The following is a 115,343-nucleotide window of genomic DNA, read 5'->3' on the forward strand; positions in this document are numbered from 1 at the left end:
TGGGGACACATGTATGTCAATCCTGGTCTAACAGAGCCTTATTTAATCCCCGTCCCAGAAAAATCATTTCCAAATTAGCTACCCCTTGCGCCATCATTCTCCAGGATTGATATTCGCGTAGAACTCAGCCCCATCATCGAGCCGCAGGATACCTACGCGGCCAAACTCCGACCCAGTGGCGGCGGCGCAGTCGATGTCGATGCGATCGGGCACGCCGGCGGTATCCTCGCCGCCCAGGCGCACGATCTGCCCGCGGCCCGACTCCTCATCGAGCCCCGCCAGGCCGCCGACCTCGCAATAACGCCCGAGCGACACCGTGGGCGTGTGGCCGCTCACCACGACCGGGCCCTTGCCCTCGACAGAAAGCAGCCCCGTCGGCGCATCCCAATAGCCATGGCGAATCCACAGCAGGTCATCGGACGACTGCACCGCAAGCATCTGCTGCAGCAACTCGGCATCGGCATCGACCGCTCCCCTGCCGTTGCCACAATCGACACCGTGCTCAAGCAAAAACGCGCGAGCAGCCTCGGTCTGGATGCCGGCATGCACCAGCAAATACGGGCGCTCGGCAGTCTGGGCCACTGCATAGAGCGGCAGGGCGGCAGCCCAGCGGATCAGCTCCTCGTACGCCTCAAATTCCATGTCGTTGAGCTGCTGACGGGTAGTCCAACCGCCGTTGATATCCCAGGTCTCGGCATCGAGCGGATCCTGGCCAATGATGGCGTCGAGCATGATCTGCTCGTGATTGCCCTTGAGCACGCGAGCGTTGGGCAGCGAGCGCACAAGCTTAATAACGCCGACCGGATCGGGCCCGCGATCGATCATGTCGCCCAGCACATACAGCGTATCGTCGGACGCCAGCGAAATCTTGGACAGGGCCTCGTCAAGCGCACGCACGTGCCCGTGAGCATCGGATGTCACATAGATCGCCATGGAACGCCTTTCCCTGCATTGCGGCCGAAGCCCGGAGCCGCAACTAAAACTTCAAGTTGAACTTAAACGTTACCCATTGTACTCCGTTGCAATAAAGCTGGAAAGGGTTTCCGAGCAGAGGCAAAGACGGCAGCCGTCTATGACGATATCGCGCACGCCCGCAATCCAACCCCATAAACCCACCATCTTTGGGTACAAATACCGCAGACAATTGACCGTGCCACGCCAACCACCCAGGAGCGGACACCGTCCATGAACCAGATCCTTCTCTTTATCGGCCTCGTCATCATTTTGTGCCTGACCATCAAACCTGTCGGCAAAAAGCTCCCCTTCCCCACCCTGCTCATCTTTATCGCACTCGGCATGCTGCTGGGCGTCAACGGCCCGGCGCATATCGACTTTAGCGACTACGCGCTTACCGAAACCGCCTGCAGCACGGCGTTGCTGTTCATCATGTTCTACGGCGGCTTTAACACCAACATCGACCGCGCCAAGCCCGTCGCCGCGCCCGCGGTGCTGCTGAGCACACTCGGCGTGGTCATCACCGCCGGCATCACCGGCGTGTTTGCGCACCTGGTTCTGGGCTTCGACTGGATCGGCGGCCTGTTGCTGGGCTCGGTTGTGGCGTCCACCGATGCAGCGAGCGTCTTTAGCGTGCTGCGCGAGCACAACCTGTCGTTGCGTGACGGCACCGACTCGCTGCTCGAGGTCGAATCGGGCTCAAACGACCCCGTCGCCTACATGCTCACCGCGGTGCTCGCGACCCTCGCGGCCGGCGGCAATATCGACATCCCCATGCTGCTGGCCAAGCAGATTATCCTGGGCGTGGGGCTGGGCCTTGCCATCGGCTGGGCATCCAGCCGCCTGATTGAGCGCGCGCATGCAACAGCCGAGGGCGCGCAGACCATCTTTTTGTTTGCCGTGGCCATCGTGGCCTACGCACTGCCGAGTTACCTGGGTGGCAACGGCTTTTTGGCCGTGTACCTTGCCGGCATTGTGCTGGGGGCCAGCGACATCACCGGCAAGGTCGAGATGGCGCACTTCTTTGATACCCTCACCGAGATGGCCGAGATGACCATCTTCTTTTTGCTGGGCCTGCTCGTCACGCCCGCGCGCCTGCCGCAGATGCTGCTGCCGGGCTTGGCGCTCATGGCGTTCATGCTCTTCGTGAGCCGGCCCATCGCCGTGGGCATGTTGTTGGCACCCTTTAAGACCAACCCCCGCCAGGTTGCGCTCGTAAGCTGGGCGGGCCTGCGCGGCGCGGCTTCGGTCGTGTTTAGTCTCTTTGCCGTGGTGGCCGGCGTTCCCGGCGGTCACGACCTGTTTGACCTGGTGTTTGTGATTGCCGTGTCGAGCATTGTGGTGCAGGGCTCGCTGCTGCCAGCGGTGGCGAAGAAGCTCGATATGATCGATGCGACCGGCGACGTGCGCCGCACCTTTAACGACTATCGCGACGAAGACGGCATGTCATTTGTAAAGCTCAAGGTGGGTGCTGGCCATCCGTTTGCCGGGCGCTCGCTCGCCGATATTGGCAGCGCCACAGATATGCTCGTGGTCCTGGTGCTGCGCGATGGCGCGCATCCCGTGCTGCCCAACGGCGATACCGTGATCGAGGAAGGCGATCTGCTGGTGATGGCCGCGCCGACGTTTGAAGAGCGTGCCGAGGTTACACTGCGCGAGGTCACCGTAACGCCCCACGGTCGGCTGGCCGGCCAGCGTCTGCGCGACGTGCCGCAGGGCAAGCACCCGTTTATCGTGGTGATGCTCAAGCGCGACGGCCAAACGATCATCCCCGACGGCAACACCCTTATATACGCTGGCGACGAAGCCGTCATCGCCACGCTGGCGTCGTAGTGACCAGGAGGTAGCTAATTCGCGACGAAAAGATCAAGCGCCTAGAGAACCCCATGCCTTCGCTCGCAGATTTGGATTTGCCTGAGAAGTAAAGCACCCCTCCCCCATGTAACCATCCTGTAAATCATAGCGGCGCAGTCGAGTTTTACCATGATGCGGTCGCGCCTGGCGCTCCACTGTGCTAAAGTATCCCGAACGTTCAAACGACTACGAGGGGGAACTAGAAGATGGCACGTGTGCACAACTTCTCAGCTGGCCCGGCCGCACTGCCTACAAGCGTGCTCGCCGAGATCGCCGACGAGATGATGGACTACCGCGGTTGCGGCATGTCCGTGCTCGAGATGAGTCATCGATCTAGCATGTACCAGCAGATCATCGACGACGCCGAGGCAACCCTGCGCCGCCTGCTGAGCATCCCCGACAACTACCGTGTCCTGTTTTTGCAAGGCGGCGCCACGCTGCAGTTTGCGGGCATCCCCATGAACCTCATGCGCCGCGGCCGCGCCGGCTACATCGTGACCGGCAACTTTGCCAACAAGGCGTACAAAGAGGCCGCCAAGTACGGTGAGGCCGTGCTGCTCGCGAGCTCCGAGGACACCAACTTCGACCGCATTCCCTACATGGCCGACGTCAACGCACGCATTGCCGCCGAGGCCGCGGGCGAAGGCCTCGACTACGTCTACATCTGCCAGAACAACACCATCTTTGGCACCATGTACCACGAGCTGCCCGCTTGCGGCGATGTGCCGCTGGTCGCCGATGTCTCGAGCTGTTTTCTGTCGCAGCCGCTCGACGTTGAACGCTACGGGCTCATCTACGCCGGCGCGCAGAAAAACGCCGGTGCCGCGGGCGTGACCGTGGTCATCGTGCGCGACGACCTCATCGCAGATCGCCCCGCCTTTACGCAGACGCCGCAGTACCTGGACCTCAAGACCCAGGCCGCCAAGGGCTCCATGCTCAACACGCCCAACACCTTTGGCATCTACGTATGCGGCAAGGTGTTCCATTGGGTAGAGCAAACCGGCGGACTTGCCGCCATGGCCGAGCGCAACTGGGGCAAGGCCAATCTGCTCTACGACCTGCTCGAGCACAGCGAGCTATTCCACGGCACCGCGCAGGCCGACAGCCGCTCCATCGCCAACGTCACCTTCCGCACCGGCGACGCCGACCTCGACGCTGCCTTTGTCGCGGGCGCGGCCGAGCACCAGATTCAAAACGTCAAGGGCCATCGCATGGTAGGCGGCATGCGCGCCAGCGTATACAACGCCGTCACCATGGAGGACGTGCAGGCGCTGGCCACGTACATGAAGGACTTCGAAGCGCAGCATAGTTTGAGTCCGCGATCTAACTAGCCCGCAACACGCGGGCCGACCAGCCACCTCAGACCACCCTGTTTAGATCAAAACCTGCTAAGGAGTTTTCCATGCGCAAGATTAAGACCATCGACGACATCACCAAAGACGGCAAAGTCGAGTTTGGCGAGGGCTACGAGTTTGTAAGCAGCGCCGAGGAGGCCGACGCCATCCTGATGCGCTCGACCGACCTGCACGGCTACGAGCTGCCCGAGGGCATCCGCGCCATCGCCCGCTGCGGCGCCGGCGTCAACAACATCCCCGTCGAGGAGTACGCCAAGAAGGGCGTCGTCGTCTTTAACTCCCCCGGCGCCAACAGCAACGCCGTCAAGGAGCTCGTCCTGGGCATGCTGGTGCTTTCAAGCCGCGGCGTGGTGCAATCGATGAACTGGGTACGTGACAACGCCGACGACCCCGAGATTCAGGTCGATGCCGAAAAGGCCAAGAAGGCCTTTGTGGGCCGCGAGCTTAAAGGCAAGCGCATCGGCGTCATCGGTCTGGGCAACGTAGGCTCCAAGGTCGCCAACGCCTGCGTCGACCTGGGCATGGACGTCTACGGCTACGATCCGTTCATTTCCGTCGAGCACGCGTGGGTGCTGAGCCGCGAGGTGCAGCGCGTGGGCACGCTCGAAGATCTCTGCCGCGGCTGCGACTACCTCACCGTACACGTGCCCAGCAAGGCCGACACCATCGGCATGATCAGCACCGAGCAGATCGACCTGCTGGCACCGGGCGCCGTCCTCATTAACTACGCGCGCGAGACCATCATTGACGAGGACGCCGTCGACGCCGCCCTGCGCGCGGGCAAGCTGAGCTGGTTTAGCTGCGACTTTGCCACGCCCAAGACCGTCAAGATGCCCAACACGTTTATCACCACGCACTCGGGCGCCGGCACCGGCGAGGCCGAGGCCAACTGCGCAGACATGGCCATCAGCGAGCTCAAGGATTACCTGGAAAACGGCAACGTCGCGCACAGCGTCAACTACCCCGCCTGCAGCATGGGCAAGGCGCGCGCCGCGAGCCGCATCGCCTGCCTGCACGCCAACGTGCCCAACATGATCGGCCAGATCACGGCAATCCTCGCCAAGGACAACGCCAACGTGCAGCGCATGACCAACGAGTCCGCCGGCGAGAACGCCTACACCATGTTCGACACCGACGAGCACCTGGACAGCAGCACCATCGAGGCGCTCAAGCAGATTCCGTCGATGTATCGCGTGCGCGTGATCAAATAGCGCCGGCGGCAAGCCTGCCAGGCAGGCCATGAAGCCCCATTCGGCCCCCGTTTTCGCGAAACGGGGGCCGATTTCGTTGCTCCGAACGACTTTAAAATGATACCCAGAACAAGTTTTTTCGGATAATCGACAGTAAGACCCAAATCACCAAGCACACCCGCTTTGATAAACAGCTTTATCAGGGACTTTAGTAGGTAAAAATCAATCTCTATATACCACATTCAAGTTGACTGTCGATTTTCCGAAACAACTGTTTATGGATAGCATTTTTAAAGCCCTTCCAAGGCAAAATTGAAGCCTTTTTGCGACCAAAACTCTAGCTCGCGCGAGCGTTTTCTGCCTGCGCGACTATATTCCCGCCCAATCGATAAAAATTTCCTCACGAAGCCGCCGTTCGAGCTCCTGCTGCCGCGACGTCTTGTCTTTCAGCGGCACATCGAGATAGGACATGATGAGTTCCATCACTACGCGGAAGGCATCGGAGTCAACCAGCTGGCCATAGGTCATCAGAACGACGGGATATCCCATCGCTTGCAAGGCCGTCGTTCGATCGGAGTCCGAGATCTTGGATTCTATGGATCCATGAATGGCTTTACCTTGACATTCAACCAGGCACTCTCGGCTGCCGTCCTTATTTGCCAGCAGGATATCGGCATAGCGCCTATCAAGCCCCGAAATCAGACGGGCACTGCGCGTCATACGAATCTCAACGTTATTGGTAAGGCGCAGCCCTTCACCGCCGCGCAACCTCGAAAGACCAAACAGCATCGAAGCCTGGACCTCGAGCGGCGATGCCACCACCCCCGTAACGCATTTTGCGGCACGTGTGAACGATTTAGCACCGCGAAGCCCCCGGATCTTATCGACGTACTCTGCAAGTTCAGAGAGCTCAATCAAGGGAGGTCGTTTCCACAAGTCCGTTGGATTCCCCGAGGCATCCTTTACGTTTTCCCAGCCCAGCCGGGCATCGCCCCACCGGTCCCCGTATGCCTGTTCAAGCGCCGACTTTACCTGAGACGCAATCTTGCACACGGCAAAGGTGCCGCACATCTCATACATGCACATGATCAGTCGCTCGTTTGAGACCGAGGAGGCCAGTGTCAGCAAGGTAAAGAGCGGGGACGCGATATCGAGACCAAACTCTGTCGGCCGCACGGAGCCAAACGGCCTCTCCCCGTTCCAAACATGCCTGACGATGCGATCGCCCTTACGTCCGCAGCTGCCCTGTGCCAACACATGTAACGGGGTGCCCAGGAAATGCGTGACGAGCGGATGCTCACATAGGTGCTCCCTGCGCGGATCGTCCGCAGAATCGGGCAGGTCTGGCATTATTGCCAAGACCTGTGGAGGTATCCGGTGATACCGAAAGGCAGATATGTCGCACAGCATGTCGTCCATGAAGGGTACGTACCCACTACGTCGTTTGTGAGCCCGCTCGGACGGCAAACGCGATGGCACCGCCTGCGAACGGTAAATACCGCCACGCGCGCGCCGCGGATCTCTCAGGAGGCTCACAATCAGTTTGGAAAGCAGACTAATTGTGAGGTTGCATATGGTTGATGAGGACTTTGCCCGGCGGCTTGCGCAGGACCTTGTGAAGGTTGACAGCTCAGACCCGGGCGCATATGAGGACGAGATTGAGCGCTTCATTAAGAGGCTCATTGAGCAGCAGCTGGCACAACTTGATAGTTCTACGCTCGAGGCCGTGCAGATTGAGGAGCTCGAAGTGCTCCCCGGACGCCGCAACCTCATGGTCACCGCGCCCGGTTTGAGCGACGAGCCGCGGCTGGTCTATATCTGCTATATGGATACCTTTACGCTTGGCTATGGCTGGGACGCGGACATTCCGCCGCTCGGAGCGATCGTGCGGGACGATAAGCTCTATGGCCGCGGTGCCTGCGACATGAAGGGTGGCCTGGCCTGCGCCATTGCCGTGATTGTCCACGTACTCGAGCGCATAGCGACAAGCGGCGAGCTGCCCCGCCGTGGCTTCTCACTCATCTGCTCGGTAGACGAGGAGGACTTTATGCGCAGCTCCGAGGCCGCCATCGGTTCCGGCTGGATCGGCTCGCACGAATGGGTGCTGGACACCGAGCCCACCGACGGGCAGATTCAGGTGGCGCACAAGGGGCGCACGTGGTTCGAAATTGAGATGGCCGGCGGCACGGCGCATGCGAGTCAGCCTTGGAAGGGTGCAGACGCCGTCGCCGCCATGGCCGAGGTCGTGTGTTCGCTTCGCCATGCGTTCGCGGCGCTGCCCGTGCATGATGAGCTGGGGCCTTCGACCATTACGTTTGGACAAATCGAGGGCGGCTATCGCCCCTACGTCGTGCCCGACCACGCCAAGGTCTGGGTCGACATGCGCCTGACGCCGCCGACCGATACGGCCGCCGCGACACGCATGGTGGAGCAGGCCATCACCGCTGCCGAGGCCGCGGTTCCCGGCCGCCATGGCAGCTACGCTGTGACGGGCGATCGCCCCGCCATTGAGCGCGACACGAGCTCTCCCCTTCTAGCCGCACTCAAGCGTGCCGCCGATGACGTGACGGACGTGGACACGACCGTCGGCTTCTTTGCCGGCTACACCGACACCGCCGTCATTGCCGGCAAGACAGGCAACCGCAATTGCATGAGCTACGGCCCCGGGTCGCTCGCGCACAAGCCCAACGAGTATGTGCCCCACGCCGATATCGTTCGTTGTCAGCAGGTGCTCATCGCGCTCGCCGATAACGTGCTCTGGGACGCGAGCGGCCAAGTTGGGGCATAATAAGCCGCGAACAAACCGACTCGCGCGTTAGGACCGCCCATGAAAGCACTTCCGTTTCCCTGCATCCGCCCGGCTCAGGACCGCGTGCTCGAGGCGCTGCCGCAGATGGACGCCATCTTGGGCGGCAACGATGCCCTGCGCGGTGCCATTGCCGACGGGCTCATGCTCAAAGATCCGGGCTCGGCATATTACGTGTACGAATGCTCCGGAGAGCCAGGGCGCGTGACGGGCGTTGTGGCGATTTGCCCAGTCAGCGTGCTGGCGGGCGGCGACGCGGCCTCCGCAGATGCGGCCACAGCCGCCCGTGCAATCACCGAGTTTAAGGTGCAGCCCCGCCCTGTAACGCTTGCTTACGAAGCCTCGCCCGTCATGGATATCATCCTCGGCGCCGCCAAAGAGGGCGCGTCGCTCTATGCCGTCACCGACCCCGCCGGCATTACGCATCGCGTGTGGGAGGTCAAACGCAATGACGCCGTTGCCGCCATCCACGCTATGCTCGACCAGGCACCGGAGCCTGCCCCCGCAGACGATCCGGCCTATGTCGCCGCGCTGGCAGGGGCGGCACAGCTCTTGGCAGACGAGGCCCGCGCGGCCGGCACCTACACGGGCAAGGAGCCGTTCAACTTTGTCATTTCCGCGCTGTTCCCTACCGCGCAGGTCGCAGGTGGCGCGCCGCAGATTCCAACGGGTCTGCTCACTCACCAGATTGCACGATACTAGCAGGACTTAAACGCTTAGCGCAAAGACTCGGCAGTCCAACAAACGAAGGGCGGAGATGCAATGCCAGCGCATGCATCTCCGCCCCTTTTGCATCGAGCAAGTATGTCGGCGACCCGTATCGTCACGCCTGCGTTACCCGCGCTGTGGACCCGCTGCCGCCGTCAACGGCTCAAGACCCAGCTCACGCGCATAATCTTCCTGCGTAAAGACTTCAACCAGCTCAAACGTTTCGGTCGCATCGTCAAACGCAAAGTGCAGCACCGAACAGTTGCCCGGCACGCGCTCGCGCTCGTCGGCCGCCGCTCCCCTCACATGATCCAAAAACTCCTTGATGGCCGAGGCGTGGCTCACCGCGAGCACGCACGAATGGTCCGGGCGTCGCATCAGATCGGTCAACGTCGCCACCATGCGCTCACGCACCCGCATCTGCCCCTCGCCGCCAAACTGGCGATAGAAGTCACGCCACGGACGCTCGGGCATGAGCATCACGCGTTCGGCCTCAAAGTCGCCAAAGAACCACTCGCACAGGCCATCCAGGCGCTCGTAGGCAAGGCCCGGCCACAGGCTGGCGATGGTCTGCTCCGTGCGATGCAGCGTCGAGGTGTAGGCATGATCGGGCTCAATGCCGCGCGCTCGCAAGAACATGCCGGCGCGCGCCGCCTGGTCGCAGCCCAACTGCGTAAGCGGCGAATCGCTCCACCCCTGAATGATGCGCTTAAGGTTAAATATTGTCTGTCCATGACGGACCAGATACAAGTCTTTATTCATAGGGGGTCCTTCCGTTCGTTACCAATCAAGGAGCGAAAACGCCCCGTCGCAATAGCCAAAATGGAGCACGGCACCGTTGTCGGGCTGCTCTCCCCCGCCAGTCACATACTCAAGAAACTCCTGGCAGGCTGAGCCGTGGGAGACTGCCAACACGCAGTTGTGCTGCGGTCGGGCCATAATGCGGGACAGCGCCGCGACCATACGCGCCCGGAATTGCGCTTCCGACTCACCGCCAAACGCGACCGGATAATCGCCCCATGGCTGAGGCGGCATCTCGCGGTTTGATGTGCCCTCCAGCGATCCCAAATGCCACTCGCGCAGGTCATCGACCAGCTCTATGGAGCGGCCCTCGCCAACGATAAGCTCAGCCGTACGCCGCGCCCGACCCAACGGGGAGGAATACACATGGTCAAAGGTCACGCCGCGGTCCTCGAACGCCGCGCGCGTCGCCAGCGCCTGCTCACGCCCGCGCGCCGTAAGCGGCGAATCGTGCCAGCCCTGCAAAATGTTCTTCACATTGAACTCAGTCTGCCCATGACGCACCAAAAACAGATCGGCCACATGCCCTCCCCTCGCACCACCACAAAGGTGCCTGTCCCCTTTGTGGTGGTTTTGCCGCCGGATTGCACCGCAACGACGCGCAGCTACACCAGTGCGTCGGCAAGCGCACGCTTGGGCACGTGATGCACCTGCGCCTCATCGCGCCAATAATTGATGGAGCCGTCGGGGTTGGAATCGATCGCATCGATCACCTGTGTCTCGGCCGGAACGCCAAACGCCATGATCAGCTTGAGCTCATACTTGTCGTTATCGAGCCCCATGGCGTCGATCGCGCGGGGCGTAAAGGCCTTGAACATGCAGGCCGCCACCTCGGGCGTGGCGCTGCGAGCGGCGAGCATCATCGTCTGAGCCGCTATGCCCGTGTCGACCTCGGTGATAGGCGCGGCGGGCTTGCCGGGAACGGGGCGCTCGGCAAGAATCGCGATGTAGCCGGTCGGGCGCTCGCCCTCATCGGGACCCGGCCAATCCTTGAGCGTGCCGGCCCACGCGAGCTCATCAAATACGCGCGCGCAGTCCTCTGCACCGCTCACCACACGAAAACGCAGAGGCTGAGCGTTGGCGCCGCAAGGGGCCAGGTGCGCCAGCTCCGCCAGCTCGAGCAAAAACTCGCGCGGCACGCGCATGGACTCGTCAAAGCGGCGGCACGTACGGGCGCGGCGGACCAGCGCGTCAAACGTGTCCAGGCCAAGCTTTTCGCAACCTTGCTTTGCCATCGACTCCACGCTCGACGGCACCACGGGAACTGCTTCGTTCATAGGGACCCCCCAATAAAAGCCAATTGTTCTTAAGAAAATCTAACCTAAAACGTAGGCAATTACACTCAACGGCATAATGTTCTACACCTGTTGAATATCCCACATCCAAACGGGAACAAAGGTAACAATTCGGGAAGATGAGGCTCCCATTCGCCCTTCCCGCCCCACGCGACGGTGCCCTTGGGCGATACTGGTTGCAGGAGCTGCGGCTTACGCCGCACGGAAAGGAGACATCATGGGCATCTTTAAGACCGATGACAAGCAATCGAGCGCGTTTGGATTTGACGAGAAAAGCATGGCAGGCAAGGCCGTCAAGGCCGTACGCTGGATTTACTCCATCACGGGCGTCTTGGCGCTCATCGCCGGCATCGCACTGCTGCTTGCGCCCGCCAAGTCCCTCGTCTTCCTAACGACCGTCTTGGGCTTCTACTTTGTGATCACGGCCGCGATCAGGCTGTTTACCGCTGTTTTTGAGCCGCTGCTGCCCACCGGATGGCGCGTTACGAGCATCATCTCCAACCTGCTCATCATTCTGGGTGGCGTCATAATCCTGCGCAATCAGGCCTTCTCGACCGCGACGCTCACCACGCTTGTAGTGGTCGTCGCCGGCTTTGGCTGGATCGTCGAGGGCGTCATGTCGATTCTGGAATCCGAACTTTCCGCCAACCGCGCCCTCGCCATCCTGAGCGGCGCACTCTCCATCATTACGGGCATGTTCGTGTTTATCTATCCGCTGTGGTCGGCCAAGATGCTCGTCATCTTTAGCGGCGCCGCGCTGCTGGTGTTTGGCGTGACACTGATTGTTCGCGCTATTCAATTTGGCAAACTGGTGCGCTAGATGCCAAAGACGCTTTTTATTGATGCCGACGCCTGCCCGGTCACGCGCGAGTCGATCGACTGCGCGCGGAGGGCGGGCGTTGCCGTCGTTATCGCCGGCAACAGCACGCAAAACCTGGAACGCCACATTCGCCGCGACGATCCGCGCGACGCCGAGCATGCGCGTCGGGGCTTTTGGGTCACGACGCTCGATGTGAGTGTGGGAGCAGATAGCGCCGACTTTGCCATTATTGAGCGCCTGCAGACTGGCGACGTGGTCGTGACGCAGGACATAGGTCTGGCGAGCATGGTGCTCGGACGCGATGCCGCCGCCATCGGCGTGCGCGGGCGCGTCTACGACAAAGCGACCATCGATATGCAGCTGTTTATTCGTCACGAAGAAAAGAAGGTGCGCCGCGCTGGCGGTCGCACCCGCGGGCCGGCAGCCTTCACCAGCGAAGATCGCGCCCGCTTTAAGCGCAACCTCACCGAGCTGCTACGCTGACCAAGGTAGAATTTTGGGCTTAGAGACCAAAGGCGGAGAGAACGAGTCCCCAGCCGGCACCGATAACGTACATCATGATCAGGAACAGGACGTTTTCGCGGGCGCTGCGATTGGTGCGGAACAGCACCAGGTAGCCCACGCCGGCAGAGATGAGCGTGCCGGCGAGCATCGGGGCCAGCTGCAGCGCGCCTTCCAGGTACAGTTGCGTGATGACCACACTCGCAGAACAGTTGGGGATCAGGCCGACAAGCGCCGAACCCAGGACGGCGAGCGTCTCGTTGCCGCGCAGGAACTGCTCGATTGCGGACTCGCCGAAGGTCTCGAGCACGGCGACCAGAATCAGCGTCACCAGGAAAATGAATACCGATACCTGCACGGTATGCGAGATGGCGCTGCGGATAATCGACACGGCGGGCGCACCTTCGTGTGAGTGGGAGCGACCGTGGCCATCATGGTGTTCATGCTCGCCCTCATGACCGTGATCGTGGCCATGTCCGTGTTCGTGCTCGTCCTCGTCTTCATCACAGCCGCAATGGTCGCGCTCGCACAACTCGTGGATGTGGTCGGCGCTCACGCCCGCCTCGGCCACCTCGTCGATGATGTCACCGCCAGCGTGGTCATCGTGCGCGCAGTTCACGTGTGCCGGATTGACCGCGGTTCCCAGCACGGTACGGCGAATCGCCGCATGCGCGCGAGCGTTACGACGCAGGCTGCGAATGGCGGCATCCACGATAAAGCCCGTGACCAGCGCGATCAGCGCCTTCGAAGCCAAAAGCATCGCCATGGTCTGCACGGGAACTTGCTCGGCTAGCAACAGCGGCAGCATCTCGTCTGAGGTCGAGAGGAACACCGCAACCAGCGTGCCCAGCGTCACGACGCGACCGGCGTACAGCGTGGCCGCCATGGCCGAAAAGCCGCACTGCGGCACCATGCCCAACAACGAGCCAACCACGGGGCCCGCAGCGCCAGCGCGCTTGATGGCGCCGTTAACGCGGTCGCCCGCAACATGCTCGAGCGTCTCGAGCGCAAGGTACGTCACCAACAAAAACGGCACCAGCGAGAGCGTGTCTTTGCCGGCATCGAGCAGAATATCTATCAGTAAATCCATGACGGATGGAACCTTTCGTGTCTTTCGGCAGCATTGTAAAAGTCCTAGCGGTCAACTAGGGTATTGTAGTAGTCCCGGGCGCGGTGCCAATAGTTGCCCATGGTAAACTATCATCTCGCCACAACTCAGTAACCCCGAGCCGCGCGACGCGGCCCGTCCAAGGAGCAGCCTATGAACGTTTCGCAAGCACTCGAATACGAGCGCCAGCCGTTTATTCCCATGTTTATCTATGGCGATCACGGCGCCATGGAGTCCGAGCGCCAGAAGGGCGAGGAGGCCCTTAAGGTGCTCGAAACCGAGTACTTTACCGCCGAGGGCGACCCCGGTTTCGACTTTGCCACCGTGCGCGACCTAGCCGACCGCAACCGCGACCTGTGCGACCAGATCGGCGAGGCGCGCCTGCGCAACGTGACGCCCGCGACGCTTTCGCGCGGCCTGTCCGATGCCGACACCTGCGCCGCCATCGGCAAGATGCAAAAGCGCACCGCCGCGTCCGTTATGCGCGAGATCCGCGGCGACCGCGACGCGCTCGGCGTGGCCTACGCCCGTAAGCCCATCCAGGGCACCGTGCTCGGTATCGACATCGAGACCACCGGCCGTGCACCCGAACGCGGTTATATCATCAACGTCGGCTGGGAGATCATGGAACTCACTAGCGACGCCGTCCCGCATGACGCCGAGGCGCACTACTGTGGCCTGCCCGACATCTACCGCGGCGAAGATGTGCCGCTGTCGAATATCCACCACATCACCTGGGACGACATCGACGGCAAAAAGCCATTCCGCGAGAACAAGGAGCTGCAGAAGCAGCTGCTCAAGCTTATGAAGAAGTACCCGTACATGGCGCATAACGCCGCGTTCGAGGACAGCTGGTTCAAAATTCACCTGGACGGTTACGCCGAGGCGCGCCGTGCCGGCAAGATTATCGTCATCGATTCGCGCCAGATCTGCCGCAGCCTGGATGCCGACGTCCGCTCGCTCCCCCGCGAGTCCGCCCCCGCCGCGCTCGAGAACTGGGCGCGCCGCCGCGGAACCCTCGCCGCCGATGCCAACGAGCAGCATCTGGGTCTGGACGACACCGACCTCATGCTCCGCACCGTCCAAGCCGAGTTCAACCTCAAGAACCTATTCGCGAAATAACCGATCCATCTGCGGGAGCGCCTGCCAGGCACAGCGCAATCCGTCTGGGCGCACCGGCACGCAGTAAACTAGGGCGCAGCCTTATGGCTGCACCCTAGTTTTCATCAAAACAAGCAAATACGCGTGCTTCACACAGTCGACAGGTTGGCCCACCTACATTTTTCGAGTTGTTCGGCCAGCTGAACCACTAGTCAAGGCCCCTTGAACCGCAATCGAGTGCTGTAGTCGCCTTAATTTCGCAACCAAGCCCCATTAATCTACCTGAATCAATTCAAATAGGACATTGTAATCGCACCATTCGTATAGGAAAAGGCCGAATAACTCAAATTATGTTGGTGAGGCATCTGGGCGGTCGGTAAAAACGCCCAGAAGCTACGAACCCGCAACTAAAGTTCACCAAAAAAGGCGCAGCTGGCAGAAACCTCCCCGGCCGAAGCTGCCCCCCTCAATACGACAGCTCAAAAACCCACCGTTCGCAGAAGATAAGCCGCACCCCAATACCGTTGCCCGAAGTTTCGGGCGTATGTGGCGTCCGCTATGCCATCATGCGCGTATGGGAATCGTTCTGTCACATACCACGGCACGCGCTGTATACCAAACAGCCAACTCGCTCGCAAGCTACGCGACCGATCCCATACCTATGGAAAAGATCACGGCGTCTGCGCCGACCACGTCCGACCTGGAAGCGGCACGAGCATGGCTCAACAGAAAGAATGTCGATTCTGAAAGCATCCATGTGCTGACGTTTTCCAATAATTCCAAAAGGCACCGCAAGGGCTGCATCTGCCACTGCACGCGCTATACGTTTGATGCAGAAAGCTACCTAGAACTCGAGCCGAACGTCTTCATCGTCGATATCAAGCTGTGCGCGTTAGAAGCAACAGCCGACCTCAACCTTTCGGAGCTCGTTGAGTATTACTTTGAAATCTGCGGCTCCTACGCGCTTGAAACGTCCAACGAAACTCAATATCGCGAGCGCCCGGCCCTAACCAGCGTTGAAGAGCTCAGAGCCTTCTTTTCAAAGGCGTCGGGGTATCGTGGATCTAATAAAGCCCTTAAGGCACTTTCTTATGTACGCGAAGGCTGTCGCTCCCCACTCGAAACGGCGTTTGTCATGATGCTGACGATGCCCAAGTCAATGGGTGGCTTAGCCATACGCGCTATCAAAACGGATTATCCGATTCCAGTCCCCAAAAGATACGCCGCCCTAACGCGACGGACGGTTTTCTACCTCGACGCGCTACTCGAGAATTCGATGACCGATATCGAATACAACGGCTTTTACCACGACGAGCCCGAGCAGCAATCAATTGACGAGGAACGCCGCAACACGCTGCGAAACATGGGATATGCCGTTATCACAGTTAGTCGTCATTCGTTTTTCAAGCAGTCCGCTTTTAGACGGGTCATGGAAGCGATTCGCATTCGCGAGAAGATCTGGCCTGGTCGACTCCCGGATAACTTCGCCATCCTACAAGAAACTCTTCGTCAATTTGTCTTGCGGCGCTACTTCGAATACGGTCGCCGCGTCCTGGTGGCTCTCAAAGAAGAAGAGTCCGCCAAGCGCGAAATTGCAAGCCAATATCCGCAAGCTGATGACCCGAGCATCAACGATGTGCCCGAACCCGACGACATGCAACACGTCGGGGCCCTTGCTGAAGAAATCAATGGGCCTTGGGAATGCGACATGTCCGCAAAAATCGATGAAAACCGCACGGAAGACGACACGATTATTAATCTGATTGAGAATTCACTCTTCTAAAGTCGATCCCTGCGGATGTCCACCTACATTTTTCGACTTATTCGGCCGCCGATGTGCCGGATTTGCCGCAGCAATGCTCAATATAACTTTAGATAAAACTGATTCTGCAGGAACTCCCGTAGAGAAAGAACTGATTCTCACGATATTTAACAAGATTAAGTACAAATATGAACAGTTCTAATGCTTCTCGAGGCGGCTATCTTAGCATGCTGGCCGAACATCTCAAAATATGTTGGCGAGCATTGCGTCGATGCATCCCAACCCACAGAAAATCGCAGAGGCGGCAAGCAGCCATCGAAATTATCGCAAATTGTATTGACATATGAACATGCGCTCATATAATCGGAAGTAAGTTATATGAGCGCATGTTCATATGAAAGGATGCTGCAATGAGCGACCACGCTGATGAAACAAAGACTGACATCGAGGCCACCGAACCCGTGATCCCCACCACCTGCTCGCCCGAGGACCTTCCCGACGAGGAGTTGCTGTACGACTTGGCCGACCTGTTCAAGGTCTTCAGCGACACCACGCGCATCAAGATTCTCTATGCCCTCATGGGCCGCGAGCTCTGCGTAGCCGACATCGCCGAGGCGACCGCAACCTCGCAGTCGGCAGTATCGCACCAGCTGCGCACGCTTAAGCAGTCGCACCTGGTCAAGTTCCGCCGCGACGGCCGCAACATCCTCTACTCGCTTGCCGACGATCACGTCTACACCATGCTCAACCAGGGCATGAGCCATATCTGCGAATAGCAACCAACCACGGTACCAGCGCGGCCTGCACCCAAGCCGCAAAACAGGGAAAGGAACCCACCATGAAAAAGCAGTTTAAACTCGACGAGATCGACTGCGCCAACTGCGCACGCGAGCTTCAAGACGAGCTGGCCAAGCTCGAGGGCGTCAAATCCGTGTCCGTCAACTTTATGACCCAGAAGCTGACGCTCGAGGCCGATGACACCGAGTTCGACGAGGTGCTCAACCGCGTCGTGGAGTTTACGGCCGACGCCGAGCCGGACTGCGAGATCATTCTCTAGCCCAGGTTTACGCCAGCCTGCAAGGCCGCGCTTGCCGCGGCCTTTGCTCGCGAAATTATATGAGCGAGTGTTCATACATTCAATTGGGAGGATACGAGTCATGGCCACTGCCGACCCCAAAAAGACAAAGAAGAAGCGCAAGAAAAAAGAGTCACTCGAGCATAAGCGCAACCGCATCCTGGTAGCGCTGGGCATTTTTGCCGTGGTGTACGCCCTCGATGAGCTTGGCACCCTCGCCGCCGCGTTCGGCACCCCGGGCGACATCTACGCCAGCTTTGTGCTGTTCCTCGTGCCGTTTTTGATTGCCGGCTACGACGTACTGCAAAAGGCATTCAATAACATCCGCCGCGGCAAGGCCTTCGACGAGAGCTTCCTCATGGCCGTCGCGACCATCGGCGCGTTTGCCATGGTGCTCTTCCCCGATACCGACCCGCACATGGCCGAAGGCGCCGCTGTCATGCTGTTCTACCAGGTCGGCGAGCTGTTCCAGGCATACGCCGTGGGCAAGAGCCGCAAGTCGATCAGCGCCATGATGGACATCGCGCCCGACTACGCTAACGTCGAGCAAGCCGACGGCACACTCGAACAGGTCTTTCCCGATGACATCGCCGTCGGCACCGTGATCGTGGTCAAGCCAGGCGAGCGCGTGCCTATCGACGGCATCATCGTCGAGGGCGAAACCCAGCTCGACACCGCCGCGCTCACGGGTGAGTCGGTCCCCCGCCCCGCCAAGTCCGGCGACGACATCATCAGTGGCTTCATCAACATGACGGGCCTCATCCACGTGCGCACCACCAAGCCTTTTGGCGAGTCCACCGTCGCACGCGTCCTGGAGCTCGTGGAAAATGCCAGCGAAAAGAAGGCACGCACCGAGAACTTCATCACGCGCTTTGCCCGCGTCTACACCCCCGCCGTCACCGGCGCGGCCGTGGTGCTCGCCCTTGGCGGCGGCCTGGTCACCGGTGCCTGGTCCGACTGGATTCTGCGCGGCCTGACCTTCCTGGTCGTCAGCTGCCCGTGCGCGTTGGTGATCTGCGTGCCGCTCAGTTTCTTTGGCGGCATCGGCGGCGCCTCCAAGCTGGGCGTTCTCATCAAGGGTTCTAACTACCTCGAGACACTCGCCGACGTGGACACCGTCGTCTTTGACAAGACGGGCACCCTCACCAACGGCACGTTCTCGGTGGTCGCGGTGCACCCCGAGGCTGGCTATACCGAGCAGTCGTTGCTCGAGGTCGCAGCCCTTGCGGAGTCTTTCTCCGATCACCCCATCGCGCAGTCCGTGCGCGTCGCCTACCAGGGCGAGGTCGACCCCAAGCGCGTGAGCGACTCCGCCAACGACGCGGGCCACGGTGTGATGGCAACCATCGACGGCAAGCACGTCGTCGTTGGCAACGCAAAGATGCTCGCCGCGGCCGGAGTCGAAGCGCCCGATTGCGAGGTCATCGGAACGATCCTGCATGTGCTCGTTGACGGCGTGTACGCCGGCCACATCGTGATTGCAGACACCGTTAAGGTCGATGCCGAGCAGACGATCCGCGACCTGCACGCCGCCGGCGTCAAGCGCACCGTTATGCTCACGGGCGACCGCGAGGAAGTGGCTGCTGCGGTGGCCAAGCAGCTCGGCCTCGACGAGTTCCATGCGCAACTGCTGCCGGGCGATAAGGTCGAGCGTGTTGAAGCGCTGCTCGCGGCCGAAAGCGGCAAGGGCAAACTCGCCTTTGTCGGCGACGGCATCAACGATGCGCCTGTGCTTACGCGCGCCGATGTGGGCATTGCCATGGGCGCCATGGGCTCCGACGCTGCGATTGAGGCCGCCGACGTGGTGCTCATGGACGACAAACCGTCCAACATTTCCCGCGCGATCCGTGTGGCGCGCAAGACCATGACGATTGTTTGGCAGAACATCATCTTTGCGCTGGGCGTTAAGCTGCTGATTCTGGTGCTGGCAGCGCTGGGCATCGCCAATATGTGGCTTGCCGTGTTCGGCGACGTAGGCGTGGCGATCATCGCCATCCTGAACGCCATGCGCGCGATGGGGGTCAAGAACCTGTAGCACTCGTGATCCCTCCGGCCGGGGCCGGGCTTGGTTTTGAAAACGTCCTCGCGCATGAGGCCCGTCTTTCCTGCTCCTGCGGAGCAACGGAAAGGCGGGCCTCGCGCTGCGGAATGTTTTCAAAACCAAGCCCGGCCCCGGCCTGCGGTGACGTTGTTGGCGGTTCTTGGGCATCGCTTGCTGGCGGGGTTCCTTGTCTGAGTTGGACTTAGTTGGTGGGGTTACTGGTCCCGGTCGCCGTCCCGTCCCAACATCGCCCTCAGCTTCTCGAAGCTCTCCTCACTCAGGCAGTGCTCCATGTGGCAACCCTCTTGCGACGCGACATCCGCCGAAACACCGGCTTCCTCGAGCAACCGCACGAAAAAGCAGTGGCGCTCCCACATTTGGCGAGCGACCTCCAGACCACGTTCCGTCAGATGAACGTCGCGCTTGCCCATTTCGACATAGCCGCTGTTTTCCAGCGTCGCCATGGCTTTAGAGACGCTCGCCTTGGTCACGCCCAGGTATTCGGCGACGTCGATTGAGCGCACCGTGCCTTGGCGCTCCGAGAGCACATAAATAGATTCGAGATAGTCTTCTCCAGATTCACGTAGGGCCATGGGCCGCCTTTCGCGATGATCGTTAGTTAGCCTTTGGATACTTTCCTTGGCTTACTTTACCGTAAAAGTTGCCCATGTCTTACTACGTTGTTTAAAAAGTTAGCCGTGTTTCACAAAACGCGCCAGGCGAACACAACATGGGGACACGCCCCGCAAGGAGTGTCCCCAGCTGCCGGCAGAAAAGGAACGTCCCCAAGTGCTGAATCCTCAGCTATAGCAGGCCAAAGTGCTTTGCGGCGTTGTAGATCCCATCGTCGTCCACGGCGGTCGTCACGTAGGTCGCCGCGGCCTTCACGGTGTCCTGCGCGTTGCCCATGGCCACACTCGTGCCCACGGCGGCAAACATCGACAGGTCGTTCTCGCCGTCGCCAAAGGCGATTGCCTCGCTCGCGTCGATGCCCAGGCGCTCCAGCGTTGCCGCCACGCCCAGGTCCTTGCCGCCGTTAGCGGGAATAATGTCGCAGAACAGATCGCACCAGCGCGTGGTGAGCGAATGCGACACGGCGTCGGTCACGATATGCTCGTCGGTAGGGTCCACAAAGGCGCAGAACTGGTAAACCGGCGCATCGAAGGCGTGCTCAAACGGCTCCTCGTGGTAGACGATTCCCGCGTTGCTGCCTGCCGTCACCACGCGCTCGGACAGGCGGTTCACAAACGAATTCTCGCCCTGCATGCACAGCGAGTCATAGCGCCCCTGCGCCACCTGGTCCACAATCACCGCAACGTCGTCCGGGTCAATCGGGCAGCTGCGGTATACGCCCTTGGCATCAAAGCAGTGCTGGCCCGAGAGCGTAATGTACGCATCCCAGCCCAGGTCGAATAGCCAATCGGGCATCTGATAGGTCGGGCGGCCCGTGGCGATCACGCACGCAATCCCCTGCCCGCGAAAGCTGTCGAGCACCTGCTGCGCCGACGCCGGAATCCGGTGCGTCTTAAAACTCAGCAGCGTGCCGTCGATATCGAAAAATGCGGCCTTGATCATCCTCGCCTACTCCTCGCCCTCGAGCTTTTCACTCGCCTCGAGCCACGCCATCTCCAGCTCGTCCATGGCGGCGTGGGCCTCGTCGATCTTTGCCTGCTGCTCGCCCAGCGCCGTGTAGTTGGTGGGATCGACCTGGGCCATCGCGGCCTCGGCCTCCTCCACGCGAGCGCGCTGTGTTTCCATCTTGCGCTCGAGCGAGCTCACCTCGCGGCGGAGCTTCTGGCGCTCGGCGTTGGAAAGGCCGTTGGGCTGCCCGCTCGTCTTGGGCTTTTCGCCCGCAACCGCCGCGGCACCGGTGTCGAACGTGCCGGTCTTGGCACTCGGTGCGCCCACGGGCTCGCCATCGGCAGTAGCGTTGCACAGGCGCAGGTACTGGTCCACGCCGCCGGGCATATGCGTCAGGTGACCATCGAGCAGCGCCCACTGCTGGTCGGTCACGCGCTCCATCAAAAAGCGGTCGTGCGTCACCAGGATCAGCGTGCCGGGCCAGCCGTCGAGCAGGTCCTCGACAATCGCCAGCATGTCGGTATCCAAGTCGTTGCCCGGCTCGTCCAGGATAAGCACATTGGGCTCGTCCAGGATCGTCAGCAACAGTGACAGGCGACGGCGCTGGCCGCCCGAAAGATCGCCGATGCGGCTCCAGAGCTGCTGGGTCGTAAAGCCCAAGCGCTCGCAGAGCTTCTCGGGCGAGGTCTCCTTGCCGTCGATGACGTAGTACCTTTTGTAGTTGCTGAGCACTTCGCGGATCGTGTCGCCCATGAAGGGCTCGAGCTCCTCGAGCTGCTGCGACAGCACGCCAAAGCGCACTGTCTGGCCAATCTTCACGCGGCCGCGCGTGGGCGCAATTTTGCCCTGGATCACATCAAGCAGCGTCGACTTGCCAGCGCCATTCTCGCCCAAAAGACCATAGCGGTCGCCCGCACCAATGAACCAGGTCACGTCGGAGAGTACCTGCTTGGGCGCGCCATCGACATCCGCATAGCCGGCGTCCACGTCGACCACATCGATAACCTGCTTGCCTAGGCGGCTCACGGCGAGGCGCTTGAGCTCCAGCTCGTCACGCACGGGCGGCACGTCGGCGATCAGCTCGCGAGCGGCATCCACGCGAAACTTGGGCTTGGTGGAACGAGCCTGGGCACCGCGGCTCAGCCACGCGAGCTCCTTGCGCGCCATGTTGCGACGGCGCTCCTCGGTAACGGCGGCCATGCGGTCGCGCTCCACGCGCTGCAGGATGTATGCCGAATAGCCGCCCTCGAAGGGATCGACCTGGCCGTCGTGGACCTCCCACATGCTGGTGCAGACCTCGTCCAAGAACCAGCGGTCGTGCGTGACCACGAGCATGGCACCCTGGCCGCGCTGCCAGCGGGCCTTTAAGTGACGCGCGAGCCAGTTGATGGTGCGCATATCCAGGTGGTTGGTGGGCTCGTCGAGCATGAGCACGTCGTAATCGCCGATCAGCAAGCGCGCGAGGTCCACGCGACGGCGCTGACCGCCCGAGAGCTCGCCCACCGTGCCCTCCCAGGGCACATCGCTGATGAGGCCGGCGAGGATCTGGCGCGTGCGGGGGCTCGACGCCCACTCGTACTCGGGGGCGTCGCCCACAACGGCATGATGCACGGTATCAGTATCGACCAGGTCGTCCTTTTGGCCGAGCAGGCCGATCGTGGTGCCGCGGCGATGCGTCACGCGGCCGTCGTCGGGCTCCAGCGTGCTGGCGAGCACGCTCAGCAGCGTCGACTTGCCGTCGCCGTTTTTGCCGACGATACCAATGCGGTCGCCCTCGCCCACGCCGAGCGTCACGCTATCGAAAATATGCTTGGTGGGAAACTCTAGGCTGACGGAATCGCATCCCAAAAGAATCGCCATATGCCCTGCTCCTTCGTAGAAATTCAACGTTGTCCATGATAGCGAAAACCACCACAAAGGGGACAGGCACCTTCGTGGTGGTTTTGGGCAGGCGCCTCGTTATTCGAAAAACCACCACGAAGGTGCCTGTCCCCTTTGTGGTGGTCGATTCGGTCGCAGAGCAAAAAGGCGGGCCATCTCGCAAAAGAGATGACCCGCCTCTCCAATCAGTCCCGCGGCAACCGTGGCCGCCGCGGGCCTCAAGCATGTCCCGGACTAGGAGAACATGCCGGTGAGGTAATCATTCAGCCGCTTATCTTTGGGCCGTTGAAAAATCTCGTCAGTCTCGTCGTACTCGACCATATCGCCCATGTAGAAGAACGCCGTGCGGTTGGACACGCGCGACGCCTGCTCCATGTTGTGCGTCACGATGACGATGGCGCGCTCGGCCACAATCGACGACATAAGGTCCTCGATCGCCAGCGTCGAGATGGGGTCGAGCGCCGAGCAGGGCTCGTCGAACAAAATCACGTCGGGGTTGAGTGCCAGCGTGCGCGCGATGCACAGACGCTGCTGCTGGCCGCCCGAAAGCGCGCAGGCGCTCTTGTCGAGCTTGTCCTTGACCTCGTCCCACAGCGCCGCACCGCGCAGGCTTTCCTCGACCATGCGATCAAGCTCGTCGCGGTCGGTAATGCCGTGACGCTTTGGCGCAAACGTGATGTTGTCGCGAATGGACTTGCGGAAAGGGTTGGGCTGCTGGAACACCATGCCAATGGAGCGACGCAGCTCGTACGTGTTCTCGGTCCTGGTGTTCACATTGCGTCCGCGGTAGTTAATCTCGCCCTCCACGCGGCAGCCGCGAATCTCGCGGTTCATAAGGTTGAGGCTGCGCAAAAAGGTCGACTTACCGCAGCCCGAAGGCCCGATGAGTGCCGTGATCTCGCCCTTGTGAAACTCGAGCGACGTATTGTGCAGGGCATGGTGGTCGCCATAGTACACGTTGACGTCCTTAGTGGAGAGCACGACCTCGTCGCTCACGGCCTTGCCGCTCACGCGCACGCGCTTCTCGCTCTCCCCCACGCTCGACAAAAAGTCCTGGGTCTCGGACGATGCCGCTTCGGTTGCGGGCGTTACACCCATCTCGCTCATTCGGCCGTCATCCTCCTTGCCAGTTGCTTGCCCACGATACGGGCGACTACGTTAAACAGCAGCACGCAAATCATCAGCAGCGCCGCGGTGCCCCAGACGATCTGCTGGGCCTCGGGGCTGCCCTCGCCATAGATCTTGTAGATATGCACGGCGAGCGACTCGCCAGGGCGGAACACGTTCCAGGCACAGGTGGGGCTCGACAGGTTAAAGCTCAAGAAGTTCAGGCGAACCGGCGAGCTCATACCCGAGGTAAAGAGCAGTGCTGCGGCCTCGCCAAACACACGGCCGGCCGAAAGCACGATGCCGGTCACGATGGCGGGCATGGCCTCGGGAATCAGGATGTGCAGCGTGGCCTCCCAGCGGGTAAGGCCCATGGCCAGGCATGCATCGCGCTGGGCCTGTGGCACGTCCTCGAGCGCCTGCTGGATCACGCGCACCAGGATGGGGATATTGAACATGGTGAGCGCGACAGCACCGGAGATGATGGAGTACTTCCAGCCCAGCTGCACCGAGAACACCAGAAAGCCGAACATGCCGACGACGATGGAAGGCAGCGAGGACAGCGTCTCGATGGCGGTAGAGGCGATGTCGCGGATAGGGCCGTTCGGCGCGTACTCAACCAGGAAGACCGCTCCGCCCAGGCTGATGGGCACCGAGATACCTAAGGTGATCAGCAGCAGGTAGAACGAGTCGAACAGCTGGTAGAGCACGCCGCCCTGGGTTCCGTTGGCGCGCGCGGGCTGCGTGAGGAAACCCGGCTGGAACAACGTCGAGATACCCTCGAACAGGATGTAGGCCACCATGGAGACGACGATGAGCATGACGATGGCGACGATTGCCGTCAGCACGCCCGTGGCGATGCGGTCCTGCTTTTGGACACGCCCGAGCCTTGCCTCGTCGATGTGGATGCGCGTGCTAGCCACGAGCCTTCGCCCCCTTGCGGCCAATAAGGTGGATGATCAGGATAAAGATGAGGCTCATACCCATCAGCAGCAAACCGAGTGCCCACAGGATATCGTCCTGGGCCGAGCCCTCAGCATAGACCGCCATGGACGTGGTGAGCGTGGTGGTGATGGTCGACGCCGGCGACAGCAGTGTCGTCGGCATGGCCTCGATGCCGCCGATGACCATGCGCACGGCGAGCGTCTCGCCAAAGGCGCGGGTCATACCAAGGATGACCGCGGTCATGAGCGACGGCATGGCGGACTTGAGCACCACGTGCCAGATGGTCTGCCAGCGGGTGTAGCCCAGCGCGAGCGAGCCCTGGCGGTAGCTGTCGGGCACGGCGCGCAGTCCATCGACCGAAAGCGTGGTCATAGTCGGCAGAATCATGACGGCCAGCACAATGGCGCCGGGCAAGATGCCCAGGCCCGTGCTCACGTGGAAAACGCTCTTCATAAGGCCGACGACCACATGAAAGCCGATCAAGCCAAAGACGACCGAGGGGATACCGGTCAAAAGCTCAATAAGCGGCTGAAAGACCTTGGAGCCAAACTTAGGCTGAATCTCGACCGCAAAGATGGCAGAGCCGATGGCGATGGGCAGCGCGATAAGCGTGGAGAGCACCATGACCGCAAACGAGGTGACGATCAGGGGCAGGGCGCCGGTGTAGGGCAGGCCGTTTTCGGCCGTGTTGGCCAGGTCCCATTTAGTGCCGGTAAAGAACTCGACGATTGAAACGCCATCCTTAAGAAAAGCCGAGAGGCCCTTTTGGGCGACCATAAAGATGAGCGCGGCAACGACAAGCGTCACGAGCGCTACGCACGCGCCCGTGACGCCCATGCCCACGTTCTCAAGGTCGCGCTTTGGCAGCTGTTTTGCCATTGCAAACCTTTCCGGGGGCGATTGCTTATTTAGCAGAGACCTTGCCGCTGGCGTCCTTGACGACCTTCATGGCAGAGACGGGGATAAAGCCCTGCTCCTCGACGAGCTTACCCTGGACGTCGTCGGAAAGCATGAACTTCAGGAAGGCCTTGGTGGCATCGTCGGCGTCCTTCGCGCAGTACATGTGCTCGGTCGCCCAGATCTTGAAGGAGTCGTCAGTGACATTCTTGCTCTTGGGCTCGACGCCCTCCACCTTGATGGCGTTGAACTTGGAGTCATCGAAGTGCGAGAAGTCGAGGTAGGAGATGGCGTTGTCGGTGCTGCCCATCTGGGTCTGGACATCGCCGGACTTGTCGAGCTCGGCGTCGCCCTTAAAGTCGACGGCCTCGTCGCCAAAGACGGCGGCCTCGAAGGTGGCGCGGGTGCCGGAGCCGGCCTTGCGGTTGAGGACGACGATGGTGGCGTCATCGCCGCCGACCTCCTTCCAATTGGTGATCTGGCCGGAGAAGATGCCCTTGAGCTGCTCGAGGGACAGGTCGTCGACCGTCACGTTCTTGGAGACGACGGGACCCATGCCCACAACGGCGACCTCGTGGTCGACGAGGTTCTTGACCTGGTCGGCCTCGAGCTTGGTCTCGGCGAAGACATCGGAGTTACCGATGGTGACGGTGCCGGCGGCGACGGCGGTCAGGCCCTTGCCCGAACCGTTACCCGAGCCGGAGATGGAGACGTCCGGGTTGGCGTCCATGAACTTCTCGGCAGCAGCCTCGACGAGAGCCTGGAACGAAGAGGCGCCGTCGTAGGTCACCTCGCCGGAGACGGACTCGGCGGCGACGCTGCCCTTGGCGGTGTCAGCGGCATTGGAACCGCCGCAGCCAACGAGGCCGAGGCCGACGATGCTGGCAAGACCACCAGCGAGGCCGAGGAACTGACGACGAGAATAAGCCTGATCGAGCATGATCTTCCTTTCATACATGCGACTCGCGGGCACCCTGCCCGCTTTGCTGTTTGGAAAGATACGGCCCCGACCAGGCAGCGCCCGCGCCAACTGCGCTTTCTTACGGGCATTTGATAGACCCTTACCGCAAGCGCGGTTCAGCTTTACAAACAAATAACAAACCCGCCGACAAGCATGGTCCACCTTTTACAAGGTAGTCATTGGACGTTCTTGTTTGACTAGTCATTTAAGAACACCCAACGACTACCTTGGAAACCCCGCAGGTTGAGCATGAGTCAGCGAAAACGCCCCTAAGCGAGCAAGGTGACGTGAAAGAGGAGGGAAGCGTACTTTGGTACGCGACCGACGATTGAACGTCAGATTGCCGCTTAGGGGCGTTTGCAGCGTCGACCCGTTACGCGGTTTGGTAAAACCGCGTAACCTTAAAGTTCGAGTTCGTTGAGACGCAGGATCGCCACGATGTAGATCTTGAGCGCCTGCTTGAGCTGTTCTTCGTTGGCGCACTCGTTGGGGCCGTGCATCTGGCCACCCCATGCGGGCAGCTCCAGGCCGGTCTCCTCGGGGCCAAACGACACGGCGCGGGCAAAGTTGCGTGCGTACGTGCCACCGCCCATGGCAAAGGGTTCGGCATGCTTGCCGGTGAACTCGTTATAGGTATCGATAAGCGCCTTCACGGCCGGATCATCGGCAGAGACCGAGAACGGTACCTTGGCGCGGCCGACGCGATACGTCACGCCAAAGCGGCCCACGAGCGGCTCGAGCTGCCCACGGATGGTATCGGCGCTCGTGCTATCGGGGAAGCGCACGTCGATGACCTGCTCAATGTGGCCATCCGCCACGCGGATGACGCCGGGGTTGCACGTGAGCGGGCCAAACGCGGGGCTCGTCGCGTCGATACCCAGGCCGCGGCCATAGGCATCCGCATGTACAAAGGCCAGAAACTTGACAAACTCATGCTCGGCAGGCGTCAGCAAGCGCTCGTCGCGTGCGGCAAACGCGTCCTCGACCTCGCGCAGGTACGTCACGATCAGACCAACGGCGTTGATCGTCCCCTCGGGCATCGAAGCATGGCCACCGATACCGTGCGCGAAAATCTGGGCATGGCCGTTCTCGAGCGCCGTGATCTCTAGGCGGTCGGCGTTCTCAACGGGCGCCGGCAGCTCATCGGCGGCAATCGCAAGCTCGCAGATAGACTGCGACGGAATAGCGTTGCTCGCCTCGGCACCGCCCCAGAACACAATGCGCCCGCCGTCAATCTTGGAGCTCACGAACGTCACCCCAAACTGGCCCTTCTCGGCATTGCAGACCGGGAACTCGGCATCGGGCGTAAACAAAAAGTCGGGGTCTGCGTGGTTCTCCAGATAATGGTGAACGTCGGACATGCCCACTTCCTCATCGCAGCCCAGCAGGGCGCGGAAGGTATAGCGCGGGGTAATGCCGTGCTTGAGCAGATAGGCGCCGGCGTAGAGCGACAGTACCGCCGGACCCTTGTCGTCGATCACGCCGCGGCCGAGCAGCCAGCCCTCGCGACGCTCCATCGCAAACGGGTCGGTGTTCCAGCCCGGGCCGGCGGGCACCACGTCCACGTGGCAGATGGTCGCGAGCTGCTTGTCGCCGCGACCAGGGATATCGGCAATGCCCACATAGCCCTCGTCGTCGCTCGTCTGGTAGCCGAGGTTCTGTGCGATGCCGAGCGCGCAATCGAGCGCGTCACGGACCGGGCTGCCAAACGGCGCACCGGGCTCCGCATCGGCAGCAACGGCAACAGACGGGTAGCTCACCAGCCGCTCGATATCGGCGACGACGTCCTCCCAGACCTCGTCGACGTACTCGGCAACACTCTGCTCCACCTGATTCATGGACGACCTCCTTACCAATGAGCGGCGAGCACGCCCGCCCCTCACATTAAGTCCCTAGATAGCGAAAAGTTTAGCAAGCTCGGCCACCGAGTGCACCACCGCGTCTGCACCCGCCGCCTCGTGCTCGCCCGGCTCCGCCGCGCCCGAATAGATGCCGACGCACGGCACGCCCATTGCGTGCGCGCCCTCCACGTCGTTAAAGTGGTCGCCAACCATCACGGCATCGTCCGCGGTCGCGCCCAGGGCCGCCAGCGCATCGCGGACCGAATCCGCCTTGGTCTCGCGCCCCTGCGGCGGATTCATGCCGACCACGGCTTCGAACTGGCAAAGCCCCAGCTCATGCACCATGTCGATGCACTTCGCCTCCATACGAGAGGTCGCCACGGCCAAGCGATGTCCCTGAGCGGCAAGACCATCGAGCAGCGCGGGGATCCCATCGAACACGGGATACTCCTCCGGACCCAGCTCGTCAAAAAAGGCACGGTACTCGTCGGCCACCACGAGCGACTCCTCACGCGTAAAGCCGTAAAAGTCGTGGAAGCTCTTCCACAGGGGCGGCCCGATCATACGGCGCAGGTCACCCATCTGCGCCTCCGAAAACCCGCGCGCAGTCAGCGCCTTGCGCGTCGAGGTCATCACCGCCCGGCCCGTATCGGCCACCGTACCATCGAAATCAAACAGCACGACCGGCCGCCTGCATATCTCCAGTGCCCCCATCGGCATCCCTCTTCCCCAGTTGATGATTTCCACACCAACATTAAAAACTGTTGACTATTCAACAATTGAACCTAGCAATGCGGAACAACTCCACTATACTTGTCGCACTTTGCTCTCAGAAGGCGGCGCACAAGCGCCCCGACGAAAGGTGCAATTATGTCTTTTGCCATCATAACCGACTCCACGTCGGACATCTCCCCCGCCCGCGCCCAAGAACTCGGCATTTACGTGATTCCACTGCATGTGGTTATCGAAGGCGAGGATCTGCTCGACCAGATGCAGATTACCGCCGAGGAGTACATCGCCCGCATGGCCGACTCCGAGCAGTTGCCGCACACGTCGCAGCCGAGCGCCGGCGAGCTCAAGGCGCTCTTTGATCGCGTGCTCGCCGACGGCCATGGCAGCGCCATCTTTATCTCGCTATGCAGCGAGTGGTCCGCCTGCCATGCCAACGCATGTCTGGTAGCTGACGCCCATAAGCTCGACGTGCGCTGCGTCGACTCGCGCACCGGCTCGGGCGCTGAGGGCTTGCTGGTGGAATACGCGCTCGCCATGCGCGATGACGGCCGCAGCCTGGACGAGACCGAGGCGCAGATTCGCGCGACGCTGCCTGACGCCCACCTGTTACTGATTCCCCGCACGCTCGAGAACCTTGTTAAGAACGGCCGCGCGCCCAAGCTCGCCGGCCACCTCGCGCAGATGCTCAACATTCGCCTGGCCGTTTCGCCGGAGTGGAAATCGGGCGAGATCAAAGTCATCAAAAAGGGCCGCGGCGCCAAGCGCATCGTTGCCAACACCATGGCCGATTGCCTCGACTTTTTGGCCGAGCATCCGGGCGCGAGCGTACGCGTGCTCACAACCGGCGCCGTCGAAGAGCAAGAGCTCGTCAACCAGGCGCTCGCGGGCCAGGACTGCGTCGATGCGGGCACCGGTCCCATCGGCTGCACCATCGCCACCCACGTAGGCGTCGATGCCATCGCCATCAGCTACTGCCCCCGCTACCAACCTGCCAATTAGGGACAGGTTTATTTTGGCAGGTTTTATCTGGGCAAACGTTAAACGCTAAGAAAGGTCTGCCTAGCTAGACAGGACAAGCTGGGACAGTCGAACAGCCGAGGTACACCCAGCCACAGCAAAGCCATCACGCCGGCACGCCCCAACTTAAGGCGCGCCGGCATCTCTTTAGGAATGGCGGCGGTAAAGGGACCGTTTTAGTCGAAAGGCTGCGAATAGCTTCCCATTACGCCGCAACTCAATTGCCGCACAACTGCCCAATTGAGCCATTGCAGGCGATCGATGCTTTATCCAACCCCCTTGCGATACCCCTTGGTCAAAAAATGGCAAATATGAGTACTGCTACAAATTTAGTAGCACCGAAATCTGGCTGAATTTGCATCTCACCGCCAATTTCGAGCGCCATAATGCCCCAAATCGTCATGTTTAGAGGGTTGGTTATATTCGATTTCACTCGATTGGTCTTAAATACTTTACAGATGATATGATACTGTCGCAACAACAGTACTCATATTTGCCATTTTTTGCCCACCGGTCCTATTCGAAGGCAGTTCCCAGGATCTCCAGCTCGCCCCGCAGCCGCTAAAACCCACTCAATAACAGCTGCCACATATTTTAGCACCAGCCAAACACCACTCACGGAGCCGCACTCCACTATCACCGAATCAAAATCAGAATCGGATGCCCAAAAAACCAAAATAACGTACTCTCATTTTAATGAACCCCAACAAGAACGGCATTTACATGAGCACCGTCACGCATCAATACGCCCTCATCGGGGACACGGTATTCCAATTCAAGGAAGCAGTCGTTCATGTATCTGAGCCGTACGGCCAAATCGTCATCTGCAGCAATGGCCCAGACATCCGTTACGCAAGGCTCGAAGAATGGGAGAAAGCTGGCACATCTTTCGATAGACGGACGCAGGTCGAGGGTATCGTCACCAGTGCGAGTCCAGCGCGCGACAAACTCGAGCTCTTTCGCAATCTCTTTACTGGCCGCAAAGATGTTTACGCCCATGGGTACCGCAGAAAAGACGGGGGAATCGGCTATACGCCCGCTTGCGCAAACGAGTGGAAGTCAGGCATTTGTCCCAAAGCAAATCGTCAGAAAACCAAATGCGCTGAATGTGGCAACCGCGTCTTCCCCGAGTTGAGCGATACCGCGATCATCTCCCATTTCAAGGGCAGTGACGACAGACTCCGAGACGTCATAGGTCAATATGTTCTCGATAATGACAGCAACACAAAAGTCCTGGTCATCGACTTTGACGGAGCCGATTGGAAAGAAGCGACAAACGCCATTCGGCGTGTCGCAAAAAACCATGGAATCGATGCTGCGGTCGAGCGATCGAGATCAGGTAACGGCACACATGTCTGGTTTTTCTTCCTAGAGCTCACCAGCGCAAAGATCGCACGAGAATTTGGAAGCAGCCTTATCACCGAAGCAGCGGCGCTCAACAAGACAATCACCTTTGAAGCTTTTGACCGGATGCTGCCCGCGCAGTCCACCATTCCTGAGGGCGGCTTTGGAAATCTCATAGCACTGCCTTTTCAAGGAAAAGCGCAGCGAAAAGGGAACAGCGTATTTGTTGACGAGCAATTTGAGCCCTTTCCCGATCAATGGCTTTACCTTTCGCAAATTCAGCTGATTCCACATGCAACAGTGCAAAATCTGATTGAGAGCATCGACAATAAACCGCATGGAATATCTGCTGCAGTGGTGGGAAACACCGCCGCGCCACATTCTCAGAGGCCGCGAAAGCGGCTTCCGCTCACGCCGCAGGACTTCCCGTCATCGCTGTCCGTCACGCAGGCCGATATGCTCTATATCCCCGAAAAATCTCTGAGTCCCGCAGCTCAAATGGAAGTTCGCAGGCTTGCAACATTTGCCAACCCAGAATTCTTCCGCGCGCAATCTATGCATCAATCGGTATTCGGCAAACCGCGGTACATAGACCTCAGCGAACTTAGAGACAGCTGCGTCGCGATTCCCAGAGGCTGCAAGGCTCAGCTTGAGTGGCTGTTTCAAGAAGCCGGCGTTGCTGCCCACTATTCTGACAAGCGCAAGTCTGGCAATCCAATTGTGATGGCATTTAAAGGGACTCTTCGCCCTGAACAGCAAATTGCCGCCGAACAGATACTCGACTATGAAGACGGAATCATGTCTGCACCGACGGGTTTCGGCAAAACCGTCATCGGAGCCTATCTTATTGCTACCATCGGTCTTCCAACGCTCGTCATCGTTCCCAAGACTGCGCTCATTGCCCAATGGAAATCCCAGCTCGAACGGTTTATCGACATTACTGATAACAGAAAGCCAGTCCGAACCCCAAAAGGACGAATCAGTAAAAGGCAGCCGCCGCTCATTGGCCAAATCGGAGGAGGTAAAACCGCCATAAGCCATCTCATCGACATTGCTTCATTCCAGTCTCTGTCCAGCAAGGACCCCCAGACCGGAGAACCAATAGCCAAGGAGTTCGTTCGTGATTACGGCCTCGTCATCTGTGATGAATGTCACCATGCAGCCGCACCACAGCTTGAGCTTGTCCTCAAGTCCGCTCCAGCCAAATATGTATACGGCCTTTCTGCGACGCCCGAACGCTCGGACGGACTCACGCGAGCACTCTCAATGCTCTGCGGCCCGCTTCGCCATGTCATTGATCCAAAAACGCAAGCAATCCAACAGGGAATTCAGCGCGTTGTTAGGCCGCGTTTTACCGGAGTTCGACTACCCGCCTACAAACCAGGGGCGTCCTTTAATCAGGTTCTCGATCTCCTGTGTGCGCACACAGCGAGAAACGAAGCAATTGTCGACGATGCCCTCGATACCGCGTCAAACGGTCGACATTCGCTTGTGCTATCCAAAAGGAAAAAACATGCCGAAGAGCTATATAGGCTGCTTCAAAGCCGCGGACACGAACCCATACTCTTAACCGGAGAAATCGACGCCAAAGAAAGAAAGGCAATACTGAACAGCCTTCCCGGCTTCGAGCATGAGCATCGAATTATCATCGCAACCGAAGGCCTTCTGGGCGAGGGCTTCGACCTGTCTTACCTTGACACTCTGCTCATTGCCACACCGATATCTTGGGACGGCAGCATAACGCAGCAGGCAGGCAGACTACATAGAAGTCACGAGGGCAAGCAGCGGGTTGAGATATTCGACTATGTTGATTTGTCGATACCCATGCTCGCGCGTATGTACCAGAAGAGACTCAAGACCTATGCCAAGCTGGGGTATGAAGTCTTTGCAGCAAATGACAACAAACAGGCCGATCGAAACATCCTCGTTAGGTCGGCAACAGCCGTGGAGGCTTTAGCGGACGACATCGCAAGCGCAACGAAAAGCATTTTTATTGCCGCGCCCTACGCATCCGCCGCATGCCTCGCGAAGCTCGCCGCCGCGCTCACGAGCGCTATTGTCCGTGGGATTGCCCTTGAGATTTCAATTGCCTCGACTCCGCGCGATGACGTAAAAGCGATTTTTGCCGAGATGAACGTCGACTATTCCATCAAAGCCGAAGGGCGCCTGTGCGCGTCAGTAATTGACGAGGAAACCGTCTGGTACGGAGCTATTCCATTACTGGCTTTTCCTAAGAAAGAAGACTGCAGCATCCGTTTCAAAAGCAGCGAAGTTGCAGCCGAGCTTTTAAGCGAAATCCAGCGAAGAGGAGAACCGGAGGTCGCAGCCACGAACGGGACGTCCCCAGCTGTTGCGGTGGAATAGGAGCTGCCTTGCTCAATCGCTCGTGAATCAATTACTATTCCCTCGCGAATCATAAGCGAGCAATCAGCCGTGCGAACCCTGAAACAGTTCGTCATGCGAGCCCATTCTGACCAACCGGATCACAGGATTAGTCTTATGCGGCAAATAGAGAACGACCACGTCGACCAAGCCATCGGATAGATGGAAATCGATGTGACCGTTGTAGTTGCCGCCCGGGTTTGAAAGCTCGTGGGCACCATATTCCGCGGGAAGCGAGCCGTGAGCCGCAAGCTCTGCAACTGCCGCCTTAAACTCGGTTTTTAGCTGCGGATGGATGCGCATCGTCCGTTTGTAATCCGCCTTAAACTGAGCCTCGATTTCAATCTCAAACATCGCTAGCCCTCATCGAGGAATGATATAAGCTCATCAGCGTTATTGAATGACGGGCTGTCGTCTGGCAGAATCCCCAATTCATGAGCCTCGGCAATCACCATGGCACGCCTCGTCGCCTCGTTGGGCACCTCCGCCCTTCCTACAATCTCAAAAGGAATCTTTCGCTGATTTACAAGCTGCCGAACGGCAAGATTGAGATAGGAATTGAGGCTGAGGCCGACCGAATCCAAGAACTCGGTCGCCTGCTCCTTGAGCCCCTCTTCGATCCGAACCGTCGTAGGCTTAACCGTTGCAGTAGACATACGCGACCTCCTCGCCCTCGTCTTTTGCATCAGTATACCCAATATAAATGGCAACCTGACGTTAGAAAGCATCAGATTGCCATGCATATTCATGTCGCGGTGGGCACGATTGCTCTACATCAACCCGCTGAGCGCAATGTCGACGGCTTCGTTGAGGTCGTCGGTAATGTGTACTAGATCCGGATCGAGCGGACTGATCATACCGGCGTCCATCACCGGGCCGTTGAGCCAGTCGAACAGGCCCTGCCAGTACTCGCTGCCCACCAGCACGAGCGGCATGCGCTTGACCTTGTGCGTCTGCACCAGCGTAAGGACCTCGAACATCTCGTCGAGCGTACCAAAACCGCCGGGGAACACGATGGCGCCCGAGCTGTATTTGACGAACATGGTCTTGCGCACAAAGAAGTAACGGAAGTCCATGCCCAAGTTCACGTATTTGTTGAGCCCGTGCTCGTGCGGGAGCTCGATCCCCAAGCCGACCGATTTGCCGTTGGCGCTCGCCGCTCCCCTATTGGCTGCCTCCATGATGCCGGGGCCGCCACCTGTGATGACCGCCACGCCACGTTGCGCGATCTTGCGCCCGACGGTACGTGCCGCTTTGTAGAGCGGATCGGTCTTGGGCGTGCGGGCGCTACCGAAGATGGTCACCGCAGGTCCGAGCTCGGCAAGCGCGCCAAAGCCGTCGACAAACTCGGCCTGAATGCGCAGTACACGCCACGGATCGGCATGCAGCCAGTCGGTCGACTCCTCGGGTGCCAGCAGGTTGGCGTAGGTGTTGTCCTTAGGAATCATGGGGCCGCGCATGACCACGGGACCGCGGCGGTACGTCTCGTCGTAGGCAGGCTCGCCCTCGACGTTCTCATTTTTAATCATGGGTACTCCTATCGAGAAAAAGAAAACGGGCGGGGTCGACGCCATGCGCCAAACACCCGCCCGAACATCAACTATTCGGTATGGTACCCACGTTGCATCAAGCGCTTGCAAGCTATCGGTCAGTGGTCGCGCAGCCGATGCCAGCGAATGCAATGCCCGGCGCCGGCCGCGAACAGCTCGTAAGCGAGCCCGGAGCTCTTAGTAATCCACCGCCGCAGGGCTGTTCATCCAGTCGCTCACAAACGCACCGTAACGGCCCTCGATAATGGCCTGGCGGGCCTGCTGCATAAGGTTGAGCAGGTAGTAGATGTTGTGCATCGAGAGCAAAATGCCGCCGAGCATCTCCTTTTGCGTGACCATGTGGCGGATGAGCGCACGGCTGTAGCCGCCCGTGCATACCGGGCAGGTGCAGGTGGGGTCGATGGGGCCGTCGTCGTGCGCAAAGCGGGCATTGCGGAAGTTGAGGCGACCCTCGCTCGAAAACGCCGTGCCCATACGACCGGTACGCGTCGGCAGCACACAGTCGAACATGTCGATGCCCACGCCCACGCCGCGCACGAGGGTGGTGGGGTTGCCGACGCCCATCAGGTAGCGCGGCTTGTGCTTAGGCATGTACTCGGAAGCCAGCGGCGCCAGCGTCTCGAACATGGTCTCGTGGTCCTCGCCCACCGAGTAGCCGCCGATGCCATAACCCGGAAAATCGCCGCACTCCTCCAGATGGCGCAGCGAGCGAAGGCGCAGGTCCAGGTGCATACCGCCCTGAACGATGCCAAAGAGCGCCTGGTCATCGCGGGTGTGAGCCTTATAGCAGCGCTCGGCCCACATGCTCGACAGCTCAACGGCGCGCTCAACGTAGGCGCGCGTGGCGGGATAGCCCGGGCACTGGTCGAGCTGCATGCAGATGTCGGAGCCAAGCTTCATGGCGATTTCCATGTTGTCCTCGGGCGTCCAGAACACGTGGCGGCCGTCGTAATCGTTGACGATAAAGCGCACGCCCTCGTCGGTGAGCTTGACGGCGTCGTTGTGACTAAAGACCTGGAAACCGCCCGAGTCGGTGAGGATGGGGCCGTGCCAGTTCATAAACTTGTGCAGCCCGCCCAGCTCGGCGATGGTGTCCTCGCCGGGACGCATGGACAGGTGATAGGTGTTGGCGAGCACGATCTGGGCGCCGAGCTGCTTGACGGTCTCGGTAGGGATACCCTTGACGTTTGCCTTGGTGCCTACGGGCATAAAGATCGGCGTCTCGATGTCGCCGTGCGGGGTGTGCAGCACGCCGGCACGCGCGTGCGTGGTCGGGTCCTCGGCGATCAGGTCGAATTTAAAAAGGCTCTGGTCCATAAACTGGAACTCCTTGGTTGCGGTTCATACGCAAACCATTATACGGGCAACCCGCAAGAAGCACCGACTCGACAGAAGCTGATGCATTAAACGACTAGTCGTTGGGGACGTTCTTAAACGACTAGCTGTTGGGGACAGTCTTCAGGGCAACCTGACAAAGGAGTGCCCCAATCTGCCGGCACTCAGGGACTGTCCCCAAGTGCCGGCAAGAGTGTCCCTTTCGACTAGTCATTTAAGAACGTCCCCAACGACTGCATCCAGCGAAAACCCGCCAAAGTGAGCAAGGTGCCTTCAAGCAAAATGGCGCCGCAGGTTGAGCATAAGTCAGCGAGCGGGCCGCATTTGAGGCAAGGTGACGTGAAACGAAAGGGCGCTGACCTTCTGGTCGCGCCCTTGAAGTTGAACGTCAGATTGTCCAAATGCGGCCCGCGCAGCGTCGAGCTGTTACGCAGTTTGGTAAAACCGCGTAACCCTACGGCCGCTGGCCCATGCCACCCTCGAGGGTGACAGTCTCGCCGTTCATGTACTTAAAGTCGGGGCCGCAGAGCTGAACGACCACGCGGCCGATCTCCTTCTCGACGTCGCCGTAGTGGCCCGCCGGTGGCATGTGGACGTTGGCCTTGAACGCCTCGGGATAGGCATCCTGGAAGTTCTCGAGCGCAGCAGTCCAAGCAAGCGGACACACGATGTTGACGTTGATGCCGTCGGGACCCCACTCGTTGGCGGCGACGCGGGTCAGGCCGCGGATGCCCTCCTTGGCGGCAGCATAGCTGCACTGGCCATAGTTGCCAAACAGGCCGGCGCCCGAGGCAAAGTTGACCACGGAGCCCTTGGTCTCCTTCAGGTGCGGATAGGCCTTCTGCATGTACAGGTAGGTGGCATACAGGCCAGAGTAAATGGCCAGGTTGAACTGGTCCATAGTGTGGTCGGCGATGGTCACACCCGAAGCGCTGGCCTGAGCGTTGTTGACGACGGCGTCGATGCGACCGAACTCCTCAATCGCCTTGTCGATAACGTTCTGCACGACGGCCTCGTTGTCCTGACCAGCCGAGACATCGGCCTGAACAGGCAGCACCTTGACGCCGTACTCCGCCTCGAGGGACTCCTTGGCGGCCTCGAGCTTGGCAACGTTGCGGCCGGTAATGACGAGGTTTGCGCCCTCCTTGGCAAATGCGATATCGATGCCGTAGCCGATGGAGCCAGCGGAGCCGTCCTTAAGCGTGGCCTTGCCGCCGCCGGTGACGATTACGGTCTTACCAGTGAAAAGTCCCATATAAAGTCCTTTCAAATCGCGGCGGACACGCCCGCCGACTGCGCGCATCCAAATTCACGCGCCAAAAGCTGGAATGTAACTTTAGCGTGTTCAAGCGAAAATAAAAGACCGCGGTAGGCGAACGGCACCACGTCGTTCGGCGAAGGGATTGTCAAGTAAAAACTGGATAAAGCGGCCGAGTTATTGTTATCAGATCGAGCCATCGAACACGTTTTGAAACTTTGCTGCGGCGCGTGGGATGTCGGCGCGAAACTTTATCATAGGGTGACAAACAACGATGAGGAGCACATGCCTATGACAGACGAGCTGGACCCCCAGACTCAACAGCATATTGATGATTCAGCAGACGCCGTCGACGACTGCGATACTCCTACCTGCGTCGACGCCTCCACCGATGCGCACGCCGGTGCAGACAAGGCAACAGACACAGACGATACTGTCGAGCATGACGAAAGCGAGCAGCCGGAGCTGAGCCATGCCGAACCCGACACGGGACCCGCACCACAGGCGGCGGGCCCCATCGAGGTGTCTTCGGAAGAAGAGCTCGATGCCGTCATGGACTCCATGATGGATGCTGTCAAAGCGATGAAAGACGCCGTCGCCGGTGCCGACGTGGACGCCGAGGAAGAGGAGGCCGCCGAGGCGGCCTCGACCTTCGTGCCCGGCGAGACTCCGGTCGCCGACCAGGGCAGCACCATGCCCTCGTTTCTGCAGCTCGAGCACCCCACGATTGGCGCCGACGCGGTCGATCCGCACGCAGCAGGCTTTTCTGTGGTCGAGGGCGGTACCGGCAATATCGCCGCGCCGCAGGCTGCCGATGCGGATGATGCCGACACCGCTCGCCCGACCGCCCCGCATTCCCCTGCCGCGAGCCGCGATCTGGGGACCGCTGTCTCGAACACTGCGAACGCCGTGGGCACCTTTATCGCCCAGGGCGCCTCGGCCATGCGTGAGATGAACGCCGCGAAAAAGGCACTTTCCGACGCCCGCGCCCACTTGGCCGAACTTGAGCAGCGCATTGCCGATCAGGCCGAGGAACTCGAGACGCGCCAGGATATCGCAGGCCGCTACGACCAGATCGTCGCCGACCAGCGCCAGGCGATTGCCACGGCCCAAAAGACTGCAGCGGCCGCTGAGATTGACCGTGATGCCCACGCCGCCAAGGCGACAGAGCTCAAGGGCCAGCTCGAACAAATGAAGACAGAGGATGACGCGACTGAACTCCGCTTGAAGGCCGCGCTCGACGCCGTGGAGGCCCGCGAGGCGAGCTCGCGCGAGACCGGCAACCGCCTCGTTCGACGTCTTGAGGATTCCAAGCGCATCCGCGACAAGATGAAGACCGAGCGAGACGCCGGCATTGCGGCCGCACAACAAACCGTCGACGCCACGCGCGCCCAGCTCGAGACGCTGCGTCATGAGTATGCCGAGCTGCAACGCAATCCCTCGGCAAATCCCGCCAACTATACGGTGCGCACCAGCGAGCTCTCGATGCAGATCTCCGACACGGCAGATGCCCTGCGTAAAGCCGAAGAAGATGTCCCGCGTATCACCGCCGACCTTGAGCACTCGCTTGCCGCAGCCGAGCAGGCCGTCGAGCAGGCTCAAGCCCCTATCGCCGACGCAAAGCGCGCGCACCAAGCCGTGACGACCGAAGCCGATGCCGCGCGCGACGAGCTGCAGACGGCGAAAACGGCCGCCGCGACTCGTCAGCGCGAGCTGCGCGAGAAGATCACTGCCGAGGACAAGGCACGCCGTGACCAGGAGCAGACCATCGCCAATGCCCAAGCAGATGCCGCACATGCGCAGTCGATCATCGAACAGGCGACCGAGGTGCACGACCACCCAGAGATCACTGAGTCGCTTGCAGGATCCTTGGCCCGAGACAAAGCCGAGCACGCCGAGACCGAGCGAGAAGTCGCCCATCTCGAGGCCGCCGAGGACGCGGTGCGCGAACGTACCCGCGACTCCCGCATCAAATTCACCGGCGCCATCGTCTGCATCGTCGCCGCAATCCTGGTGATCATCCTAGTCTGGCTGTTCGCAAGCAAGTAGGCAGGGCACCAAGTAGTCTTTGGGGACGTTCTTAAACGACCAGTCAAACAAGAACGTCCCCAACGACTAATCAATGATGAGAGTGGATAATCTCCCACTTTGAGCCCGCAGAAGGGCCAAAAACGGGAGATTATCCACTCTCATTCCGCAGGTACTCATTTAAGTACGTCCCCAATGAGTGCCACATTGACAGCCAAGGCAAGGCCGATACTTTGGCAGCGTCAGGTGGTTACGCGGTTCGTAGAACCGCGTAACTAACAAATGAGCATCGCGTCGCCAAAGCTGAAGAAGCGGTAACGCTCCTCGATGGCGGCGGCGTAGGCATCCATGATCTGGTCGCGGGAGGCAAGCGCGCTCACGAGCATCATGAGCGTAGAGCGCGGCACGTGAAAGTTCGTGATCAGCGCGTCGACCACGTGATAGGTCGAGCCGGGCATGAGGTAGAGCTGTGTCGTCGCATTCTCGCGCACCACGATGTCACCGCGGCCGAGCGTGTCGGCGCCGTCCTCGCGGCCTTCAAAATAGCGCGCCGTCACAGCCGGATCGAACACCGGGGCATCCGCATCAAAGGCGCTTTCGAGCGAACGCACTGCGGTGGTGCCGACGGCAATCACACGATGACCCTCGGCCTTGGCCTTGTGCACGGCGTCGACAACCTCCTGCGACACGTGGTAGCGCTCGGTGTGCATGACGTGCTGCGTGGGGTCGTCCTCCTCCACCAGACGGAAGGTATCGATGCCCACCTCGAGCTCGACAGCGGCGAACTTCGCACCCTTGGCCTCGATAGCAGCCATGAGCTCGGGGGTAAAGTGCAGGCCCGCCGTGGGGGCGGCAGCCGAGTGCTCCTCCTTCATGGCATAGACGGTCTGGTACTTCTCGGGATCGCCCTCGTAATCGGTAATGTAGGGCGGCAGCGGCACGTGGCCGGCAGCATGGATGGCCTCGTCGAGCGTGCGCGGGTCGCCGGCGGCATTGCAACCGGCCGGCTCAAATCGCACCAGGCGTCCGCCGCGGCTATCGGTAACAAAGTCGACGACCTCGGCCGTCAGCACCACGGGAGCCCCCTCGGGCGCATGGGCGCCACCGGCACGATACTCAATCTGAGCGCCGGGCTTCAGACGCTTGCCAGGCTTAACCAGGCACTCCCACACGTGACCCAGTGGATCCACGTCCTCGCGGCGCTTAAGCAGCAGCGTCTCCACCACGCCGCCCGAGCCCGCCTTGCGACCGATCAGACGGGCCGGCATCACGCGCGTCTGATTGATGACGAGTACGTCGCCCGGCTCGATATAGTCGATGATGTCACGGAAGATACGGTGCTCAACGGTACCGCCGTGCTCCAGCGGCGTTCCCGCCTCAGATCCCTTGCGATTCACCACCAGCAGGCGGCAGGAGTCACGCGGCTCGGCAGGAGCCTGGGCGATGAGCTCTTCGGGCAGGTTATAGTCAAAATCATCAGTACGCATAGACACGTCGGATTCTCCTTATATAGCTAAAGTCCGCTCTACATCCTAGCAGGCTGCCAGCTCAAAAGAACTACTATTTGGAAGCTTTGCGCTCGTCACGGATGCGGGCGCGGTCCATGGCCGCCTCGACGGCCGAAAAGCGGCAGCCACAGTAGTTCTGCCGATACATGCCCAGCTCGCGCGAACGACGCGTGGCCTCGGGATAATACGGGCGAAAATCGCGAATCACCGGCGTGAGCCCGCGGGCGGCAGCCAGGCGCTCGAGCACATCATTGCACGTTTCGAACAGCTGATAGGGCGAGACAGCGAGCGTCGTGCCTACATATTCAAACCCGCGCTCCTGAGCCACACGGCATGCCTCGGCCAGGCGCAGGGCATAGCACGTGCGACAGCGACGGGGCCGATCGGCGCCCAGCGGGGCCACGCCGGCCTCCCAGCGCTCACGGTCCTCCCCGGCCTCGATAAGCTCGATGTCGCCGTCGGCACACCACCGGCGCAGCTCGTCCAGACGCCGCCGCCATTCATCGTGCGGCTGAATATTGGGGTTAGTCCAGCAGATCGTGGGCTCAAACCCCTCCTCGCGCAGCAGGCGAACCGGCTCAAGCGAGCACGGCGCGCAGCAAGCATGCAGCAACAACGGCTTCATGGACATCTCCTCCCAATCTTTGCCCAGGGTAGTCTTTTTGGGACGGGGCAATTTTGACTACTTTTGATGTAAAGCAGTTCCAAATACCTGCATCAACAGGAAAGTAGCCAAAATAGCCCCGTCCCAAAAAGACTACTTTGCGAAAAAGCGTACGCCAAAGGACGTGTCCTCGCAGGCGGCAATGCGGCGGTCGCGCAAAATGGTCCACACGTAATACCAGTCGCCCACACAGCCCGACAAATGCAGGCCAGCCGCCAGGTAGCACAGCAGCGGATAGCCCGAAAATGCTAACCCCAAGGCAAACGCCGCCGTCAGGATCACCGTGGGCGCCAGGCAAATGGCAATGTAGCGCCGGCGCGAATACACAACGCCCTCGGCACAGGCGTAGATCATCGCCGTCTCGCGATTCGCCCCAAAGGTCACATGCGCGCCCGCAGGCGCCAACAGCTTAAAAAACGCGGCGTGTAACAGCTCGTGCACGGCAAATGCCGCCGCCGAAACCGCAGCTAAGCCGACTATCCAGCCCACGACTCCCGTCCAGCCGCCCGCTTCAGCCGCATCCAAGTCCGCAGGCCCGCCCAGCAGCATAAACACCGGCACCAAGCACACGGCAAATACGCCAAGCACGGCCATCCCCCACACGAAGCAGGCGTGCAGAAAATCCTCGTCCTCAAACGCATGTATGTTGGAAATCTCATTCATAGCATCTTAGGATAGCGCCCCTGCCACGCACCTACCCGCATGTGCGATAATGTCGAACGATATGCACGAATTGACCACCGCGCCGCCAGGCCTTGCGCCGGCCGCGCTTTCACCTATGCGAAGGAGTCCCATGGCATCTAAATACTCCATGAACGACCGTCCCAGCTGGCCGCGCCGCGCCATCGTTACCGCTGGCGAGCCCTACGGCAACAAGGGCCTGCACTTTGGCCACGTCGGCGGCGTCTTTGTCCCGGCCGACTTCTTCGCCCGCTTCCTGCGCGACCGCCTGGGCAGCGAGAACGTCATCTTCACCTCGGGCACCGACTGCTACGGCTCGCCCATCATGGAGAGCTACCGCAAGCTCAAGGAGAACGAAGGCTACGACAAGTCCATCGCCGAGTACGTCGAGTCCAATCACTCCCGCCAGGCCGCGACCCTCAACAACTACAACATCAGCTGCGATATCTACGGCGGCTCGGGTCTTGAGCCTGCCGCGCAGATTCACAACGAGGTTACCGCCGAGATTATCGAGCGCCTGCACGAGCAGGGCACCATCTCCAAGCGCTCCACGCTGCAGTTCTACGACGCCAAGGCCGGCACGTTCCTCAACGGCCGCCAGGTGATCGGCCGCTGCCCCATTCAGGGCTGCAAGTCCGAGAAGGCCTATGCCGACGAGTGCGACCTGGGCCACCAGTTTGAGCCCGAGGAACTCATCGCGCCCAAGAGCCAGCTCACCGGCGAGGTGCCCGAGCTGCGCCCGGTCGACAACCTCTACTTTGACCTGCCGGCCTACCTCGACTTTATGAAGACCTATACCGCCAAGCTCGCCCAGAACCCGCAGGTTCGCTCCGTGGTCTCCAAAACCATGGAAGAGTGGCTGCTGCCGGCTCAGCTCTACATTCAGAATAAGTTCCGCGAGGCCTTCGATGCCGTCGAGGATCAGCTTCCCGAGCACACCGTGCTGGAGCCCGAGGGCAACAAGAGCAGCTTTACCGTCACCTTCCCCAGCTGGAAGGAGCGCGACGATGCCCACGCAGTGCTCGCCAACGGTGGCGTGCGCTTCCGCAGCGGCAAGGCGCTCGTGCCCTTCCGCATCACCGGCAACATCGACTGGGGCGTTCCGGTGCCCGAGGTCGATGGCGTCTCCGACGTCACCTGCTGGTGCTGGCCCGAGAGCCTGTGGGCGCCCATCAGCTATACGCGTACCGTGCTCGCGCGCGATGCCAAAGCCGCCGGCGTGACCGAGGGCGTTGCCGCCCAGGATGCCGCCCTCATGGGCGAGCCAGCCGCCGATTCCACGCAGGTCCCCGTGCCCACCTACCAGCACAGCTCGCTCGACTGGCGCGACTGGTGGTGCTCTGACGACGCTCAGATCTACCAGTTCATCGGTCAGGACAACATCTACTTCTACTGCATCGCGCAGACCGCCATGTGGGAGGCCCTGGGTTGGGACCTCACGCAGAGCACCGTCAGTGCCTGCTACCACCTGCTCTACATGGGCAAAAAGGCCAGCTCGTCCTCGCAGACGCCTCCCCCGCCGGCAGACGATCTGCTCAACCACTACACCTGCGAGCAGATGCGCGCGCATTGGCTGTCGCTCGGCCTGTCCGAGAAGCCGGTGAGCTTTAGCCCCAAGGCATACGACACGCGCGTGACCGGCAAGGACAAGGACGGCAACGAGGTGCGCGCCTGCGACGACAAGCGCGTTATCGACCCGGCCCTTAAGGAGAGCGCGCTGCTGACCGGCGTGTTCAACCGCCTGGCCCGCAGCTGCTTCTACGGCGTTGCCGTCAAGGAAGGCGACGAGAGCCCCTATCGCAACGGCTGCATTCCTGCCGGCGCGGCCTCTGCCGCCGTGGTCGAGGCTGCCGAGCAGGCCGCCCTTGCCTTTGAGCAGGCCATGTACAAGTTCGAGACACACCGCGCGCTCGCCGTGTGCGACGACTACCTGCGTGCCGCCAACAAGCGCTGGAGCGACGCCTCCAAGGCCGCCAACAAGCTCGAGGGCGCCGAGGCCAACGCCGCCATGACGCAGGCCCTCATCGACGCCTTTACCGAGCTGCGCGTGGCGACCGTCCTCATGCACGGCATTGTGCCGGCCGGCTGCGAGCTCATCTGCGAGTACTTCGACGTCGACCCGGTCGCCTTCTTTAGCTGGGATAACATCTTTGCCTCCACGGACGAGTTTGTGGAGAGCCTGGGCGAGAAGCCCGGCGAGCACCGCGTGAAGCCGCTGCCCCCGCGCTTCGACTTCTTCAGCAAGCACGAGAGCCAGTACTAGACAACCGGCAAGGCGCAGTAGTCAATCTGGGACGGGGCTTTTTTAGCTACCCGTCCCATCCTTGGCTGCAGCGCTTGCCAAAACAGACAGGGTAGCTAAAAAAGCCCCGTCCCAAATTGACTACTTGAGTGGAACAGGAAGGAAAGACGGATGTCTAAGCCGCGTCGTCGTAAGCAGAAAAAGCAGGTTAAGCCTGAGCTCAAGCTTAGGCAGTTTGCTGCCACCGAGCTTTCCGACCAGCTTGCCGCCCTTCCCTGCGCCGTCGACCTGCCGCGCTTTATGGTCGACACGGTCGCCGGCGCCTATGCGCCCGCCGATGCCGACCTCATGATCGAAGGCTTTGGCGCCGCAGCCGCACGCCCGGTCACGCTGCGCGCCAACACGCTCAAGGCAACAGCCGAGGACATCGCTGCGGCGCTCGACGCAGCCGGCATCGCCCACAACCCCGTCGCCTGGTACCCAGACGCCTTTATCCTGCCCGAGGCTCAGGTATCCGATCTGTGGGACCTCGACATCTACCGCGACGGCAAAATCTATCTGCAGAGCCTGTCGTCCATGATGCCGCCGTTGGTCCTGGGCGCCCAGGCAGGCGAGGACATCCTGGACATGTGCGCAGCCCCTGGCGGCAAGACGACGCAGATCGCCGCCCTCACCCAGGGACAGGCACACCTCACGGCCTGCGAGATGAGCATTCCCCGCGCCGAAAAGCTTGAGTCCAACCTCCATCGCCAGGGAGCCAAAAACGTGCCCGTCATGCGCATCGATGCACGCGAGCTCGACGAGTTCTTCCGCTTCGACCGCATCCTGCTCGACGCCCCATGCACCGGCACGGGCACCGTCATCAGCGGCAACGAGAAAAGCCTGCGCGGCCTGACCGAGCAGCTGCTGAGCAAGTGCGCGCGCTCGCAGCGAGCACTTCTGGACCGCGCCATGGGAGCCCTCAAACCGGGCGGCACGCTCGTCTATTCGACTTGTTCGATCTTGCCGCAGGAAAACGAGGACGCCCTGCAAGAAGCCCTCGACAAGCACATGGACTGCGAGCTTATCCCCCTCGACGGCACGCCAAGCGAAAGTGAAGCACGCCGCGCCCAGGAAGCTGGTGAGGAGCCGCGCATCGAGTCCAACGCCCTGACCGAGGCCATTGCCGCGGGTCAGGTATCGGCCATCGCCAACGGCCTGCCTGGCACGCTGACCATTCCGCCTAGCCGCGACTTTGAGGGCTTCTACATTGCCCTGATTCGAAAACGCAGCTAGCGCACGGATCCAAAACTCAACAAGCTATCTCCGTGCGCGTTTGCCCTGCTGGTCGCGATGCCGTTTAAGCATCGCGCGCTCTTTGCGTTCGGCCCTTTTGCCCTTAATGGCCGTGACCACAAAGTAGATGACCGCGGCGGCAACGATTGCGGCCACACACAGGCCAATCGAGCCAAACATTGCTGTCAATTCCATACCGCGTCACCTCTCTTTTAAACGGGACTTTCAAGATAGCACCTCGATACCCGCCACCACAGCTCCTTCACGTTCGCCGGCCCTTCGGTCTAACGGATGGCGCGGCGGGGAAAAATCAACTCGTCAAACGATTTAGCATTCGCTATTCCGGCTGCATAGCGCCGGCCGTCATCACATAGAATCGAGCCTCCATGGATACCCTCAACGATCTAAATGAGCGCGTCGACGCCTTCGTCGGCACCAGCTCCTTCGACACGCCCACCGCGACAAACGACCAAGCCCCCATCGATGTTCCCGCCGAGGTTCACGAGGACATCGTCGCCTCGGTCGATTTTTCCGAGGTTGAGCTTGCGGACGAATTTACCGAGCCCCAGGTAGCCGTAACTCCCAATGGCCTTTTGCCCATGGAGCCGCTGCCCATCGACGGGCGTCTGCGCAAGGCGGCCCTCCGCATGCCCGATGAGATCGAGGAGGCCAGCGGCTTTACGCTCTTTGGCCGCCGCATCAAGTCACTCATTTACACCACCGATGTCGCGGTTATCCGCAACTCCAATGCCGATGCTGTCTTTGCGGTCTACCCTTTCACGCCGCAGCCCGCCATTACGCAGGCGCTGCTGACCGTCGCCGAGTGCCCGGTCTTTGTAGGCGTGGGCGGTGGCACCACCACCGGCAAGCGCTCCGTGCAGATGGCAGCCGTCTCCGAGATGCAGGGCGCGGCGGGCTGCGTGGTCAACTCCCCCGCCACCGCCGAGATGGTCGAGCACATCACTAACATCGCCGACATCCCCGTCATCGCCACGGTCGTTCGTTGCGACGACGATGCTCACGCCAAAGTGCGCGCCGGCGCCAAGATCCTCAACATCGCAGCCGGTAAGAACACGCCGCAGGTCCTGCGCGAGCTGCGCGAGCACTATCCCAACCTGCCGCTCATCGCGCCGGGCGGCAAGACGCCCGAAAGCATTCGCGAGACCATCGCCGCCGGCGCCAACGCCATCATCTGGACGCCGCCTTCGGCACAACAGCTACAGACCGACATGATGCAGCGTTATCGCAAGATGAAGGAAGACGCCACGCCCGTTATTTCGCGCGAAAATGTACCCATTATTGATCAGGTCGCCGCCGCCGAGGTCAGTCAGGTCGAGAATATGAATCCCGACGTGCCAATTCCCGACGAGGTCATCGAGCGCGTCGCCTCGATCCACGAGCGCGTTGAGGAACGTCGCGCCAACCGCGGCCTCAAGCCGTCACTACACGGCTTTTTCTTCCGCGGAAAGAAACGCTAGCAAAACAACTTGGCCCGCCCCACAAACGTGAGGCGGGCCGTTTTCGTTTGAGCAATCATGCGGCGACGTGATGGGGCAAATTAATCCACGCGCTTGTCGCCCATAAAGAAGAGCGCCACCGTACCAGGTCCGGTGTGCGAACCAATCAGAGCACCGATATTGTTGATCTCAATCTTGCCTTTGAGCTGCGGAACCTGCTCCTCAATCAGCGCCGCAACTGCCTCGGCATCCTCTCGGCACGCCGAGTGCGACATGATGCACTTACCCGAATAATCCGCACCGTCCTGCACGTGTGCCAACATGGTCTTAGCCATCTCGGAAATCGCGCGCTTCTTAGTGCGTATCTTTTCACGTGGCGACAGCCTACCTTCGCAATCGACCGTCATAAGTGGGCAAATCTTAAGCGCCGTGCCGATGATCGCGCTCGCAGCCGAAATGCGACCGCCGCGCAGGTAGCTCGACAGATCGGTCGAGAAGAACCAGTGGTGCAGGTTGAGCTTGTGCTCCTCGATCCAGGCAGCCGTCTCATCGAGTGAAGCCCCGCTATCGCGCACGTCGGCGGCATATTCCAGCAACAGGCCAAAGCCCGAAGACGCCGCCAGCGAATCGATGACGCGCACCTTGCCGCCCTGAGGATAGCGATCCGCGAGCATCTGTGCCGCAACGCAGGCCGATCCATACGTGCCCGAAATACCCGACGACAACGTCAGGTGCAGCACGTCTTTACCCTCGGCAACAATCGGCTCCCAAAACTCCTCATACTCACCCACGCTCACCTGAGACGTCTTGGGCATGGCACCCGCGGCAATCTGGGCAAAAAACTCGTCCGGCGTAATTGACTGATACAGATCGTCCGTATAGACAACATCGTCGATCTCGTAATGAAAACACACGACAGGGATATTGCGCGACGCAAAGAACTCCCGAGTTCGGTCGGCGGCAGATTCACAGGTCAGGACAAAATCACTCATATGAGGCTCCTTACTCATTGCTGCGCAAATTATCGCACAGTGAGCCTACATACGGTACATATGTTCACTATTTACCAAATAGAGCCAGAGGTAGTGAACATCTTTACCGTCATCATCTCTATCGACCCCAGCGGCATGCGTCTGTAAAAAAGACCCTACGTCTCCACCCAACCGCCATATCTACCTCAACTAAATCGATTTATCAAACCGTTCGGCCAACAATTCGGCCGCCTATCCCCAATCGAAACAAAAGCGGCGCATACTGATAAACATTTGACGCTGTTTATCAGTTTTACCAACCACATCGGAAGGTGTTTCATGGTCGCATTCGATCGCAATCCGCAAGACTTTAAGTATCTGCGCCTGCTGTCGAGACAGTTCCCCACCGAGCAATCCGCGTTCACCGAGATCATCAACCTCTCGGCCATCCTCAACCTACCCAAGGGCACCGAACATTTTATGAGCGACGTGCACGGCGAGTACGAAGCCTTTATGCACATCCTCAACAACTGCTCGGGCGTCGTGCGCGAGCATGTCGACGAGATCTTTGGCGAAACGCTCTCCTTTGACGAAAAGGGTGAGCTGTGCACGCTCATCTACTACCCGCGCGAGAAGATCAAGCTGGTCCGCAGCCAGCACGAGGATTCCCCCACCTGGTACAAGACAATGCTCGACCAGCTCATTATGGTCGCTCGCTCGCTTTCGAGCCGCTATACGCGCTCCAAGGTGCGTAAGGCCATCCCACGCGATTACGCCTATATCATCGACGAGCTGCTGCACACGCATCCGGACGAGAACAACTATCGCGTGCGCTATCACGAGCGCATCGTGGAGTCCATTCTGGAGACCGCCAGCGCCGACGACTTTATCGAGTCGCTTGCCTCGCTCATCAAGCGCCTGGCCGTCGACCACCTGCACCTGGTGGGCGACATCTTCGACCGTGGCGGCGGCGCAGCCAAGATTATGGACCGCCTGCTCACCTACCATTCAATCGACATCCAGTGGGGCAACCACGACTTGCTGTGGATGGGCGCCGCTGCCGGCGAGCCCGCCTGTATCGCCACGGTGCTGCGAAACAACCTACGCTACGACAACTACGAGATCCTGGAGAACGACTACGGTATCTCGCTGCGCGAGCTTGTCGCCTTCGCCGACGCTACCTATACCTCCGGCGAGCCCATCAGCCCGCTGATCAAAGCCATCAACGTCCTGCTTTTTAAGCTCGAGGGCCAGATTATCCAGCGCCACCCCGAGTTTGATATGGTCGACCGCCTGCTGCTCGACAAGATCGATCACGACACCGGCACGGTCACGCTCGCCGACGGCAGCGTGTGGCAGCTCACGACCAATGACTTCCCCACCGTCGACCCGGCGGACCCCTATTCGCTCACGCCCCAAGAGCAGCACATCATCGACAAGCTCGTGTCCGAGTTTGTCACCGCCGATCACCTGCATCGCCATATCGATTTCCTCTATTCCCACGGCTCGATGTACAAGGTCGCCAACGGCAACCTGCTGTTCCACGGCTGCGTGCCGCTCAACGAAGACGGCACCTTTAGCAGCATGAACTGCCTGGGTGCCTGGCACGCCGGCCGCGATTACTTCGACTTTTGCGATTACATTGTACGCCGCGCCTGGCGCGTGGGCGACCGCGATGCTCTCGACTGGATGTGGTACCTGTGGATTGGCTTTAATTCGCCCGCCAGCGGACGCCTGGTGCGTACCTTTGAGCGCGCCTATATCGCCGATAAGAGCACCTGGGTCGAGCCGATGGACCCGTACTTTACGCTTACCAAGTCGCCCTCGGTCTGCGACGACATCATGCGCGAGTTTGGTGTCGCGCCCATGGCATGTTCGCCGACCGGTCACATCATCAACGGGCACACCCCGGTCAAGACCACCAAGGGCGAGCAGCCCATCCGCGCCAACGGCAAGCTGCTGGTCATCGACGGCGGTTTCTGTCGCGCCTACCATCCCAAAACGGGCATCGCCGGCTACACGCTCATCTCGAGCTCGCGAGGATGCCGCCTCAAGTCGCACCAGGCCTTTACCACCGTTGCCGAGGCGCTCACCCGCAACATCGATATCGAAAGCGAGACCAACCGCTTTGACGAGGCCGACCGTCGCCGCATGGTGAGCGACACCGATACCGGCGCCAAGATCCGCAGCCAGATCCAGGACCTACGCCAACTGCTCGATGCATATAGAAACGGTGCTATCGAGAAGCGCGCCTAGCCCCGCTTGCGGGGATTGGCTAAACTTGCTGAGTTTGTCATCCCCGCGGCGCAGCGGCGCCACCCTAAGGCAGGTACCATGCAAAAGCTCCTTGCGCAGATCATGAAGTTTGGCGTCGTCGGCGTCATTGCCACCGTCATCGACTTTGGCATCATGAATCTGCTCCACTACGGTCTGGGCCTTAACATCCTGATCGCCAACACCAGCGGCTTTATCGTCTCGCTCATCTTTAACTACGTTGCGAGCATGAAGTACGTGTTTGCACACAAGGAGGGCATGAGCCGCCGCCGCGAGTTCATCATCTTTGTCGTGCTGTCCGTTATTGGCCTGGCGCTCAACGACGGCATGGTGCTGGCCCTCAACGCCGGTCTGGGCCTCGAGGCCAATATCGCCAAGATTTGCGCTACCGCACTGGTCATGGTCTACAACTTTGTAACGCGCAAGATCTTCCTGGAGGGCGAGGAGACAAAATAGCTCCACACCCCTGCAGCATTACGGCGCCCACGGACAACGCGCACTCAGCGCAGTATCGTCCGTGGGTGCCGCTCGTTTACGGGCAATTTTTCAACGTTTGCGGATTAGCTCTTGAAAATTTGGCGAGTTCGTATAGTTCTTGGCAAAGACCTTACGTTTCCCTTGCAAAAGCTCTAAAGTATCCCTGCTCGATTCATCAACGCATTGGATGTGATTACGTGCGCAAGGCGCTGGCACAACCTCATACCAAGCAGTTCCTCAAGTTCGCTGTCGTGGGTCTTATCTCCTTTGGCATCGACTGGGGTATGCTCATTGCGCTCGTCGAGCTTTTCCACCTCGACTTTTTGATGAGCACCACGGTTTCGTTCATCACGTCCGTCGTGGTCAACTACTGGCTCAGCATGAAGTACGTGTTCGACCATCGCGAGGGCATGAGCCGCAAGCGCGAGTTCACGATCTTCACCATCCTGTCGGTGATCGGTTTGGGTCTCAACGACCTGTACATGTTTGTGGGCGTCACGTTTTTGAGCATCGGCTACCAGGCTATGAAGGCCATCGCAACGTTCCTCGTCACCTGGTACAACTACTTCAGTCGCCGCTTCTTTCTCGAGGGCGCACGGTCGTAGTCGATTCACTATTTGCTTGAATGTATAACCGGTTGGAATTCCTATTCCAACCGGTTTTTTATTTGTCGAGGTCCCCGGCAACCCAGTCCAATTCGCATGAAAAACGGGCGGCCCGGATGTTTGTCCGAACCGCCCGTCTGGCGCGCTATGTCGAGGCCCCTAGCCTGTTACGTAATACCAAACCACGTTGTCACCGTTGGAGAGAACGTAGTTGCTGCAGGCCGTCATAGGCGTTGCACCGTTGACGGAGTACATCCAGCCGCTCGTACCGCCGTACTGTTTCTCGGCCAGACCACCAATCGCGGAGACATACGTGCCGTACGACGAGCCATGTGCGTTGACAGAAAGGCCCAGCGCGCACAGGGCATCGTAGACGGTAGCGCCCTCGTTAAAGGTGAAGGTGCCACCAGAAGACACAGGATTGCCCACGGCGCTTGATGTGACCGAAACCGTCACCGTGACGTAGCCAGACTCCTGCGAGCCGCCCTGTCCGCCCGAGGGAGCGCTTCCGCCATTAGAGCTGGAGGCTCCATCAGACGACTGGCCGCCGCCCGAAGAAGCACCGCCAGACACATTGGAAGTATCGCCGGCTCCCGTATTCTGGGCAGCGGATTTATCTCCAGACTTCTTGCCGTCCTGACCATCGGACTTCTTGCTATCCGAGCTTTTATCCGATTCCTTGTTTGAAGACTCGGAATCGTCCTTGGACTTGGACCCATCAGAGTCCTTGGACTCATCTTTTGCGTCATTCGATGACTTGGAATCCTTGGAACTGGCCTCGACCGAAGTCGTAGTCGAGCCAGACGCCTTGGTGTCCTTGGTGACAACGCTCTCCCCCGTCACGGTCTGAATGATCCAGTCGATAGACCAGGCACCGCTTGTGGAAGGATGGACGAAACCCAGCGAGACGACGATCAGAATGGCGCACGCGGCAGTCAGAACGCCGAGGAGCGCCTTGCGGCGAGGGGCGGACGCCGCCGAAGCGGCGCCCTTTTGCTTTGCATCGTCGAACTGAATGAACGAGGAATCTGGTTGCTTGGGGTCAGCGTCCTTGGATTTATTGGACACAGCCCTCACCTACCGACGTTTGGTGAACACGAACACGCCGACGATGGCGAGACCGATGACGCCGGCGGCAACGCCAACAATGGCAAGCGGGTTGGTGCCAGCCTCCCGCTCAGAAGCACCAGAGGACTTCTTAGCAGTGGTCGTGGAAGCAGCACCCGTATCGGACTTGGAATCGGACTTCTTGTCGGACTTGTTGTTCTTCTTGTCAGACTTCTTCTCGTCCTTCTTATCGGACTTATCGGAGTCCTTCTTGTCGGACTTGCTGTCCTTGGTCTCGGTCTTGGTCGACACCGTCGTCTTGGTCGCCGGCTTATGACCCGGGGCGATAGCGCCGTCCTTCGAGCCGGAGCCAGAACCCGCGCCAGCGCCAGCGCCGGAACCAGTACCGGTACCAGAACCGCTGCCGCCATTGGAACCAGCGCCGCCATTACCGCCAGGGTTGGTGGCATTCTTGGTCCACTTGGCATACAGCGTCAGGTCGGCCGTCACCGGCGTGCTAAAGTCATACGCCTGCATACAAGCCTCATCGGCATACCAACCGCCGAAAGTGTAGCCGTCGCGCGTCGGATCGGCCGGCTTGACCAGCTTGCCGTCGGCCGTAGCAACAAACTTAGTATCGCAAACAGACCCGCCGTTGGAATTAAAGGCAACCGTCCAAGACTCGACAGCTCCAAGTTTAAACAACGTGCCCGAATCATTGATGTAGTACAGGTTGCCAGATGCATCGGCAATGACCGGAGAGTCGCAGTGCTGGTAATGGCCAGCCGCATCATAAATCTGCGTCGCCTCTGCATCGCCGAGCGTATAGCGATACACGCCACCACCAGCAGAGTAGTTGACGTAATCCTTGCTATCCGCGCTGTTAACAGTGAAGTACACATAGGTCTTGCCGCCCCGAACGCTCACCAGCGGAGTAGCAGCAATACCGTTGAGGCCAGCCGGCAGCGCCTTGCCGTCGGCAGCAGCGACCATCGTGGTCTTATCCGTCTTCAGGTTATAGAGAACCAGAGCAGAGCCAGTAGCCGTCTGTCCGCCGACAATCAGATTGTCACCAGACACCGCAGGGGCGCTCAGATTATTCGTAAGGCCCAGATCAACCGTATTCTGTTCACTCAGCACGCCCTTCGCCGAAAGCGAAATCACATGGAGCTTTCCGTCGTGCGTCATCTGATAGAAGGTCGAACCATTGGACGGATCGGCAATGCAATCGGCATTTGCGACAGCGCCGAGCTTCATGGTCGAAACGACATCGCCCGTCGTCTTATCAATGCACTTAAGCGTACCCGCGCTCGTAGGAACGATGGCATACTTATCCGTCAAAGCCGCACCAGTCCAGTAATAGCCCTCGGCAGGGTCGATGTTCTGCCAAGAAACTTCGCCCGTGGCAATCTTAATGCGCGCAAAGGAGCCATTGCCGTAGGTCGCGTTGTAATTCTCGTCATACGAAATATCGACCGAGCCTACATAGACGTACTCGCCGTCCGAAACGACGGTGCAGGAGCTCTGCGTCAGGTCCGTCAAACCAGGCGTCAGCCACTTGCAGATCAGCTTGTCTGCAGTAATCGCCTGGATCGCACCGCCGTTGAGCGGAACGATGATAAGGCCATTGGTATAGATCGGACGAGAGGTATAGCTCACCTTGGAGGCAAGCGGCGCAGAGGCAACCTTTTTGCCCGTGGACGAATCGATCTTAATGAGCTCGTTCTCGGTCGCGATGTACACAAAACCATTGGCAATAACGGGCTCGCTGCAGTTGGAATACTGCTGGCCAGACTCGGCCTTCCAATCGAAGGCCCACTTAAGACCGGCGGCCTGCGCAGGCGTCTTGGCATCCGTTACGGTCGAACCGTTGCCGCTGTTGCCGTAGCCGGCCCACTCGGCATCCCAATCAGGAGTCGTCGCATTCGGATCCACGACAATCTTGTCGGGATCGGGCATGGGCGAATCGTCGGTGGTATAGGCAAGCGTAACCTTATCGCCGCTCTTGAGCGTAATCTGGTTGGCGCAGAGTAAGGAGGACTCTCCATTGATATACAGGTGCCAGTATTTTTTGGTCGCAGCATCCCAGGCATACGGCTTGTGATCGAACGGCGAGTTGATGGAATTGAGGAACCAGTACTCACCACTCTGGGAGCCGTTGTACGTAACGCCCTTGGCCTTCAGAACCGTCTCAATAAGGTTCTGGGCAGTAGAGCCTTCGGGCAAAGAAACATTGCTTGCCGAGCCCCAGCGAGTATTGTTGCCGTTGACATCGGGGCCGATAACATCGACAGACCCAAGAACCTGACCGGGAAGGGCATCGGCGTCAGCACCATACATAAAGGTGACGGCGTCACCCTCTTGGAGCTCGTAGGCACCAGCGCCAACGTTCTTGAACTCGCCATTTACGTAGAAGTGCCAATAGCTATTGGTTGCAGCATCCCCGACATAGGGCTTACCGTCGACGTCGAACGGCGAATAAATGCCGTTGAGGAACCAGCCCCAAGACGATTCGCTAGAATCGAGCCTAAGGCCGGTCTGCTCCAGCAGATCCTTGGCAGTAGAGCCCGCCTTGAGACTCATCTGACCCGTCGAAGCCCAAACCTGCTGCTTGCCGTCCTTGTCCTTACCGAGGACCTGAACGGAAGCATGGACGGAATCGGAGGGCAACTGGTCGCCCCAGCCACCGTAGAACCACGTGACGGTATCGCCGGCATGGATGGTGACATTGTCTGCCGTGTAGTCGCTCGACTTGCCGTTGATAAACAGCTGCCAATAGGTCGAATAATCGAGCGGCGTACCCAGCTCAACACCGTTGTTCTTAAGGCTCAGAATGAAGGAGCCCGCAGCAACGGCGTCAATATCATTCGCCTCAAGCGCGACCTTCGTAAGGTCAAGTGCGCTCGAGCCGGACGTCACCACATACTGCGCATTATCGACCCAAGTCTGAGTCTTGCCCTGGGCATCGCGACCAATGACGGTCACATTTGCGGCAACCTGGTCCTTAACGACAGGGGACGAGCTACCAGCCGTATAGGCAAACTCAATCTTCTGCCCCTGGGTGAGCTTGACGCCGCTCGCGCCAACCGAGGAAGACGCGCCGTCGACAAACAGCTGCCAGTAGGCATAAGTCGCCGGATCGAAGGCAAGCGTGCGGCCATCGCTCGGGGACGTGATGCTTTCGAGGTAGAAACCGTATGCCGTGTTCGGATCGTATTTCGCCTTGAAGCCCACCTTCTGCTGCAGCTTAACGAAGGCGTCCGCAGCCGTCGAGCCCTCGTCGAGCTTAAGCTGCGTAGGTGCCACCCAGGTCTGAGCCTTGCCGTCGGCATCGGTGCCGATAATCGAGAACGAGACCTCGACTTGCTTCTTGGCGACATCGCCGGTTTCTGTCGGGTTCTCTGTTTGAACGGCAGCCGCGGCGGCAGATCCTGCTTGGCCAGCGGATGCCGTCGAAGACTGCTCGCTCGAGGCAGGGCTCTCCCCCGTCGCCGAGCCTTCGTCGCCAGTTGCTGCCCCTGTTGTAGCGGCACTAGCTGCAGGCGCGCTCCCGGAATCCGAAACCTCGGCGCCGCTCTGCTCAGCGGCACCGCCCGCAAGCGCTGCGTCCTCGCCCGGCGTCGTAGCCTGAGCCACAGCCTCGGCAATGCCCTCGGCGCCCTCGGCCCACAGCTGAGCCGGCGTGGTGCCAAAGACCATCGCGAAGGCCAGGAATGCCACCAGGCCGCGCTTGGCTACACCGCGTGCAAGCGCGCCACGGCGATGCAACGAGGCGCGCTCGCGCTCGTCCTCAAACATATCCATTTGTCCCCCATTGTCTGTACTTGAAGCGTTGCCTTGAGGCTGCCCCACGTCGTCGCGCATGTTGCGCTCGAGTTCCCCCATCGGGGTCCCCTTTCCTTCCAGAGCCCTATGCACACCGGCGGCATACGCCGCAGCCGCATGCAAGATGGGAGGCGATCCGACTTAACCTTAACGGCTCAGGCGCGCCGTCCGATCTGCGACGCGAACATCCCGAGCCAAGAGGAATTACGGTTACTGGTACAGCCGGGGACTTGCACCCCGATTCTCCCAAACGCGCAGGAAAACCGCGCGTTCGTGCGTCTCCGCACCACCATCTAGGCCATCTATTATTATCGTCAATATGGTATCACGCAAAAGGGCCTCGCACGCAGGCGAAGCCCAAGGTAAAAGCTATTGTTTGCGATAGGAAAATGCGGTGACAGTCGCAGCCTCTAGTGCTTGCCGCCGTGACTGTTGAGCCAGATATTGCGGCCCAGCATAAGCGCCAGCACCAGCGCGCTCACGTAACCCAAAAAGCCAATGACCGGGATACCAAACACAACCGGCTCGATGCGCGCGTAGTACACCACCGACGAACCGATAAACAGGCCGGCAATCACAATTGCCATCGACATGCGGTCGATAATTCCGCCCAGCTGTCGCAGTGCCTTATCGCTGCTCATGATCTGCGTGTTCACCTTAAGCTGGCCGCGCGTAAGCATGCGCGAAGCCAGCCCCAGGTACTCAGCCGCCTCGAGTGAGCCCTTCGCCGCGCGATAGCTGCTCGCGGCAAGATCGCGCCCCATGTCGCGCACGCGCGCATAGGTGCTTGTCTCGTTTTTAATGTGGGTTTGGATGATCTGGATCATGTTGACGTTGGGCATGTACTCGGTCAGCAAACCCTCGAGCGTCACCATGCCGCGCGCGAACATCGTCACCACGCTCGGCAGCTCAACGTCATTCTTACGCGCGAGGTTTAACAGCGAGGTCAAAAACTCGCCGATATCCAAATCCTTCAGGTCAAGGCCCGCAAAGTCAGCCACGATAAAGTCAAGATCGGACAAAAACGCTGAATGATCGAGCTCGGCCGAATCGCCACGCGTCACGGCAAAGCGCATGAGCGAATCCTTGAGCTTGGGCACGTCGCCCTCGGCCACGGCGAAAATCATGTCCTTTACGATACCGCGATCGTGGCTCGACATGCGTCCGACCATGCCCAAGTCGATAAAGTAAACGATGCCGTCCTTGAGGATGATGTTTCCCGCATGCGGGTCGGCATGGAAAAAGCCGTCATCGAGCACCTGCGTCGAGTAGTCCTCGACGATTGCGGCACCGATCTTTTCCAAGTCATAGCCCTCGGCCACCAAGCGTTCAGGATCGGCGATCGAAATGCCGTCGACGTAGTCCATAACCACCACGTGCTCGGTGCACAGGTCCAGATAGGATTTAGGGCACGTCACGCCATGAACGCTCTTATGGAACTCGTAGAAGTCGTTGAGGTTTTTTGCCTCGGCCAAAAAGTTGGTCTCCTCGCGAAACGAGGTCCACAATTCCTCGACCACGCCGTGCAGGTCCACAAACTGATCGGTGTTGACGAACTTGGAAACGATACGCACCACCGAGCGGATGATATCGATGTCCTGTGCCATAACCTGCTGCGCACCTGGACGCTGAACCTTGACGGCCACGTCCTCGCCCGTCACCAGACGAGCGCGGTGCACCTGCGCGAGCGATGCGCTACCAAGCGGATTTGGGTCGATCGCATCGAACATCTCCCCCAGGCGCAGGCCGTATTCTTCTTCCAGACAACTGAGTACGACCTCGTACGGCACCGGCTCCACGTCAGAGCGCAGACGACGCAGCTCGTCGCAAAAGCGTTGCGGCAGAATCTCGGACCGGTTGGCCAGAATCTGCCCCATCTTAACGAACATGGGGCCGAGTTCCTCGAGCAGGCGGCGCAAACGAACCGGCGTGAGGTTATCCCACACGCGGTACTTTTTGACCAGGCGAACAATCTGCCCGATGCGCTCGCGGCGACCCGCCGGCGTGAGCTGGTATTCCTCATCCGGCGCCATCGCCTCGGGCTCCTCGGGGACCATATCGACAGCGCGCGGCTTCTTGCGAGCGCCCGAGACGGCGGCATCGACCTCATCGACAACCGCCGCCTCGTCACCCAAGGGATCTAGATTGTTGTAATCGGTGGTGGAATCTGCCATCTGCGCTGCTACTCGGCCTCTTCGGTATCCTTCGCATCGTCGGGCTCAACGGACTCGACGGGCACCGAGGTCACGTTGTCCTCGACCGAATCGACGATGTCGCGCACATGGGCCAGGAAGGCCGTGCGCTCGGGAGCGGTCATAACGCGGACGCGAGCCAGAATGAGCTCGTCGAGCACGCGCTGGGCCGCGGTCTCGCCCTGCATGCCCAGACGCTCGGTCAGGTCGGAGATGGTGCCGCCGGCCTGCTCGAACATGTCGGACACGCTGCGGGCGATATCGGGGGCGCCTGCGTCCTTGCGTACCTGCTCACCCTTGGTATTGAGGTCGTCGAGAACCTTCTTGCTGCCCTCGACGGCAACGGCGGCGGCGCCGAAGCCCACGTTAATGGCACCGTTAACAAGCTGATCGAGTTTCATAACCATGGTTGTCTCCAATCACAAACAACTGCATTGGCGTTCTTGTACCCAAGATTGAGTGAAAGCGACAAAGCGTTTTAGCGCTATTCGATCGACGGGAAATCCCTACCTCACGTTGTCGTTCATCGCGAAAGAGTTCTTCATGGCGCAGCTCGTGGTGTAGAGCACCTTGCCCAGCAGAGCATCGGTCTCCACCCGCACGCGCTCGGCAAACTCCTCGTTGGCGCGGGCGAGCTCGGCAGGCACTTCGGCCTCGGGCAGAACGGCTACGGCGGCGTCGACGTCATGGATCTGCTTGTGGCCCATGCCACCGACCTTCTCCTGATAGTCCTCCACGGCGCGGCCGCACTCATGGAAGCGAACGTCAGCCAGCGCGCCGATCAGGCGGTTGGCCCAGTAGAAGTTTTCGGACGTCACGCGAGCCTGTGTATCGGCATAGTACTCGGGCATGGTCTCGACATTGGCGTACAGCGGCACGAGCGCGTTAAACGAGTTAGAACCAAACGCCATCCACTGCACGGCGCGATACGCCGGCTGCGCATAGGGGCGCAGCTGCAGCACGGCGAGCTGGCTGTTGCGGTTGATGCCGATGGGGCGATAAGCGCCGCGCGTGGCGGGCGTACCCTTGCTGCCGTAGCAGTCGTACTCCGTGCCCTGGTAGTGGCTCGAAAGCACGTACTTGATGTCCTCGATGGTCACCTTGCGCTCGGGCACGCGGCTCCAGGGGATGTCATCGCTCTCGGGCGTGTAGTCGGCCTCGGGACCGTCCCACACATCGCTGGGGTTGAGGCAGCGCTGCATATACCAGGCGCGCGGCGTGTTGTAGACATGATCGCTGTCGCTGTGCGAGCCAAAGGCCTCGCGCGGGTTAAAGACCACAGCCGGACCATCGCCCTCAACGCCCAGCGTCAGGTCCAGATGCCACTCGGCCATCCAGGAGCGCAGGTCGGCAGAGCACATGTGGTTGACCTGGGCGCCCTCGGCGTCATCCAGGTCAAAGCTGTCGATACCCAGCTGATTGGGCATGGTCACATAGGCGTCATCAGGCACACGCTTGGCAATCCAGTGGTGGCCACCGATAGTCTCGAGCCACCAGATCTCGTCAACGTCACTAAAGGCAATGCCATTGTTCTCATAGGTGCCGTAGCGCTCGAGCAGCTCGCCCAGGATGCGCACGCCGTCGCGGGCAGACTTGGCGTACGGCAGCACCAGGGTCACCATATCCTCCTCGCCCAAGCCGCCGGGCTGTGCCGGAACATAGCCGTCCTCGCCCTCGTTGCCCTTGGCGGGCACGTAGTCCACGAGCGGATCGGCGCCGCGGACGCGCTCGTTGGTGGTGAGGGTCTCGGTTGCGGACATGCCAACATTGAGCTCGTTGAAGCCGGCCTCGGCCCAAATGCCGTGACCGGGGATAACGTCGGGGACGCTCGTGTAGCGCATGGGATTGTCGGGCAGCTCAACGGTCAGGTGGCTCAGGACACTCGTGTAGACACGCGGCTGCTCGTCGGGATGCACCACGCGCATGCGCTTGGGCTCAAACACCCCGTTGGACGAGTCCTCGTTGCGGGCAACCAGCGTCGACCCGTCGTAGCTCGCGTTCTTACCAACTAAAATCGTTGTGCACGGCATGCGCATCCTCCTTGAGCGAAGAAATCAAACGGTAACAGTGTATCGCTTCGGCGCAAAAAGGGCGAAACCGCGACCCCTCGAGACCCCTGTGGTCAAAAAATGCCAAATATGAGTACTGTCACCAATTTAGTAGCAGCAAATTTCCTTGTAATAGGTGCCGAAAATCCCCATTTGTCCAAAAGCAAGACAACGTTATTCCCCATAGGTTCAATAAATGGGCTCCCTAGCGAGAATGAATATCGCTAGGGAGCCCAAAAGACATAAAAACATATGTGACTATCTTGGCAACAGTACTCATATTTGGCATTTTTTGACCACGTGGTATATGGCTAACCCCTCAAACAGCCCAAAACGCCTATTTCGATGCACGCTCCGCCGCCTCGATCACGTGCTTGGCGAGAATCGCGGTGGTCACAGCCCCCACGCCGCCCGGCACGGGTGTGATGGCGTTAACAACCGGCTCCGCAGCATCAAAATCGACGTCGCCGACCAGCTTGCCGGCGGCCTCGTCCCAGTTGATGCCCACATCGATGATCGTCTGGCCCTCGCGAACCGCATCCGCGCCAATCGTACGCGCACGTCCAACCGCGGCAACAACAATGTCGGCAGAACGGCACTCGGCAGCCAAGTCGCGCGTATGCGTATGGCATATCGTCACCGTGGCATTGCGAGCCGTAAGCATGGCGGCAACGGGACGGCCAATCACCAGCGATCGACCGACGACCGCGACCTTGGTCCCATCCAGTTCCACGCCATAATGGTCCAGCAACGCCAGCACGGCCTCGGCCGTGCAAGGAGCAAAGCCCTCGCCTCGCCCCGAAAGCGTGGTAAGCAGCGAGGCCGGCGTCATGGAGTCAACATCCTTGACGGGATCGAGTGCCGCGGCAACTGCATCCTCGTCAAGTCCAACGGGCAACGGGCGAAACATCAGGCAGCCATGAACAGCAGGGTCGGCATTAATGCCCTCGATAGCAGCCATCAGCTCGTCCTGCGAAACATCGGCAGGAAGCAAAACGCGGCGGGCCTCAATGCCAACCTTCTCGCAGCGCTTGAGAGCACCGCGCTCGTAGGACAGGTCGTCCTCGCGCTCGCCCACGCGAACGATGGCGAGCGTCGGCACAACGCCGCGTTTACGCAGAACAGCACAACGAGCGGCAAGCTCCTCAGTCAACGCGCGGGCGACGGGAGCGCCCTTCAGCAGCTCGGCCATGGCTATCCCCTCTTCCTTGCGGCATCGGCAGCACGGCGCGCCAGCGCATCGGCACGCGGCAGCCACGTATCCAGCAGCTCATCGCACGCCGCCTCGAGCTCCTCGGCGCGCGCCCGGTCTTTCATAGACGTGGTATTGGCAAAAAGCGTCAGGCTCGCGCCCTGCATGGCGGCGCGGCAGAACACGGCACCGCACGCCACGTCTGACAGCAGCTGACGCGAGCCCTTGTCGGCCATGTCCTCGAGCAGTGCCAGCGCGCGTCCGCAGGCATCCATAATCCGATACGGTGGCATGGCCGCCACGCGCAACGCATCCTGAATCACCGCGGGTCGAGCCGGATCATCACGAGGAATACCGTATGCCGCGGACACCTGGCCGTATGCACGAACATCCTCGGCAACCAGACCCACAAGTTCCTGCGCCAACTCGTCTGCCTGGGCAAACGCGTGCGTCAGATCGTCCATGCGATCGGCAAGCGCGGGGTTCGTCGCGCCATAGCGAGCAACCATTCCGCAAAGCGAGGCGCCCAGCGCGCCCACAAAGGCGCTCGCACTGCCGCCGCCGGGCACCGGCTCGCGTGCGGCAAGCGCCTCGGCAAACTCTCGACAGGTTTTATCCATCATCTCTTGGCTCATGCGCACGCACCTTCAAGTCATATACATCGGTCGGGCGGCAACCGCCAACCAACCGCGTCGAACACGTAATGGTGCTAAGTCTAGCCCATAAGCACATGAGCGTCAGCGCACCTGGCCATCGCGGATTTCTATGACACACGATAGGCGGCAGCGACGCAAACATGAGACACATGGCCCACGTTTCGGGACTCTCGGACGGCGGCAACTGGGGCATACATATAGATAAGGAGCCCCATGCTGGGGCAACGCTCGCCACGGCGCCGGACAAAGAACGGAGGAATCACCGCACAGCAAATAAAGCCATCAGTGCATGCGCAACCGCCGATTGGCGAACCGCTGCACACGATGCCCCTAACAGACAAGGAGGACGCCACCATGAAGAAAAAGACCCTATCAATCCTTTCCCTTTGCATCGCCCTCTTTGCCGCATTTGCCCTTGTCGGCTGCGGCGGGAGCGCATCGGGCGGGGGCGGCAGCGCCGCCAAGAGCGAGAGCAAGGAAAAAGCCCCCGTTGCCAAGAAGACCGACTTTATCTGGTTTAAGGTCGAGATGCCCGAGGGCGTCGGCGTAAGCGACTCCGCCGGCAGGAATGCAGATAGGATTCAGCTCACCTTCCCCGAAGATGAGAACGCCTCGGGCGATCGCTTTATCCCCGTTTGGAAAAAAGCGCTGACAGCTGAGGAGTCCCACGCCGACCAGGCAGAAAAGAAGGGGGATACGTTCCAGTGGAAGGATGGCGGATCCGTCGAGTATAACGGCAGGACATGGCTCGTCGGAACGTACGAGGACAACAGTGGCATCTCAACACTCCTCTTTACCGACGTTGAACCGGGAAGCGTCTACGTCCTTATCTCAAACTTCGAACTGCACAAGAAAGAAGCCGAGGCACTCCTCAACTCCATCGAGTTCCCCGATGACATGGCGGAGGCGGTTTCCGAGGCACGCGAAGTCGAGATTTCGAGCATCGAGATCAAGCATTAGGGGCTCGCACGCAGCATCGCATGCGCAGTCATTACATGATCGGACGCCCAGCCGGGGGAGGATCGGATCAGCCGGTCCTCCCCTACTTATATCGCGACATATTGCCACTTGTCGGCGCAAATCCGGCCCCAAGAATGGGACATGTGGCCCACCCGAACGAGCCGCTCGCGCGTACAGTAAAGACAGGTAATCCATGGGCGGTTACAGACCGAGGAGGACACGACCATGAAAAAGAAGGCCTTTGCGATTCTCACCCTCTGCATCAGTCTCTTTGCCGCAGTTGCCCTGGCAGGCTGTGGTGGAAGCGGCGGCGCTGCCGGCAGCGGTGGGGGCGGCGGCGCAGAAAAGCCGGCCGTGGACATGAGGACCGACTTCATCTGGTTTAAGGTCGAGGTCCCCGAGGGCGTCGAGATCACCGACGTCGCAGGCGATACCGCCGACAGGGCCCAGTTTAAGTTCACCGAGAGCGAGCACGCCAGCGACCGCTTCATCCCTGTCTTCGACTCTGTCAAGAACGCCGACGAGCTGTTCGACTACGAGGCAAAGTGGAAGACCAACTTTGAGTGGACCGAGAATGACCCCGTCAAGTACAACGGTAAGACTTGGCGCAACGCTTCCTATACACACTCGGGCGGCGTGACGACTGAGTACTTCACCGAAGCAGGCGGCGGCAGCGTCTACGTGAGCATCGACAACGTCGAGGAGCACAAGGACGCCGTCGAGACTATGATGAAGTCTCTGGAATTTGCCGACGACATCGCCAAGGCAAAGACCGAGGCCATGGACGTCAAGCTCGAGGATATCGAGATCAAGCGCTAAAGCTCCAACGGCATGCAGCAGCGCCGTTTTAGCTCAGCCGGGATGCAAGGTGCGACTCCTTGCATCCCGGCTTTTTGTGTTCGAAAGCGCCCGGTCACATCACCATGTTCAACGCATTCACAAACTCCTGAGCTTGGAAGCGGCTGCTCGGGCTAAAGACACAAGCAGTCAACAACCTGTTGCGCAGGAAAACGTCGCGGCCCTTGACCCTGTTGACCCCCGTGATGTCCCTAAGATAGACAATCTCGGTGTGCTTGCCGCCGAGAACGCCCTTCTTAAGCACCTCAAGGCGATTCGGGTAGATCTTAACGTCTTTAAACCTACCCGAACCTTTGTCCTGGAATAGCAGCGTATTGTTGTCCATGCGCGTCACTCCCGTGGGGCTCGCTAAAACTGTCTCTATGGTCACATTTTAGTCACCGCAAACCCTTTTCGCGGTCGCGCACGGAGCACCAAATCGTGTCCGCACGAGCAAATAAACTAATACCGCAAGGACTATAAGCCGTTATCCAAGGATGGTGAAATAAAACAAGGGATTAGCAATGGCTAAGATTTAAGTCTAAAACCCTTAGTAAGTGCTAATATATAGTTATTGAAAGAGGCTGAGATGCAGAGACGCGAATTGATCCGTATCCTCGAAGAAGCCGGCTTCATCTCGAAAGGAGGCACCAATCACGAGAAGTTCGTCAAAGGCGACAAGCTCGTGCTCGTGAAACGCCATCGAGAGATCGAGGAGCAAATTGCCAAAAGAATCCTAAGGCAGGCAGGGCTTCGATAGCTCATCCTCATCACATTTCGCATCGCTTTTTAAAGGAGGTCTTACATGGTTTACGTATGGGAATTCGAGTTCTTTGATTCGGACGGCGTTGTCGACGCTGTGCCATGTGGCTCGCTGGGCGGAGGTGGAACGTTCGGATCCGACCTAAACGACGCTGTCGAAAGCGCCGCTGATTTTCTCGCATGCATGGTCGATGACCACCTAATGGGCGGCGTTGACCTGCCTGCGCCGGACTTTGGCCACGAGCCGCAGCACAGTGGCAAGATTATCGCCGTGGCCGTCAGTCGCGAACTCAACGATATCCCCGCCGTCACCGCAGCGGATGCCGCGCGCATACTTGGCGTTAGCTCGGCAAGAGTATCGCAACTGATAAATGCTGGACTGTTGGATTCATGGAAGGATGGCACCAAGCGCATGGTATCCAAAGCTTCCATCGAGGCACGACTCGCCGACGCTCCAAAGGCAGGACGCCCAAAAGAAATGCCTGTTGCCGTGTAAAGAGACGTCTAGGCATACCATTTTGGCATATTGACTATTGAGTTCTCTCGATTCGCGACGCACTGCGTCGCGAATCGAACTGAACATATTGCCGCAGGTAGCCGCGCATCCTCAATCCAAAGTACGAGAGGTGTTTCCCATGACAGACAGACCGAAAACAACGCTACGCGACTGTATTTACGGGCTTGCCGTCGGCGACGCGTTGGGCGTTCCCTACGAGTTCAGGCCCCGCGGCACGTTCGAATGCACGGACATGATCGGCTACGGCACGCATGGGCAGCCCGCCGGCACTTGGAGCGACGACACATCTATGACGCTTGCCACCTGCGACTCGATTAGGGAGCTCGGGCATATCGACACCGCAGACATGCGCGACAAGTTCGTAAGCTGGATTGCCCGTGGCGAGTATACGATTGACGGCGTTTTCGATTACGGTGGTACGACCGCCTGCGCCTTGCACGCCGGCAAAGGTGGCTCCGGCGAGCGCGACAATGGCAACGGATCGCTCATGCGCATCGCTCCCCTGGCGTTCACCGATGCGACGGACGAAGAGGTCAGAAAGGTCTCCGCGATTACGCACGCCCACAGAACGTCAACCGACGCATGCATCATATATGTCGAGCTGATGAGGGATGTGATGAACGACGTGCTCCCCTCGTGGGCACTCCATCTGAAAGGCGTGCCCGAGCACGAAATCAGGTCCGGCGGCTTCGTGCGCGACACGCTTAAAGCCGCTACCTGGTGCTTTGTCAACACCAACAGTTACGAAGATTGCGTGCTTGCCGCCGTCAACCTGGGCGACGACACCGACACCACCGCAGCCGTCGCCGGCGCCCTCGCCGGCACGGCCTACGGTCTCAAAACCATCCCACAGGAGTGGGTCGACGCCCTACGCGGAAAAGAGCTGATTGAGAGCTGCCTGTTTTAGGGCGCCATTCAAGAAATAAGGCAGGAGGCGTCATGGAGAGGAAGATCGCAAATATAGACGAGTTCCAAGTGGACGAAAACGGGATTCCGCTATTTCCAGCAGGACTGAAGGAAGAAGCCAACCTCTATGTCCTCCCCGACGGGCGTTACCTCCCCTGCGGGGTCTACCGGACCGAAGATGGCGGCTCGCTCATTTATGAGCCATCCGAACTAAGCTTCTTCGGGCAGATGCTTGCCCAATTCAAAGAGAGCTAGAGGCTTGATTGCCCGTTAGATCGACACTGCTCCAAACCAGGGGGCAGGCTATCCTCCACCGCGGCCCGTGAGGTAGAATTATGATTGCCGCGGAATCCGCCTGCGGGCAACGCTCCGATCTCCGATTGGGGTGAAGCCTATGAACTTGTTTCTTGAAATCCTGCGCCTCTCGATGTATGTGACCGGCATTGCACGGAACCTCTACTCGATCTGGCAGGAATATAAGCAGTAACGGATAGCGAAGGGAGTCATAAAGAAAGGGCCGGTTGCAGCCGGCCCTTAAGACACTTGTACCTGCGTTGCCCGCGTCTCCGAAGTGTGACTAGCTAAGGAGCGGGTTCCGCGGCACATCCTGATTTTACCCAGTGGCAAGACTCTTTTACAGCCGTTCCACCGTTTATTTACATCTGCCATCACGGGCGGGATGTTTTGCACTCTCGCGAGCCAACCGGCACCACTCCCCTACTTACCAAAGATCGCAGCGAGTAAGCCCTTTCGTTTGGGCTTTTCCTCTCGGTAAGAGCCCTCGGCAGCTGCCGCCACCTGACGCGGTTGCTCGCCGCCTCCGCGGCGTACGATCTGGTATAGGAAGGGCGATTTAACGTATTTGACCTCGATGGGTGTGGCGTGCACGGTGCTTTCGCTCGACAGTATCACGTTGGGATTGAGCGGTGCCACCACATGCGTCTCGCGCTTGTCGCTAAACGCTACCGCGGCCGCGCGACCCGTCTGGCCGTTCACGGCAATGCGCACCTGCTCGCCGTCGCGGCTATCCGACGCCGGGCGATCGACAAAGTAGACCGGCACCATCACCAGGCCGTCCTTATGCTTGCGGGCCTTGCGCGCCCAGGCGCGGATGCTCTTTTTATTGAGCCCCAGCATCGCCTCGGCATCGTTGCCGGCAATGTTGAGCGCCAGCTTGTCAATGACCACCTGGTCCTTGGTGGACGCATCGACGGAGACAATCCGGAAGTCGCCTTCTTGCATGGCCGGGTCAAACGGCCCAACCTTGGCAAAGTCCCACGGCTCCAGAATGCCCATAAGGCGAACGTCCAGGTAGTTTGCCCTGGGATATGCCCAGTCGAGCACCTCGTAGTACACCAGGGTTTCCTTGTTCAGGCCCTTGCCCGGGAAGGACGCCATCATGCGAAGATCCGCAAGTGCCATGGGGAAGTAGAAGAGCATCATATCGTTTTGGATCGCATCTTCCACATCGTGGCCGGCAAAGGCATCTGGGTATTGGCGTACCAGCTCAAGCGCATTGGCACGCGCCTGCTGCGGCGTTATCTCGCAGGGAATACCCTGCTCGGGCACATATTCCGCACCAACGCCCATGGTCAGACGCTTGCTAAACGTCCCCGGCTTGAGCAGGTCAGCGACACCGATTTTATTGCCGCACGAAGGGCACTCAAACACGCGCTGGGTTGACTCACCCTCAAAGGACGCTCCGCAGAAGGGGCAAGGAATACTCACATGCGTGGCATCTTGGAACTCCTGCGCCGTGCCGCGATCCTCCCACAGCAGATGTTCCAGGACCGACTGATTGCGCCAGTGCGAATTAAAGAAATACCAGTCCGGGTCCTCCGGGCGCTCGAGCTGTGAGACGTGCGTGAGCTTAAGCAGCCCATCGACAACCGTCAGCGGCGCATGGCGAATGCCCAAGGCGCTTTTGGGCTCCCCCGCATCGGCCTGCCACGGAATGACCGCACCGCAATAGGCGCACTCAAAGCTGCGCTTAGCCTGGTGTGAGTACATGGGGCCGCCGCAGTTTTGGCATTTAATAGCAAACATCTCATCCATGGAAACGTCCTCCTTTGCACAGGGGCTGTCGACATTAAGTATGTCGAGTAAACAGTCACATGCCCATACCCATGTGGCCCAAAATGGACCACCCAGGCAGACGAGAAGACTCGCTCGTTAGCACCGGCAGACTATTGCTGCATTTTCTGATCATCGGTGCACGGCGCCCCCGCGCGAGCTACACTATCCCCTTAAACATGATTGTGAGGACGATCGCCATGCTATTTGTTCATCGACTGGTACATAAACTTGTTCCCGGCAGCGAGGGCGAGCCGGTCGATGCCGGCACCCGCACCAACGCGGGCTTTGCCGCAAGCCTCATCTGCATTGGCCTCAACATCACCCTGTGCCTGGCCAAGGGCATCGCGGGCCTGCTCGCCGGTTCCGTCTCCCTCATCGCCGACGCTTTCAACAACCTCTCCGATGCCTCGAGCAACATCGTGAGCCTGCTTGGGTTCCGCCTTGCCAGCCGCCCGGCAGACGAAGGTCACCCCTATGGCCACGGCCGCTATGAGTACCTAGCCGGCCTATTCGTCGCCGTCCTGGTTTGCGCCGTCGGCATCAACCTGATCCTCGAGTCGGTCACTAAGATCATCAAGCCTTCCCCCACCGCATATTCGGTGCTCTCCTTAGCCGCCCTCGTCTTGTCCATGCTCGTTAAGCTCTGGATGGCCGCGTTCAACCGCGCACTGGGCAACCGAATCGATTCCGAGACGCTCATCGCCACAGCACAGGACTCCAAAAACGATGTCATCACCTCGGGCGCGGTCTTGACGGCAGCACTTATTTCGCAAACGACCGGCTTTGACCTCGATGGCTGGGCAGGCCTGGGCGTGGGCATCTTCATCTGCATCAGCGGCATGGGCCTCGTGCGCGACGCCATCAGTCCACTGTTGGGACAGGCACCCAGCCCTAAGCTTGTTCAAGCGATTCGCGACAAGATCATGTCGTATCCGCAGGTCCTGGGCACGCACGACCTCATGGTGCACGACTACGGTCCCGGCCGCCAGTTTGCCAGCGCCCACGTGGAGATGCCCGGCGAGGGCGACGCGTTTGAGCACCACGAGATCCTGGACACCATCGAGCACGACATCAAGCGCCAGATGGGCATCGACATCACGCTGCACTGCGACCCCATCGCCACCACCGGCGACGACCTGCGCGGCTGGGTCAAGCGCGGCGTCATGCAGATCGATCCCGCGCTCTCCATCCACGACCTGCACGAGCACGACGGGTTCGTTTCGTTTGACCTGGTGCGTCCCGACGGCTTTGACATATCCGACGAGGAGCTGCTGGAGCTCGTCACGCGCATCGTGCACGAGCGCCGGCCCGACGTCTCGTGCGTCGTCACGTTTGACTCGGGCTTCAGCTCGCCCGACCGTCCGGCAGAGCAGCTGTAGCCCCGCTCCACTCGGCCGCTAGTTTCCCTGTGCACCCAAAATGCCGTTTTGTAGGGCGTTCCAGGCATCTGTCGCCATGTCTCCCAAGTTCTGCGCGGTATCGCCCAGGTTTTGTGTCGTATCGCCCAGCTCTTGCGCCTTGTCTCCCAATTCCTGCGCCTTGTTGCTCAGGTCCTCCAGCATGTTGGAGCTCGAGCTGTCGGTGCCGCTTTGGCCGTCGGACGAGTTGCCCGAGCTGTTCTTATGCGTGAGTTGAATTTCAAGGTTACCGTTGTCGTTATAGTAGGCAGAAGTAACGACCCAGTTGGCATCGACGACGGGCGTTGAGCCATCATCAGTCAGAACCACGGCATTCGAAAGATCAGCGCCGCGCGACTTGAGAATCTTTTTGGCGTTGGACCAGTACTGTCCCGGGATATCGCCCAGCTCTACTGCACCCACCTGGGCGACCTCTGTCTGCTCGGCCGTCGTGCTGGTTGTAGCGCCTCGCTTGTTGAGCATGCCCGACACAATGGCGAACACAATCGAGAGGGCAAAGAAGATCGCCAGCACAATGAGGATTTTCTTGATCACGCTCGACGAACGCGACGGCTTCTTCTCCTCGTCCTCGCCATATTGCGGAATCGACTTGGGGTACTCGCGATACGGCTCCCGCGACTCGTAGCGAGGCTGCGCCGTGCGAGGCATATACGTCGTCTGCTGAGGCTGCGGAATGGGATTCTGCGGCAGGTCATCATAGGGATTCGGCGTCGAGGCGGCATAAGAATCCTGCGGCGCGTAATCAAACGGGTCCGGAGCTGCGTTGCCATAGGGGCCATGCGAAGATGCAGCGTAAGAATCCTGCGCCGTGTCGCCATAGTCCATAACCCGGGTGGGCTCGGCAGAAGGCTGCGTCGCGGCGGGGTCGGTATAGCCGGGGTTGGGAACAACGCGGGTCGCATCGGCGCTATCGCCAGCCTGCGCGGAGCCGTACCCGCCCATCACGGTTGTCTTGTCCTGATCCATGCAGCGATTCCTTTCCGTCGCCTGTAAGCATCAAGTTATCCATGCATTCTACCCGCGCAAAAGCCTATGATGGGCAAAGCCCGTCGGTATCTACAAGACAAGCGCGTCCAGAAACAAAAGCCCCGCCGGGCCTTGGTAGGCGCGGCGGGGCGGGCAAGCGGCTATGAGCAGCAGGCTTAGAACAGGCCGGTGATGTTGCCGTCGTTGTCGACGTCGATGTTCTCGGCCGCGGGAACCTTGGGCAGGCCCGGCATGGTCAGAACGCTGCCGGTCAGCGCGACCACAAAGTGGGCACCGGCGGAAACCTTGAGCTCGCGCACCGTGATGCGAAAGCCCTCAGGAGCGCCCAGCGCCTTGGCGTTGTCGCTAAAGCTGTACTGGGTCTTGGCAACGCACACCGGCAGGTTGCCAAAGCCGTTCTCGCGCAGCTCGGCGAGCTGGCGCTTGGCAGCCGGCGTAAAGTCGACGCCATCGGCGCGGTAGACCTTAGTGGCGACAGCCTCGAGGGCGTCGGCCACATCGGCACCGTCCTCGTAGGCAAACTTGAGCTCACTCGGCTGCTCAATCAGGCGCATGACCTCATCGGCCAGGTCGAGCGCGCCCTCGCCGCCCTTGGCCCAGACCTCGGAAAGCTTAACGTTGACGCCGAGCTTCTGACACTCGGACTCGATGAGCGCAAGCTCGGCCTCGGTGTCCGTCGGGAAGCGGTTGATAGCGACCACGCAGGGCAGACCGTAGACGTTCTGGATGTTGTCGACGTGGCGCAGCAGGTTGGGCATGCCGGCCTTGAGGGCCTCGAGGTTCTCCTCGTTGAGATCGGCCTTGGCAACACCGCCGTTGTACTTAAGGGCGCGAGCGGTCGCGACGATCACGACAGCGTTGGGACGAACGCCCGTCATGCGGCACTTGATGTCCAGGAATTTCTCGGCACCCAGGTCGGCACCAAAGCCGGCCTCGGTAATGGCGACATCGCCAAAGCGCATAGCCATGCGCGTGGCCATGATGGAGTTGCAGCCGTGGGCGATGTTGGCGAAGGGACCGCCGTGGACAAACGCGGGCGTGCCCTCGAGCGTTTGCACCAGATTGGGCTTGAGCGCGTCCTTAAGCAACGCGGCCATGGCACCCTGGGCCTTAAGGTCGCGGGCACGGACGGGCTCGCCGGCAAAGCTGTAGCCGACAACGATCTCGCCCAGGCGCTCCTTAAGATCGTTGATGCTCGTGGACAGGCACAGGATCGCCATGACCTCGGAGGCGACGGTGATATCGAAGCCGTCCTCGCGCGGCACGCCCTGGGCCTTACCGCCAATGCCGTCGATGACGTGGCGCAGCTGACGGTCGTTCATGTCGACAACGCGCTTCCAAGTGATGCGCTTAACGTCGATGCCGAGCTGGTTGCCCTGCTGAATATGGTTGTCGAGCATGGCTGCCAGCAGGTTATTGGCGGCACCGATGGCATGGAAGTCGCCGGTAAAGTGCAGGTTGATGTCCTCCATGGGGATGACCTGGGCCCAACCGCCACCGGCGGCACCGCCCTTCACGCCAAACACGGGACCGAGCGAAGGCTCACGCAGGGCCACAGCGCTCTTGACGCCGCGACGGCGCAGGCCATCGGCCAGGCCGATGGTCGTGGTGGTCTTACCCTCGCCCGCAGGCGTGGGGTTGATGGCGGTCACGAGGACAAGCTTGGCCTGGTGATCGGTCGGCTCGTTGAGCAGGGAATAATCGACCTTTGCCTTGTCAAAGCCGTACGGAATCAGATGCTTAACGTCGACGCCGGCGTTCTTGGCCACCTCGGTAATAGGCAGCGGCGTAACAGAACGTGCGATTTCGATGTCAGTAGGCATGGGCGGTCCTTTCGTTACCGGATGAGAAAAAGACCAATCCAGCATAGCACGGGCGCGCAATAGTAAAACACCCGTAACCGACGAACGGCGATATGTTTACCCAATGCCCAGCGATAGCCTACAAACCCATCCTAAACGGTCGGCTCAATTCCCAAATGCTCAAAGGTGCGAAGGGTTGCCTGACGGCCCTGCGGCGTACGAATCATCAAGCCGCACTGCAGCAGATATGGCTCATAGACATCCTCAAGCGTTCCCGGGTCCTCGCCCACCGCGCTGGCAAGGGCCGTAAGTCCCACGGCACGACCGGAAAACGTCTTGGCAAGCGTCTCCAAGATACGAATATCCATCCAGTCCAAGCCAAGCTCGTCGATCTCGAAAAACTCGAGCGCCTGACGGCAGATATCGAGCTCGATGGGGCCGCTGCCGCGCACCTGCGCGTAATCGCGCACGCGCTTGAGCAGGCGATTGGCAAGGCGTGGCGTGCCGCGCGAACGCGAGCCGATCTCGAGCGCACTGGGATGGTCGATCGTCACGCCCAGGATAGTCGCCGAGCGCGTCACAATCTGGGCGAGCTCCTCGACCGTGTAGTAGTCCAGGCGATATGAAATGCCAAAGCGGTCGCGCAACGGGCCGGTCAACATGCCCGAACGGGTCGTTGCCGCTACCAGCGTAAACTTGGGAATATCCAAGCGAATCGAGCGCGCAGCCGGACCCTTGCCGATCACGATATCGAGCGCAAAGTCCTCCATCGCGGGATACAGAACTTCCTCGACCGAACGGTTGAGGCGGTGGATCTCGTCGATAAACAGCACATCACCCGGCTGCAAGTTAGTCAGGATGGCCGCCAGGTCGCCCGTGCGCGCGATGGCAGGGCCACTCGTGGTCTTGATCTGAGCGCCCAGCTCGTTGGCGATAACGGTGGCCAGCGTGGTCTTGCCCAGGCCCGGAGGACCCGAGAAAATCACGTGGTCGAGCGTCTCGCCACGGCTCTGCGCGGCCTCAATCAGCACGCGCAGGCTCTGCTTGATGTGCTCCTGGCCGCAGTAATCGTCCAGGCGCTGGGGACGCAGGGTACGGTCGACATCGAGGTCTTCGGGCGTCAGCTCCGAGCCCACCATGCGCTCACCGTGTGCCATGGATGCCGCCGGCGAGTTGCCGGGCGTCGCCCACAGGTCCTGAGAGTCATCGGCTTCCCACATCACGCATCCATTCCGAGTCGCTTAAGCGCCGCGCCGAGCAGATCCTCGACACGCATATCCTGCCCATCATACCCGCTCAAGGCGACCTCGGTCTCCTGCGGGCTAAAGCCCATGGAGAGAAGCGCCGCGCGAGCGTCATCGATTGCCGAAGAAGCGGCGGCGGGCACCGGCATTGCGACCTGGCCGGGAATCACGTCGACCGGCACAAAGCCCTTGTCCTTGGCAAAGGTGCTCTTGAGTTCCAGGATCAGGCGCTGAGCTGTCTTTTTGCCCACACCGGGTACCTTGGCCATGCCCTTGTCGTCCTCGGCCATCACCAGCGAATACAGCTGTCCCACCGTATAGGTGGAAAGCACGGCAAGCGCCAGGCGCGGACCGACGCCCGAGACGGACACGAGCCTGTCAAACATCGTGCGCTCGTCCTTGGAGGAAAAACCGAAAAGTGTCATGGCGTCCTCGCGCACCTGCATACGCGTGTAGAGGCGGACCTCGCCGCCGGACGTCGGCAACGTGGCCGCAGTGCTGCCCGAGATGCCGAGCTCAAAGCCAACGCCCGACACATCGACGACAGCAGAGCTCATCGTGGCTTCGACAAGCGTTCCGTGGAGCTGGGAAATCATCAGTATCCGGTTCCTCTCTGTTGATAGAACTCGCCACCGGTAAGCGCCCGGGTGCGGCTGAGGTTTACATGGCAGATGGCGCAGGCCAGGGCATCGGCGGCATGGTCGGGATGCGGGTCGTGGTCGAGCTGCGTGAGCGTGCGTACCATGTAGGCGACCTGCCGCTTGTCCGCGGCGCCGGTGCCCACCACAGCCTGTTTGATCTGCATGGGCGTGTACTCGCCAATCTCGAGCGCGCACTCCGAAAGCGCCACGAGCGCAGCACCGCGGGCATGCGCCGTGGGGATGGCCGAGCGGACGTTAGCGCCAAAGTAGATGCTCTCGATAGCAGCGGTATCGGGACGGTAGCGTTCGACGACGCCCTTGAGGTCGCGGGCGATATGCGACAGGCGCACCGCGAGCGGACTTCCGGCACTGGTCTCGATGCAGCCATAGGCACGACAGCGAACCTCGCCACGCCGCTCCTCGATAATCCCCCAACCCGTATGGGCCAAACCGGGGTCGATACCCAAGATAACCAAGCCAGCCTCCCCTCGCCAAAAGCACGGCGCAAGGCAAGGCCTCGCGCATCATTCACGAACGTCTGTTCTAGAATAACACAACAACGGCCGCATCTAGCAAGCAAGGTTGAACCATAGGTTGAGCATAAGTCAGCGAGCGAGTCCCTGCCGTGGCAAGGTGTCGCGAAAGAGGAGCGCCGCGTACTTCTGTACGCAAGCGACGGTTTGAGCGGCAGATTACCCGGCAGGGGCTCGCGCAGCGTCGACTCGTTACGCGGTTTGGCAAAACCGCGTAACCTTGGCCCCATCCCCAGTTTAGTTCTGCGAGAAGAATGGGAACTGTCGGGGATCAACCGGCGGATGCGGCATCGGGCCACCCTGGGGACCACCTTGCGAGCCGCCCTGACCGCCCATCATCTTATCGATGGCGTCCTGAACCTCGCCCTCGAACTTCTTCATTCCCTCGTGCAAACGACGCTGACCGTCCTCAGAGCGCAGCTCCTCCATCTGCTCGGGCGAAATACCCAGTAGCTCGCCCAGTATGCCCATCATCTCGCCGCGCATACGCTCACTCGTATCCTCGTCAGCAAAACGGCGCACCTCGGCGCGTGCCAGCGAATCAACCGTCATACGCTCCTTGCCGTTAAGCCCCAGGTCGGACCACGCGAGCATGTACGGCCAAGAGCGCTCGGCAAACGAGCGGGACGAGACGATCGGTGCCGTCGGCAACATGCGGCGGGCAGCCTCACCCTGTCGAACGAGCATCAGCAGCAGCGAGCAGGCCTCAGGCTTGCCAGCGGCCATCGGGATATCGTCGAAAGATCGATTGCGGTCCACGTGCGCCTCGAGCGCGCCATCGACCTCACCCGGCTCAAGCCCGCCGAGCAGCTGTGCCGCGCGGTCGAGCATATCGACCGGACCGTCAAGCGTCGAGAGCGCCTGCGCCAGCACTCGCTCCATACAATCTTCCACCGCGTTGAGCGTCACGAGCTCTTGGGGCACCACGGCAGACGTGCGGTTGCGCACACGCGTCACAAACTCAAGCGTCGACAGGTACACATCGCCAAAAGGCGCGTAATCGCCCTGATAGCCGCCGCAAAGCGCCGGCGCCGCCAGCGCGTACTCGGTCTTGGAAAGCGGGCTCAGCGCCATCGCACCCAGCTCGAGCGCCGTGTCCTCCAGCATGAGGCCCAGCGTGCGCGAGCGCAGACGCTCGGCATCGCCCGCCGACACGTCGCGATCGAGCACACGCGCCGCATCCGGCGCATCGCGCTCGACAGTGCGAATGTGCAGACGCTCGGCGATGGCGCGGACGGCGGCACAGCGGGCAGCCTCCACCTCCTCCTGCGCCGGCGTAAAAATACGGTTGCGCCCCAGCACCAGGCCAATCACATTACGCGGGCCCAGAGCGTCGACGGCCAGCGCCGCCAGCAGGGACGACGGCAAGTCACCCTCGAGTGCCAGCACAGCACGCGACGCACCGTGGGCTCGGGCGTTGTCGCGCACGGCGAGCACCAGCGCCTGCCACAGCCACTCCTCGGAACGGAACTCGGGCAGTTCGTGATCTTCCAGGGCATCGAGCATCACGCCGCGCTGAATCTCCTGAACCAGCAGGCTCTCCTCAAAACACGGCGCCTGGGCCACCACGCGACCGCAGTCGTCGAGCACAAACGAACCGCCGGTATACACCGACTCGTCATAGGCACCGACCGGCGCCATGCAGGCAAACCACACGCTGCGCTTGGATGCGATCTTGCGGTAGGCGCCGCTGCGAACGGCGGCAATGGCAGCAGTCTCGCGGTCGGTCATGTCAAACGCGTTGAATTGGAAATACGCAATGAGGTCGACGCCAGTCGGCAGCATCTCGAGTTCGCGGTCCAAGTCAAAAATCACGGCGATGCGCACGCCGTCCACGTCGAACACCGGCGGCGCCCAACGTGTATCGTTGTTCTCGCCACGCTGCAGGGCAATGCTCGAACGCGCCGGCACCACATGACCGTCCTTAAGCATCATGTAGTCGAGCAGCGGCTGGCCCTCAAACGAAACCGCCGCGGGCACGATGCAGATCATATCGAGCTCTTGGATACGCCCGGCAACACCGGTCAGACCCGTCAGCACGTCGTGCTCAAAGTCGGCAGCGCCCACCAGGCCGCCGGGCAGGGCTCCCATAAAGAGCGGAGCTGGCACGCACAGCACGCGCGCGCCGCGCTCATGAGCCAGGCGCGCCTGGTCCTCGATGCGACCGCAAATGCCCTCAATATCACCCAGGCGCATATCGATCTGTGCAAGTGCGAGCTTCATGGCTCAGCCCTTTCCGTCGTAAACCATCGTTGTCGTAGTAAAAGCGCCGGCCGCATGATGCAGTCGGCGCTCGCATGTGCATATGCTAGCTATGATACCCCGAGCGGGGGCGCGCTCCTAGAACGTCGCGGACCACAGCCCATGCAGGTTGCAATAGGCATAGACGGTACCGGTCTTGGAGCCGCCGGCAAAAAACGTCGCGGGCTTCATGCCGGGCTCAAGGTAATGGACCTCCAGGCGGCCTTCGGCTTCAAGGGCAATCCACTCGATGTAGTGCTCGGGCAGCATGGGGTGCTCCGTCGAGCCAACGCGTGCGCGAATCACGTGACCGTCACGCTCGGTCTCGACGACGGGCACGTGCTTCTCGTGCGCCGCGTCCTCGGTGTTCGCGGTCAGCTCCGTGCAGCCGGCAGGGGTTGCAACGTCGTTGCCGAGAGCGGCGATGAGCTTACCGTCGGGGTCCTTAAAGAATTTTGCCATGATGTTCTCCTTTGCTGATGTGCCAATATTCCTGATGGTTCTTATGCCCAAATGCAGACAAACCATCCACGGCATAGCAAATGAACACATAACGGATCAGGCAAGCGGTCGGGCCAAAATGCGTCGACCGTCCTGCCCACTCCAGCAGTCCCACCCCGCGCGCAGCTAGCGCCCGTCGCCGCCGAGCAGTGTCAGAACATCTTCGCGGGTAAACAGCGCCGACGAGATGCCGTCGCCGCCGAGCACGCTGTTGACCAGATCGCGCTTGGACTCCTGCATCTGCATAATGCGTTCCTCGATCGTGTCCTTGGCGATGAGCTTGTACACGGTCACGGTGTGTTGCTGGCCAATACGATGCGCGCGGTCGGTCGCCTGATCCTGTGCGGCCACGTTCCACCACGGGTCGTAGTGAATGACCACGTCGGCCGCCGTCAGGTTAAGGCCCACGCCGCCCGCCTTGAGCGAAATCAAAAAGACCGGAACCTCGCCCGCTTGGAACTGTGCGACCATCTTGGCGCGGCTCTCCTTAGACGAAGCGCCCGTGAGCTTAAGGAAAGCGATGTCCTCCTTGGCCAAGCGCTTACCGATGATATCGAGCATGCCCGTAAACTGGCTGAACAACAGGATGCGATGCCCGCCGTCGAGGGCGCCGTACACGAGCTCCATGCACGTATCGAGTTTGGCGCTCCCCGCCTTGTAATCCTCGTAGTGTAGACGCGGGTCGCAGCAGATCTGGCGCAGCTTGGTAAGCTCGGCGAGCACCTTGAGCTTGTCTTTCTTAAACTCGGATGCTTCGCGATGCTGCACCTGCTGGGCGATGCGGTCCTGGTTGGCCAGGTAGAGCTTGCGCTGCTCGCCGGTGAGCTGCGCCATGACCGTATCCTCGATCTTCTCGGGCAGGTCGGCCACCACGTCTTCCTTTACGCGACGCAGCACAAACGGCGATACGAGCGCCTGCAGGCGGGCGGCGCTGTCGCCCTCGGCATGCTCGACGGGACTCTCAAAGCGCTTGGCAAACGACTCGCGCGTGCCCAGCAGGCCCGGCATCAAAAAGTCGAAGATGCTCCAGAGCTCGGATAGGCGATTTTCGATGGGCGTGCCCGTCAGGGCAAAGCGCACGCCGGCCGGCAGGCGCTTTGCGGCGCGTGCCACCTGGGTGAGCGGGTTTTTAATGTACTGGGCCTCGTCGAGCACCACGCGGGCAAAATCCTGCCCGGCGTACTCGTCGATATCGCGGCGCATAAGGTCATACGACGTCACGACCACGTTATGCTCTGCCACGCCGGCAATCTGCACGCGGCGCTGCGCCTTGGCGCCCACGATGGCGCACACATCGAGCGAGGGCGCAAAGCGCTCCAGCTCGGCAGTCCAGTTGTACACGAGTGAGGCCGGGCATACCACGAGCGTGGGCTTGGTGTCCCCCGCCTCCACGCGCGCCAGGATATGCGCGATCATCTGGAGCGTTTTGCCCAGGCCCATGTCGTCGGCCAAGATGCCGCCGAGGCCCAGGTGTTCGAGCGAGCCGAGCCACTGATAGCCGTCGACCTGATAGCCGCGCAGCGTGGCCTTGAGCGAGGCGGGCACCGTAAAGTCCATCTTGCCGAGCGTGTCCAGGCGCTCGACGGTACGACGGAACGCGGCGTCGCGATCGGCCTCGAGCGCCGGCGTGTGCGCAAGCATGCTATCGACAAACAGGGTACTCGACGCGGGAAGCGACACACCGTCGAGCAGGTCGACAGCATCGACACCCAGGTCCTCGGCGAGGCCATACGCGGCTCGGGCTCCCTCGTCCAGGCGAATGATGTCGCCGGACGTAAGGCGCGCAAACGTTTGATGACGCTTGTACGAATCGAGATAGACGGCAAGGTCTGCCGCCGAAAGCCCGCTCGCGCCCAACTCGACGTCGAGCAAGTTGCTCTTAACGGTGGCGCGCACCGAAAGTTTGGGTGCAGGGCGCACCGAGATCTGGCGCAGGCGGTCGCTGAGCATAACCTCGCCCAACTCGGACAGGGCAGACAGGCCCTCGGTCAGCAGGCAGAACAAGCTCTCGTCATCGCGCTCCTCAAACGCCAGGCCGCCCTCGTAGAAATCGAAGTACAGGGCCGCCGTGTCCATAACGCGAAACTCCGCCACCTCGTCGCGCGGCGGAACGCCCGGGCGGCGCTCTTCGAAGGGGCTGCCCGGAGCGCCCAGGCTAAAGAGATCTGCCGACCAGTCGCCGTAGGTAACCGTAATTATGCAGGTCACGAGCCCATCGTCGACGCCAATCTCAAAATGGAAGCTCGCCTCGGGTGCCACGGCATCAAGGGCGGCGGGAGCGGTCAGGTCGGTGTAGTCGCGCAAGATCGGCAGCGCCATGCGGCAGAACTCGCCCACCTGGTCGGCGGCGACATGGGCCGGCGTGCGGCAGGGCAACAAGCGCGACAGGAACGACGCCGCGTGTTGGGCAAACGCCGCGTCGGCACGGCGCGCGCGGCGTGTGTCGACCAGGTAGGCAACGTTGTCCGAGGCGAAGCAATACATATCGGCCGGCAGGCGCAGGTCATAGCTACCTCCCGCCGCCGGAGCAATCTTTGCGGCGAGGAGCGGTGGGCGGCAAGTCGGGGCTTCGTCTTCTCCCTGCGGCGACGGCTCGACCGCCACCTCGTAGGAGCGATGCGTCGTCGTCCCCCGCGACCAGGCAGGCTCAAAGGAAATGGTCCTACCGCGCAGCAGGTCCAGCACGGACACGATGGAATACTCGGATAGCGGCAACTGACGCTCGGTGACAAAACCGCTGCGGGCAAAGTCGTACGACGCCGAGCGCGAACTCGTGATGTCGCTCAGGTAGGCAACCGTCATCGTGACAAGGTCGAGCAACTTTGTCGACACGTCATCGAAGGCCTCGGGCACATGGACAAACGTAAGCTTCTTGCCGTAAGAAAATGTGCCGCCGCGCACATAGGCATCGGCCATGCCGTCGATATCCTTAACCACATAGGACACCGAACCGCAGCGGATGCGAAACTCGAGCGCCCAGCTAAAGCGCTCGCCAAACAGCGGATTGTAGTACGGCACCAACGAGGGCTCCAGTACCGCTTTGGGAGCATCGGGATCAATGGCGCCGGCGAGCTTGCGACGCATGACCACGAGCTCGTCCATGCGCGCTTCCGACAGATCGGAGAGCGCCGCCATAAGGCTCGGGCTCGTGGGAACGGGCGCCGGGAAGGGAAAGTTAGGGTTGACCGCAGATGCGGTGGGCGCGGGGCGGGCGGACTGCTTGGATTGTGCGGGCGGTACCGTAGTCGTGCGAACCGGCGTGCGCAAGCCCTCGACGGGCTCGGCGCCACTGGCATCCAGATACGCCAACGCCGTGGCGATAGCGTGTTTGCACATGCCGGAATAGCGAAAGGCGGCCGGGCAATCGCAGTCGTAGTCGACAACCTCGTGCTCGTCCATGTCGAGCGCCACGTGCGTCTTGTACAGGTCGCCGCGCGAGCCGCGCACCGAGCCCTCGACCGTCACGTTTTTGGAGAAGCGCGAGCCGCTGTCCTCGATTGACAGCACGGCACCGTTGAGCATGAGCGAACGCCCCTTCATAAAGGTGCCGCTCAACGCCGCCTCTTTGCGAAGCGCCTGTACAAACGTCCCCTGTGCCATCGCTTCCTCCAATCCACACAGGGTAGCTAATTTGGGACGGGGCTATTTTAGCTACCCCCATATGTCGGTTGAGACGCATTCCGACCCCGACTCATTCGCCGTCAGTCAAAGGGTAGCTAAAATAGCCCCGTCCCAAATTAGCTACCCCGGCAAAGGCACCCTTAGATAACCGTCACGCGGCCTTGGTTGCCAACGATGGCCTTGGCCTCGGCCAGCAGCGGAATCGAGCGTGCGTTAACCTTGGCCGGCACCTCGGCACGCAACACGCGCCCGTCCACCTGCTCGATAAAGATCTCCACGCGGTCGCCGCCCGGGTTGGTGGTGAGCACCGTGGCCAGGCGCGCCATATTGCCCTGGCTAAAGCGGCTGTTGGGCACCATGACCTCAAACACCCTGGGCTTGTTGTTCTCCTCGTTAAGCTCCAGCGGCACGATCTCCTGCGCGATGATCTGGTCGCCGCGATCCGAGCGCTCGAGCTTGCCCTTAATGCGCACAAACGCATCGGACAGCTGCGCGCCGGTCTCGGGATCAACCTCGCCGTACAGATACCCCTCGGCCTCCTTGTAGGTCTTGGGGAACACCACGACCGTGGCCTCGCCTTCCATGTCCTCGAGCTGCACAATGCCCATGGGGTCGCCGTTTTTGGTCACGCGCTTGGACACGCTCGAGACCATACCGGCCCACCACAGCGCCTTGCCCTCGGGAATCTCCTGGTTGATGGTACCGCCCGTGGGGTTTTGCACCTCGTAGCCGGTGTCGATCTGCGAGAACGAGAAGTCGCGTGCTTTGCTAAGTGCATACTCAAACGGGCGCAGCGGGTGGTCCGAGACATAGATGCCCAGAACCTCCTTCTCCTGGCTCAGCTTAAGATGGCGGTCCCACTCCTGGCCATCCGGATCGGGCACGCTCACCTCGAAGCCCGAGCCCTCAACGTCGCCAAACATGTCGAAAAACGACGTCTGGCCGCTCGCGCGATCCTTCTGGCGCTTCACAGCGGCATCGATGATGTTCTCGGGGTTGTTCTTGTCCACAAAGTGCATCATCTGGCGACGCGGATACCCCGTGGAGTCGAAGGCGCCTGCCTTGATGAGTGATTCGATCACGCGACGGTTTGCCTGGCTCGAGTCCACGCGCTCGACAAAGTCGTGCAGCGTCTTAAACGGGCCGCCTGCCTCGCGCTCGGCGATAATCGCCTGCGCCACGCCGGTGCCCACGCCGCGGATGCCGGCCAAACCAAAGCGCACGCCCTCCTTGGTAGCCGTGAACTCGGTACCGGACTCGTTGACATCTGGCGACAGCACGGGGATGCCGTCGTGACGGCACGCCGAGACGTAGTGAACGATCTTGTCGGTCTTGCCCGTATAGGACGTCAGAACGGCCGCCATGTACTCGTGCGGATAGTGCGCCTTGAGCCACGCCGTCTGCATAACCAGAATGGCGTAGCCGGCGGAGTGCGACTTGTTAAAGGCGTAGGACGCGAACTCGAGAACATCGTCCCAAATCTTCTGGGCGACCTCGCGCGTGTAGTTGTTCTTGATGGCGCCGTTCATCCAGTGGTCGTAGGTGGTCTCGTCCGATCCATCCTCCCAGTGCAGCACCGTCGAGGTGAGCAGCTTGATCTTCTTCTTAGCCACGGGCTTACGGATACGCGAGTCCGATTCGCCCTTGGAGAAGCCGCACATCTCGACGGAGATGAGCATAACCTGCTCCTGGTAGACCATGGTGCCGTAGGTTTCGCCCAGGATGTCGTCCAGACGGTCGTCATAGGAGACGGCCGGCTCCTTGCCGTTCATACGGTTGATGTAGGACGAAACCATGCCGGCGCCCAGCGGACCCGGGCGGTACAGAGCGATCAATGCCACGACGTGCTTGTACTCGGTGGGCTTCATGTTCTTGATCGTGGCCGTCATGCCGGCGGACTCGACCTGGAAGACGCCGGCGGTGTGGCCGGAGCCCATGAGCTTAAAGATCTCGGGATCGTCAAAGGGAATCTCTTCCTCTTTGATGTCGATGCCGAAGTTCTTTTTGATGTTTGCCTTGGCCTTGGAGATAACCGTCAGCGTACGCAGGCCCAAGAAGTCCATCTTGAGCAGACCCATGTCGGCGACGGTATGGCCCTCGTACTGGGTAATCTCGACGCCGCCCTTGGTATCGAGCTTGGTAGGCACGTGCTCGTTGACGGGGTCGCGGCAGATCAGAACGGCGCACGCATGCACGCCCTCGCCACGGGTGAGGCCCTCGATCGAGAGCGCCGTGTCGATGATGCGTCGGGCGTCGTCGTCCTTTTTATATGCCTCGGCAAAATCGGGGTTAAACAGATCCTCTTTGCCGGGTTGCTTTTCGAGCACCTGCTTGAGCTTGACCTTGGGGTCGCTCGAGACCATCTTGGACAGGCGCTGGCCCATATAGACCGGGTAGTCCAGAACGCGTGCGGCGTCGTTGATGGCCTGCTTGGCCTTAATGGTCGAGTAGGTGATGACGTGGGTGACCTTCTCGGGGCCGTAGAGCTGGCGAACGTGCTCCACGACCTCGAGGCGCCGCTCATCGTCGAAGTCCATATCGATATCGGGCATCTCGGTACGCTGCGGGGAGAGGAACCTCTCGAACATCAGACCGTTCTCGAGCGGGTCGAACGCGGTGATGTTCATGGCGTAGGCGACGATAGCGCCGGCGGCCGAGCCACGGCCGGGACCGACGCCGATACCGTTGTCCTTGGCCCATTGCACGTACTCAGCAACGATCAAGAAGTAGGCGGCAAAGCCCTTGTCGCAAATAACCTTGTATTCGTACTCAAAGCGCTCTTTGATGTTGACGCCGCCGATCTCGCGCGTGGCCCAGTCATCGCCGTAGTGCTGGCGCAGGCCCTTCTCGCACTCGCGGCGGAACTGGCTCTCGTGCGTCTCGCCGGGATCGAGCAGCGGGAAGCGCGGCAGGATGATGGAGTCCCAGTCCAGCTCCACGTAGCACTTGTCGGCAATCTCGAGCGTGTTGTCGCAGGCCTCGGGGCAATACGGGAACATCGCCCGCATCTCCTCCTCGGTCTTCATGTAGAACTCCGAGCCGGTCATGCGCATACGGTTGGGGTCGTCGACCTTGGCGTTCATGCCGATGCACATAATGACGTCCTGCACGGGCGCATCCTCGCGGCGCAGGTAATGGAAGTCGTTGGTGGCGATGACCTTGACGCCCACCTGTTTGGCGATGTCGATGAGCGTGCGGTCCATCTGCTCGTCGGTCAGGCCGTTGTCGGTGGTAATGCCGTGTTCCTGGATCTCGATATAGAAGTCGCCGGGGTCGAAGGTATCACGGAAGGTCTCGGCCCACTTGATGGCGCCCTCCATGTCACCGCGGTCGATGTACTTGGGAATGATGCCCGCGATGCAGGCGCTGGTGCAGATCATGCCCTTGGCGTGGCGGCGCAGGTTGTCGAGCGTCACGCGCGGCTTGTAGTAAAAGCCCTGCACGGCGGCCTCGGAGACCGTCTGCATCAAGTTGACGTAGCCCTCCTGGTCCTTGGCCAGAAGGATCATGTGGTAGAGCTCGGGCTTATGGTCGCGGGCGAGCGTCTCGTCCGGCGTAAAGTAGACCTCGCAGCCAAAGATGGGCTTGATGACCAGCGGCGGCTTGAGCTCGTCGATATTGCCCTTCTCGTCCCACATGGCCATGTCCTTAACGAACTGGGCATGCTCGCGCGGGTTTGCCTCGGGATCGGGCTCCTCCAGCTCGTCGCGGCGGTCCTTTTCCAAGAAGGCCTTGTCGTGGCTCCAGGTTTTGTACTCGGGCGTGTTGTGGTTGACGGCGTCGCAGGCCAGCGCCAGGTCGGGCACGCCATACATGTAGCCGTGGTCGGTAATGGCCACGGCGGGCATGCCAAGCTCAACGGCACGGTTGACCATATCCTGGATACGGGTTGCGCCGTCGAGCATGGAGAAAACAGTGTGGTTGTGCAGATGGACGAATGCCATGTGATGAGCTCCGATGCGGGTTCGTGTTCTGACTGAACGATTTTACCGCACGGCACGGACAGCACCCGAACCTAGCCAAACCCACACGGGTAGCTAATTTGGGACGGGGCTATTTTAGCTACCCCAATACATCGGTTGAGATGTATTCCGACCCTGACTCATTCGCCGTCAGTCAAAGGGTAGCTAAAATAGCCCCGTCCCAAATTAGCTACCCCTGAGCTGCGGTGGAATCGGGAGGGATTCCACCGCACGCTGTTGAGGGCTAAAGATTGTAGGTGACTACTTGAGGTGCGGCGGGTTCGACGAAGATGGTTGGATCCGGCTGTTCCACGCGGACGAACTTGACGGTCACGGCCTCAAAGCCCGCCTTGTGCAACACATCGGCGTAGACGCGCGCCTGCAGGGCGTGCTTCTCCTGCAGCTGTTCCGGCGTCTCATCCGGTGTGCCGCCCGTCTTGTAGTCGATGACCAGCGCGCGTGACGAATCCGCCGGGTTCGTTGCCAACGCATCGATGGCGCCCTCGGCATACGTGCCGTAGCGGGCAATGTCCTCGTCCTCGCAGCCCAGCGAGAAGAACGGTACCTCGGCACGGACGCACGGCCAGGCAAGCAGCTCGGCACGGACCGCCGACCTGAGCCAGCGATTCAGGGCAATGTCAAAACGCTCGCGCTGCTCCGGCGTCAGGCACCACAGGCGCGCCAGCGCATCGGCGCGCGCGGCGGGCAGTTCATTGGCGCCCATCTCGATGAGCCACTGGCAGGCAGCATGGAACGCCGAGCCCAAGGCCATGGGATTGCCGAGGGGCTCGGCAGCAACCACGTCCGCATCGGTCATCTCCGAGCCATCCGAGTCTTCATCATCGCCGGCCTCGTCCATGGGCACACGCGTCTCGGCGGCACGATCTTCCGCCTCGGCATGCAGGGCCGCGGCGATCGATGAGTAGCTATACGAGTCACGCGCCGGGAACGGGCAGGTGCCCATGCGCACGCCCACCGCCTGGGGATACACGAGCTCAAACGAATCGGGCTCGGGGTCGGCAGGACCGGGAACGGCGGCGCGGGCATCTGCACCGGCACCCTCCGGCTCCGCATCGCCACGAACAAGCCTGCCCTCGGCATCCAGCGAAGCGTTAGCCTCAAAAGCCTGCTCGCCAAAGGTAAAGTCCGAAAGCGAAATGAGCTCGTAGTCGCCCGGCTGGGAGTTGTCGAACACCAGGCGGTCGGCATCGAGCTGCGGCAAGGCCTGCGCGTCGGTCGGCAAAATACGGCGCAGTACGTCGTAGGTCAGATCGGTCTCGACATCGAAGGTCGGCGCCGCCACCTTGCCACGGCTCACGCCGGCATCCATTGCCAGAATGACCAGCTCGCGTGCACGCGTCATGGCGACATAGAGCAAGCGGGCCCGCTCCTCGAGCGAAAGCTGCAGGTCGTCGTTGCACAGGCGAGCAAATGCCTCGGCGGGAGAACCCGTCGCACAGACGTCCTCCATGAGCTCCGGCGGCAACCATAGCGACGTGCCCTTACCCTTAAACGCATGCTCAAACTGTTTTTTGACGTCGTCGCCCTTTACGAACGTGCCGTCCGCGAGTTTAACGCCGTCGAAGCGTGCCGGTAGCGCCACAACCTGCGCACCGCCATCGACGCGACCCATCTGTGCCACACCCGAGGACTTACGCACGCCAAAGCACTCCGCAACCGCCACGACCGGATATTCCAGACCCTTGGAGGCGTGCACCGTCATGATGCGTACCGCGCCGTCGCCCTCCTCGTTGAGGGCGCCTGGGGCTTCCTTGCCCGCCAAGAAGCGGTCGAAGGCCAGCGCAATGGAGCGCGGCGAGTTACCGAACTCGGCCTCCGCCTCGGCCACGGCATCGAGCGCCTTGAGCACGTTGGCAGCAATGGCCTTGCCCTCGGGGCCGCGCTTCGCCAGACGCACGAACCAGCCCGAAGCGTTGACCACGTCGCGCGCGATCGCCGCGAACGAATCACGTCCCACGCGGCGCAGTGCATAGCGCAGCACCTCGCGGGCGCGCGTCACGAGTGGCAAGCCCTGCAAGCCGGGCACATCGGAATCGCTCATGATGCCCGCATCGATGTTGCGGCGCGACGTCTCCCCCGTCTGCTCGTCCAGCTTGGTCGCCAGCGCCAGGAATTCCTGGGCGCCGAGCGCAAACATCGGCGAGGCCAGCAACGGCATGAGGCCCTGCGCGGTATCGGCCGGGTTGGCAAGTGCGCAGACCAGGGCACGCACCGTCTGCACCTCGGCTGCCTGGGCAAAGACCGAGCCGCCCGCGATAACGCAGTCGAGTCCCTGGTCGCGGAAAGCCTGGGCATAAACGTCGGCATTGGTCATGCGCCCCAGCAGCAGCACCATACTGCCCTGAGGCTGGCCCGCTTTAACGAGCGCTTGGAACCGCCCCGCAATCGCACGAGCTTTCGCCTGCGTTCGCTCCTGGGTGCTGCCGCCGGCAACGAACAGCGCTTGGCGGCGCGAAGCCTTTGCCTTGAGCTTGTCCTCGCGATCGTCACTCGGCTCAAGATCCAAGAACCCCTGCATCAAACCACCGGTATCACCGTCAAAGACGCGTGCCACATAGCGCAGCACCTCGTCGTGGCTGCGGAAGTTGCGCACGAGCTTGACGAGCTCGCCGGCAGGGGCATCGGATGCGACGGAGGTCTCAGGCGCAGCAGACAGGCCCACCTTGCGCTCCTGGCGGCGAAACACCTCGACCTCGGCGCCGCGGAAGCGATAGATCGACTGCTGCGCATCGCCCACCGTGCACAGCGCGCGCTCGCCCGCACCCGTCAAATAGCGAATCAGATCGACCTGCATCTGGTCGGTATCTTGGAACTCGTCGATCATGACCATCTTAAAGCGGCCCTCGTAGGCGGCTCGAATGGCGGGATAATCGCGCAGCGCCTCGTATGCCATGCGGAGCAGGTCGTTGTTATCGAGCGCGGACTGGTCAGCCTTGAGCGCGCGGTACTCCGCCTCCACAGCACGAGCAAGCCCCACCAGCGCATCGAGCGCCGGACCACCGCAGGCGAGCACGATATTGATAAACGCATCGGCAGCCTCCGCCTTGAGCAGCTCCACCTGCTCCTTAGGGAATGCCTTGCTCGCCCGAGGCATGGTGCACGACATCATGAGTCGCGCCGCATCCGCCATGGTCTTGCCGCTCGCCTCGAACGCATCGATGGCATCGAGCGCCACCTGCGCTTTCTCGGTCGCGGCCTTGCTTGCGCCCAGCGCCGCACGATAGGCATCGGCAAGGGCCGAAGTGTCGGCATGACCGTGTGCCACGCGCACGTCGTCCATGCCGCCCGGCAGCTGGCTCGAGAGCTCCAGCAGCTCGCGCACCAGGCCCTTGATGGTGGTGCCGGCGCCAAAAGGGCCGCCCTCGCCCGCCATGGGATACCAGGCGTAGAGGGCCTTGAGCGATGCCGCGAGCTCGGGGGCGGCATCGGGCGCCGTCGCGCGGGCCAGCACATGCTCAACAGCCTGATCCATAAGCTCGTCGGTATCGGTGAGTACCGTGAACTCGGGATCGATGCCCAGCTCCAACGCGTGTGCGCGCAGGATACGCGAGCACATGCCGTGAATGGTCGAGATCCATGCATCGTCGACGGTCAGGGCCTCCTCGTCCATGCCCTCGTCGATGAGCGCGCGGCGCACGCGGTCACGGATCTCGGCCGCGGCATCTTTGGTAAAGGTAATGGCGAGCACCTGGTCCAGATGCTCAACGAACGGACCGGATTCGGGCGAGAGCGCGTAGACGATGCGGCGCGTGAGGGTAAAGGTCTTGCCCGAACCGGCGCCCGCCGAGACAAACAGCGGACGGTCGAGCGTTTTGACAATCTGCAGCTGTTGCGGCATCAAAGTCGAAAGATCCATGGTCTACACGTCCCTCCTTACAAACGTTCCTTCGTGGTTATACGAGCAGCGCGCATGCGCGGCCTGAGCCGACGTCGGGTCGACGGCGGCAACGTTGCCTGCCTCGAGCTCCCGCAGGCGCTCGGCGATGCCGGCCTCCACGCGATCGAGCAGGGCGTCGAAGTCCATGCTGCCACCCTCGCCGGGGAAACCTTTCTTGAGGCCTGGGATGCGACCGTCGCCGCGCTCTTCCTCGAGCAGCTCGGCGCTCGCGGCGCCGCGCAACGCCGGCTTGCCGCCCTTGGTCGAAAAGTAGAGCGCCGCGCGGGTGTCCAAATCCAGCGCCCGGCGCATGGCCTGCGCATAGATAAGCGTCTGGGTATGGGGCGGTAGCCACCGTGGGTCGTCGATGGCGGCCTCGCCCGATTCCTCGTCGCGCACCGTAGGGTCGGCGAGCTTAAACTCCTCAACGCCCGTGCGATGCTTGTAGTCGATCACCACGGCACGATTCTCGGCGTCCACGTCCACGCGGTCGATGCGCCCGCCAAGCGGCCAGCCGGCATACTCGACTTTGAGCTCGTTAAAGGCGAACTCCAGGTAACGCGGGGCAAAGGGGGCGAGCGCCTCGGACTCGTAGGCAAGCACTCCCTCCAGCTGCGGCAGAATCTCGGCCACCTGGCGCTCCTCCACCGGAGAGAGCGGCACGAGCGGGCCCTCGTTGCCACGCTTGGAGGCATGCTCGGCCAAGGTCTCGTCAAAGACCTCGTGTAGCAGCTCCTGTGCACGCGGCAGATTCATGGGCGTCACGCGCTCCATGCCCTCTTGGGGCAGACGGGCGTGCAGGCGCTCCAGAACATCGTGGACAAAGTTGCCCTTCTCCATGTTGCCAAAGCCCGCGTCGATGGACTGGGGCTTCACGCGATACGACACGAACCAACACAGCGGGCACGTCGAGTACGCCTCAATCTGCGAGGCGGACGTCAGGCGCGGCACGAGCGGCGCGTCCTCGCCCTCGCCATCGCGGCGGCACAGGACCAGGTACGGCACAGCCGCATCACTCAAATGCTGAGGAGCCTCGCACGCAACACGCTTGCACTCGATACCCTCGCCGGCCGCCGGATCAAAATCGGCGACGATACCGCCCTCGCCCACGCACGCAACCTTGGCGGCACCAGCGGCCTCGGCATACGCCCGCAGCTCGGTCCATACGGCTGCCGGGTAGCACTCGCGTGCCTGGCAATCGTGTGTCACGCGCGCAAGCGCAACCGGGCCGCGTGCCGCCTGCATCGCGCGGCCAAAGCGCACGCGCAGTAGGGCCGCAGGCTCAAGCATCACGCCCTCGCGACCAAGGCTCGCCGTCAGCGTGGCAAGCGGGCCCTCCTCGTGCGAGAGCGGATAGCTGTCCAGATCGACATCGGCAAACAGCACGGCATCGTAGCTGCCGGTGCGCAGAGCCGCCGCATCGGCAAGCGAAGTAAAGCGAACCTGGGCACGTGGCGCACGGTCAACCTCGTAGGTCTCGTAATCGTAGGCGGTGCTACGCTTGTCCACCTTGGTGCGAACGCCATCGAGCACGGGCACGGTCGCGGCCTGCGACACGTCGAGCGCGCGAGCATCGTTCATAAGGATGTCGATGACATGGCGCAGCAGGGCCACCTCCGCCTGGCGACGGGCTTGGCCATCCAAGCTGCCCAGCGAGCGATCGGGCAACGCCTCGGCAACGGCAAGCATGGCCTTGAGCGCCGTCACGGGCTTGTCACGCCACAGCGCCTGGAACACGTCCGAGACCACACACGGCACATTCTTAAACCAGTTTTCGTCGCTCGCCGCCTTACGCGCGCCCCTCACCTGGCCCTGCACGCTCTGCAGCAGGCTCTTAACGCCCGCGGTAGTCTTGCTGCGCGAGAGACGCATATTCTTATCGAACGTGCGCGCGCTGGCGGCGTCGGCACCCGAAAGCGGGCTGTAGATCCAGTCGGTAAGCTCTGGAGCGGGCCACCACTCCGTCTTGGAGGCGGTGCCCTCGTCGGCGGCCTTCATGCGCTCGATCAGATTGGCGAGCGCCGTGAACTGCCTGCCCGCGATGGATTGGGAAAACGCCGTGAACTCAGTTGTCTCAGCAGCGATACGACGAGCCGCCAGACGAGAGGCGAGCTCACCGAACAGCTGGGGTGCCCGGGCAGAAACGACGAGCACGCGTGCGGGGTCGGCGTTCGTCGCGGCGCCGTCGGCCTCGGAACCCTGGCACGCTTTTACCAGATCATCAATTGCGTCCGCATAGACATGAGCACGGGCATGGGGGCCGGCGACCTCAATAAAGGCAGGCTGAGCGGCGGTCCCGCAAGCGGCATCAGACGCGCCGGCACCCTCCCCCAGCGGCGTGATCTCAAACAGCATACCGCGGGCATCAAATGCCGTGGCCAGCTCCTCACGCATCGCCGCTTGCTCGCGGGCAAGCAGCACGACAACCTCTCCCCCGTTGTTTGACACGGCGGACAGCAGCTCGAGCAAGCTATACGTAAATGACGTGACGCCGCGCACGCAAACGGCACGGGCGCACCCCGGCAGGTTATCGGCCAGGGCACCGGCCATAATGTCAGCCGCCTCGCAGGGCTCGACCATATTTCGACGGTCCAAACCACCCGCGTAGGCACGCAAAAGCTCGAAAACGCGGGCCTCGGCGTCGCTTTTGGGCTCGGGCTGAGCGGCGGCATCGCGGCAGCGTTCGTCGCCCGCCCCCGCCACGCCCGGCAACACATCGCGGGCCATACGCGCAAGCATGCGCACCGTGCCCTGGCTGCGCGAGAGCGGCTGCAGAGCAGCGTCGTCGCGGCGGTCGATCATGTCCGAGAACAGCATCTGGCGCTGAAGGTTATCCACAAAGTTGCGGCCATCGCCCATAAGCTCCCACAGCGAACGGAGCCACGACGAAGGGGTCTTGTAATCGATACCCAGTGAAACCCCAACTTCCGCCGCATCATGACGGCACAGATCGAGCTCGGCAAACGTAGGCGCCAGCCAAACGGCACGCCCGTGGCGGGCAACCAGTTCGGCGAGCAGCGCCGCCTCGACATCGCTCAAATCCGCGCCGGCGTTGGTGGTATAGATTCGAACAGGCATGGTCCTCCACTCAAACCGTTCGCAATAATCAATGTATCCATCCTACCCGCCCAAGCGGACACATTGCCACCGCAGCTCCATCTTTTGGTACGAAGCAACCTGACCCCAACGCACCAGCCGATTGCGGGCATATAAAAACCGCCCCCGAAGGGACGGTTCTGCGCAATTCGTTTTTGTCGCTAGCCTACTCGCCATCCTCCAGCTTAATGAGGATCTTGCGGTAGCCGCCGTACTCGCCGTTCAGCGCCTTTGAAACGCGGCTCACCGTAGTGGACGAAGCGCCGGTGCGGGCCTGGACCTCGACATAGGGCTCGCCCTCGTCCAGATAGCGCGCCACCTGCAAACGCTGAGAAAGATCGCAAATCTCACGCGGCGTGCAGATATCGGTCAAAAACGCTTGGATATCTTTCTCGTCGTCCAAAAGGCTAAATGCGTGGACTAGCTGCTTGACATCAGGCTTGTCAAACATGTTCTCGATATTCATCGATCACCGCCAAACCCGCCAAAAGGCATCGAAGTTGATACTAACATCGGGCATCGTTCGCCCGTTCTATGCAATAGGGCAACGCCTGTGGCTTTTGCCCGTAGCAGTTTAGCACACCACCAAACTAAAGCGACAAGACTCTCTGCCAGCGGCACGTTTTTTAGGTCGAACGCCGTTTTGAAACCGAATGCGCACGCAAGCTCCACGAATATTTGAGACAATGGGCGCCCAAACACCGCGGCGCACCCGCGCAACCATCCAGGTCGCCGCCGCAAGCCGCTTCACGCGACGCCAGCAACCCCGGCGCAAGAAAGGATTCACACCATGCGCTTTATGCTTAACTGGCTCTTCACCTCGATCGCTATCGCGATCGCCACGTTCCTCGTCCCCGGCATCCAACCCTTCGGCTTTGCCGAGGCCTGGGTCTGTTTCGCCTTCGTAGGACTGTTCCTCAATATCGTCGATTCGCTCGTCAAACCGTTCCTGACGGTCATCTCGCTGCCGCTCACCATCATTACGCTGGGCATTTTCCAGCTTGTCGTCAACAGCCTTATGCTCGAGCTCGCGAGTTACCTGTCGGTCAACCTGCTGGGCGTCGGCATCTCCATCGCAAGCTTTGGCTCGGCCTTTATGGGCAGCATCCTGGTGTCCATCATGCGCAGCATCCTCGATGGCGTCGCCGAGGGCTAGAGCCGTTCGATGCGAACCGTCATATCGACCCAAAACGAAGGCCGCCCATCGCAAAAATGGGCGGCCTTCTTATTTGTCAAGTCTCAGAGGGCAAGACAATCTGCCATTTCTACCCGTCCCCAAATGGCAGGTGTGGGTTAGATGACGTAGTCGTAGCCTTCGTTGGGAGCAACAAGTTGATCGAGCGTCACACCGTCGAGATAGTCGTTGATGAGCTTGTCCAGGTTCTTCCACACGCTGAGCGTGGGGCACTCGTCCGAACGCGAACAGCCCTTGCAGTCGCCATCCAGGCAGGCGACCGGTGCCAGACTGCCCTCGGTCAGGCGCAGAATCTCGCCCACCGTGTACTGCTCGGGAGGGCGCGTGAGCACGTAGCCACCGCCCTTGCCACGCATGCCCGAGAGCATGTTGGCGCGCACGAGCGTAGCCAAGATGTTCTCGAGATATTTCTCGGAAATCCCCTGTCGCGCCGCAATCTCTTTGAGCGGGATGCGACCGGCCGCCTGGTGCTCGGCCAGGTCGACCATAACGCGCAGGGCATACCTGCCCTTTGTGGAAACCAACATATATATTGCTGCCTTTCGGTCTTTTAATCCGTAGAAATTCTAGCCGAAAAATTGGCTTTGAAAATACCCATCCCGTCAAGATGGTTAATCGACTCGCAATAATTCATAAATTCCTATTGCATTACTAGGCTTTGCTGTCTACTATGCTTCCCAACAGCTAAACGAACAACCTATTAGCTTTGTAGGTTTTGCTGTTACATACACCGTAAAACCACACGGTATCCAGCCATTTGAACACTTTGGAGGTTCACCATGAGCAAGGTTTACACGTCCATCGATCAGCTTATCGGCCACACCCCGCTTTTGGAGCTTACCCACTTTGAGGCCGACGAGGACCTCAAGGCCCGCGTGCTCGTCAAGCTCGAGTATTTCAACCCCGCCGGCTCCGTCAAAGACCGTGTCGCCAAAAACATGATTGACGAGGCCGAGAAGGCCGGCAAGCTCGTGCGCGGCGGCGACTACACCATCATCGAGCCCACGAGCGGTAACACCGGCGTCGGCATCGCCTCGGTGGCGGCGGCCCGCGGCTACAAGGTGATCATCACCATGCCCGAGACCATGTCCGTCGAGCGTCGCAAGCTTATGCAGGCATACGGCGCAAAGCTCGTACTCACCGACGGATCCAAGGGCATGAAGGGCGCCATCGCCAAAGCCGAGGAGCTGCAGAAGGAGACCCCCAACAGCATACTCGCCGGCCAGTTTGTGAACCCCGCCAACCCTGCCATCCACAAGGCCACGACCGGCCCCGAGATCTGGGACGACACCGACGGCAAGATCGACATCTTCGTCGCCGGCGTTGGCACCGGCGGCACCGTGACCGGCGTAGGCGAGTTCCTCAAGAAGCAGAACCCCGAGATTAAGATCGTCGCCGTCGAGCCCGTCACTTCCCCGGTGCTCTCTAAGGGCCAGGCAGGCCCGCACAAGATCCAGGGCATCGGCGCCGGCTTTGTGCCCGACGTCCTCGACACCCAGGTCTACGACGAGATCATCCCCGTCGAGAACGACGACGCCTTTGCCACCGGCCGCGCCGTGGGCCACAAGGAGGGCGTGCTCGTGGGTATTTCGTCCGGCGCCGCCGTGTGGGCCGCACTGCAGCTGGCCAAGCGCCCCGAGAACGAGGGCAAGACCATCGTGGCGCTACTCGCCGATACCGGTGAGCGCTACCTGTCCACGGCACTCTTCCAGGACTAGGGCCCGTCGCCCATAGGTTGAGCCCAGGACGAACCGGTCTCCTCTCTCTCCCGGCAGCCTGAGCCCATCCCATCAGGGTGTCCCACGAGACGTCCGAACTTGCTACAATGTCTGCGGCGCGGAACCAGCCTCCCGCGCCGCTTTTCTTTTTTGGCCACATGCCACCAAGGAGAACCTCCCCATGCACAACAAGCGCGTGCTCGTCGCCATGAGCGGCGGCGTCGATTCCAGCGTGACTGCCTATCTGCTCAAACGCCAGGGCTACGAATGCGTCGGCGCCACCATGCGCCTTACCTGTCCCACACCCGACCCCGCCACGGGCATGAGTAAGGTCGACCGCGACATCGCCGATGCAAAGGCCGTCGCCAAGCGCCTGGGGATACCCCACTATGTGCTCGACCTGCAGCAGACCTTCGACCGCAATGTTATCGAGCGCTTCGTGACCGCCTACCAGGAGGGGTTGACGCCCAACCCGTGCATCATCTGCAACCGCCATATTAAGTTTGGCGCGCTGCTCGATGCGGCGCTGGATATGGGCTGCGACTACATCGCCACGGGCCATTACGCCAAAACAAGCCAGGCGGCAGACAGCACCTGGCAGCTACATCGCGGCGAAGATCCCAAAAAGGACCAGAGCTACTTTTTGTATTCGCTTACGCAGGAGCGCCTGGCACGCACAATCTTTCCGCTGGCAGGGCTGGACAAGGAGCGCGACGTACGCCGCATTGCCGCCGAGCAGGGCTTCATCAACGCCAAGAAGGCCGAGAGCGAGGACATCTGCTTTATCCCGGACGGCGACTACGCGGGCTATATCGAGCGCCGCTGCGGACATGCCGCTGCACCGGGCGACATTGTGTGGCGCGACGGCAGCGTGGTCGGACGCCATAACGGCGCGCTGCGCTACACCATCGGCCAGCGCAAAGGCCTGGGTGTCGCGATGGCGCATCCGGTGTATGTAACGGGCGTCGACACCGCCAGCAACACCGTGCATCTGGGCGAAGCCGAGGACCTAACCGCCTCGGCGCTAACTGCCGATGAGTGGATCTGGAGCGCGCCGGACACGCGCATGGAGGCCGAGCTCGACGCCGGCGGCATTCGTGTAGGTGCCAAGTACCGCTACCGTCAGAAAGACCAGGCAGCGACCCTCACGCGCGACGAAGACGGGAAAATACTGCTAACTTTTGACGAGCCGCAGCGAGCCATCGCCCCCGGCCAGGCCGTTGTAGTCTATCGCGGCGACATCGTCCTGGGCGGTGGTACCGTAACCGGCGCACTTAAGTAGCCGCTGGTTTATCGCCGCACGTGTCGAAGTGCCTCAACAGCGGCACCAACCTCGATTACGCGACGCTCGAGGCCGCGGCAAATGGCCTCGAGTCGATCCTCCGCCGTCGCCCATTCGCTCTGCGAAAGAATCTCGATTGCCTCATCAACAAATCCGTTGAGCCGCGATGAATCGAACCAATCGAGCGAGTCCGCAAGCGCCAGCTGGACGAAAGGGTCGGGCCCAAACGGCTTAGCGGAAAACCCAAACTCCCCAGCTGAGAGCACGGCAGTTGGCACGTTATACCACAGACAGTTGCCGCTATCGAACAGCGGTGCAGGTTTTATCTCCAGGGTGTCGACATTGCGGATGATGCCGAAGTTTCGCCAATGGCGATCGCTGTTGGCCAAAAGGGCATCGCAAATGATCATCTGCGACATAGACCTTCTCACGGCAGCCTCGTCTGCTCCATGCTTACCAAGGAAGCGGCAGTACCGGTCGTACGTCGAGTTTCCTCGCTGACCGCCAAGAGCGTTCTTAACGTAAACAGCCGGAACATATTCCTCGCGGCCGTCAAGAAAGTCGTCGCACAAACACACAGGGCCATCGAACATCCGCTCAACCGCATAGGGAACAAACTCACCCTCTGACAGCAAGCGACGATGTAGAGCCGTTGCAACCGCCTCGTTAAAGGGACGTTGATCGTCCATGCCGCACCCCTTGACCAGGACGCGAACACCGTTGCGAATCATCCACGATTTAGGAAGCTCGCCCTCGGATGTGTTGTCGGGATTTTTAAGACCGATGCCTTCCAGCCAACCCGAACGCCCCTCGGGCGCCGATCGCTCAAATTCGTTCTCAAAGTAATTGATGTTTCGCCATTCGAGCCCGTCGCAATCGGTCGGCCGCAGCCAATAGCAATCCGAAAGCGAGAGGCCCAGGCACTGAACCGGCACCTCAGTGCCGTTGACGATCCCTAACTCTCGGTAGCGCGAGATAAGCCCGGGGCGAACATCGGGTACCGACCGATGCCCCCACCACGCGTTGAGCTCCCGCTTATTCACCGTTGGAGAAGAGCTCGAGCATGTGCCAAACGGCATTCGTTGCGCATCGAGGACCTCGGCGATTTCGAAGGGAAGCTCGCGCGTCGGATCAAATGAGACATGCGCGACCTCATGGTCGGCCGACATCAGCGTAAACTTGCGTCCCACATCGGCTGCAGGACGGCGCCCTCGTTTGCGGACCTTTTGATAGGCGATCGCAGAATTGTACTCGATCATCTTCCGGCCGCCCACAATATCGCACGCGAGCGTTCCCGATGCGGCAAGCTGAGATATGCGGGCTTTCGTAACGCCCAACAGGCGGGCAGCATCAACCATAGACAAGTACTCAGACGTATCCATACACCGCATCACCTCGTTAAGTAATTTACACGTTTAGTTAATAGATTACAGACATCATAATACTAAACGACCCAAAGCGAAAAAAGGCCCGAGAAATCGGGCCTTAGCGATTGGTCAGCCGAGTCGCAAGCTGCTCCCCTAGCGCTGAACGTAGGCGCGAACGAGCTCGTAGGTATTGCGCACGCCGTCGATGTGGCTGCGCTCGTAGTTGTGACTCGCGTACACGCCGGGGCCGATCAGACCATGGCGAATGTCGTAGCCGGCCGAGAGCGTAGCCTCGACGTCGGAGCCGTAGTGCGGGTACACATCGATCGCGTAGTCGAGCTCAAGCTCGCGCGCGATATTGGACAGCGTGGTCACCAGATCGTAGTTGTAGGGGCCACCCGAATCCTTGGCGCAAATCGAAACCATGCGCTCTGTGCAGCCCAGGTCGTCGCCCACGCAGCCCATGTCAACGCTGATCATCTCGCGCGTGTCGGCCGGCACGAAGGCGCCACCGTGACCGACCTCCTCGTACACCGTAAAGAGCAGCGAAACCTTGCGCGAAAGGGTCACCTCGCCGTCAGCAACGGCGCGGGCCAGACCCAGCAGAATCGACGCCGACAGTTTGTCATCCAAGAAGCGGCTCTTAATGTAGCCGCTTTCCGTCACCGTGGTACGCGGATCCATAGCGATGATGTCGCCCGTCTGAATGCCCAGCTCGAGCACATCATCTTTGCTGTCGACATTCTCATCGAGCAGGATTTCCATGTTTTTCTCGATGGTCTTGACCGGCTCGTCGGCCACGTGCGCCGAAGGCTCGGTATTGAGGACCACACCCGTGTACACATTGCCGTCACGCGTGTAGACGGTGCAGTTCTCGCCATCGGCCGTAGACCACTGATGCCCGCCGAGGGTCGTGGGGCGCAGGCGACCATTGTCCTTAATGGAGCGCACCATGGCGCCCAGGGTATCGACATGGCTCGCCAGTACGAGCGGCTCACCCTCGCCACCAAGCTCAACGAGCACGTTACCCTTATTAGAACGCTCAGGTCCAAACCCCATATCGCACAACGTTTCCATTAGATAATCAGTCGCCGCACGGGTATAGCCCGTAGGCGAAGCAATCGAGGTAAGCGCCTTCAACTGGTCAGTAATATAGGAGAGCGTAGAATCCATCTTGGACACCAAAGTCACCCTTTCATATCGAATTAAACCCACAGCAACAATACCACCGCGCACAATTATTTACCTAGCGAGACAACCCATCGAGCTTCTCAGAGCAGCGCCCGCCACGATAACGAGCCGGCGGTCCCCGCCCGTTAGCCCCACAATCTTTCCGCAGGACGGAGGAAGCCCCCGCCGCACGAAGTGCGCAGCGGGGGCTTCCGACATGTCCGAGGACGATTGTGGGGCTAACGGGCGGGGGCCCGCCGAACCAAGTTAGGCAGCCGGGCAGATCTTCTTGAAGAGCTCGATGACGTCGTCGAGCGTCGCCTCGCGCGGGTTGCCCGGGAAGCAGGCGTCAGCCATAGCGTCCTTGGCCAGGACCTCGATCTCGTCAGCCTTCATGGCCTCGCAGACGTGCGGGATGTTCACGTCGGCAGAGAGCTGCTTGACGGCGGCGATGGCGGCATCGGCGGCCTCGTCGGTGCTCATGCCCGTGGTGTCAACGCCCATGGCAACGGCAACCTTGGCCAGGCGCTCGGCGCAAACCGGCTTGTTGAACTCCATGGCGATCGGCAGCAGCATGGCACAAGCAACGCCGTGCGGGGTGTCGTAGTGAGCGGACAGGGTGTGAGCCATGGCGTGGTCGATGCCCAGGCCAACATTGGAGAAGCCCATGCCGGCGACATACTGGCCAAGGGCCATGCCCTCGCGGCCGGAGCCGGGCTGACCGGACTTGGCCTCAGCGACAGAGTCGCGCAGGTTCTCGCTAATCAGCTTGATAGCCTCAAAGTGGAACATGTCGGAGAGCTCCCAAGCGCCCTTAGTGGTGTAGCCCTCGATGGCGTGGGTCAGAGCGTCCATGCCGGTGGAAGCGGTCAGGCCGGCGGGCATGGAAGCCATCATGTCGGGGTCGACGACGGCGACCTCGGGGGCGTCGTTGGTGTCGACGCACACGAACTTGCGGACCTTCTCGGGGTCGGTGATGACGTAGTTGATGGTCACCTCGGCAGCGGTACCGGCGGTCGTCGGCACGGCGATGGTGAACACGGCATGGTTCTTGGTGGGAGCAACGCCCTCGAGGCTGCGGACATCGGCGAACTCGGGGTTGTTGATAATAATGCCGATGGCCTTGGCGGTGTCCATGGAGGAACCGCCACCGATGGTCACGATAGCGTCAGCCTCGGCGGCCTTGAAGGCCTCGACGCCGTCCTTGACATTCTGGATGGTGGGGTTGGGCTTGATCTCGGAGTAAAGGCTCCAAGCGATGCCGGCGGCGTCGAGCTCGTCGGTCACCTTAGCGGTAACGCCAAACTTGACCAGATCGGGGTCGGAGCAGACGAAGATCTTCTTGTAGCCGCGACGCTGGAGCTCGCCGGGGATCTCCTTGATGGCGCCAGAACCATGATAAGAAATGGTGTTAAGAACGAAACGATTAGCCATTGATAGCCTCCCATCGTGTGCGGGGCACCCATTACGCCCCACGCTATGAGTCCCATCCTAACGCTTTTGAAACAAAAAATGCATGAGAACATCAAAAGTGTTAAAGCGTTTCAACATAATAACGGAGCCCCAGTCCTTCCCTCCCGACAGCAGCGAAGGCTAGATTATAGGAGCAATCGCCCAAAGAATACGAGCAACTCAGTCTATAAATTGTTTCTGTTTTAGCAATATATGTTTGACAATACGTTTATAAAAGGATACTTTATAGTGATCAATATGCGTGCAGCAAATAGTGTCATTCATTTTGTTAGAAATTGCCCATGCGGTTATTGCAGCTGCATGTACTGCAACGTACAGCGTAATTCTCCGCACGAAGCAGAAGACGGTTCCAATTCGATCGAGGCGATGACGCATGATGGCTACTGGTCCTAAATCGAGCAAGACGGCTACAAACGAATATCGAATCTCAATTGAAGGTAACCCTTATCCGCATGCTCTGGCTCTCGTCAACCCAGCGGGAGACAACCTCAACATCAAAAGACATGGGTTCACGGGTCCACTAGGACAGCTATTGAGTCTTAAATACACCGTTTATGACGATGCAAATGAAAAACTCTTTACTGTCGTCGACGGTGGTTTTAGTAACATGCCCAGGGTTGCGCTCATCATCGAACACAAGGAAGTTGCGGTGTTCGATTATGGCCTAAACAGACTTGAGATGAAGTGCGTAACGAACATACCGAATTACACAATAAAAGGTAACTTCCTATTTGGAGATTACGATATATTCAGTCAACGGGAAGTGGAGCTATCTTCAGTTAACGTCCTTCAATGTGATAAACAATCGTGCTTTAACATACAGGTTTTGGATAAAGCCGAATTAGCCGCCGCAATTGGAATACCTACAGCCATTGCCCTACTTAGGGCTCGAATTGAAGAGCATCTCGAATAAATCGCAAAAAGTAGTTCGTAACAACATTCAGGAGCTAGATAGTTTTTCTGGCTCCTGAATGTTGTTACGAACATGCACTTTAGCGCTTAAGACTCGTGGTCTGCCAGTCAGCTATGATGCGGGCCCATTTCCTGCGCAAATCGCGTTCACGGTCGATAAACATGATGGCAAACGCGATAAACAGCAGCACGCTCGCCACCGCAATGGCGTGCAGCCCCATGCGCTCAATACACCAGTTGCCCAGCACGGCGCCAAACACAAAGGTAAAGATCACGCCAAAGTACAGCAGGCCGTTTTCCAAAAAGCCGCGCTTGTGGGTGATGATGTAATCGTCCACGTTTTGCAGCGCGTTGCGCAAGTTGCCGATACACATGGTCGTGGCGATGCCGTGTCCATGAATCTTGCGGAAACTCTCGACCTGCATACCGCAGGCAAACGAGGTAAGGCAGTTGGCGAGCAGGTTGAAATCGCCACCGGGAATAAAACTCACGCCCAGCAAGATGCCGGCTTCAAAGAACACCGTCACCTGGCGCCAGTGAATCACGCTGCCAAAACGCTCGTGTACCAGGTCGGCAAGCATAATGCCCACAGCAAACGAAACCACAGGGAAGAAGTAACGCCCCGCAAGTGCCCAATTGCCCTCCGAGATGCTCACGCCCACCAGCAGGATGTTGCCCGTCTGCGCGTTGGCGAAAACATGGTCGCGCCCAATGTACGAATACACATCCATAAAGCCACCGGCGAGCGCCAAGATGATGCCCAGCTCGATGGACTCCGATATCTGTTTGGCACGCTGCATCGTCGTACATCCTCCTTGTTGACGACCCTCTCGTGCGTTGGCGGAGACATTGCCGCCATTCATACTGTAACCCATTGACAACATGGCGTGCGCGCGAGACGACCCCTTCGACACGGGGATACACAGTCTGGAAACAAACGGCGGGAGAAGCGCCGACACCCGCATCGACGCGCCGATCCGCCAGCCCATGTACTCCACCAGTCTTTTTAGCCCCGTTCCAAAAAGACTGGTTACAATTACGTGCAGCATACAAACACCGGGAGGGATCGTGGCAAAAAAGCCTCAGCACGCTCAGAATAACCAGCGCAGTCAGCAGGGCAAACAGGGCCAGCAGCAAAAGCGCGGCGGTAAGGTGCAGGTCACGGCCGCCCCCGCCACCCGGGCCGCGCACACCCAGGCAGCGCCCTCACGCCACTGGCGTCCGGGCCGCGATAAGTTCCTACCCGTCAGTCGCGCCGACATGGATGCGCGCGGCTGGGACCAGTGCGACTTTGTCTACATCTGCGGCGACGCCTACGTGGACCACCCCAGCTTTGGCATGGCCATCGTCAGCCGCGTACTCGACGCGCACGGCTACAAAGTGGGCATCATCTGCCAGCCCGACTGGACCGACCCCGCCAGCATCACCGTGCTCGGCGAGCCGCGCCTGGGCTTTCTCGTCAGCGCCGGCAACATGGACTCCATGGTCAACCACTATTCGGTGACCAAGCACCGCCGCCACACCGACGCCTATACCCCCGGCGGCGAGGAGGGTCACCGCCCCAACCGAGCCGTCACGGTCTACGGAAATCTCATCCGCCAGACGTTTAAGGATGCCCCCATCATTATCGGTGGCATCGAGGCAAGCCTACGTCGCTTGGCCCACTACGATTACTGGCAGGACAAGCTCAAGCGCTCGGTACTGCTCGACTCGGGCGCCGACATCCTCATCTACGGCATGGGCGAGCACGCGATCGTCGAGATCGCCGACGCGCTCGACGCGGGACTGCCCGTCGATCAGATTACCTATATCAATGGCACCGTCTACCGCACCAGCTCGCTCGACGAGGTCTACGACTACGACCTGCTGCCCAGCTGGGACGACCTTACCGCCGACAAGCTCAACTACGCGCGCAGCTTTAACGTGCAGCAGCAGAATATGGACCCCATCACCGGACATCGCCTGGTAGAGCCCTACCCCAACAGCGTCTATGTGGTGCAGAACCCGCCGTCCGCGACGCTCACCACTGACGAGATGGACGAGGTGGCAGAGCTCCCCTACGCACGCGATTGGCATCCCGACTACGACGCGGCAGGCGGCGTGCCTGCCTTTGCCGAGATCAAGTTTTCCATCAGCTCTAACCGCGGCTGCTTTGGCGAGTGCTCGTTTTGCGCGCTCACCTTCCACCAGGGCCGCGTGCTGCAGATGCGCAGCCACGATTCGATCATGCGCGAGGCCGAGCTGCTCACGCGCGACCCCGAGTTTAAGGGCTACATCAACGACGTGGGCGGACCGACGGCCAACTTTAGCCGTCCTGCCTGCGACAAACAGCTCAAGCACGGCGTGTGCAAGAACAAGCGCTGCCTGTGGCCGAGCGTATGCAAGAACATGGTGGTCGATGAGAGCGGCTACACGCAGCTGCTGCGCGACCTGCGCCAGCTGCCAGGCGTCAAGAAGGTCTTTGTGAGGAGCGGCATTCGCTTCGATTACACCATGGCCGATGCCTCAGACGAGTTTTTGCGCGAGCTTTTGGAACACCATGTCTCGGGCCAGCTGCGCGTAGCGCCCGAGCACGTGAGCGATGCGGTGCTGAGTGTGATGGGCAAGCCGAGCCGCGCCGTCTACGATGCGTTCTGCCGTAAATTTGAACGCCTGAACCGCGAATACGGACTCAAGCAGTATGTGGTGCCGTACCTGATCTCGAGCCACCCCGGTTCAACCATGAAGGAAGCCGTGGCCCTTGCCGAGGCCGTGCGCGACATGGGCTATATGCCCGAGCAGGTGCAGGACTTCTACCCCACGCCGTCCACCATGTCGACCTGCATGTACTACACCGGCGTTGACCCGCGCACCATGAAGCCGATCTACGTGGCACGCGACCCACACGAGAAGGCCATGCAGCGTGCGCTCATCCAATACCGCAAGCCCGAGAACTACAAGCTCGTGCGTGAGGCGCTGGAAAAAGCCGGCCGCCGCGATCTGATTGGCTACACCAAGCATTGCCTGATTCGCCCCGTGCCGCCACGCCCGGGCGAGACGTCTGTTGGCGGTGGGCATGGCACCGGCAAGAAGGGCGGCAAACCGCACGGTGGCGCTGGCGGTGCCGGCAAGGGGCCCAAAGGTAGCAAGGGGCACGGCGGCATGTCGCGTGCGCAGAACACTGCCGGGCGCAACCGTGCAGCTCAGGGACGTCAGGGCGCCAACGGAGGCGGACGCCGCAACTAGGGCAGCGGTGCGCTCGCTGCGTCCATCCCACACGCGCGGCGCAGCGACCGCATTGCCTCAACGAGGATGACGCCGGCGATAGCGACCGTAATTGCCACGTCGAACGGCGTGTTCACAAACCAGAGCAACGTCATGAGATACGACCCGGTATTAAAGGCGAAGTGCAGCAGGATCGTGTAGCGGAGCTTTCCGGTCGTCACGAGCACCCAACCAAAGATGAGGCCGGCGGCACCCGCGTAGCAACCTTGCACCCAATTCATGTGCATAAAACCGAAGATTGCCGTCTGCAGCACGACCGCCGCGGCGATACCCCACGTGCTCGGGGCCGCCCAGGGCACCATGGCGCCGTCCTGCGCACCCGCACGACGCCGGCGCTTCCAAAGTGGGCGGCACTGCGGATTAAACGCTCGGAGCGAAAACTCAAAAATGATACCGCGCACCAGCAGCTCCTCGCAAAACGGAGCGCCGAGCACCGTGGTCAGGACGGCCAGATAGCTCGTGTCACCCATGCCCGTCTCCTCGACAAGTTCGCTGTAGTCGGCCGCGGCCTCCGGCAACAGCGACAGCACGGCGTCGGTCACGTAGCCAACGACCACCTGCAGGGCAAGGCCAATCACGATAACGCAGACGATGCGCTTCCACGCCCCACGCGCTCCCCCGCCGAGCGGATGCGCGCTTTGCCGGCGTGCCATAAACGAACGCGGCCACAGATAACGCCACCACAGCAGCGCCATTAAAAACGATGCCATCTGCGCGGCAGCCTGAAGCAATTGAATATCGAGGTCGTCAATCGAAAAGCCCATGAACACCGATGCGACGCCCAGAGCGGAGAACAAAACCACGCTCAGGGCGATATCGGCAGCGACTACGCCAAAACAGGCAAGCGCCCAAATCATCGCATTGAGCATGCCAACCTCCTCAAAACCCGGCACTTGGGGACGTTCCTTAACTGCCGGCAGAAAAGGAACGTCCCCAAGTGCCGGCAGTTTGGGACAGTCATTGTTGATGAGAATCGGGCGCAGTGCCAAAGGCCCCGTTGGGCGAAATGTCGAACGGAAAGGTGCCGCAGCGATTAAACGCGGCGATAAACATGCGGATGGCGTTGGACGGCGTGGTACCTACGAGCTGCGTTGCCGCCGCGAAGGCCGCCTTTTCCTCGGGCAAGACCTTCGCGACAACCGGGGTCATGTGTTCTGCCATGGCGCTTCCTTTTTGAAACGACGGTGGTGCGGATAGATGCGGGCCACGCGGCTGGGCGACGGGCTGTGAAGGCAACCCGATTGGCCCGCATCTGGAGTTTGTTTCTACGGCGTTGGTATTACTTGGTATTCCAAAGTATTACCCCGCAGATAGAATACCATACCCGACCCCATGGGGACGGAGGAAAACGGATCCTTTTGTTGCTGAGTAAGTATTTAGAGCGTGATGATATCCGAGATATTGAGGGCCTGAGCGTCGACGGCATCGTGCGTGGCAAGCAACAGGATGCGACCGTCGAGCAAGTCGAGCACGACCTCGGCGCATGCGTCGCGCGCAGCGGTATCTAGACCGGTAAAGGGCTCGTCCAGAATCACCGCGTCGCCTGGGCACAGCAGGGCTCGGGCAATCTCGACGCGACGGCGCTGCCCACCCCCATATCAACCCTTTGCGCAAAACGGCAATGCCCCGTCCGCGCAAACACGCGAACAGGGCATTGATCAAGTTTTACGGTCATCGGCTCTTTTGTGCCAGAGACCTTCTGTCTTTAGCGAAGCTCGGGCCAGTAACCCTTGTTGGCCTCGATCATGTCGTCGAGAACCTCCTTGGCGACCTTCATCGAAGGCACGGTCTTGTTGAGCGTAAAGGCCTTGAGCGCCTTCTCGTACGAACCCTCGATCGTAGCCTCGACGATGAGCTTCTCGGAGTTCAGCTGCTGCATCATAAGACCCTGCTGGAACAGCGGGATGTTGTCGCGGCTGATGACCTCGGGGCCGTTCTTGCCAATGTAGGCAGGCAGCTCGACCATGGCGTCGTAGGGCATGTTGGGGATAGCGCCCTTGTTCTCGCAAATGACCAGGAAGCGCTGCTTGGTATCGTTCTTCAGAGCGATGGCCAGATCGGCAATCCAGTCGCCGTGGCTGCCCGCATAGAACGTGCTCTCGTCGATCTCGCCCGTCTTCTCGTAATGGTCGATGCCATCAAAGAGGTTCTTCTCGCGCGTCTCCTCGACCTCGTTTGCACGGGTGCGCTCGGGGTTGGAATGCTCGACGAACTCCTTCTGCTGCAGGTAGTAGTTCAGATACGTGTTGGGCAGGTACTCCGGGAAGCACTCCATGATCTCGTACTCGCCCTTCCAGACGTAGTACCAGCTGCCCTTGGTGTGGCGGTTCTGCTCGGGATGCTCGTCGGTGGCCTCCTCGGGCTTCTTGGACATCAGCGAGCTCATGCCCTTGAGGTAAGAATCGGGCAGCAGAATCTCGTGCTCCTTGATGTACTCGCGCAGCTGCGGGAGCACCTCCTCGCCCTTGTGGCGGATCGAGGTGAACCAGCCAAAGTGGTTGAGGCCAAAGTAGTCGTACTCGACGTCCTTCTTGTCGATATCGAGCGCGGCGCAAACCACGTCGATGATCGCAATCGGCATGTCGCAGATGTTGATGATGCGAGCGTTGGGGCGCAGGACGCGGCAGCCCTCGGAGACGATGGCGGCAGGGTTGGAGTAGTTGAGAATCCAGTAGTCCTTCTTGGCGTACTTCTCAACGTCGTCAATCAGCTCGACCATGGGGAAGATGGTACGCATGCCGTAGGCAAGGCCGCCGCAGCCGCAGGTCTCCTGACCCACGCAGCCGTGACGCAGCGGAATCTTCTCGTCCTGCTCGCGCATGGCATAGCCGCCCACGCGCATCTGGGCAAACACGAAGCTCGCGTCGGTAAAGGCAGTCTCCTTGTCGGTGGTCACCGTGAGCTTGATGTCCAGGCCAAGGTCCTCGTGCAAAATCCAGTCCACGAGCACGCCAATCTTGCGCTGGCGCTCCTCGTTGATGTCGTACAGACGAATCTCGTCAACGTCGAGCTCGTCCTTGCGCAGAGCGATGGACTTGACGATGCCGGGGGTAAAGGTGGATCCGCCACCACACAGAGTAATGATCATTGTTTACTGCTCCTTCTCAATTGCGTTTTCGACCTTGTCGCGCATCTCGGCGACCTTCATGCCAAAGATGATCTGGATATTATTGCCGTTGCGGTTGATGCCGCTGTTGGGCACGTGGTTGATGAGGTTCTCATCGATGAGGTCCGGGTTCTTAACGTTCACGCGGAGACGCGTAAAGCAGTTCTCGAGCTCCTCGATGTTGTCCTTGCCGCCAAGACCTGCGACCAGATCGGCAATGCCCGCATCGACGCCCTCTGCGGGAGCCGCGGCAACAGCGCCCTGCTTCACCGCGACAGACGCGGCGGCCTCGCCCTCGGCGACGGACTCGGCGAGCTCGGACTCCTCCTCGCGACCAGGCGTGTGGAGGTTGAGCTTCTTAATAAGGAAGGTGAAGAGGAAGAAGTACAGAGCGGCGTTGAGAACTCCAAGCACCAGCATGACCGGCCAGTTGGTCTTATCAACACCAAGGACCAGGTTGGAAACAACGATGTTGATGATGCCGCCTGCAGTCGAAGCGGGCACGGAGAGAACCTTAAGAAGAACCAGGAAGACGCCGGAAAGAATCGAGTGGACGACAAAGAGCACAGGGGCAGCAAAGACAAAGAGGAAGTCCATGGGCTCGGTCACGCAGGAAAGCACGGCGGTGATGATCAGCGGGATGATGACAGCCTTGGTCTTGTCCTTGTTCTGCTTGTAGGCGGTGAAGATAAAGGCGAGACCGATGCCGATGTAGGGCCACAGGTTGTTGAAGGCGTAGCTGTTGAAATACGTGCTATCGGAGAAGGGCTGGCCCGTCATTGCCATCTCGGCGACACGGATGGGATAGGCGCCGGCGATAACCTGATCGCCCAGCGTAAGGGTGCCACCCACATCGGAGAACTGGAACGGGGTGTAGATGAGGTGGTGCAGACCGGTGGGAACGAGCAACTTGTTGAGCATGCCGTAGATAAACAGACCGATGTTGCCCGACTCCTTAATGATGCCGGCAACGGAGGAGATGGCACCCTGAACCGGAGGCCAAACGATGCAGAAGCCAGCGCCCATGATCCAGGAAATGATGATCATGATCAGGAACGGAAAGCGAACGCCCGAGAACATCGAAAGGGCAACGGGGAACTGCTTGTTCGAGTACTTGTTGAACACGGCACCGGTGATGCAACCAAGAATGATGCCGCCAAACACGCCGGTATCGAGGACCTGAATGCCCATAACGGTGCTCTGGCCGGTTCCGGTAAGGCCGAGCATGCCGCTCGCTTCGGCAAGAGAACCGGTGGCGTTGAGCACGATGTTATTGGCCTGAAGGAACAGGAAGAACGACATCAGGGCGATCAGCGAAGCATGGCCCTTATTCTTCTTTGCCATGGCGCCGGCGATGCCCACGCAGAACAGAATCGAGAGGTTGTTGATGATAAACATCAGCGACTGATAGACAACGGCGCCCGCAAGCTGGAACGGGCCGGAGCCCAGCACGGGGACCACGGCGCAGATGGTCTTGTTGGTCAGAATGATGCCCACGATGAGCAGGATGCCGGCAACCGAGAGATACATCATCGGCTGGACGATCGACTTCGCGAACACCTCCAACGGCGCCTTGAGGTTTACTTTCTTTTTTGCGGTCATAGCGGTACTCCCCTTTCTTTTCCGCAAATTAAGACAGGTGTGCCCTGGACAAGACCATGAGCCTTGTCTTATATCAATCGATGTGCGGGCACGTTATGCCTAGAGACCAGATTCTCCAAGCAGGTTAACAATGTGATATGCGAGATAACTCTTCTCGGCATTGGTAACGACAACGTTATAGGTAGACGCTAAGCGGTCGGCAATTGACTCCGCGCACGAGAACGCCCTCGGATACACCGTTTCATCGATACGGAACAGCGCGTCGCCATTGACCTGCCCCGCCGCGGGATCGAGCGCTCGCTGCGCAAAAAACTGCAGATGGCGAACGAAACGCTCGTACGGCAACGAGGCGACGTCAAGGGTCGTGGCATAGTGCTCGGAAACAATCGCGAGCACGTCGCGAACAAGCTGGACCGAAACAATCAGACGGTCAGAGCGCTGCGGCATGGTAGCGTTGACGATATGCAAGGTGATGAAGCCCTGCTCCTCCTCGCTCATCTCGATGCCCAGGTAATCCTTGATAATCTGAAGGGCACGGCCCGCAAGCGCATACTCCTTGCGATAGAACTGCTGGATCTCGAGCAGCAACGGATTCTCGCACGGAATGCCCTTGCGCTCGCGATCAAGGGCGAGGCTAATATGATCTGCGAGAGCAATGAGAATCTTGTCATTGATATCAACATTGAGCTCTCGACGAAGCATCTGAACAATGTCCTCGGAAATCACGAGGTTAACGGTGGGGATGGACTCCAAAAGATGTGCCAAGCGGTCAATCGTACGAGAATCCTGGGAGGTACCCTCCTGCAGCGCATAGGTCTTTTCGACCGACGCCTCGTCGATGATATCACCGGCATGGCGGCCAAAGCAGAGGCCTCGGCCGATGACGATGAGCTCGGAGCCATCGTCCGAAGTGACCATTGCGACGTTATTGTTGAAAACTCGCTTGATAACCACGGTACCCACCACAAGAATTTACTCGGAAAGCCAGACGACAGGCTCTTTAACAGCAACAGGGCCGGAAGCATGCTCACGAAGAGTCGAGTTCTCCGAGCGCTCGCACACGATAACGAAGACCGTGGGGTCGAAGCCAGCGGCGCGAACCGCGTCGAAATCGACCTCGACGAGGGGCTGGCCCGCGTCGACATGGTCACCCTGAGCAACGAGCGCATGGAAGCCCTTGCCCTCAAGTTTAACAGTGTCGATTCCGATATGCAGCATCACCTGAGCAGAGCTGTCGTCGGACATGATGCCCAGCGCGTGCTCAGTCGGAAACAACGCCGCGACGGTGCCGGAAACAGGAGCGCACACCGTTCCCTCTTGGGGAACCACGGCAACGCCATCGCCCACCGCGCGGCTGCTAAAAGCAGGGTCATTGGTATTTTCTAGATGAACAAGCTCGCCGGAAACGGGAGCGAGGATTTCGAACTCGGAAGCTGCAGTCTTCTGCTCATCCGAACCGCCCATCAGGCGAGAAAAGAAACCCATGGCGGCATGTCCCTTCATAAATATAGCCCAACCAAAATCAAGCGAATGCATCCATAGAGACACACCCGTTCAAAGACTTTGGTTAGGCCCACGTCCGAGGGACTCGGTAACCTTCCGCATTTCTTTTTACGAGAGCTATTGTAGACAAGCCCAAAGCCAGAATAATCATTATGACCGGTGAACGGTATTTATTCTCCGATAAACGGTAGCTATGCGGCACTTAGGGACGTTCCTTTTCTGCCGGCACCCAGGGACACTCCTTGCTCTGACCCCTTTGCACCAAAAAGGGCCCCGAGCGTAGTTGCTCGGGGCCCTTAGCTTGTCTCACGCTAGCGTGCGATACGTATGTTATTTGCGCTTGCCGCCGCCGTCGCCGGGACGACGGGAGCTGCCGCCGCGCTTGCCGCCACTGCTGTTGCCATAGCTGCCACGATTATCGCGACCGCCGGCACGACCGCCGCGGGAGCCGGCCTGGTTGCCGCAACGACCACCACGGTAGCCGCCGCGACGCTCCTCGCGGGTATCGTCGTAGTTGCGCCAGTCATCGCGACGATCACGGCTGGCACGCGGATCGCGACGCTCGCGCGACTCACCGGAACGCCCAGCGCCGCTGCGCCCACCATTGCCGCGAGCGCCCTCGCGACGCTCGCCGCCGCGGCCACCGCGCTCTTCAAAGCGCTTGCCGCCACGGGACTCACCGCTGCGGGTGCCATGCTCACCGCGACCCTCGCCGCCGCGACGCTCGTCACGGCCACCGCGCTCGTCATCACGACCGGAACGACGGCGGTCGCCCGCACCGCGCTTGCCGCCGCGCGAACCACGGCCCTCGTCCTCACGCTCAACACGGCGACGACCGCCACGGTCCTCGTCCTCACGACGACGGCGGTGCGCTTCGCCCTGGAACTGCTTGGCACGGCGCTCGGCACGGTTGCCGCGCGGGGTCTGCTCGGCAGCGCCAGCACGCTCCTCGGCAGCCACCTCGCGGGCCACGCTCTCAACAGCCTCGTCCACGCGAGCCTGAACGCCCTCGCGCACGCGGGTCTTGCCGCCGCGCTTGGAACGGCTCGGACGCTCGCCGTCGCCGCGACGCTCGTCGCGACCGCGGTTGGAACGACCGGCCACATCGCCGTAGTCATCGCCGTTGCGCTTGCCGTCGCGACGTGCCTGCTCAAGCTTCTTCTTGCTCTTGGACTTGCCGCGCTTGGTCTTCTTCTTCACCTTAAAGGCCGCAGGGTCGCGCTCGGGATCGACGGCGGGCGGGTTGGGGCCCACATGCAGGTCGCCGGCCTCGTAGATGTCAGCCGTCTTGTCCATGAGCTTCTCGATCTCGTAGAACTCATCGACGTCCTGCTCGGTCACAAACGTGATGGCCCAGCCCAGCTCGCCGGCGCGGCCCGTACGGCCAATACGGTGAATGTAGTCAGTCGGCTCGGCCGGCACGTCAAAGTTCACGACGTAGCGCACGTCGCTGATGTCGATGCCGCGGGCAAGCACGTCGGTTGCCACCAGCACGTCGACGGTGCCGTCGCGGAAGGCCGAAAGCGCGCGCTCGCGCTGGGCCTGGCTGCGGTTGCCGTGAATTGCGGCGGCCTTGATGCCCTTGCGCTCCAGACGACGGCAGCAGCTGTCGGCGCGGTGCTTGGTGCGCATGAAGACGATAGTGCGCTCCGGGCCCTCCTTTTTGAGAAACTCGGGCAGCAGGTTGTTCTTGGCCTCGATGGACACCGGGAACACAAACTGGTCGACGGTGTCGGCGGTCGACGTGGCGGGCGCGATCTCCACGCGGGCCGGACCGCTCACCAGGTCGGTGATCTCGCCCACGGCCTCCTCGTCGAGGGTCGCCGAGAACAGCAGCGTCTGGCGCTCGGCCGGCGTCTCGCGCACAATACGGCGAACGGCGGGCAAAAAGCCCATGTCGAGCATGCGATCGGCCTCGTCGAGCACCAGGACCTTAACCTCGTCCAGGTGGCAGGCACCCTGCTCGATCAGATCGACCAGACGGCCCGGCGTGGCGACCAGGATATCGCAGCCGTACTTGAGTGCCGCGGTCTGCGGCTTGTAGCTCACGCCGCCCACGACGGTCACGGCGACATGGCCGGTGACGTCGGCGATTTTGCTTGCGACCTCATCGATTTGCTGGGCAAGCTCGCGCGTAGGGGTGATGACAAGCATCACCGGGCCGCGACCGTTGCCCTCGGGCTTTTTAGCACCGCGACGGCGGTTGCGGCCGCCGCGCTCGCGCACGGGCTTGGGAGGAGCGATGTGCTCCAGATTGTTCATGGTCGGCAGCAAAAAGGCGGCCGTCTTGCCGGTGCCGGTCTGAGCGGCGGCAAGCAGGTCGCGGCCCTCGAGCACCACGGGGATCGAGCCAGCCTGGACAGGCGTGGGCGCCGTGTAGCCTAGGTTCTCGATGGCACGAAGCATCTCGTCGGAAAGGCCCAGCTCGTCAAAGGCGGGCAGACTCTCGGTAGCGGACTCGACGGCCTGGGCGGCGTTGGCCTCATCGGCGGCATCGAAGGCAGCCTGGGCCATAGCCTCGCGGGTCTCGTCCAGAATCTCGGCGTCGGTGACGTCGGATACAGAATTACGCATATGTTGTTGTTCCTTATCTGCACGCGTCATGAGCGCGGCATGCGGCCGCGCGGGCGTGCTTGGTAGTGCGCTAATACATACAAAACAGGTGCGCACAGAGAGGACGTTGCTCAGCACGCTGGCGATCGCTTTGGCAGCCCTATCACGCGCCGTCCAGACGCAGCAGCTCTAAGCGATGGAGCAGATTCGCCGCGGTTAGTATACCCGTGCTTCGCATGCCCCCACGTAAACCACAGATGACGAGGCGGACGGGCGAGTCTGGGCCGATTGTCTCAATCAGTAACATCTACAGGGCAAATCTTCCTCTACGTGTTACAGATCGAGACAAACGGTCGACACGGCCCACAAACGTCTCAATCTGTAACAGTTACGCAGCAAAATCGGTCCCAATTGTTACAGATCAAGACAGAGGGGAATTTCCGTCCAGTCCAAACCAAATCTCTCAGTCTTCCTGCAATTTCGAACATGTGGCCTATAATGTTGCTTTGGTTACGCCATATATTGCGCAGCCATTTAATACGTGGCCCACCGGGGGGGCATTAATTCCTATCGCCATATTGGCTAGGAAGCAATCAAAGGAGGTATCCGTGGCAGCAGAGACGCCTTGCTCGGTCCTCTATAACGATATTCGCTCGTTCGGCGGTCTTAAGCATCTCGAAATCGCCCGAATGCTTATCAATGGAAACTCCCATCTCGGCAGCACCTTGCTCGAGAAATGCTCTTCCAACCGCTCGTATCTCACCCGTTACATCGTCCATCGCAAGCCTGACCAGTGCGCGCCCTCCATCTACAGCGACTTTACCGTCACCACGCTCAACCTTTCCTCGGCAA

92 protein-coding genes and 1 pseudogene (1 of these 93 running past the window's edge) are annotated in these 115,343 nt (G+C 60.5%); 34 read left to right on the top strand and 59 right to left on the bottom strand.

Features of this window, described 5'->3' with window-relative positions; all coding sequences use genetic code 11:
• Positions 1-93: 93 nt before the first annotated feature.
• Positions 94-933 carry a metallophosphoesterase gene (locus DXB98_RS02015; RefSeq protein WP_117735593.1) on the bottom strand — a complete coding sequence of 280 codons (840 nt, stop codon included), beginning with the start codon at positions 931-933 and terminating at the stop codon, positions 94-96.
• Between the two features lie 252 nt (positions 934-1,185).
• On the opposite strand from DXB98_RS02015, the gene DXB98_RS02020 reads away from it, so the two are divergent.
• The 3 genes from DXB98_RS02020 (at position 1,186) to DXB98_RS02030 (ending at position 5,374) form a co-directional block, all read left to right on the top strand.
• Complete coding sequence (locus tag DXB98_RS02020) at positions 1,186-2,787, top strand: potassium/proton antiporter (protein ID WP_117742969.1); 1,602 nt, start codon at positions 1,186-1,188, stop codon at positions 2,785-2,787.
• Between the two features lie 227 nt (positions 2,788-3,014).
• Positions 3,015-4,139 carry a 3-phosphoserine/phosphohydroxythreonine transaminase gene (gene serC / locus DXB98_RS02025; protein WP_117742970.1) on the top strand — a complete coding sequence of 375 codons (1,125 nt, stop codon included), beginning with the start codon at positions 3,015-3,017 and terminating at the stop codon, positions 4,137-4,139.
• 71 nt (positions 4,140-4,210) lie between these two features.
• Positions 4,211-5,374, top strand: a complete 1,164-nt coding sequence (locus tag DXB98_RS02030) for a phosphoglycerate dehydrogenase (RefSeq protein ID WP_117742971.1) — start codon at positions 4,211-4,213, stop codon at positions 5,372-5,374.
• A 348-nt stretch (positions 5,375-5,722) separates the two neighbouring features.
• Here the strand turns inward: DXB98_RS02030 and DXB98_RS02035 are convergent, their stop codons facing one another.
• Positions 5,723-6,772: a hypothetical protein gene (locus tag DXB98_RS02035; RefSeq protein WP_117742972.1), complete on the bottom strand. Its 1,050-nt coding sequence runs from the start codon at positions 6,770-6,772 to the stop codon at positions 5,723-5,725.
• A gap of 142 nt (positions 6,773-6,914) precedes the next feature.
• Here DXB98_RS02035 and DXB98_RS02040 point away from each other — a divergent pair, with 142 nt between their 5' ends.
• A complete protein-coding gene (locus tag DXB98_RS02040; RefSeq protein WP_233505060.1) occupies positions 6,915-8,141 on the top strand; it encodes a M20 family metallopeptidase in 1,227 nt (408 codons plus the stop codon).
• 39 nt (positions 8,142-8,180) lie between these two features.
• Complete coding sequence (locus tag DXB98_RS02045) at positions 8,181-8,861, top strand: DUF1015 family protein (protein ID WP_117742974.1); 681 nt, start codon at positions 8,181-8,183, stop codon at positions 8,859-8,861.
• Between the two features lie 132 nt (positions 8,862-8,993).
• On the opposite strand, the gene DXB98_RS02050 is transcribed toward DXB98_RS02045, so the two are convergent.
• From DXB98_RS02050 to DXB98_RS02060, 3 genes are all read right to left on the bottom strand, one after another.
• Complete coding sequence (locus tag DXB98_RS02050; protein WP_117742975.1) at positions 8,994-9,629, bottom strand: histidine phosphatase family protein; 636 nt, start codon at positions 9,627-9,629, stop codon at positions 8,994-8,996.
• Between the two features lie 18 nt (positions 9,630-9,647).
• Positions 9,648-10,190: a histidine phosphatase family protein gene (locus DXB98_RS02055; protein ID WP_117742976.1), complete on the bottom strand. Its 543-nt coding sequence runs from the start codon at positions 10,188-10,190 to the stop codon at positions 9,648-9,650.
• 83 nt (positions 10,191-10,273) lie between these two features.
• Complete coding sequence (locus tag DXB98_RS02060) at positions 10,274-10,945, bottom strand: nitroreductase family protein (RefSeq protein ID WP_117742977.1); 672 nt, start codon at positions 10,943-10,945, stop codon at positions 10,274-10,276.
• A 235-nt stretch (positions 10,946-11,180) separates the two neighbouring features.
• On the opposite strand from DXB98_RS02060, the gene DXB98_RS02065 reads away from it, so the two are divergent.
• Positions 11,181-11,783: an HdeD family acid-resistance protein gene (locus DXB98_RS02065; protein WP_117742978.1), complete on the top strand. Its 603-nt coding sequence runs from the start codon at positions 11,181-11,183 to the stop codon at positions 11,781-11,783.
• Positions 11,784-12,266 (top strand): DUF188 domain-containing protein, encoded by a 483-nt coding sequence (locus DXB98_RS02070; protein ID WP_117742979.1) that lies wholly within the window; start codon positions 11,784-11,786, stop codon positions 12,264-12,266.
• A gap of 19 nt (positions 12,267-12,285) precedes the next feature.
• On the opposite strand, the gene DXB98_RS02075 is transcribed toward DXB98_RS02070, so the two are convergent.
• Positions 12,286-13,374: a putative manganese transporter gene (locus DXB98_RS02075; RefSeq protein WP_117742980.1), complete on the bottom strand. Its 1,089-nt coding sequence runs from the start codon at positions 13,372-13,374 to the stop codon at positions 12,286-12,288.
• A 171-nt stretch (positions 13,375-13,545) separates the two neighbouring features.
• On the opposite strand from DXB98_RS02075, the gene DXB98_RS02080 reads away from it, so the two are divergent.
• The 5 genes from DXB98_RS02080 (at position 13,546) to DXB98_RS02100 (ending at position 19,365) form a co-directional block, all read left to right on the top strand.
• Positions 13,546-14,514 (top strand): DNA polymerase III subunit epsilon, encoded by a 969-nt coding sequence (locus DXB98_RS02080; protein ID WP_089572078.1) that lies wholly within the window; start codon positions 13,546-13,548, stop codon positions 14,512-14,514.
• Positions 14,515-15,154: 640 nt separating this feature from the next.
• Positions 15,155-16,276, top strand: a complete 1,122-nt coding sequence (locus DXB98_RS02085; RefSeq protein WP_117742981.1) for a hypothetical protein — start codon at positions 15,155-15,157, stop codon at positions 16,274-16,276.
• 389 nt (positions 16,277-16,665) lie between these two features.
• Positions 16,666-17,031: a helix-turn-helix transcriptional regulator gene (locus DXB98_RS02090; RefSeq protein WP_233505061.1), complete on the top strand. Its 366-nt coding sequence runs from the start codon at positions 16,666-16,668 to the stop codon at positions 17,029-17,031.
• A gap of 62 nt (positions 17,032-17,093) precedes the next feature.
• Entirely contained in the window at positions 17,094-17,312 is a 219-nt protein-coding gene (locus tag DXB98_RS02095) for a cation transporter (RefSeq protein WP_117742982.1), read from the top strand.
• Between the two features lie 100 nt (positions 17,313-17,412).
• Positions 17,413-19,365, top strand: coding sequence for a heavy metal translocating P-type ATPase (locus DXB98_RS02100; RefSeq protein WP_199407096.1), 1,953 nt, complete (start codon positions 17,413-17,415; stop codon positions 19,363-19,365).
• 221 nt (positions 19,366-19,586) lie between these two features.
• Here DXB98_RS02100 and DXB98_RS02105 read toward each other — a convergent pair whose 3' ends face one another.
• From DXB98_RS02105 to DXB98_RS02145, 9 genes are all read right to left on the bottom strand, one after another.
• The gene (locus DXB98_RS02105) at positions 19,587-19,964 is read right to left on the bottom strand and encodes a metal-dependent transcriptional regulator (RefSeq protein ID WP_117742983.1); all 378 of its coding nucleotides are present in this window, start codon (positions 19,962-19,964) and stop codon (positions 19,587-19,589) included.
• A 211-nt stretch (positions 19,965-20,175) separates the two neighbouring features.
• A complete protein-coding gene (locus tag DXB98_RS02110; protein ID WP_117742984.1) occupies positions 20,176-20,946 on the bottom strand; it encodes a Cof-type HAD-IIB family hydrolase in 771 nt (256 codons plus the stop codon).
• 6 nt (positions 20,947-20,952) lie between these two features.
• Positions 20,953-22,812, bottom strand: coding sequence for an ABC-F family ATP-binding cassette domain-containing protein (locus tag DXB98_RS02115; RefSeq protein WP_117742985.1), 1,860 nt, complete (start codon positions 22,810-22,812; stop codon positions 20,953-20,955).
• A gap of 255 nt (positions 22,813-23,067) precedes the next feature.
• Complete coding sequence (pstB, locus tag DXB98_RS02120; protein WP_199407097.1) at positions 23,068-23,940, bottom strand: phosphate ABC transporter ATP-binding protein PstB; 873 nt, start codon at positions 23,938-23,940, stop codon at positions 23,068-23,070.
• Complete coding sequence (gene pstA / locus DXB98_RS02125) at positions 23,937-24,863, bottom strand: phosphate ABC transporter permease PstA (RefSeq protein WP_199407098.1); 927 nt, start codon at positions 24,861-24,863, stop codon at positions 23,937-23,939. The genes pstB and pstA overlap by 4 nt, the downstream gene beginning before the upstream one ends.
• Positions 24,856-25,764, bottom strand: coding sequence for a phosphate ABC transporter permease subunit PstC (pstC, locus tag DXB98_RS02130; RefSeq protein WP_117742987.1), 909 nt, complete (start codon positions 25,762-25,764; stop codon positions 24,856-24,858). The genes pstA and pstC overlap by 8 nt, the downstream gene beginning before the upstream one ends.
• Before the next feature lie 25 nt (positions 25,765-25,789).
• Positions 25,790-26,722, bottom strand: a complete 933-nt coding sequence (locus DXB98_RS02135) for a phosphate ABC transporter substrate-binding protein (protein ID WP_117742988.1) — start codon at positions 26,720-26,722, stop codon at positions 25,790-25,792.
• 422 nt (positions 26,723-27,144) lie between these two features.
• On the bottom strand, positions 27,145-28,581 hold the full coding sequence (locus tag DXB98_RS02140; protein ID WP_117742989.1) for a M20 family metallopeptidase: 1,437 nt from the start codon (positions 28,579-28,581) through the stop codon (positions 27,145-27,147).
• A 54-nt stretch (positions 28,582-28,635) separates the two neighbouring features.
• Positions 28,636-29,298: an HAD hydrolase-like protein gene (locus DXB98_RS02145; protein ID WP_233505062.1), complete on the bottom strand. Its 663-nt coding sequence runs from the start codon at positions 29,296-29,298 to the stop codon at positions 28,636-28,638.
• A gap of 156 nt (positions 29,299-29,454) precedes the next feature.
• On the opposite strand from DXB98_RS02145, the gene DXB98_RS02150 reads away from it, so the two are divergent.
• Positions 29,455-30,315 (top strand): DegV family protein, encoded by an 861-nt coding sequence (locus DXB98_RS02150; RefSeq protein WP_117742991.1) that lies wholly within the window; start codon positions 29,455-29,457, stop codon positions 30,313-30,315.
• A 741-nt stretch (positions 30,316-31,056) separates the two neighbouring features.
• Entirely contained in the window at positions 31,057-34,041 is a 2,985-nt protein-coding gene (locus DXB98_RS02155; RefSeq protein WP_158553126.1) for a DEAD/DEAH box helicase family protein, read from the top strand.
• Between the two features lie 63 nt (positions 34,042-34,104).
• Here DXB98_RS02155 and DXB98_RS02160 read toward each other — a convergent pair whose 3' ends face one another.
• The 5 genes from DXB98_RS02160 to DXB98_RS02180 form a co-directional block, all read right to left on the bottom strand.
• Complete coding sequence (locus DXB98_RS02160; protein WP_117734477.1) at positions 34,105-34,413, bottom strand: type II toxin-antitoxin system YafQ family toxin; 309 nt, start codon at positions 34,411-34,413, stop codon at positions 34,105-34,107.
• Between the two features lie 2 nt (positions 34,414-34,415).
• Positions 34,416-34,715 (bottom strand): type II toxin-antitoxin system RelB/DinJ family antitoxin, encoded by a 300-nt coding sequence (locus DXB98_RS02165; RefSeq protein WP_117734476.1) that lies wholly within the window; start codon positions 34,713-34,715, stop codon positions 34,416-34,418.
• 114 nt (positions 34,716-34,829) lie between these two features.
• A complete protein-coding gene (locus DXB98_RS02170; RefSeq protein ID WP_117734475.1) occupies positions 34,830-35,588 on the bottom strand; it encodes a TIGR00730 family Rossman fold protein in 759 nt (252 codons plus the stop codon).
• Between the two features lie 198 nt (positions 35,589-35,786).
• Positions 35,787-36,926: a tRNA guanosine(34) transglycosylase Tgt gene (gene tgt, locus DXB98_RS02175; protein WP_117742993.1), complete on the bottom strand. Its 1,140-nt coding sequence runs from the start codon at positions 36,924-36,926 to the stop codon at positions 35,787-35,789.
• A gap of 472 nt (positions 36,927-37,398) precedes the next feature.
• Positions 37,399-38,199, bottom strand: coding sequence for an SDR family NAD(P)-dependent oxidoreductase (locus DXB98_RS02180; RefSeq protein ID WP_035137314.1), 801 nt, complete (start codon positions 38,197-38,199; stop codon positions 37,399-37,401).
• A gap of 294 nt (positions 38,200-38,493) precedes the next feature.
• Here DXB98_RS02180 and DXB98_RS02185 point away from each other — a divergent pair, with 294 nt between their 5' ends.
• Positions 38,494-40,251, top strand: a complete 1,758-nt coding sequence (locus DXB98_RS02185) for a hypothetical protein (RefSeq protein WP_117742994.1) — start codon at positions 38,494-38,496, stop codon at positions 40,249-40,251.
• Between the two features lie 254 nt (positions 40,252-40,505).
• Here the strand turns inward: DXB98_RS02185 and queA are convergent, their stop codons facing one another.
• The 3 genes from queA to DXB98_RS02200 form a co-directional block, all read right to left on the bottom strand.
• Positions 40,506-41,717, bottom strand: coding sequence for a tRNA preQ1(34) S-adenosylmethionine ribosyltransferase-isomerase QueA (queA, locus tag DXB98_RS02190; protein ID WP_117742995.1), 1,212 nt, complete (start codon positions 41,715-41,717; stop codon positions 40,506-40,508).
• Between the two features lie 73 nt (positions 41,718-41,790).
• Positions 41,791-42,363, bottom strand: coding sequence for an epoxyqueuosine reductase QueH (locus tag DXB98_RS02195; RefSeq protein WP_117734471.1), 573 nt, complete (start codon positions 42,361-42,363; stop codon positions 41,791-41,793).
• Between the two features lie 132 nt (positions 42,364-42,495).
• On the bottom strand, positions 42,496-43,065 hold the full coding sequence (locus tag DXB98_RS02200; protein WP_117734470.1) for a DUF3267 domain-containing protein: 570 nt from the start codon (positions 43,063-43,065) through the stop codon (positions 42,496-42,498).
• A gap of 130 nt (positions 43,066-43,195) precedes the next feature.
• Between DXB98_RS02200 and DXB98_RS02205 the strand changes: the two genes are divergently transcribed.
• Positions 43,196-45,346: a class I tRNA ligase family protein gene (locus tag DXB98_RS02205; protein WP_117742996.1), complete on the top strand. Its 2,151-nt coding sequence runs from the start codon at positions 43,196-43,198 to the stop codon at positions 45,344-45,346.
• Positions 45,347-45,496: 150 nt separating this feature from the next.
• Positions 45,497-46,600: an RsmB/NOP family class I SAM-dependent RNA methyltransferase gene (locus tag DXB98_RS02210; RefSeq protein ID WP_117742997.1), complete on the top strand. Its 1,104-nt coding sequence runs from the start codon at positions 45,497-45,499 to the stop codon at positions 46,598-46,600.
• A 24-nt stretch (positions 46,601-46,624) separates the two neighbouring features.
• On the opposite strand, the gene DXB98_RS10140 is transcribed toward DXB98_RS02210, so the two are convergent.
• A complete protein-coding gene (locus DXB98_RS10140; RefSeq protein ID WP_158553127.1) occupies positions 46,625-46,795 on the bottom strand; it encodes a hypothetical protein in 171 nt (56 codons plus the stop codon).
• 191 nt (positions 46,796-46,986) lie between these two features.
• On the opposite strand from DXB98_RS10140, the gene DXB98_RS02215 reads away from it, so the two are divergent.
• A complete protein-coding gene (locus DXB98_RS02215; RefSeq protein WP_117734467.1) occupies positions 46,987-48,078 on the top strand; it encodes a hypothetical protein in 1,092 nt (363 codons plus the stop codon).
• Between the two features lie 80 nt (positions 48,079-48,158).
• On the opposite strand, the gene DXB98_RS02220 is transcribed toward DXB98_RS02215, so the two are convergent.
• Positions 48,159-49,049 (bottom strand): DegV family protein, encoded by an 891-nt coding sequence (locus DXB98_RS02220; RefSeq protein WP_117742998.1) that lies wholly within the window; start codon positions 49,047-49,049, stop codon positions 48,159-48,161.
• Between the two features lie 318 nt (positions 49,050-49,367).
• Between DXB98_RS02220 and DXB98_RS02225 the strand changes: the two genes are divergently transcribed.
• The 3 genes from DXB98_RS02225 (at position 49,368) to DXB98_RS02235 (ending at position 52,384) form a co-directional block, all read left to right on the top strand.
• Positions 49,368-51,284: a fructose-1,6-bisphosphatase gene (locus DXB98_RS02225; protein WP_117742999.1), complete on the top strand. Its 1,917-nt coding sequence runs from the start codon at positions 49,368-49,370 to the stop codon at positions 51,282-51,284.
• A gap of 78 nt (positions 51,285-51,362) precedes the next feature.
• Positions 51,363-51,758, top strand: coding sequence for a GtrA family protein (locus DXB98_RS02230; protein WP_117734464.1), 396 nt, complete (start codon positions 51,363-51,365; stop codon positions 51,756-51,758).
• Between the two features lie 218 nt (positions 51,759-51,976).
• Entirely contained in the window at positions 51,977-52,384 is a 408-nt protein-coding gene (locus tag DXB98_RS02235; protein ID WP_022095123.1) for a GtrA family protein, read from the top strand.
• A 159-nt stretch (positions 52,385-52,543) separates the two neighbouring features.
• Here DXB98_RS02235 and DXB98_RS02240 read toward each other — a convergent pair whose 3' ends face one another.
• The 7 genes from DXB98_RS02240 to DXB98_RS02270 all read right to left on the bottom strand — a co-directional run bounded on the left by DXB98_RS02240 (position 52,544) and on the right by DXB98_RS02270 (position 63,323).
• Positions 52,544-53,452, bottom strand: a complete 909-nt coding sequence (locus DXB98_RS02240; protein WP_233505063.1) for a DUF4430 domain-containing protein — start codon at positions 53,450-53,452, stop codon at positions 52,544-52,546.
• A 9-nt stretch (positions 53,453-53,461) separates the two neighbouring features.
• A complete protein-coding gene (locus DXB98_RS02245; protein WP_158553128.1) occupies positions 53,462-57,235 on the bottom strand; it encodes a DUF4430 domain-containing protein in 3,774 nt (1,257 codons plus the stop codon).
• A 431-nt stretch (positions 57,236-57,666) separates the two neighbouring features.
• On the bottom strand, positions 57,667-59,430 hold the full coding sequence (locus DXB98_RS02250; RefSeq protein ID WP_117743001.1) for an AarF/ABC1/UbiB kinase family protein: 1,764 nt from the start codon (positions 59,428-59,430) through the stop codon (positions 57,667-57,669).
• Positions 59,431-59,438: 8 nt separating this feature from the next.
• Positions 59,439-59,855: a hypothetical protein gene (locus tag DXB98_RS02255; RefSeq protein WP_055250902.1), complete on the bottom strand. Its 417-nt coding sequence runs from the start codon at positions 59,853-59,855 to the stop codon at positions 59,439-59,441.
• Between the two features lie 99 nt (positions 59,856-59,954).
• The gene (locus DXB98_RS02260; protein WP_117743002.1) at positions 59,955-61,478 is read right to left on the bottom strand and encodes a C69 family dipeptidase; all 1,524 of its coding nucleotides are present in this window, start codon (positions 61,476-61,478) and stop codon (positions 59,955-59,957) included.
• Between the two features lie 355 nt (positions 61,479-61,833).
• Positions 61,834-62,688, bottom strand: coding sequence for a bifunctional 5,10-methylenetetrahydrofolate dehydrogenase/5,10-methenyltetrahydrofolate cyclohydrolase (locus DXB98_RS02265; RefSeq protein WP_117743003.1), 855 nt, complete (start codon positions 62,686-62,688; stop codon positions 61,834-61,836).
• A gap of 2 nt (positions 62,689-62,690) precedes the next feature.
• On the bottom strand, positions 62,691-63,323 hold the full coding sequence (locus DXB98_RS02270; protein ID WP_117743004.1) for a cyclodeaminase/cyclohydrolase family protein: 633 nt from the start codon (positions 63,321-63,323) through the stop codon (positions 62,691-62,693).
• Positions 63,324-63,698: 375 nt separating this feature from the next.
• On the opposite strand from DXB98_RS02270, the gene DXB98_RS02275 reads away from it, so the two are divergent.
• Together DXB98_RS02275 and DXB98_RS02280 are read left to right on the top strand one after the other, a co-directional pair.
• Positions 63,699-64,304, top strand: coding sequence for a hypothetical protein (locus tag DXB98_RS02275; protein WP_117743005.1), 606 nt, complete (start codon positions 63,699-63,701; stop codon positions 64,302-64,304).
• Positions 64,305-64,529: 225 nt separating this feature from the next.
• Entirely contained in the window at positions 64,530-65,123 is a 594-nt protein-coding gene (locus tag DXB98_RS02280) for a hypothetical protein (RefSeq protein WP_117743006.1), read from the top strand.
• Positions 65,124-65,217: 94 nt separating this feature from the next.
• On the opposite strand, the gene DXB98_RS02285 is transcribed toward DXB98_RS02280, so the two are convergent.
• The gene (locus DXB98_RS02285; RefSeq protein ID WP_117743007.1) at positions 65,218-65,487 is read right to left on the bottom strand and encodes a hypothetical protein; all 270 of its coding nucleotides are present in this window, start codon (positions 65,485-65,487) and stop codon (positions 65,218-65,220) included.
• A 243-nt stretch (positions 65,488-65,730) separates the two neighbouring features.
• Here DXB98_RS02285 and DXB98_RS02290 point away from each other — a divergent pair, with 243 nt between their 5' ends.
• The 4 genes from DXB98_RS02290 to DXB98_RS02305 all read left to right on the top strand — a co-directional run bounded on the left by DXB98_RS02290 (position 65,731) and on the right by DXB98_RS02305 (position 67,581).
• Positions 65,731-65,901 carry a type II toxin-antitoxin system HicA family toxin gene (locus DXB98_RS02290; RefSeq protein ID WP_117734454.1) on the top strand — a complete coding sequence of 57 codons (171 nt, stop codon included), beginning with the start codon at positions 65,731-65,733 and terminating at the stop codon, positions 65,899-65,901.
• Between the two features lie 45 nt (positions 65,902-65,946).
• Complete coding sequence (locus DXB98_RS02295; protein WP_117743008.1) at positions 65,947-66,399, top strand: helix-turn-helix domain-containing protein; 453 nt, start codon at positions 65,947-65,949, stop codon at positions 66,397-66,399.
• A 139-nt stretch (positions 66,400-66,538) separates the two neighbouring features.
• Positions 66,539-67,327: an ADP-ribosylglycohydrolase family protein gene (locus DXB98_RS02300; RefSeq protein ID WP_117743009.1), complete on the top strand. Its 789-nt coding sequence runs from the start codon at positions 66,539-66,541 to the stop codon at positions 67,325-67,327.
• Between the two features lie 32 nt (positions 67,328-67,359).
• Positions 67,360-67,581 (top strand): hypothetical protein, encoded by a 222-nt coding sequence (locus DXB98_RS02305; RefSeq protein ID WP_117743010.1) that lies wholly within the window; start codon positions 67,360-67,362, stop codon positions 67,579-67,581.
• A 462-nt stretch (positions 67,582-68,043) separates the two neighbouring features.
• On the opposite strand, the gene DXB98_RS02310 is transcribed toward DXB98_RS02305, so the two are convergent.
• Positions 68,044-69,381, bottom strand: a complete 1,338-nt coding sequence (locus DXB98_RS02310; protein ID WP_117743011.1) for a hypothetical protein — start codon at positions 69,379-69,381, stop codon at positions 68,044-68,046.
• Positions 69,382-69,599: 218 nt separating this feature from the next.
• On the opposite strand from DXB98_RS02310, the gene DXB98_RS02315 reads away from it, so the two are divergent.
• Positions 69,600-70,781 carry a cation diffusion facilitator family transporter gene (locus DXB98_RS02315; protein ID WP_117743012.1) on the top strand — a complete coding sequence of 394 codons (1,182 nt, stop codon included), beginning with the start codon at positions 69,600-69,602 and terminating at the stop codon, positions 70,779-70,781.
• 18 nt (positions 70,782-70,799) lie between these two features.
• Here the strand turns inward: DXB98_RS02315 and DXB98_RS02320 are convergent, their stop codons facing one another.
• The 12 genes from DXB98_RS02320 to DXB98_RS02375 form a co-directional block, all read right to left on the bottom strand.
• On the bottom strand, positions 70,800-71,786 hold the full coding sequence (locus DXB98_RS02320) for a hypothetical protein (RefSeq protein ID WP_117743013.1): 987 nt from the start codon (positions 71,784-71,786) through the stop codon (positions 70,800-70,802).
• Between the two features lie 176 nt (positions 71,787-71,962).
• On the bottom strand, positions 71,963-73,630 hold the full coding sequence (locus DXB98_RS02325) for a formate--tetrahydrofolate ligase (RefSeq protein WP_117735945.1): 1,668 nt from the start codon (positions 73,628-73,630) through the stop codon (positions 71,963-71,965).
• Positions 73,631-73,761: 131 nt separating this feature from the next.
• A complete protein-coding gene (gene ruvB / locus DXB98_RS02330) occupies positions 73,762-74,829 on the bottom strand; it encodes a Holliday junction branch migration DNA helicase RuvB (protein WP_117743014.1) in 1,068 nt (355 codons plus the stop codon).
• Positions 74,829-75,449: a Holliday junction branch migration protein RuvA gene (gene ruvA / locus DXB98_RS02335; protein ID WP_117743015.1), complete on the bottom strand. Its 621-nt coding sequence runs from the start codon at positions 75,447-75,449 to the stop codon at positions 74,829-74,831. Before ruvA ends, ruvB begins: the two co-directional genes overlap by 1 nt.
• Positions 75,449-75,970: a crossover junction endodeoxyribonuclease RuvC gene (ruvC, locus tag DXB98_RS02340; protein ID WP_035137351.1), complete on the bottom strand. Its 522-nt coding sequence runs from the start codon at positions 75,968-75,970 to the stop codon at positions 75,449-75,451. Before ruvC ends, ruvA begins: the two co-directional genes overlap by 1 nt.
• A 294-nt stretch (positions 75,971-76,264) precedes the next feature.
• Positions 76,265-78,250: a hypothetical protein gene (locus DXB98_RS02345; protein ID WP_117734445.1), complete on the bottom strand. Its 1,986-nt coding sequence runs from the start codon at positions 78,248-78,250 to the stop codon at positions 76,265-76,267.
• A 117-nt stretch (positions 78,251-78,367) separates the two neighbouring features.
• The gene (locus tag DXB98_RS02350; protein WP_117734444.1) at positions 78,368-78,730 is read right to left on the bottom strand and encodes a desulfoferrodoxin family protein; all 363 of its coding nucleotides are present in this window, start codon (positions 78,728-78,730) and stop codon (positions 78,368-78,370) included.
• 165 nt (positions 78,731-78,895) lie between these two features.
• Positions 78,896-82,369, bottom strand: coding sequence for an SNF2-related protein (locus DXB98_RS02355; protein WP_117743016.1), 3,474 nt, complete (start codon positions 82,367-82,369; stop codon positions 78,896-78,898).
• A 161-nt stretch (positions 82,370-82,530) separates the two neighbouring features.
• Complete coding sequence (dnaE, locus tag DXB98_RS02360) at positions 82,531-86,334, bottom strand: DNA polymerase III subunit alpha (protein WP_117743017.1); 3,804 nt, start codon at positions 86,332-86,334, stop codon at positions 82,531-82,533.
• Positions 86,335-86,596: 262 nt separating this feature from the next.
• A complete protein-coding gene (locus tag DXB98_RS02365; protein WP_117743018.1) occupies positions 86,597-90,229 on the bottom strand; it encodes a UvrD-helicase domain-containing protein in 3,633 nt (1,210 codons plus the stop codon).
• A 3-nt stretch (positions 90,230-90,232) separates the two neighbouring features.
• Entirely contained in the window at positions 90,233-93,328 is a 3,096-nt protein-coding gene (locus tag DXB98_RS02370) for a PD-(D/E)XK nuclease family protein (RefSeq protein WP_117743019.1), read from the bottom strand.
• A 184-nt stretch (positions 93,329-93,512) separates the two neighbouring features.
• Positions 93,513-93,812 carry a YerC/YecD family TrpR-related protein gene (locus tag DXB98_RS02375; protein WP_022094855.1) on the bottom strand — a complete coding sequence of 100 codons (300 nt, stop codon included), beginning with the start codon at positions 93,810-93,812 and terminating at the stop codon, positions 93,513-93,515.
• 324 nt (positions 93,813-94,136) lie between these two features.
• On the opposite strand from DXB98_RS02375, the gene DXB98_RS02380 reads away from it, so the two are divergent.
• Complete coding sequence (locus tag DXB98_RS02380; RefSeq protein WP_117743020.1) at positions 94,137-94,502, top strand: phage holin family protein; 366 nt, start codon at positions 94,137-94,139, stop codon at positions 94,500-94,502.
• 137 nt (positions 94,503-94,639) lie between these two features.
• Here the strand turns inward: DXB98_RS02380 and DXB98_RS02385 are convergent, their stop codons facing one another.
• The gene (locus tag DXB98_RS02385) at positions 94,640-95,068 is read right to left on the bottom strand and encodes an Rrf2 family transcriptional regulator (protein ID WP_117743021.1); all 429 of its coding nucleotides are present in this window, start codon (positions 95,066-95,068) and stop codon (positions 94,640-94,642) included.
• A 252-nt stretch (positions 95,069-95,320) separates the two neighbouring features.
• On the opposite strand from DXB98_RS02385, the gene cysK reads away from it, so the two are divergent.
• Together cysK and mnmA are read left to right on the top strand one after the other, a co-directional pair.
• Positions 95,321-96,259, top strand: a complete 939-nt coding sequence (cysK, locus tag DXB98_RS02390) for a cysteine synthase A (RefSeq protein ID WP_117743022.1) — start codon at positions 95,321-95,323, stop codon at positions 96,257-96,259.
• 58 nt (positions 96,260-96,317) lie between these two features.
• Positions 96,318-97,541: a tRNA 2-thiouridine(34) synthase MnmA gene (mnmA, locus tag DXB98_RS02395; protein WP_255413321.1), complete on the top strand. Its 1,224-nt coding sequence runs from the start codon at positions 96,318-96,320 to the stop codon at positions 97,539-97,541.
• 8 nt (positions 97,542-97,549) lie between these two features.
• Here mnmA and DXB98_RS02400 read toward each other — a convergent pair whose 3' ends face one another.
• The 3 genes from DXB98_RS02400 to fucO form a co-directional block, all read right to left on the bottom strand.
• On the bottom strand, positions 97,550-98,923 hold the full coding sequence (locus DXB98_RS02400; protein WP_117743024.1) for a DNA-binding protein: 1,374 nt from the start codon (positions 98,921-98,923) through the stop codon (positions 97,550-97,552).
• Between the two features lie 138 nt (positions 98,924-99,061).
• Entirely contained in the window at positions 99,062-100,081 is a 1,020-nt protein-coding gene (locus tag DXB98_RS02405; RefSeq protein ID WP_117743048.1) for a M42 family metallopeptidase, read from the bottom strand.
• Between the two features lie 264 nt (positions 100,082-100,345).
• Positions 100,346-101,512, bottom strand: a complete 1,167-nt coding sequence (fucO, locus tag DXB98_RS02410; protein ID WP_022094861.1) for a lactaldehyde reductase — start codon at positions 101,510-101,512, stop codon at positions 100,346-100,348.
• 412 nt (positions 101,513-101,924) lie between these two features.
• On the opposite strand from fucO, the gene DXB98_RS02415 reads away from it, so the two are divergent.
• Entirely contained in the window at positions 101,925-102,464 is a 540-nt protein-coding gene (locus DXB98_RS02415; RefSeq protein ID WP_117743025.1) for a hypothetical protein, read from the top strand.
• 79 nt (positions 102,465-102,543) lie between these two features.
• Here DXB98_RS02415 and DXB98_RS02420 read toward each other — a convergent pair whose 3' ends face one another.
• The gene (locus DXB98_RS02420) at positions 102,544-103,263 is read right to left on the bottom strand and encodes a YoaK family protein (protein WP_117743026.1); all 720 of its coding nucleotides are present in this window, start codon (positions 103,261-103,263) and stop codon (positions 102,544-102,546) included.
• 268 nt (positions 103,264-103,531) lie between these two features.
• Here DXB98_RS02420 and DXB98_RS02425 point away from each other — a divergent pair, with 268 nt between their 5' ends.
• Positions 103,532-105,688, top strand: coding sequence for a YgiQ family radical SAM protein (locus DXB98_RS02425; RefSeq protein ID WP_233505064.1), 2,157 nt, complete (start codon positions 103,532-103,534; stop codon positions 105,686-105,688).
• Here DXB98_RS02425 and DXB98_RS02430 read toward each other — a convergent pair.
• From DXB98_RS02430 to DXB98_RS02465, 8 genes and pseudogenes are all read right to left on the bottom strand, one after another.
• A complete protein-coding gene (locus tag DXB98_RS02430; RefSeq protein ID WP_147330290.1) occupies positions 105,685-106,596 on the bottom strand; it encodes a CPBP family intramembrane glutamic endopeptidase in 912 nt (303 codons plus the stop codon). The two genes, DXB98_RS02425 and DXB98_RS02430, sit on opposite strands and share 4 nt — an antisense overlap.
• A gap of 88 nt (positions 106,597-106,684) precedes the next feature.
• Positions 106,685-106,888 carry a hypothetical protein gene (locus DXB98_RS02435; RefSeq protein WP_117734431.1) on the bottom strand — a complete coding sequence of 68 codons (204 nt, stop codon included), beginning with the start codon at positions 106,886-106,888 and terminating at the stop codon, positions 106,685-106,687.
• 215 nt (positions 106,889-107,103) lie between these two features.
• Positions 107,104-107,307, bottom strand: a pseudogene (locus DXB98_RS10240) (hypothetical protein); the annotation flags it as partial.
• A 125-nt stretch (positions 107,308-107,432) separates the two neighbouring features.
• Positions 107,433-108,815 (bottom strand): 6-phospho-alpha-glucosidase, encoded by a 1,383-nt coding sequence (locus DXB98_RS02445; RefSeq protein ID WP_117743030.1) that lies wholly within the window; start codon positions 108,813-108,815, stop codon positions 107,433-107,435.
• A 3-nt stretch (positions 108,816-108,818) separates the two neighbouring features.
• Positions 108,819-110,435, bottom strand: coding sequence for a PTS transporter subunit EIIC (locus DXB98_RS02450; protein WP_117743031.1), 1,617 nt, complete (start codon positions 110,433-110,435; stop codon positions 108,819-108,821).
• A 99-nt stretch (positions 110,436-110,534) separates the two neighbouring features.
• A complete protein-coding gene (locus DXB98_RS02455; protein WP_117734490.1) occupies positions 110,535-111,389 on the bottom strand; it encodes a PRD domain-containing protein in 855 nt (284 codons plus the stop codon).
• 18 nt (positions 111,390-111,407) lie between these two features.
• On the bottom strand, positions 111,408-111,920 hold the full coding sequence (locus DXB98_RS02460) for a PTS glucose transporter subunit IIA (protein WP_158549076.1): 513 nt from the start codon (positions 111,918-111,920) through the stop codon (positions 111,408-111,410).
• A gap of 348 nt (positions 111,921-112,268) precedes the next feature.
• Positions 112,269-114,512 (bottom strand): DEAD/DEAH box helicase, encoded by a 2,244-nt coding sequence (locus DXB98_RS02465; RefSeq protein WP_117743032.1) that lies wholly within the window; start codon positions 114,510-114,512, stop codon positions 112,269-112,271.
• 587 nt (positions 114,513-115,099) lie between these two features.
• On the opposite strand from DXB98_RS02465, the gene DXB98_RS02470 reads away from it, so the two are divergent.
• Positions 115,100-115,343, top strand: the 5' portion of a protein-coding gene (locus DXB98_RS02470; protein ID WP_158553129.1) for an FHA domain-containing protein. The gene runs 719 nt beyond the window's last position; the window shows 244 of its 963 coding nt (coding positions 1-244); the start codon lies at positions 115,100-115,102; its stop codon lies off the right edge, out of view.

The sequence above is a fragment of the Collinsella sp. OM07-12 genome (assembly GCF_003438275.1).
Lineage (GTDB): Bacteria > Actinomycetota > Coriobacteriia > Coriobacteriales > Coriobacteriaceae > Collinsella.

What these genes read in the sequence shown, in the direction of transcription:
- DXB98_RS02460 (WP_158549076.1), bottom strand. Translation starts at nt 111,920, where the DNA reads ATGGGTTTCTTTTCTCGCCTGATGGGCGGTTCGGATGAGCAGAAGACT.
- DXB98_RS02180 (WP_035137314.1), bottom strand. Translation starts at nt 38,199, where the DNA reads ATGGGACTTTTCACTGGTAAGACCGTAATCGTCACCGGCGGCGGCAAG.
- DXB98_RS02195 (WP_117734471.1), bottom strand. Translation starts at nt 42,363, where the DNA reads ATGAAGCCGTTGTTGCTGCATGCTTGCTGCGCGCCGTGCTCGCTTGAG.
- DXB98_RS02260 (WP_117743002.1), bottom strand. Translation starts at nt 61,478, where the DNA reads ATGCCGTGCACAACGATTTTAGTTGGTAAGAACGCGAGCTACGACGGG.
- DXB98_RS02315 (WP_117743012.1), top strand. Translation starts at nt 69,600, where the DNA reads ATGCTATTTGTTCATCGACTGGTACATAAACTTGTTCCCGGCAGCGAG.
- DXB98_RS02255 (WP_055250902.1), bottom strand. Translation starts at nt 59,855, where the DNA reads ATGGTTATGAAACTCGATCAGCTTGTTAACGGTGCCATTAACGTGGGC.
- DXB98_RS02385 (WP_117743021.1), bottom strand. Translation starts at nt 95,068, where the DNA reads ATGTTGGTTTCCACAAAGGGCAGGTATGCCCTGCGCGTTATGGTCGAC.
- serC (WP_117742970.1), top strand. Translation starts at nt 3,015, where the DNA reads ATGGCACGTGTGCACAACTTCTCAGCTGGCCCGGCCGCACTGCCTACA.
- DXB98_RS02165 (WP_117734476.1), bottom strand. Translation starts at nt 34,715, where the DNA reads ATGTCTACTGCAACGGTTAAGCCTACGACGGTTCGGATCGAAGAGGGG.
- dnaE (WP_117743017.1), bottom strand. Translation starts at nt 86,334, where the DNA reads ATGGCATTCGTCCATCTGCACAACCACACTGTTTTCTCCATGCTCGAC.
- DXB98_RS02355 (WP_117743016.1), bottom strand. Translation starts at nt 82,369, where the DNA reads ATGGCACAGGGGACGTTTGTACAGGCGCTTCGCAAAGAGGCGGCGTTG.
- DXB98_RS02140 (WP_117742989.1), bottom strand. Translation starts at nt 28,581, where the DNA reads ATGAATCAGGTGGAGCAGAGTGTTGCCGAGTACGTCGACGAGGTCTGG.
- DXB98_RS02435 (WP_117734431.1), bottom strand. Translation starts at nt 106,888, where the DNA reads ATGGCAGAACACATGACCCCGGTTGTCGCGAAGGTCTTGCCCGAGGAA.
- ruvA (WP_117743015.1), bottom strand. Translation starts at nt 75,449, where the DNA reads ATGATTTCCCAGCTCCACGGAACGCTTGTCGAAGCCACGATGAGCTCT.
- cysK (WP_117743022.1), top strand. Translation starts at nt 95,321, where the DNA reads ATGAGCAAGGTTTACACGTCCATCGATCAGCTTATCGGCCACACCCCG.
- DXB98_RS02290 (WP_117734454.1), top strand. Translation starts at nt 65,731, where the DNA reads ATGCAGAGACGCGAATTGATCCGTATCCTCGAAGAAGCCGGCTTCATC.
- DXB98_RS02275 (WP_117743005.1), top strand. Translation starts at nt 63,699, where the DNA reads ATGAAGAAAAAGACCCTATCAATCCTTTCCCTTTGCATCGCCCTCTTT.
- pstB (WP_199407097.1), bottom strand. Translation starts at nt 23,940, where the DNA reads ATGAGCGAGATGGGTGTAACGCCCGCAACCGAAGCGGCATCGTCCGAG.
- DXB98_RS02345 (WP_117734445.1), bottom strand. Translation starts at nt 78,250, where the DNA reads ATGAAGCTCGCACTTGCACAGATCGATATGCGCCTGGGTGATATTGAG.
- DXB98_RS02115 (WP_117742985.1), bottom strand. Translation starts at nt 22,812, where the DNA reads ATGGCGATTCTTTTGGGATGCGATTCCGTCAGCCTAGAGTTTCCCACC.
- DXB98_RS02060 (WP_117742977.1), bottom strand. Translation starts at nt 10,945, where the DNA reads ATGAACGAAGCAGTTCCCGTGGTGCCGTCGAGCGTGGAGTCGATGGCA.
- DXB98_RS02415 (WP_117743025.1), top strand. Translation starts at nt 101,925, where the DNA reads ATGATGGCTACTGGTCCTAAATCGAGCAAGACGGCTACAAACGAATAT.
- tgt (WP_117742993.1), bottom strand. Translation starts at nt 36,926, where the DNA reads ATGGACCAGAGCCTTTTTAAATTCGACCTGATCGCCGAGGACCCGACC.
- DXB98_RS02020 (WP_117742969.1), top strand. Translation starts at nt 1,186, where the DNA reads ATGAACCAGATCCTTCTCTTTATCGGCCTCGTCATCATTTTGTGCCTG.
- DXB98_RS02075 (WP_117742980.1), bottom strand. Translation starts at nt 13,374, where the DNA reads ATGGATTTACTGATAGATATTCTGCTCGATGCCGGCAAAGACACGCTC.
- DXB98_RS02090 (WP_233505061.1), top strand. Translation starts at nt 16,666, where the DNA reads ATGAGCGACCACGCTGATGAAACAAAGACTGACATCGAGGCCACCGAA.
- DXB98_RS02370 (WP_117743019.1), bottom strand. Translation starts at nt 93,328, where the DNA reads ATGCCTGTTCGAATCTATACCACCAACGCCGGCGCGGATTTGAGCGAT.
- DXB98_RS02135 (WP_117742988.1), bottom strand. Translation starts at nt 26,722, where the DNA reads ATGCTCGATCAGGCTTATTCTCGTCGTCAGTTCCTCGGCCTCGCTGGT.
- DXB98_RS02230 (WP_117734464.1), top strand. Translation starts at nt 51,363, where the DNA reads ATGCAAAAGCTCCTTGCGCAGATCATGAAGTTTGGCGTCGTCGGCGTC.
- DXB98_RS02185 (WP_117742994.1), top strand. Translation starts at nt 38,494, where the DNA reads ATGACAGACGAGCTGGACCCCCAGACTCAACAGCATATTGATGATTCA.
- DXB98_RS02095 (WP_117742982.1), top strand. Translation starts at nt 17,094, where the DNA reads ATGAAAAAGCAGTTTAAACTCGACGAGATCGACTGCGCCAACTGCGCA.
- DXB98_RS02245 (WP_158553128.1), bottom strand. Translation starts at nt 57,235, where the DNA reads ATGGATATGTTTGAGGACGAGCGCGAGCGCGCCTCGTTGCATCGCCGT.
- DXB98_RS02350 (WP_117734444.1), bottom strand. Translation starts at nt 78,730, where the DNA reads ATGGCAAAATTCTTTAAGGACCCCGACGGTAAGCTCATCGCCGCTCTC.
- DXB98_RS02205 (WP_117742996.1), top strand. Translation starts at nt 43,196, where the DNA reads ATGGCATCTAAATACTCCATGAACGACCGTCCCAGCTGGCCGCGCCGC.
- DXB98_RS02215 (WP_117734467.1), top strand. Translation starts at nt 46,987, where the DNA reads ATGGATACCCTCAACGATCTAAATGAGCGCGTCGACGCCTTCGTCGGC.
- DXB98_RS02105 (WP_117742983.1), bottom strand. Translation starts at nt 19,964, where the DNA reads ATGGCCCTACGTGAATCTGGAGAAGACTATCTCGAATCTATTTATGTG.
- DXB98_RS02050 (WP_117742975.1), bottom strand. Translation starts at nt 9,629, where the DNA reads ATGAATAAAGACTTGTATCTGGTCCGTCATGGACAGACAATATTTAAC.
- DXB98_RS02445 (WP_117743030.1), bottom strand. Translation starts at nt 108,815, where the DNA reads ATGATCATTACTCTGTGTGGTGGCGGATCCACCTTTACCCCCGGCATC.
- DXB98_RS02285 (WP_117743007.1), bottom strand. Translation starts at nt 65,487, where the DNA reads ATGGACAACAATACGCTGCTATTCCAGGACAAAGGTTCGGGTAGGTTT.
- DXB98_RS02280 (WP_117743006.1), top strand. Translation starts at nt 64,530, where the DNA reads ATGAAAAAGAAGGCCTTTGCGATTCTCACCCTCTGCATCAGTCTCTTT.
- DXB98_RS02400 (WP_117743024.1), bottom strand. Translation starts at nt 98,923, where the DNA reads ATGGATACGTCTGAGTACTTGTCTATGGTTGATGCTGCCCGCCTGTTG.
- DXB98_RS02310 (WP_117743011.1), bottom strand. Translation starts at nt 69,381, where the DNA reads ATGGATGAGATGTTTGCTATTAAATGCCAAAACTGCGGCGGCCCCATG.
- DXB98_RS02035 (WP_117742972.1), bottom strand. Translation starts at nt 6,772, where the DNA reads ATGGACGACATGCTGTGCGACATATCTGCCTTTCGGTATCACCGGATA.
- DXB98_RS02170 (WP_117734475.1), bottom strand. Translation starts at nt 35,588, where the DNA reads ATGATTAAAAATGAGAACGTCGAGGGCGAGCCTGCCTACGACGAGACG.
- DXB98_RS02200 (WP_117734470.1), bottom strand. Translation starts at nt 43,065, where the DNA reads ATGAATGAGATTTCCAACATACATGCGTTTGAGGACGAGGATTTTCTG.
- DXB98_RS02430 (WP_147330290.1), bottom strand. Translation starts at nt 106,596, where the DNA reads ATGCTCAATGCGATGATTTGGGCGCTTGCCTGTTTTGGCGTAGTCGCT.
- DXB98_RS02265 (WP_117743003.1), bottom strand. Translation starts at nt 62,688, where the DNA reads ATGGCCGAGCTGCTGAAGGGCGCTCCCGTCGCCCGCGCGTTGACTGAG.
- DXB98_RS02465 (WP_117743032.1), bottom strand. Translation starts at nt 114,512, where the DNA reads ATGCGTAATTCTGTATCCGACGTCACCGACGCCGAGATTCTGGACGAG.
- queA (WP_117742995.1), bottom strand. Translation starts at nt 41,717, where the DNA reads ATGCGTACTGATGATTTTGACTATAACCTGCCCGAAGAGCTCATCGCC.
- DXB98_RS02100 (WP_199407096.1), top strand. Translation starts at nt 17,413, where the DNA reads ATGGCCACTGCCGACCCCAAAAAGACAAAGAAGAAGCGCAAGAAAAAA.
- DXB98_RS02015 (WP_117735593.1), bottom strand. Translation starts at nt 933, where the DNA reads ATGGCGATCTATGTGACATCCGATGCTCACGGGCACGTGCGTGCGCTT.
- DXB98_RS02295 (WP_117743008.1), top strand. Translation starts at nt 65,947, where the DNA reads ATGGTTTACGTATGGGAATTCGAGTTCTTTGATTCGGACGGCGTTGTC.
- ruvB (WP_117743014.1), bottom strand. Translation starts at nt 74,829, where the DNA reads ATGTGGGAAGCCGATGACTCTCAGGACCTGTGGGCGACGCCCGGCAAC.
- DXB98_RS02150 (WP_117742991.1), top strand. Translation starts at nt 29,455, where the DNA reads ATGTCTTTTGCCATCATAACCGACTCCACGTCGGACATCTCCCCCGCC.
- DXB98_RS02160 (WP_117734477.1), bottom strand. Translation starts at nt 34,413, where the DNA reads ATGTTTGAGATTGAAATCGAGGCTCAGTTTAAGGCGGATTACAAACGG.
- DXB98_RS02450 (WP_117743031.1), bottom strand. Translation starts at nt 110,435, where the DNA reads ATGACCGCAAAAAAGAAAGTAAACCTCAAGGCGCCGTTGGAGGTGTTC.
- DXB98_RS02045 (WP_117742974.1), top strand. Translation starts at nt 8,181, where the DNA reads ATGAAAGCACTTCCGTTTCCCTGCATCCGCCCGGCTCAGGACCGCGTG.
- DXB98_RS02155 (WP_158553126.1), top strand. Translation starts at nt 31,057, where the DNA reads ATGAGCACCGTCACGCATCAATACGCCCTCATCGGGGACACGGTATTC.
- DXB98_RS02375 (WP_022094855.1), bottom strand. Translation starts at nt 93,812, where the DNA reads ATGAATATCGAGAACATGTTTGACAAGCCTGATGTCAAGCAGCTAGTC.
- DXB98_RS02320 (WP_117743013.1), bottom strand. Translation starts at nt 71,786, where the DNA reads ATGGATCAGGACAAGACAACCGTGATGGGCGGGTACGGCTCCGCGCAG.
- DXB98_RS02030 (WP_117742971.1), top strand. Translation starts at nt 4,211, where the DNA reads ATGCGCAAGATTAAGACCATCGACGACATCACCAAAGACGGCAAAGTC.
- DXB98_RS02300 (WP_117743009.1), top strand. Translation starts at nt 66,539, where the DNA reads ATGACAGACAGACCGAAAACAACGCTACGCGACTGTATTTACGGGCTT.
- DXB98_RS02305 (WP_117743010.1), top strand. Translation starts at nt 67,360, where the DNA reads ATGGAGAGGAAGATCGCAAATATAGACGAGTTCCAAGTGGACGAAAAC.
- DXB98_RS02380 (WP_117743020.1), top strand. Translation starts at nt 94,137, where the DNA reads ATGCGCTTTATGCTTAACTGGCTCTTCACCTCGATCGCTATCGCGATC.
- fucO (WP_022094861.1), bottom strand. Translation starts at nt 101,512, where the DNA reads ATGGCTAATCGTTTCGTTCTTAACACCATTTCTTATCATGGTTCTGGC.
- DXB98_RS02110 (WP_117742984.1), bottom strand. Translation starts at nt 20,946, where the DNA reads ATGATCAAGGCCGCATTTTTCGATATCGACGGCACGCTGCTGAGTTTT.
- DXB98_RS10140 (WP_158553127.1), bottom strand. Translation starts at nt 46,795, where the DNA reads ATGGAATTGACAGCAATGTTTGGCTCGATTGGCCTGTGTGTGGCCGCA.
- DXB98_RS02405 (WP_117743048.1), bottom strand. Translation starts at nt 100,081, where the DNA reads ATGGATTCTACGCTCTCCTATATTACTGACCAGTTGAAGGCGCTTACC.
- DXB98_RS02225 (WP_117742999.1), top strand. Translation starts at nt 49,368, where the DNA reads ATGGTCGCATTCGATCGCAATCCGCAAGACTTTAAGTATCTGCGCCTG.
- DXB98_RS02085 (WP_117742981.1), top strand. Translation starts at nt 15,155, where the DNA reads ATGGAAAAGATCACGGCGTCTGCGCCGACCACGTCCGACCTGGAAGCG.
- DXB98_RS02270 (WP_117743004.1), bottom strand. Translation starts at nt 63,323, where the DNA reads ATGAGCCAAGAGATGATGGATAAAACCTGTCGAGAGTTTGCCGAGGCG.
- DXB98_RS02220 (WP_117742998.1), bottom strand. Translation starts at nt 49,049, where the DNA reads ATGAGTGATTTTGTCCTGACCTGTGAATCTGCCGCCGACCGAACTCGG.
- DXB98_RS02325 (WP_117735945.1), bottom strand. Translation starts at nt 73,630, where the DNA reads ATGCCTACTGACATCGAAATCGCACGTTCTGTTACGCCGCTGCCTATT.
- DXB98_RS02210 (WP_117742997.1), top strand. Translation starts at nt 45,497, where the DNA reads ATGTCTAAGCCGCGTCGTCGTAAGCAGAAAAAGCAGGTTAAGCCTGAG.
- DXB98_RS02420 (WP_117743026.1), bottom strand. Translation starts at nt 103,263, where the DNA reads ATGCAGCGTGCCAAACAGATATCGGAGTCCATCGAGCTGGGCATCATC.
- DXB98_RS02365 (WP_117743018.1), bottom strand. Translation starts at nt 90,229, where the DNA reads ATGGATCTTTCGACTTTGATGCCGCAACAGCTGCAGATTGTCAAAACG.
- DXB98_RS02145 (WP_233505062.1), bottom strand. Translation starts at nt 29,298, where the DNA reads ATGGGGGCACTGGAGATATGCAGGCGGCCGGTCGTGCTGTTTGATTTC.
- DXB98_RS02070 (WP_117742979.1), top strand. Translation starts at nt 11,784, where the DNA reads ATGCCAAAGACGCTTTTTATTGATGCCGACGCCTGCCCGGTCACGCGC.
- pstC (WP_117742987.1), bottom strand. Translation starts at nt 25,764, where the DNA reads ATGGCAAAACAGCTGCCAAAGCGCGACCTTGAGAACGTGGGCATGGGC.
- DXB98_RS02065 (WP_117742978.1), top strand. Translation starts at nt 11,181, where the DNA reads ATGGGCATCTTTAAGACCGATGACAAGCAATCGAGCGCGTTTGGATTT.
- DXB98_RS02080 (WP_089572078.1), top strand. Translation starts at nt 13,546, where the DNA reads ATGAACGTTTCGCAAGCACTCGAATACGAGCGCCAGCCGTTTATTCCC.
- DXB98_RS02250 (WP_117743001.1), bottom strand. Translation starts at nt 59,430, where the DNA reads ATGGCAGATTCCACCACCGATTACAACAATCTAGATCCCTTGGGTGAC.